122 protein-coding genes, 3 tRNA genes and 1 pseudogene are annotated in these 101,588 nt (G+C 46.0%); 108 read left to right on the top strand and 18 right to left on the bottom strand.

Annotated elements, in window-relative coordinates:
• Positions 1-345 precede the first annotated feature (345 nt).
• The 7 genes from ABID13_RS22300 to ABID13_RS22270 all read left to right on the top strand — a co-directional run bounded on the left by ABID13_RS22300 (position 346) and on the right by ABID13_RS22270 (position 5,624).
• Positions 346-708 carry a PadR family transcriptional regulator gene (locus ABID13_RS22300; RefSeq protein ID WP_330363690.1) on the top strand — a complete coding sequence of 121 codons (363 nt, stop codon included), beginning with the start codon at positions 346-348 and terminating at the stop codon, positions 706-708.
• Positions 695-1,705: a hypothetical protein gene (locus ABID13_RS22295; RefSeq protein ID WP_048929339.1), complete on the top strand. Its 1,011-nt coding sequence runs from the start codon at positions 695-697 to the stop codon at positions 1,703-1,705. The genes ABID13_RS22300 and ABID13_RS22295 overlap by 14 nt, the downstream gene beginning before the upstream one ends.
• A 12-nt stretch (positions 1,706-1,717) precedes the next feature.
• Positions 1,718-2,470, top strand: coding sequence for a nucleoside phosphorylase (locus tag ABID13_RS22290; protein ID WP_007867094.1), 753 nt, complete (start codon positions 1,718-1,720; stop codon positions 2,468-2,470).
• 68 nt (positions 2,471-2,538) lie between these two features.
• Entirely contained in the window at positions 2,539-3,144 is a 606-nt protein-coding gene (locus tag ABID13_RS22285; RefSeq protein WP_007867092.1) for an ECF transporter S component, read from the top strand.
• Positions 3,145-3,221: 77 nt separating this feature from the next.
• On the top strand, positions 3,222-3,998 hold the full coding sequence (locus ABID13_RS22280) for an energy-coupling factor transporter transmembrane component T family protein (protein WP_007867090.1): 777 nt from the start codon (positions 3,222-3,224) through the stop codon (positions 3,996-3,998).
• The gene (locus ABID13_RS22275) at positions 3,986-4,834 is read left to right on the top strand and encodes an energy-coupling factor ABC transporter ATP-binding protein (protein WP_048929338.1); all 849 of its coding nucleotides are present in this window, start codon (positions 3,986-3,988) and stop codon (positions 4,832-4,834) included. The genes ABID13_RS22280 and ABID13_RS22275 overlap by 13 nt, the downstream gene beginning before the upstream one ends.
• Positions 4,827-5,624 (top strand): energy-coupling factor ABC transporter ATP-binding protein, encoded by a 798-nt coding sequence (locus ABID13_RS22270; protein ID WP_007867085.1) that lies wholly within the window; start codon positions 4,827-4,829, stop codon positions 5,622-5,624. The genes ABID13_RS22275 and ABID13_RS22270 overlap by 8 nt, the downstream gene beginning before the upstream one ends.
• A gap of 114 nt (positions 5,625-5,738) precedes the next feature.
• On the opposite strand, the gene ABID13_RS22265 is transcribed toward ABID13_RS22270, so the two are convergent.
• Complete coding sequence (locus tag ABID13_RS22265; protein WP_082173835.1) at positions 5,739-6,392, bottom strand: GntR family transcriptional regulator; 654 nt, start codon at positions 6,390-6,392, stop codon at positions 5,739-5,741.
• A gap of 229 nt (positions 6,393-6,621) precedes the next feature.
• Here ABID13_RS22265 and ABID13_RS22260 point away from each other — a divergent pair, with 229 nt between their 5' ends.
• From ABID13_RS22260 to ABID13_RS22185, 16 genes are all read left to right on the top strand, one after another.
• On the top strand, positions 6,622-7,881 hold the full coding sequence (locus ABID13_RS22260; protein ID WP_007867080.1) for a 3-isopropylmalate dehydratase large subunit: 1,260 nt from the start codon (positions 6,622-6,624) through the stop codon (positions 7,879-7,881).
• A gap of 11 nt (positions 7,882-7,892) precedes the next feature.
• Positions 7,893-8,402: a LeuD/DmdB family oxidoreductase small subunit gene (locus tag ABID13_RS22255; protein ID WP_048929337.1), complete on the top strand. Its 510-nt coding sequence runs from the start codon at positions 7,893-7,895 to the stop codon at positions 8,400-8,402.
• A 1-nt stretch (position 8,403) separates the two neighbouring features.
• Positions 8,404-9,735 (top strand): GntP family permease, encoded by a 1,332-nt coding sequence (locus tag ABID13_RS22250; protein ID WP_007867072.1) that lies wholly within the window; start codon positions 8,404-8,406, stop codon positions 9,733-9,735.
• Between the two features lie 315 nt (positions 9,736-10,050).
• On the top strand, positions 10,051-10,770 hold the full coding sequence (locus ABID13_RS22245; RefSeq protein WP_242849223.1) for a sulfite exporter TauE/SafE family protein: 720 nt from the start codon (positions 10,051-10,053) through the stop codon (positions 10,768-10,770).
• Between the two features lie 223 nt (positions 10,771-10,993).
• Positions 10,994-11,995, top strand: a complete 1,002-nt coding sequence (locus tag ABID13_RS22240; protein WP_007867066.1) for a LacI family DNA-binding transcriptional regulator — start codon at positions 10,994-10,996, stop codon at positions 11,993-11,995.
• A 106-nt stretch (positions 11,996-12,101) separates the two neighbouring features.
• Positions 12,102-14,366 (top strand): alpha-galactosidase, encoded by a 2,265-nt coding sequence (locus ABID13_RS22235; RefSeq protein ID WP_048929336.1) that lies wholly within the window; start codon positions 12,102-12,104, stop codon positions 14,364-14,366.
• Positions 14,367-14,396: 30 nt separating this feature from the next.
• Positions 14,397-15,287, top strand: a complete 891-nt coding sequence (locus ABID13_RS22230) for a carbohydrate ABC transporter permease (RefSeq protein ID WP_048929335.1) — start codon at positions 14,397-14,399, stop codon at positions 15,285-15,287.
• 3 nt (positions 15,288-15,290) lie between these two features.
• Positions 15,291-16,145 (top strand): carbohydrate ABC transporter permease, encoded by an 855-nt coding sequence (locus tag ABID13_RS22225; protein WP_007867058.1) that lies wholly within the window; start codon positions 15,291-15,293, stop codon positions 16,143-16,145.
• A gap of 94 nt (positions 16,146-16,239) precedes the next feature.
• Positions 16,240-17,628 carry an ABC transporter substrate-binding protein gene (locus ABID13_RS22220; protein WP_007867056.1) on the top strand — a complete coding sequence of 463 codons (1,389 nt, stop codon included), beginning with the start codon at positions 16,240-16,242 and terminating at the stop codon, positions 17,626-17,628.
• A 25-nt stretch (positions 17,629-17,653) separates the two neighbouring features.
• Complete coding sequence (locus ABID13_RS22215; RefSeq protein WP_007867054.1) at positions 17,654-18,964, top strand: alpha-glucosidase/alpha-galactosidase; 1,311 nt, start codon at positions 17,654-17,656, stop codon at positions 18,962-18,964.
• A 59-nt stretch (positions 18,965-19,023) separates the two neighbouring features.
• Positions 19,024-20,142, top strand: coding sequence for a PdxA family dehydrogenase (locus ABID13_RS22210; protein ID WP_007867052.1), 1,119 nt, complete (start codon positions 19,024-19,026; stop codon positions 20,140-20,142).
• A gap of 293 nt (positions 20,143-20,435) precedes the next feature.
• Complete coding sequence (locus ABID13_RS22205) at positions 20,436-20,657, top strand: hypothetical protein (protein WP_147329398.1); 222 nt, start codon at positions 20,436-20,438, stop codon at positions 20,655-20,657.
• Between the two features lie 104 nt (positions 20,658-20,761).
• The gene (locus ABID13_RS22200; RefSeq protein ID WP_048929333.1) at positions 20,762-21,325 is read left to right on the top strand and encodes a pentapeptide repeat-containing protein; all 564 of its coding nucleotides are present in this window, start codon (positions 20,762-20,764) and stop codon (positions 21,323-21,325) included.
• Between the two features lie 100 nt (positions 21,326-21,425).
• Positions 21,426-21,827, top strand: a complete 402-nt coding sequence (locus ABID13_RS22195; RefSeq protein WP_048929332.1) for a DUF6896 domain-containing protein — start codon at positions 21,426-21,428, stop codon at positions 21,825-21,827.
• A gap of 243 nt (positions 21,828-22,070) precedes the next feature.
• The gene (locus tag ABID13_RS22190; RefSeq protein ID WP_048929331.1) at positions 22,071-22,508 is read left to right on the top strand and encodes a hypothetical protein; all 438 of its coding nucleotides are present in this window, start codon (positions 22,071-22,073) and stop codon (positions 22,506-22,508) included.
• 479 nt (positions 22,509-22,987) lie between these two features.
• A complete protein-coding gene (locus tag ABID13_RS22185; protein WP_048929330.1) occupies positions 22,988-23,710 on the top strand; it encodes a hypothetical protein in 723 nt (240 codons plus the stop codon).
• 571 nt (positions 23,711-24,281) lie between these two features.
• Here ABID13_RS22185 and ABID13_RS22180 read toward each other — a convergent pair.
• From ABID13_RS22180 to ABID13_RS22170, 3 genes are all read right to left on the bottom strand, one after another.
• A complete protein-coding gene (locus ABID13_RS22180; protein ID WP_048929329.1) occupies positions 24,282-25,676 on the bottom strand; it encodes a tyrosine-type recombinase/integrase in 1,395 nt (464 codons plus the stop codon).
• A gap of 125 nt (positions 25,677-25,801) precedes the next feature.
• The gene (locus ABID13_RS22175; protein WP_048929328.1) at positions 25,802-26,491 is read right to left on the bottom strand and encodes an ImmA/IrrE family metallo-endopeptidase; all 690 of its coding nucleotides are present in this window, start codon (positions 26,489-26,491) and stop codon (positions 25,802-25,804) included.
• 2 nt (positions 26,492-26,493) lie between these two features.
• Positions 26,494-26,829: a helix-turn-helix domain-containing protein gene (locus ABID13_RS22170; protein ID WP_082173802.1), complete on the bottom strand. Its 336-nt coding sequence runs from the start codon at positions 26,827-26,829 to the stop codon at positions 26,494-26,496.
• A 214-nt stretch (positions 26,830-27,043) separates the two neighbouring features.
• Between ABID13_RS22170 and ABID13_RS22165 the strand changes: the two genes are divergently transcribed.
• From ABID13_RS22165 to ABID13_RS21930, 48 genes are all read left to right on the top strand, one after another.
• Positions 27,044-27,250, top strand: a complete 207-nt coding sequence (locus ABID13_RS22165) for a helix-turn-helix domain-containing protein (protein ID WP_048929327.1) — start codon at positions 27,044-27,046, stop codon at positions 27,248-27,250.
• An 86-nt stretch (positions 27,251-27,336) separates the two neighbouring features.
• A complete protein-coding gene (locus ABID13_RS22160; protein WP_048929326.1) occupies positions 27,337-27,534 on the top strand; it encodes a MerR family transcriptional regulator in 198 nt (65 codons plus the stop codon).
• Positions 27,527-27,754, top strand: coding sequence for a hypothetical protein (locus ABID13_RS22155; protein ID WP_048929325.1), 228 nt, complete (start codon positions 27,527-27,529; stop codon positions 27,752-27,754). Before ABID13_RS22160 ends, ABID13_RS22155 begins: the two co-directional genes overlap by 8 nt.
• Positions 27,755-27,767: 13 nt before the next feature.
• Positions 27,768-27,959, top strand: a complete 192-nt coding sequence (locus tag ABID13_RS22150; protein ID WP_156200027.1) for a hypothetical protein — start codon at positions 27,768-27,770, stop codon at positions 27,957-27,959.
• On the top strand, positions 27,943-28,146 hold the full coding sequence (locus ABID13_RS22145) for a hypothetical protein (RefSeq protein WP_156200025.1): 204 nt from the start codon (positions 27,943-27,945) through the stop codon (positions 28,144-28,146). Before ABID13_RS22150 ends, ABID13_RS22145 begins: the two co-directional genes overlap by 17 nt.
• A complete protein-coding gene (locus ABID13_RS22140; RefSeq protein ID WP_048929323.1) occupies positions 28,124-28,309 on the top strand; it encodes a hypothetical protein in 186 nt (61 codons plus the stop codon). The genes ABID13_RS22145 and ABID13_RS22140 overlap by 23 nt, the downstream gene beginning before the upstream one ends.
• Positions 28,306-29,223: a DUF1351 domain-containing protein gene (locus ABID13_RS22135; RefSeq protein WP_048929322.1), complete on the top strand. Its 918-nt coding sequence runs from the start codon at positions 28,306-28,308 to the stop codon at positions 29,221-29,223. Before ABID13_RS22140 ends, ABID13_RS22135 begins: the two co-directional genes overlap by 4 nt.
• Before the next feature lie 4 nt (positions 29,224-29,227).
• Positions 29,228-29,905 (top strand): ERF family protein, encoded by a 678-nt coding sequence (locus tag ABID13_RS22130; protein WP_048929600.1) that lies wholly within the window; start codon positions 29,228-29,230, stop codon positions 29,903-29,905.
• Between the two features lie 3 nt (positions 29,906-29,908).
• Entirely contained in the window at positions 29,909-30,493 is a 585-nt protein-coding gene (locus ABID13_RS22125) for a hypothetical protein (protein ID WP_156200022.1), read from the top strand.
• Complete coding sequence (locus ABID13_RS22120) at positions 30,486-30,788, top strand: hypothetical protein (protein ID WP_045094050.1); 303 nt, start codon at positions 30,486-30,488, stop codon at positions 30,786-30,788. The genes ABID13_RS22125 and ABID13_RS22120 overlap by 8 nt, the downstream gene beginning before the upstream one ends.
• 136 nt (positions 30,789-30,924) lie before the next feature.
• A complete protein-coding gene (locus ABID13_RS22115; RefSeq protein ID WP_045093871.1) occupies positions 30,925-31,293 on the top strand; it encodes a hypothetical protein in 369 nt (122 codons plus the stop codon).
• Complete coding sequence (locus tag ABID13_RS22110) at positions 31,294-31,656, top strand: PDDEXK family nuclease (RefSeq protein ID WP_048929320.1); 363 nt, start codon at positions 31,294-31,296, stop codon at positions 31,654-31,656.
• Positions 31,628-32,392, top strand: coding sequence for a DUF6291 domain-containing protein (locus ABID13_RS22105; RefSeq protein WP_197092165.1), 765 nt, complete (start codon positions 31,628-31,630; stop codon positions 32,390-32,392). The genes ABID13_RS22110 and ABID13_RS22105 overlap by 29 nt, the downstream gene beginning before the upstream one ends.
• A 1-nt stretch (position 32,393) precedes the next feature.
• Positions 32,394-33,179: a hypothetical protein gene (locus ABID13_RS22100; protein WP_048929318.1), complete on the top strand. Its 786-nt coding sequence runs from the start codon at positions 32,394-32,396 to the stop codon at positions 33,177-33,179.
• 86 nt (positions 33,180-33,265) lie between these two features.
• Complete coding sequence (locus ABID13_RS22095) at positions 33,266-34,069, top strand: DUF2971 domain-containing protein (RefSeq protein ID WP_048929317.1); 804 nt, start codon at positions 33,266-33,268, stop codon at positions 34,067-34,069.
• Between the two features lie 82 nt (positions 34,070-34,151).
• On the top strand, positions 34,152-35,117 hold the full coding sequence (locus tag ABID13_RS22090) for a radical SAM protein (RefSeq protein WP_048929316.1): 966 nt from the start codon (positions 34,152-34,154) through the stop codon (positions 35,115-35,117).
• 16 nt (positions 35,118-35,133) lie between these two features.
• Positions 35,134-35,289: a hypothetical protein gene (locus ABID13_RS22085; protein ID WP_156200020.1), complete on the top strand. Its 156-nt coding sequence runs from the start codon at positions 35,134-35,136 to the stop codon at positions 35,287-35,289.
• Between the two features lie 606 nt (positions 35,290-35,895).
• Entirely contained in the window at positions 35,896-36,255 is a 360-nt protein-coding gene (locus ABID13_RS22080; RefSeq protein ID WP_048929315.1) for a hypothetical protein, read from the top strand.
• A 72-nt stretch (positions 36,256-36,327) separates the two neighbouring features.
• The gene (locus tag ABID13_RS22075; protein WP_082173801.1) at positions 36,328-36,492 is read left to right on the top strand and encodes a ribbon-helix-helix domain-containing protein; all 165 of its coding nucleotides are present in this window, start codon (positions 36,328-36,330) and stop codon (positions 36,490-36,492) included.
• A gap of 392 nt (positions 36,493-36,884) precedes the next feature.
• A complete protein-coding gene (locus ABID13_RS22070) occupies positions 36,885-37,925 on the top strand; it encodes a tyrosine-type recombinase/integrase (protein ID WP_048929314.1) in 1,041 nt (346 codons plus the stop codon).
• A 13-nt stretch (positions 37,926-37,938) separates the two neighbouring features.
• Positions 37,939-38,352: a DUF1492 domain-containing protein gene (locus ABID13_RS22065; protein WP_227162290.1), complete on the top strand. Its 414-nt coding sequence runs from the start codon at positions 37,939-37,941 to the stop codon at positions 38,350-38,352.
• Between the two features lie 272 nt (positions 38,353-38,624).
• The gene (locus tag ABID13_RS22060) at positions 38,625-38,906 is read left to right on the top strand and encodes a LexA family protein (protein ID WP_048929313.1); all 282 of its coding nucleotides are present in this window, start codon (positions 38,625-38,627) and stop codon (positions 38,904-38,906) included.
• Positions 38,907-38,962: 56 nt separating this feature from the next.
• Positions 38,963-39,808 (top strand): endonuclease/exonuclease/phosphatase family protein, encoded by an 846-nt coding sequence (locus ABID13_RS22055; protein WP_048929312.1) that lies wholly within the window; start codon positions 38,963-38,965, stop codon positions 39,806-39,808.
• Complete coding sequence (locus tag ABID13_RS22050) at positions 39,808-40,314, top strand: hypothetical protein (RefSeq protein ID WP_048929311.1); 507 nt, start codon at positions 39,808-39,810, stop codon at positions 40,312-40,314. The genes ABID13_RS22055 and ABID13_RS22050 overlap by 1 nt, the downstream gene beginning before the upstream one ends.
• Positions 40,315-40,380: 66 nt before the next feature.
• Positions 40,381-41,157 (top strand): phage terminase small subunit, encoded by a 777-nt coding sequence (gene terS, locus ABID13_RS22045; RefSeq protein WP_048929310.1) that lies wholly within the window; start codon positions 40,381-40,383, stop codon positions 41,155-41,157.
• Positions 41,147-42,511 (top strand): PBSX family phage terminase large subunit, encoded by a 1,365-nt coding sequence (locus ABID13_RS22040; RefSeq protein ID WP_082173799.1) that lies wholly within the window; start codon positions 41,147-41,149, stop codon positions 42,509-42,511. Before terS ends, ABID13_RS22040 begins: the two co-directional genes overlap by 11 nt.
• 19 nt (positions 42,512-42,530) lie before the next feature.
• Positions 42,531-43,922: a phage portal protein gene (locus ABID13_RS22035; RefSeq protein ID WP_242849221.1), complete on the top strand. Its 1,392-nt coding sequence runs from the start codon at positions 42,531-42,533 to the stop codon at positions 43,920-43,922.
• Entirely contained in the window at positions 43,915-45,003 is a 1,089-nt protein-coding gene (locus tag ABID13_RS22030) for a minor capsid protein (protein ID WP_197092164.1), read from the top strand. The genes ABID13_RS22035 and ABID13_RS22030 overlap by 8 nt, the downstream gene beginning before the upstream one ends.
• A 143-nt stretch (positions 45,004-45,146) precedes the next feature.
• A complete protein-coding gene (locus ABID13_RS22025; RefSeq protein WP_048929308.1) occupies positions 45,147-45,752 on the top strand; it encodes a DUF4355 domain-containing protein in 606 nt (201 codons plus the stop codon).
• Positions 45,753-45,771: 19 nt separating this feature from the next.
• Positions 45,772-46,713, top strand: coding sequence for a hypothetical protein (locus ABID13_RS22020; protein WP_048929307.1), 942 nt, complete (start codon positions 45,772-45,774; stop codon positions 46,711-46,713).
• A gap of 11 nt (positions 46,714-46,724) precedes the next feature.
• Positions 46,725-46,973, top strand: a complete 249-nt coding sequence (locus ABID13_RS22015) for a Rho termination factor N-terminal domain-containing protein (RefSeq protein WP_007861190.1) — start codon at positions 46,725-46,727, stop codon at positions 46,971-46,973.
• On the top strand, positions 46,966-47,316 hold the full coding sequence (locus tag ABID13_RS22010) for a phage head-tail connector protein (protein WP_045093882.1): 351 nt from the start codon (positions 46,966-46,968) through the stop codon (positions 47,314-47,316). Before ABID13_RS22015 ends, ABID13_RS22010 begins: the two co-directional genes overlap by 8 nt.
• On the top strand, positions 47,261-47,632 hold the full coding sequence (locus tag ABID13_RS22005) for a hypothetical protein (RefSeq protein WP_048929306.1): 372 nt from the start codon (positions 47,261-47,263) through the stop codon (positions 47,630-47,632). Before ABID13_RS22010 ends, ABID13_RS22005 begins: the two co-directional genes overlap by 56 nt.
• Positions 47,629-48,150, top strand: a complete 522-nt coding sequence (locus ABID13_RS22000) for an HK97-gp10 family putative phage morphogenesis protein (RefSeq protein WP_048929305.1) — start codon at positions 47,629-47,631, stop codon at positions 48,148-48,150. The genes ABID13_RS22005 and ABID13_RS22000 overlap by 4 nt, the downstream gene beginning before the upstream one ends.
• On the top strand, positions 48,150-48,509 hold the full coding sequence (locus ABID13_RS21995) for a hypothetical protein (protein WP_007861179.1): 360 nt from the start codon (positions 48,150-48,152) through the stop codon (positions 48,507-48,509). The genes ABID13_RS22000 and ABID13_RS21995 overlap by 1 nt, the downstream gene beginning before the upstream one ends.
• A 14-nt stretch (positions 48,510-48,523) precedes the next feature.
• Entirely contained in the window at positions 48,524-48,934 is a 411-nt protein-coding gene (locus ABID13_RS21990) for a phage tail tube protein (protein ID WP_007861177.1), read from the top strand.
• Between the two features lie 18 nt (positions 48,935-48,952).
• Complete coding sequence (locus ABID13_RS21985; RefSeq protein WP_048929304.1) at positions 48,953-49,381, top strand: DUF6096 family protein; 429 nt, start codon at positions 48,953-48,955, stop codon at positions 49,379-49,381.
• An 80-nt stretch (positions 49,382-49,461) separates the two neighbouring features.
• Positions 49,462-49,764: a hypothetical protein gene (locus tag ABID13_RS21980; protein ID WP_242849220.1), complete on the top strand. Its 303-nt coding sequence runs from the start codon at positions 49,462-49,464 to the stop codon at positions 49,762-49,764.
• Positions 49,765-49,784: 20 nt separating this feature from the next.
• A complete protein-coding gene (locus ABID13_RS21975; protein WP_053095341.1) occupies positions 49,785-52,859 on the top strand; it encodes a phage tail protein in 3,075 nt (1,024 codons plus the stop codon).
• A gap of 63 nt (positions 52,860-52,922) precedes the next feature.
• Positions 52,923-53,465, top strand: a complete 543-nt coding sequence (locus tag ABID13_RS21970; protein WP_048929303.1) for a zinc-ribbon domain-containing protein — start codon at positions 52,923-52,925, stop codon at positions 53,463-53,465.
• Positions 53,466-53,521: 56 nt separating this feature from the next.
• Entirely contained in the window at positions 53,522-53,920 is a 399-nt protein-coding gene (locus ABID13_RS21965) for a DUF6711 family protein (RefSeq protein ID WP_048929302.1), read from the top strand.
• Positions 53,921-53,932: 12 nt separating this feature from the next.
• A complete protein-coding gene (locus ABID13_RS21960) occupies positions 53,933-56,008 on the top strand; it encodes a tail fiber domain-containing protein (protein WP_048929301.1) in 2,076 nt (691 codons plus the stop codon).
• Positions 55,998-56,228, top strand: coding sequence for a hypothetical protein (locus ABID13_RS21955; RefSeq protein WP_045093893.1), 231 nt, complete (start codon positions 55,998-56,000; stop codon positions 56,226-56,228). The genes ABID13_RS21960 and ABID13_RS21955 overlap by 11 nt, the downstream gene beginning before the upstream one ends.
• A 64-nt stretch (positions 56,229-56,292) precedes the next feature.
• Positions 56,293-56,994: a hypothetical protein gene (locus ABID13_RS21950; RefSeq protein ID WP_048929300.1), complete on the top strand. Its 702-nt coding sequence runs from the start codon at positions 56,293-56,295 to the stop codon at positions 56,992-56,994.
• A gap of 12 nt (positions 56,995-57,006) precedes the next feature.
• Positions 57,007-57,522: a hypothetical protein gene (locus ABID13_RS21945; RefSeq protein WP_048929299.1), complete on the top strand. Its 516-nt coding sequence runs from the start codon at positions 57,007-57,009 to the stop codon at positions 57,520-57,522.
• Between the two features lies 1 nt (position 57,523).
• The gene (locus tag ABID13_RS21940; RefSeq protein WP_048929298.1) at positions 57,524-58,303 is read left to right on the top strand and encodes a hypothetical protein; all 780 of its coding nucleotides are present in this window, start codon (positions 57,524-57,526) and stop codon (positions 58,301-58,303) included.
• Positions 58,304-58,318: 15 nt separating this feature from the next.
• Positions 58,319-58,507, top strand: a complete 189-nt coding sequence (locus ABID13_RS21935) for a hypothetical protein (protein WP_048929297.1) — start codon at positions 58,319-58,321, stop codon at positions 58,505-58,507.
• Entirely contained in the window at positions 58,507-59,451 is a 945-nt protein-coding gene (locus ABID13_RS21930; RefSeq protein WP_048929296.1) for a hypothetical protein, read from the top strand. The genes ABID13_RS21935 and ABID13_RS21930 overlap by 1 nt, the downstream gene beginning before the upstream one ends.
• 4 nt (positions 59,452-59,455) lie before the next feature.
• Here the strand turns inward: ABID13_RS21930 and ABID13_RS21925 are convergent, their stop codons facing one another.
• Positions 59,456-60,025 (bottom strand): hypothetical protein, encoded by a 570-nt coding sequence (locus tag ABID13_RS21925; protein ID WP_048929295.1) that lies wholly within the window; start codon positions 60,023-60,025, stop codon positions 59,456-59,458.
• A 132-nt stretch (positions 60,026-60,157) separates the two neighbouring features.
• On the opposite strand from ABID13_RS21925, the gene ABID13_RS21920 reads away from it, so the two are divergent.
• The 5 genes from ABID13_RS21920 (at position 60,158) to ABID13_RS21900 (ending at position 62,170) form a co-directional block, all read left to right on the top strand.
• Complete coding sequence (locus ABID13_RS21920; protein WP_048929294.1) at positions 60,158-60,568, top strand: hypothetical protein; 411 nt, start codon at positions 60,158-60,160, stop codon at positions 60,566-60,568.
• A gap of 12 nt (positions 60,569-60,580) precedes the next feature.
• On the top strand, positions 60,581-60,715 hold the full coding sequence (locus tag ABID13_RS21915; RefSeq protein WP_082173798.1) for an XkdX family protein: 135 nt from the start codon (positions 60,581-60,583) through the stop codon (positions 60,713-60,715).
• A gap of 12 nt (positions 60,716-60,727) precedes the next feature.
• Positions 60,728-61,069: a hypothetical protein gene (locus ABID13_RS21910; protein WP_053095340.1), complete on the top strand. Its 342-nt coding sequence runs from the start codon at positions 60,728-60,730 to the stop codon at positions 61,067-61,069.
• Positions 61,056-61,292 carry a hypothetical protein gene (locus ABID13_RS21905; RefSeq protein WP_048929293.1) on the top strand — a complete coding sequence of 79 codons (237 nt, stop codon included), beginning with the start codon at positions 61,056-61,058 and terminating at the stop codon, positions 61,290-61,292. Before ABID13_RS21910 ends, ABID13_RS21905 begins: the two co-directional genes overlap by 14 nt.
• Positions 61,293-61,393: 101 nt before the next feature.
• A complete protein-coding gene (locus ABID13_RS21900) occupies positions 61,394-62,170 on the top strand; it encodes a CHAP domain-containing protein (protein WP_048929292.1) in 777 nt (258 codons plus the stop codon).
• Between the two features lie 66 nt (positions 62,171-62,236).
• Here the strand turns inward: ABID13_RS21900 and ABID13_RS21895 are convergent, their stop codons facing one another.
• The gene (locus ABID13_RS21895; RefSeq protein ID WP_048929291.1) at positions 62,237-62,461 is read right to left on the bottom strand and encodes a helix-turn-helix domain-containing protein; all 225 of its coding nucleotides are present in this window, start codon (positions 62,459-62,461) and stop codon (positions 62,237-62,239) included.
• 200 nt (positions 62,462-62,661) lie between these two features.
• Between ABID13_RS21895 and ABID13_RS21890 the strand changes: the two genes are divergently transcribed.
• A complete protein-coding gene (locus ABID13_RS21890; protein WP_197092163.1) occupies positions 62,662-62,838 on the top strand; it encodes a hypothetical protein in 177 nt (58 codons plus the stop codon).
• 32 nt (positions 62,839-62,870) lie between these two features.
• On the opposite strand, the gene ABID13_RS21885 is transcribed toward ABID13_RS21890, so the two are convergent.
• Together ABID13_RS21885 and ku are read right to left on the bottom strand one after the other, a co-directional pair.
• Positions 62,871-63,821, bottom strand: a complete 951-nt coding sequence (locus ABID13_RS21885; protein ID WP_048929290.1) for an ATP-dependent DNA ligase — start codon at positions 63,819-63,821, stop codon at positions 62,871-62,873.
• Positions 63,818-64,627, bottom strand: a complete 810-nt coding sequence (gene ku, locus ABID13_RS21880; protein ID WP_045094216.1) for a non-homologous end joining protein Ku — start codon at positions 64,625-64,627, stop codon at positions 63,818-63,820. Before ku ends, ABID13_RS21885 begins: the two co-directional genes overlap by 4 nt.
• Positions 64,628-65,166: 539 nt before the next feature.
• Between ku and ABID13_RS21875 the strand changes: the two genes are divergently transcribed.
• The 3 genes from ABID13_RS21875 to ABID13_RS21865 all read left to right on the top strand — a co-directional run bounded on the left by ABID13_RS21875 (position 65,167) and on the right by ABID13_RS21865 (position 65,948).
• Positions 65,167-65,349 (top strand): hypothetical protein, encoded by a 183-nt coding sequence (locus tag ABID13_RS21875; RefSeq protein WP_048929289.1) that lies wholly within the window; start codon positions 65,167-65,169, stop codon positions 65,347-65,349.
• Positions 65,350-65,409: 60 nt separating this feature from the next.
• The gene (locus tag ABID13_RS21870; RefSeq protein ID WP_048929288.1) at positions 65,410-65,604 is read left to right on the top strand and encodes a helix-turn-helix domain-containing protein; all 195 of its coding nucleotides are present in this window, start codon (positions 65,410-65,412) and stop codon (positions 65,602-65,604) included.
• Between the two features lie 188 nt (positions 65,605-65,792).
• Positions 65,793-65,948 (top strand): hypothetical protein, encoded by a 156-nt coding sequence (locus ABID13_RS21865; protein WP_197092162.1) that lies wholly within the window; start codon positions 65,793-65,795, stop codon positions 65,946-65,948.
• A 153-nt stretch (positions 65,949-66,101) separates the two neighbouring features.
• Here the strand turns inward: ABID13_RS21865 and ABID13_RS21860 are convergent.
• Both ABID13_RS21860 and ABID13_RS21855 read right to left on the bottom strand, forming a co-directional pair.
• Positions 66,102-66,175, bottom strand: a tRNA-Met gene (locus ABID13_RS21860).
• 21 nt (positions 66,176-66,196) lie between these two features.
• Positions 66,197-66,269, bottom strand: a tRNA-Val gene (locus tag ABID13_RS21855).
• A gap of 192 nt (positions 66,270-66,461) precedes the next feature.
• Between ABID13_RS21855 and ABID13_RS21850 the strand changes: the two genes are divergently transcribed.
• The 17 genes from ABID13_RS21850 to ABID13_RS21770 all read left to right on the top strand — a co-directional run bounded on the left by ABID13_RS21850 (position 66,462) and on the right by ABID13_RS21770 (position 82,335).
• On the top strand, positions 66,462-67,388 hold the full coding sequence (locus ABID13_RS21850) for a diacylglycerol/lipid kinase family protein (protein ID WP_007867044.1): 927 nt from the start codon (positions 66,462-66,464) through the stop codon (positions 67,386-67,388).
• 58 nt (positions 67,389-67,446) lie between these two features.
• Entirely contained in the window at positions 67,447-67,989 is a 543-nt protein-coding gene (gene ispF, locus ABID13_RS21845; protein ID WP_045093841.1) for a 2-C-methyl-D-erythritol 2,4-cyclodiphosphate synthase, read from the top strand.
• 116 nt (positions 67,990-68,105) lie between these two features.
• Positions 68,106-69,515, top strand: coding sequence for a cysteine--tRNA ligase (gene cysS / locus ABID13_RS21840; protein WP_048929287.1), 1,410 nt, complete (start codon positions 68,106-68,108; stop codon positions 69,513-69,515).
• Entirely contained in the window at positions 69,500-70,042 is a 543-nt protein-coding gene (locus tag ABID13_RS21835; RefSeq protein WP_007867040.1) for a Mini-ribonuclease 3, read from the top strand. The genes cysS and ABID13_RS21835 overlap by 16 nt, the downstream gene beginning before the upstream one ends.
• On the top strand, positions 70,039-70,782 hold the full coding sequence (gene rlmB, locus ABID13_RS21830; RefSeq protein WP_007867037.1) for a 23S rRNA (guanosine(2251)-2'-O)-methyltransferase RlmB: 744 nt from the start codon (positions 70,039-70,041) through the stop codon (positions 70,780-70,782). Before ABID13_RS21835 ends, rlmB begins: the two co-directional genes overlap by 4 nt.
• A 59-nt stretch (positions 70,783-70,841) precedes the next feature.
• Positions 70,842-71,813: a transglutaminase-like domain-containing protein gene (locus tag ABID13_RS21825; RefSeq protein ID WP_052665861.1), complete on the top strand. Its 972-nt coding sequence runs from the start codon at positions 70,842-70,844 to the stop codon at positions 71,811-71,813.
• Positions 71,814-71,827: 14 nt separating this feature from the next.
• The gene (locus ABID13_RS21820; RefSeq protein ID WP_045093843.1) at positions 71,828-72,886 is read left to right on the top strand and encodes a type II secretion system F family protein; all 1,059 of its coding nucleotides are present in this window, start codon (positions 71,828-71,830) and stop codon (positions 72,884-72,886) included.
• A gap of 11 nt (positions 72,887-72,897) precedes the next feature.
• Complete coding sequence (locus ABID13_RS21815) at positions 72,898-73,227, top strand: hypothetical protein (protein WP_007867027.1); 330 nt, start codon at positions 72,898-72,900, stop codon at positions 73,225-73,227.
• Positions 73,228-73,238: 11 nt separating this feature from the next.
• Positions 73,239-73,733, top strand: coding sequence for a DUF4860 domain-containing protein (locus ABID13_RS21810; protein ID WP_007867021.1), 495 nt, complete (start codon positions 73,239-73,241; stop codon positions 73,731-73,733).
• The gene (locus ABID13_RS21805) at positions 73,726-74,241 is read left to right on the top strand and encodes a type II secretion system protein (RefSeq protein ID WP_048929286.1); all 516 of its coding nucleotides are present in this window, start codon (positions 73,726-73,728) and stop codon (positions 74,239-74,241) included. Before ABID13_RS21810 ends, ABID13_RS21805 begins: the two co-directional genes overlap by 8 nt.
• 41 nt (positions 74,242-74,282) lie before the next feature.
• Positions 74,283-74,765 (top strand): hypothetical protein, encoded by a 483-nt coding sequence (locus ABID13_RS21800; protein ID WP_007867016.1) that lies wholly within the window; start codon positions 74,283-74,285, stop codon positions 74,763-74,765.
• Between the two features lie 101 nt (positions 74,766-74,866).
• The gene (locus tag ABID13_RS21795) at positions 74,867-75,928 is read left to right on the top strand and encodes a type IV pilus twitching motility protein PilT (protein ID WP_007867002.1); all 1,062 of its coding nucleotides are present in this window, start codon (positions 74,867-74,869) and stop codon (positions 75,926-75,928) included.
• Between the two features lie 88 nt (positions 75,929-76,016).
• Positions 76,017-76,964: an L-lactate dehydrogenase gene (locus ABID13_RS21790; protein ID WP_007866999.1), complete on the top strand. Its 948-nt coding sequence runs from the start codon at positions 76,017-76,019 to the stop codon at positions 76,962-76,964.
• Positions 76,965-77,170: 206 nt separating this feature from the next.
• A tRNA-Thr gene (locus ABID13_RS21785) sits at positions 77,171-77,243 on the top strand.
• Positions 77,244-77,612: 369 nt separating this feature from the next.
• Positions 77,613-78,155 (top strand): hypothetical protein, encoded by a 543-nt coding sequence (locus ABID13_RS21780; protein WP_048929285.1) that lies wholly within the window; start codon positions 77,613-77,615, stop codon positions 78,153-78,155.
• A 6-nt stretch (positions 78,156-78,161) separates the two neighbouring features.
• On the top strand, positions 78,162-79,796 hold the full coding sequence (locus tag ABID13_RS21775; protein WP_045093847.1) for a GH3 family acyl-acid amido synthetase: 1,635 nt from the start codon (positions 78,162-78,164) through the stop codon (positions 79,794-79,796).
• 4 nt (positions 79,797-79,800) lie between these two features.
• On the top strand, positions 79,801-82,335 hold the full coding sequence (locus ABID13_RS21770; protein ID WP_048929284.1) for a histidine kinase N-terminal 7TM domain-containing diguanylate cyclase/phosphohydrolase: 2,535 nt from the start codon (positions 79,801-79,803) through the stop codon (positions 82,333-82,335).
• A gap of 92 nt (positions 82,336-82,427) precedes the next feature.
• Here ABID13_RS21770 and ABID13_RS21765 read toward each other — a convergent pair whose 3' ends face one another.
• Both ABID13_RS21765 and ABID13_RS21760 read right to left on the bottom strand, forming a co-directional pair.
• Complete coding sequence (locus ABID13_RS21765) at positions 82,428-82,766, bottom strand: branched-chain amino acid transporter permease (RefSeq protein ID WP_045093849.1); 339 nt, start codon at positions 82,764-82,766, stop codon at positions 82,428-82,430.
• Entirely contained in the window at positions 82,763-83,470 is a 708-nt protein-coding gene (locus ABID13_RS21760) for an AzlC family ABC transporter permease (protein WP_007866980.1), read from the bottom strand. Before ABID13_RS21760 ends, ABID13_RS21765 begins: the two co-directional genes overlap by 4 nt.
• Before the next feature lie 171 nt (positions 83,471-83,641).
• On the opposite strand from ABID13_RS21760, the gene ABID13_RS21755 reads away from it, so the two are divergent.
• From ABID13_RS21755 to ABID13_RS21725, 7 genes are all read left to right on the top strand, one after another.
• On the top strand, positions 83,642-85,336 hold the full coding sequence (locus tag ABID13_RS21755; protein WP_007866979.1) for a glutamine--tRNA ligase/YqeY domain fusion protein: 1,695 nt from the start codon (positions 83,642-83,644) through the stop codon (positions 85,334-85,336).
• Positions 85,337-85,534: 198 nt separating this feature from the next.
• Positions 85,535-85,885 (top strand): MerR family transcriptional regulator, encoded by a 351-nt coding sequence (locus ABID13_RS21750; protein WP_048929283.1) that lies wholly within the window; start codon positions 85,535-85,537, stop codon positions 85,883-85,885.
• Positions 85,831-87,264: a MerR family transcriptional regulator gene (locus ABID13_RS21745; RefSeq protein ID WP_048929282.1), complete on the top strand. Its 1,434-nt coding sequence runs from the start codon at positions 85,831-85,833 to the stop codon at positions 87,262-87,264. Before ABID13_RS21750 ends, ABID13_RS21745 begins: the two co-directional genes overlap by 55 nt.
• Before the next feature lie 162 nt (positions 87,265-87,426).
• The gene (locus ABID13_RS21740; protein WP_007866975.1) at positions 87,427-88,785 is read left to right on the top strand and encodes an amino acid permease; all 1,359 of its coding nucleotides are present in this window, start codon (positions 87,427-87,429) and stop codon (positions 88,783-88,785) included.
• Complete coding sequence (locus tag ABID13_RS21735) at positions 88,785-90,098, top strand: amidohydrolase family protein (protein WP_048929281.1); 1,314 nt, start codon at positions 88,785-88,787, stop codon at positions 90,096-90,098. The genes ABID13_RS21740 and ABID13_RS21735 overlap by 1 nt, the downstream gene beginning before the upstream one ends.
• A 250-nt stretch (positions 90,099-90,348) precedes the next feature.
• The gene (pdxR, locus tag ABID13_RS21730) at positions 90,349-91,794 is read left to right on the top strand and encodes a MocR-like pyridoxine biosynthesis transcription factor PdxR (RefSeq protein ID WP_007866965.1); all 1,446 of its coding nucleotides are present in this window, start codon (positions 90,349-90,351) and stop codon (positions 91,792-91,794) included.
• 59 nt (positions 91,795-91,853) lie between these two features.
• Positions 91,854-92,789 carry an MORN repeat-containing protein gene (locus ABID13_RS21725; protein ID WP_048929593.1) on the top strand — a complete coding sequence of 312 codons (936 nt, stop codon included), beginning with the start codon at positions 91,854-91,856 and terminating at the stop codon, positions 92,787-92,789.
• An 81-nt stretch (positions 92,790-92,870) separates the two neighbouring features.
• On the opposite strand, the gene ABID13_RS21720 is transcribed toward ABID13_RS21725, so the two are convergent.
• On the bottom strand, positions 92,871-93,515 hold the full coding sequence (locus ABID13_RS21720) for a hypothetical protein (protein ID WP_007866936.1): 645 nt from the start codon (positions 93,513-93,515) through the stop codon (positions 92,871-92,873).
• Between the two features lie 261 nt (positions 93,516-93,776).
• On the opposite strand from ABID13_RS21720, the gene ABID13_RS21715 reads away from it, so the two are divergent.
• Positions 93,777-94,061: a co-chaperone GroES gene (locus tag ABID13_RS21715; protein WP_007866933.1), complete on the top strand. Its 285-nt coding sequence runs from the start codon at positions 93,777-93,779 to the stop codon at positions 94,059-94,061.
• Positions 94,062-94,115: 54 nt separating this feature from the next.
• Entirely contained in the window at positions 94,116-95,738 is a 1,623-nt protein-coding gene (groL, locus tag ABID13_RS21710) for a chaperonin GroEL (RefSeq protein WP_045093855.1), read from the top strand.
• A gap of 207 nt (positions 95,739-95,945) precedes the next feature.
• Here the strand turns inward: groL and ABID13_RS21705 are convergent.
• The 3 genes and pseudogenes from ABID13_RS21705 to ABID13_RS21695 form a co-directional block, all read right to left on the bottom strand.
• Positions 95,946-96,794, bottom strand: a pseudogene (locus ABID13_RS21705) (nucleoside recognition domain-containing protein); the annotation flags it as partial.
• A 22-nt stretch (positions 96,795-96,816) separates the two neighbouring features.
• Entirely contained in the window at positions 96,817-98,190 is a 1,374-nt protein-coding gene (locus ABID13_RS21700; RefSeq protein ID WP_048929280.1) for a recombinase family protein, read from the bottom strand.
• A 187-nt stretch (positions 98,191-98,377) separates the two neighbouring features.
• Positions 98,378-99,010, bottom strand: a complete 633-nt coding sequence (locus ABID13_RS21695; protein ID WP_048929279.1) for a hypothetical protein — start codon at positions 99,008-99,010, stop codon at positions 98,378-98,380.
• A gap of 165 nt (positions 99,011-99,175) precedes the next feature.
• Between ABID13_RS21695 and ABID13_RS21690 the strand changes: the two genes are divergently transcribed.
• A complete protein-coding gene (locus ABID13_RS21690; protein ID WP_045091224.1) occupies positions 99,176-99,394 on the top strand; it encodes a helix-turn-helix domain-containing protein in 219 nt (72 codons plus the stop codon).
• A gap of 239 nt (positions 99,395-99,633) precedes the next feature.
• Here the strand turns inward: ABID13_RS21690 and ABID13_RS21685 are convergent, their stop codons facing one another.
• Positions 99,634-100,047: a helix-turn-helix domain-containing protein gene (locus ABID13_RS21685; protein WP_048929278.1), complete on the bottom strand. Its 414-nt coding sequence runs from the start codon at positions 100,045-100,047 to the stop codon at positions 99,634-99,636.
• Positions 100,048-100,571: 524 nt separating this feature from the next.
• Entirely contained in the window at positions 100,572-101,129 is a 558-nt protein-coding gene (locus ABID13_RS21680) for a hypothetical protein (protein ID WP_048929277.1), read from the bottom strand.
• 137 nt (positions 101,130-101,266) lie between these two features.
• Here ABID13_RS21680 and ABID13_RS21675 point away from each other — a divergent pair, with 137 nt between their 5' ends.
• The gene (locus ABID13_RS21675) at positions 101,267-101,419 is read left to right on the top strand and encodes a hypothetical protein (RefSeq protein ID WP_197092161.1); all 153 of its coding nucleotides are present in this window, start codon (positions 101,267-101,269) and stop codon (positions 101,417-101,419) included.
• Positions 101,420-101,588: the final 169 nt, after the last annotated feature.

The raw sequence follows: 101,588 nt of genomic DNA, 5'->3' as shown, positions 1-101,588 counted from the left end.
ACTTTCGTATAGTACTATTATACTACATCGAAATCCTGAGTGAAAGAAAAAAGACAACCGCCTCCTATTAGGAGGCTAGTTGTCTACAGTCTGAGCAGGAAACACCTGCTTTTTATTTTTGCTTTTCGTGGCAGGCTGCTTGGATGTAGACCAATCTGCCCATGGGAGGTTTTCCGGGAGTTGTTGGAACAGCATGGAAAAGGAGAGGAGGAAGACAGAAATAAGATAATTATTAGGCAAAAGTGCATAAAAAATAATTGATAAATACGTAAAAATGTACATAATAATATATGCGTATTGACAATACTGTGTGACGCATTATATAATATGAGAAACGGTGGTGAAATGATGGATAAGAGAGATGAGATTGTATCAAATCTGACCTTGGAGCTCCGGCGCGGCACATTGATCCTCAGTGTACTGAGTCAGCTTTTTGTACCGCAGTATGGGTATTCCCTGATACAGTGCCTGAATGCCAGCGGTGTTCAGATCGATATCGGTACAATTTACCCACTGCTTCGCCGGCTGGAAAAGCAGGGGTTGCTGGAAAGCGTATGGGAGGTGGGAGAAAGCAGGCCGCGCAGGTATTATAAGATCAGTGAGGATGGGAAGGTTGTGTATGGCATTCTATGTGAAGAGTGGTTCAGGATGTCAAAGAGTGTAGAGCGCTTGATAAATGGGGGTGAGGATCAGGATGGAGCTGATTGAGCGGTACATATATGCAGTATCCCGCCGCTTGCCGGTGTCACAGCGCGCGGATATTGAACAGGAACTGCGGACTTTGATTGAGGATATGATACAGGAGCGCTGTCATGGAGAGGTCGGACAGGAACAGATCATGGCGCTTCTAAAGGAATTAGGCGATCCGGCTTACCTGGCGGGACAATACAGGGAGGAGCAGAAATATTTGATCGGACCTCAGCTTTACGATGCCTATACGCTGGCAATGCGTATTTTTCTGGCGGCATCCGTGTTTGGGATCAGTCTCATAGAAATAGTTGGTTTTTTCCTTCATCCGGACGCTATGCTGGAAGATATATTGTTCCAATTCGCTGCATTGCTCCTGCGGGCTGTATGTCTGAGCTTTGTACTGGTCACATTGGTATTTGCCCTCATGGAACGCGACCACTATCGCAGAGCATCCAAAGCAGCGTGGGATCCGGCCACCTTGCCAAAGATCCCAAAACGGAGCCAGACCATATCCATCTCTGGGGTGGTATGGTCCGTGGTTGTCAGCATTGCCATGATCAGTGTGATCGTAATGGGAAATCCAACCGTACAGATATCGGAGGTAATCTGGATCACCAATCCCATCTCTATACCGATCTTTTCGCCAAAAGGGATGCAGACGGTTGCTCCGATCATTGTTTCACTGCTGTTTGTTGGGATCATAAGGGACCTGGTAAAACTGGCATCTGGATGCTGGACAATGAAACTGTCGGTCATCAATGTTTTGATCAACAGTATCTCTGTGATCTGCTACATGTTCTTTTTGACAAAGCCGGACATATTTAACCAGTCACTGGTAGGGGGATTGGCATTGAGGGTGTTATGGCCGGCGGGAGTAACTGGGGAGGCTCAGGCCTGTGAGATAGCGGTAAATGTGCTGGTATATCTCACAGTGGTGGCATTGATCACGGAATCTGCCCTTTCCCTGTACCACGGAATCCGCTATCAGTTTGAAAACGGACAAAACAACAGCTAGGAGGGGTAGACTATGGGGGACATGGAGAAACAGCCGCATATTTTGATTTCGCGGAAAGAGTCCGCGGAGTATGCGATCATACCCGGGGATCCAAAACGCGTGAAAAGGATTGCCGGATATCTGGATGATGTGCGGGAACTTGCATTTAACAGGGAGTATTATTCAATACGAGGCAAATATAAAGGTGTCCCTGTCATTGCGCTTTCCACTGGGATTGGGGGACCATCGGCAGCCATAGCGATTGAAGAGATGAGGGCCATAGGAGTCCGGACGATCCTGCGGATCGGAAGCTGCGGAGCGCTTCAAAGCGGCATGTCCGTGGGAGACCTGATCATCAGCACAGGTTCTGTAAGGGATGACGGAACCACGTCCACTTATGTGGATAAGGGATATCCGGCAGTACCGGATCTGGAGACAACGGGTATCCTGCAGCAGGTATGCGGGAAAATGGGATTTAGGTACCATAGCGGGATCACCCGAAGCCATGACAGCTATTATGCGGATACAGCAGAGGAACGGACGGACTACTGGCATAGCAGGGGGATCCTGGGAGAGGATCTGGAGACTTCTACACTCTTTGTGGTGGCAGGCCTGCGGGGGCTCAGGGCCGGATCCATCTTAAATATTGTGGTGGAATGGAAGGGGGATGTAAAGGAAGGGATCCAAGATTATGTAAATGACGCCAGACAGGCAGCTTGCGGGGAAGAAAATGAGATCCTGGCGGCATTGGAAACAATTTCCGAATTGGAGGCAAGAAAGAACTAGGAAGAGCTAGGAAGAACTAGAAAGAGCTAGAAAGAGCCGGAACGGGATAAGGAGAAGGAGGTATTCAAATGGGTAAGAAAAGGGGTATATGGTCATTAAACTTCAGTACGGCATCATTGGTATTGATACCCGCAGCAGTGGGCATCAACTATATCGGTAAGTTTTTCGCTGAGGCGCTGAAGCTTCCGTTATTTATGGATAATATCGGAACCATTATTGCAGGTGCTCTCTGCGGACCGGTTATTGGCGGGATCTGCGGAGCGCTGAAAAATATCATATACGGTCTGACGGCAAGCCCTGTTTCATTGGTCTATGCACTGACCGGCCTGGGTATTGGCCTGACCGCGGGTATTACCGCGTACAAGGGATTGTTCAAAAGTTATAAGGGAGCTCTGATCACAGGCCTTTTGATCGGTCTGGTGGCAGTGGTCATTTCCACGCCCCTTAATATTATATTCTGGAGCGGGCAAACGGGGAATGTATGGGGGGATGCCGTATTTACATATCTGATGGCAAATAAGGTGCCTGTCATATTGTCATCATTAGTGGATGAGGCAGTGGTCGATATACCGGACAAGATCTTAGTAGCGATGATTTCTTTCGCCATATACAAAAATCTTCCCAAACGCCTTACCAGCCTTTATACCATGGAAGAGGAGACCGAAAGTTTATAATAACCGGAGTGGTATCCGGATCATCAGGCGGGCAGGCTCTGTAAGGGACTGCCTGCATCTGCAAGGAGGACTGTGAGATGAAGATGGCAAGCTTATATGTGGAGAAGGAATCGGCGCTTCACCGGACTCATCCGATCAATAAACTTTATTATATCATGGCGGCGGTACTCATCCCGCTGTTCATATCGAATTTGTATGTAACGGTGGGCGTCATCCTGATCAATCTGACACTGCTGAGCAAAGGCAGGGTTTTCCGGCGTATGCTGCCCCTTATTGGTGTGAGCCTGATCCTGATGGCGTCCATCCTGTTGGTCCAGGGCTTATTTAATCCGGACAATGAAACCGTGCTGCTGGATGTTATGGGGATCCGTTATTATCTGGAAGGGTTTCTCCATGCGCTTTCCATTTGTCTGAACCTGATCAATATTATTTGTGCTTTTTCAATCCTTGTATTGACAACAAGGCCGTCAGATTTGGTGGAATCCCTGGTGAAAAAAGGGATGAGCCCCAAAATCGGCTATGTGTTCAGCTCAGTCCTGCAGATTATTCCAGAAATGATCACATCAACAGGCACCATCACAGACGCCCAGCGGTCACGGGGCCTTGAGATGGAGGGAAGCCTGTTGACCAGGGTGAAGGCATTTATTCCCTTAATAGGACCGGTGGTAATGAATTCACTGCTGCAGACCAGAGAAAGGGCGGTTGCCCTTGAAGTGAGAGGATTCAATTCCAGAACACCGAAGACTTTTATCAATCAGATGGAGGATGGAAGCCATGACAGGTTTATCAGAAGCTGCTGCTGTGTTCTGGTCATAGCTGCATTGGTATGGAGGGGATTCCTATGGCTAAGATAAGTGTGGAGCATTTGAAATATATGTATCCCATGACAGATAAACTGGTATTGAATGATATTTCATTCCAGGTTGAAGCCGGTGAGATCGTAGGGATCGTAGGCACCAACGGAGCTGGAAAATCCACGCTCTGCCAGGCGCTTGTAGGGCTGGTGCCAAACTTCTATAAAGGAAGATACGGCGGACATGTGTTTATTGACGGTATGGAGGTTACAAAGGCTGAGTCCAGCGATCTGGTGTCCAAAATCGGCATTGTATTTCAAAGCCCCTTTACACAGGTCACAGGCTCCAAGCTGACTGTGTTTGAGGAGATTGCATTTGGTCCTGAGAACATTGGTCTGCCCCGGGAGGAGATTCTTAAGAGGGTGGAATATGCAATGGAGCTTTTGGATATTGCAAACTACAGGAACCGGAATCCGTTCCAGCTTTCCGGCGGGCAGATGCAAAGGATGGCAATCGCCAGCATCATTGCCATGCGTCCGAAGGTCATTGTCTTTGACGAGCCCACCTCACAGCTGGATCCCCAGGGATCGGAGGAGGTGTTCCGGGCCATACAGACCCTCAGCAAAGAGGGGATGACGATCCTGATTGTTGAGCATAAGATCGAAAAACTGGCAAGATATTGTGATAAGATTATTCTCATGCATGATGGAATTGTGGTGGATTATGATGTTCCTGCAAAGGTGTTTTCCAATTCGGAATTGGAGAAGTATCAGATGGATTATCCGGTGTTTACCCAGATATGCCGTGAGCTTTGCGTGAAAAAAACAGATGGCCTGTATCCTGTTACATTGGAGGATACCTGCCAGCTGGTCAGGGGGCAGAGGGGATATGAATAATATTACGGTTCAGGATCTGTGTTTTTCTTATACAGAGGATACGCCGATCCTCAAAAAACTGAATTTGGAAATTGATGGTAGAAAGACAGCTGTTGTGGGGCAGAATGGAGCGGGAAAGACCACATTTGTAAAATTGCTGAAGGGCCTTTTAAAGCCTGTGAGCGGAAAGATCCTGATCAATGGAACGGATATCAGCACCACAACGGTGGCGGAGTTGTCCAAGCAGGTAGGTATGGTATTTCAGAACCCGGATGACCAGATATTTAAAAATAAGATCATAGATGAGGTAATGTTCGGCCCCCTAAACATTTTTAAGGATAAGGAAAAAGCAAGGGAGAATGCAGTAAGGGCACTGGAGATCGTGGGGCTGAAGGATAAAATGGAGGAAAGCCCCTATGATTTTGGGCTGTCGGAACGGAAGCTGATATCCATTGCATCTGTGATCGCCATGGAAAATGAAATAATAATTCTGGATGAGCCAACCATCGCACAGGACAGCTGGGGAAAGCGGCGCATCGGAGAGATCATCAACCGTTTGGGGGAGGAAGGAAAGCTGGTGATCACCATTATCCATGATATGGATTTTGTCGCCAATTATTTTGAACGGGTGGTGGTCCTGCGCAGGGGAGAGGTTTATCTTGACGGTCCGGCCCAGGAAGTGTTTGCGCAGAGGGAAAAGATACGGGATGCCTATCTGGAACTGCCCCATGTGGCTCAACTCAGCACCATGGAAAATGGTCGGGTGTATATTACGGTTAAGGATTATGTGGAGGCAAAGAGGAGAGGATGAACAGGGGGCTGCTGCCTTTAATATGCTCCCTCTTAAGTAGACGGTCGAAATGATTGAGCGTGTCTACTTAAGAGGGAGCATATTTTATTGACTGGGCGGCCCGCATATTTTAATTTAACAATCCGGGTGGGCAGCCTGAAAACTTTTTAGAATATTGTCCATACTTCTATGAATATGCCATTCCATAATACGTTTCCCTTCAGTTATATCTCCGGCACGAATAGCCTGAAGAATCTCAATGTGCTCTTGTGTGGATTGGTGGTAATGCTCCAGTTCAGAATTCATTGTGCTAATGCTGGGGCCATTCCACAAACTCATAAGAAAATTCAAAAGTTTTTGATTATCTGCCGCTTTCCAAATAGTCATATGAATTCTCTGATTGAGTTCCGTATAGTAAGAACGATCAATCATATCCATATTATCCATCATGTGATACAGTTCAGTGAGTAGTTCAGATACATCTAACCCATTTCTTGTAGCTCTGGCTACAGCCTCAGATTCCAAAAGAATTCTCATTTCGTAATGGTCGGTAATGAATTTTTGATTAATAGGTTTTACAATAGCGCCTTTATTCATTCGTAATTCAATTAATCCTTCAGCAGCCAGAGTCTGAAAAGCTTCGCGGACTGGAGTTCGGCTTACACCAAGCCGTTCTGCGATTTCTGTGAGGCTTAATTCCTGCCCATTTTTATATTCACCTGCTAAAAGTGCTTTTTTTAAAATTGATGTAATGCGCACGCGGGCAGGCATAAGTTCTAATGATTCCACGTTTATCACCTCGGATTTCTCATGTGCTTATCATAACATATTTACGAAATTCCTGTCAAATCTCATAAGATTGCCATTATAATATTGTGAAATATAAATAGAAATATAAGATAATTATAAAAATATATTGCACATAAAGTAGAAATGTGATAATCTAAACGTGAAAAATGTAATATCGTATACGATATTTAAAATACGATATACAAACAAGAGAGGAGATGGTAGGTTTATGCATGCAATCGAGAAGATTCTTGCGAAAAACAGCGGAAGGAAAAAGGTAAGTACAGGTGAAATTGTAACTGCAAAAGTTGACTTTGCGGAAATAAATGACCTGTATTTACAAACGGTATATTCTTTTTATGAAATGGGTGGAGAAACGGTGTGGGATAATACGCGTGCGGCTTTTGTTTTTGATCATTATGCTCCGGCACCGGATATTAAGAGCGCATCGAATCATGAGGAAATGCGTGGTTTTGCAAAGAAAAATAACTTAAAATATCACTTTGATACAAATTGCGGAGTATGTCATCAGGTGATGCCGGAGGCAGGAGTCATTTATCCGGGGATGATTGTGGTGGCAACGGACAGCCATACCACAACACATGGAGCATTTGGAGCCATGGGAACTGGATGTGGCGCCACAGATATGGCTACGATTTTGATGACTGGGGAGCTCTGGTTCCGAATACCGGAAATCATTGAAGTCCGTTTGGAGGGTGAGACAAAAAAGGGAGTATATCCCAAAGATGTGATACTGCATGTTCTGGGAAAAATCAAGGCTGACGGAGCTGTATATAAAGCAATTGATTTTACGGGAAGTTATGTAGAGCAACTAAATGTGGCAGGCAGAATGGTTATCTGTAATATGGCTGTTGAGATGGGAGCAAAGACAGCATATATGCAGCCAAATCAGGATGTATTGGATTATGTTTCAAAACGTGCAGCCCGTTCCTATGAAGTTCAGTATACAGATCCGGATTTTCAATACCAGGAATCTTATTGCTGGGATGTTTCTGAATTGGAGCCACAATTAGCCTGTCCCCACAGTGTAGATAATGTAGCACCTCTGAGTAAGGTGATTTTAGAGCAGGATGTTATATTAAATCAGGGATATGTAGGCAGCTGCACGGGAGGCCGTGAGGAAGACATAGCCGAGACGGCAGGAATCCTAAGAGGAAAACACATTCCTCCATACTGCAGGCTGGTAGTAGTTCCGGCTTCAGCAGAGGTTATGTTGTCATGCATGGAAAAGGGATATATTCAGGATCTAATGAAAGCGGGAGCAACGATTGCCACTCCCGGATGCGGAGCTTGTTTGGGAGCGCATGAAGGGATTATTGCACAGGGGGAGCGCTGCATAAGCAGTACAAATCGAAATTTCCCAGGGAGAATGGGATCGAATAAGGCGGAGATTTATTTGGCTAGTCCGGCGACTGTGGCAGCAAGCATACTGAATGGACGCATCACAGATCCGCGGCAGTATTTATAGGGGGTGAGCAGATGGAAACAATAATCATTGGAGAAACTATCGTTGTTGGAAATAATATTGACACTGACCAAATATATCCGGGACGCTTTTTGGCGCTTACTGATCCGGAAGAGATTGGGAGTCATTGCTTAAGTGGGGTAGATGAAAATATTGCGGTTTCTTTTCCGAAAGGAGGGATTGTTGTAGCAGGGACTAATTTTGGGTGTGGATCCAGCAGGGAACATGCACCGATTGCGCTGTTACATATGGGAGTATCTGCAGTTGTTGCTGATTCCTTTGCACGTATTTTCTTTCGCAATTCAATTAATTTAGGGCTGCCCTTGGTGGTATGTAGAGGAATCGGTAAGAAAGTGAAGTATGGACAGACTCTGAAGTTGGACTTGGAGAATGGCACAGTTACTGTTATGGAAACAGGAGAATGCTGGCTGTGCGAGAAAATGGGAGAACAGGCTTTTAAGATCTTGGAGGCAGGTGGAATTAAGCCTATGATGAGAGAAAGAATGAAAAAAGGGGGAGAATAGTATGTCGATTGAGTTTGTCTTTATCATTGGAATGGCAATTTTACTGTTTTTATGCCTGAAGGTAAAAGCGAATGCATTCATCGCATTATTGTCAACAGCACTTGTTATGGGAGTACTTGCGGGAATGAGTGGTTCTGATACAGTAGGAGCAATCACAGGAGGATTTTCAGGAACGGTTAAGAGTATTGGTATTGTTATCATTTTTGGGATTATGCTGGGCAATTATCTTGATGCGGCGAAAGCTACAAATCGAATGGCTATGGACACCGTAAAACTGGTTGGACAAAAGCGGGCAGGGCTTGCCATGGCTATTACAGGATATATTGTATCAATTCCGGTTTTTTCAGATGCGGCATTTGTAATTTTAACTCCTTTGGTAAAGGCGATTCAAAAGAAAACAAAGATCCCTTTAGCTATTTTGGCAGTGAGCCTTTCAGCAGGACTGCTGGCAACCCATGTTTTTGTTCCGCCGACTCCAGGCCCATTGGCGGCGGCTGGGTTGCTGGGAATTGATATTGGACAGGCCATATTATACGGAAGTTTTGCAGCAGTTTTTATGACGCTTTTTGGATGGATTTTTGCAGAGATTTATTTTAGGAATAAGCCTGACGATTTTTACTCATTCCGTTCTGATATAAAAGAGGAGGAAACAGCAAATATTGATGATGACTCAAATTTGCCCGGAACATTGGCCAGCCTTTTGCCATTACTGGTGCCGATTGTATTGATTCTTTCAAAAACTACTTGCGATATGATTTGTCCGGAGGGAACGCCGGTTCTGCTGATTACTTCTTTTGTTGGAGATTCAAATATTGCATTGGCTATTGGCGCGGTTTTAGCTATTGTAACACTTGGTAAACGTTTAGGGAGCAAAAAGGTACTTGAAGTAATGGATAAGACACTAAAGGATGCAGGGCCAATCGTGTTCATTACGGCAGCAGGAGGTGCACTGGGCCAAGTATTGAAGGTTTCTGGAGCTGGTGATAGCCTGGCGAATATGGTCATTAATACAGGACTCCCCTTTATTCTGATTCCATTTGTGATATCCGGTGTTTTAAAAGTAGTACAGGGCTCAGGTACCGTTGCAGTGACAACTGCTGCAACTCTTTGTGCTCCGATTGCAGCAAGTCTGGGATTAAATCCTATTTTGATTTTCTTGGCGTCAGGCGCAGGCGCACGAGCTTGCTGTCATGTGAACGATAGCTATTTTTGGGTATATACCAACTGTATGGGTTATGATATGAAAACAGGATTAAAAACTTTATCTCTCAGCAACATTTCCATGGCTATTGGCGGCTTGGTTGCAACATTTATTTGCAGTATATGGCTGTAAATAGGATCAAAGGGAATCGTTTAAAATAAATAGTTTCAAATACATAAAAATTGAAGATACCACAGACCAGGAAGATGAATAAAGGCTCCTGGTCTTTTTTACCGCTGCTATTCGGCCTATTCATATATTATCCCCCAATAATCTGCAGACCTATCCTCACTATTCCCAGCGGACACAAGATACCGTAAGATGCGCAGATGTACAGGCCCCATACCCTTTCACCATATTGTGTTTATCTATCTGTAGTGATATCATGATTATGAATAAAATGAGTCATCACAAGCTGGTTCATTTTAAAAATAAAAGGAGAGTGGAATGATGGCCTGGTGGGCAGTTGCGGCGGTTGCGGCATTTTTTATAAAAGGATTATGCGGGTTTGCAAATACGCTGGTATTTACAAGTATATTGAGCTTTTCTAACAACAATAGCGTGATTTCGCCGGTGGAGTTACTGTTGGGATATCCAACCAATATGATTCTGGCTTGGAGAGAACGCAGATCCATAAAATGGAGCATATGTATTCCGTTATCGATCTTAGTTGTCATGGGCAGTGTACCCGGCATTTTATTTCTTAAAAATGCGGATGTGCGCATGATAAAAATTTTCTTTGGGTTTATCATCATTCTCATAGGCATGGAAATGCTGTACCGGGAATATCATACAAAACCCGTTAAGCAGTCCAAGATCCTGCTTGGATTGATTGGGATTCTGTCAGGACTGCTTTGCGGCCTGTACGGGATAGGGGCCCTTTTGGGAGCTTATGTAAACAGAGTTACAGATGACACCCACTCTTTTAAAGCTAATATCTGTATTGTTTTTTTGATTGAGAATACATTGAGGATTTTTTTGTATGGGTTATGGGGAATGGTTTCGCTTGAACTGGTAAAAACATCCATTATGCTGATTCCGTTTATGCTTCTGGGACTTTCACTTGGCATTTTTAGTGGAAGGATCCTGCCGGAGAAAGCAGTCAGAAAATTAGTTGTTGTCATGCTGATTATTTCAGGCGCGGCATTGGTAATGAAAAGTATATAAACGCACAGAAAAAATGACTAAAAATTAGTAATCAAAATGAATAAATTAATGCAATTTTGGACTGTGCAATCCTGTAAAAAGATGGGAATTGTTAAAACAGTGACAATAATAGGGGATAAAAGCGATAAAAATATACAAAATATATAAAAAGCTATTTACAATCAGAGAAGCTTATGGTAATCTATAAATACAGAGGATAAACACGCGTTTACAAGGTGATGACATGAAAATTACAAGTGCAGAGATTGCAAGACTGGCAAATGTTTCAAGAAGTACAGTTTCCCGGGTGGTCAATAATTATTCCAATGTACCTGATGAAACCAGAAAGAAAGTTTTGGATGTGATCGAGAAATATGGATATGAACCGAATTCCTTTGCCCAGGTGCTTGCCGGAAAAGCAAGCAGGGAAATTGCCTTATTCATCTCGGATTGTGATTCAAGCAGAAAAAGGTGGAAGGGAACAGAGTCCCCATATTTTATGAGATTGATCGCTGAATTGATCTCTCAGGGTAAACAATATGAATATATGATCTCGGTTGTTGTGGTTACGCAGAAGTCAGATTTCGCTAAGATAGAGAATATGTATTTGAGCAGGATGATCTGCGGCGGAGTTTTTGTCGGCTTTGAGTTTGAGATGAAGTCGATCAATGAATTGGCATTACAGGGATTTAATATGGTGGTGATCGACCCGAATGTGGACATGATACAGGCGGAAAACATACGGGGTATCTACAGCCAGAACCAGGATGCAGGCTATTTGGCCACAAGCTATCTGATCAGACAGGGGCACAGGCAGATCGTGCATCTTTCCGGAGATGACAGGTTGTCCAGCCGGGACCGTGTGATAGGCTATAAAAGGGCTATGCTGGAAGCCGGCCTGGAGGATGAATGCCGGATCGAGGCGGGCAACTTTAACAGTGAGACAGCATACAAAGCGGCGGAAAGGATATTACACACGCCTGCAACTGCCATTTATGCAGCCAATGATCTGATGGCCATTGTTGCCATGCGTGCGGCCAATGATCTGGGGCGGAAGGTTCCGGAAGATATTAAGATAGTTGGCTGCGACTACAATTCTAACTATGAGGACTTAGGGTATCATTTGACAACAGTGGAGATATCGGTGCGTGATATTGCAAAAACAGCGGTGAGGGCAGTGATCGGAATGGAAAAGGGGGACCGTTTGATCTGCCCTGCCAGATTTAGAAAAGGAGTGACGGCTTGACAAAAAGCCTTGTCACTTTTGCAAAAAATAAACGCGCGTTCACGATTTTATAAACGCGCGTTCACAAAAACCTTGCTGTATATGCGATCTTAGAAGGGGGATTGGAATGGCAAAAATTATTTATAACACGTCAACCAGGGAATTTCATCTGTGCAACCAGAGGATCAGCTATATTTTATCCGTTCTTGAAAACGGGCAGCTGGGCCAGTTGTATTTTGGAAAGAAGCTGACCCACAGGGATTCTTTTGCACACTTTATCCAGATGAGAACACAGAGCCACACGGCTTATGTGTATGAAAATGATTTTTTGTTTTCACTTGATACCATACGGCAGGAATACCCGTCTTATGGAACGACTGATTTCAGAGAACCGGCATACCAGATCGAGCAGGGCAACGGCAGCAGGATCACTGGATTTGCTTATAAATCCCATGAGATCTATTCGGGAAAAAAGAAATTAAACGGACTTCCGGCTGTTTATACAGAGGATGACCAGGAAGCCGTCACTCTGGATGTCATTTTAGAGGATCCGCTGATCCAGGTACAATTGATCTTGTCCTATACGATTTTTGAGGATTATGATGTGGTCTGCCGGAATGCAAAATTTGTAAACCATGGCTGCCGGACAGTAAAACTAAACCGGGCAATGTCATTATCCATAGATCTGTATGATGATGATTTTGAAATGATCCAGCTGGATGGCGCCTGGTCAAGAGAGCGTCATATCGTCCGCCGGAAGCTGGTTGGAGGAATACAGTCTGTTTCCAGTGCCAGAGGTGCAAGCAGCATGGACCACAATCCGTTTATTGCCTTGAAGCGTCCCTGGGCAACAGAGCAGTCCGGGGAGGTGTACGGATTTTGCCTGATCTACAGCGGCAATTTTTTGGCGCAAGTTGAGGTGGACCGCTATGAGACCGCCCGTGTTATGATGGGGATCAATCCCTTTGAGTTTTCCTGGATGCTGGAGACCGGGGAGGAATTCCAGACCCCGGAGGGGGTAATGGTTTACTCCTGTGAAGGATTGAACGGCATGAGTCAGAATTTCCACAGCTTGTTCACCAAACGACTGGTGAGAGGGCCCTGGAGAGAAAAAGAACGTCCCATCCTTTTGAATAACTGGGAAGCCACCTTTTTCAAGTTTGATGAAAAGAAAATATTAGACATAGCTGAGAAGGCCAGACATCTTGGGGCGGAGCTGTTTGTATTAGATGATGGATGGTTTGGAAAACGGGATGATGCGGGAAGTTCTCTGGGTGACTGGTACAGTGATCTGAACAAGCTTCCGGACGGCGTGGAAGGGTTGTCCAAAAAGATTGCTGAACTTGGATTGGAGTTTGGCTTATGGTTTGAACCGGAGATGATCAATAAGAACAGTGAGTTGTATCAAAACCATGGAGAGTGGGTGATCAGGGTGCCGGAACGCCCCATGTCCCAGGGAAGAAATCAGTATGTTCTGGATTTTTCCAATCCTGAAGTCGTGGATCATATCTATAATATGATGCACAAGGTTTTGAGCAATTCCAAGATTTCATATATAAAGTGGGATATGAACCGGAATATTACGGAGGCGTATGGCGCAACGCTGGGGGCTGAGAAACAGGGTGAATTTTTCCACAGATATATATTAGGAGTATATGATTTATATGAAAAACTGATCCAATCTTTTCCTGACATCCTGTTTGAATCCTGTGCAAGCGGCGGCGGGCGGTTTGATGCCGGTATGCTGTACTATGCGCCGCAGTGCTGGGCCAGCGATGACACGGATGCAGTGGAACGGATCAAAATACAATACGGGACAAGCATGGTGTACCCGCTGTCATCCATAGGCGCCCATGTTTCGGCTGTTCCGAATCATCAGGTGAAACGGATGACCAGCATCGGCTTCCGGGCAAATGTGGCCTTTTTTGGAGCGTTTGGATATGAGCTGGATCCGAATCAGATGACAGAGGCGGAGCAGAGCGCTGTGATGGAACAGATCCAATTTTACAAAAAATACCGGAATGTATTTCAGTACGGAAGATTTTACAGATTAAAGGATCCATTTGAAAATCAGGGCGATGCGGCGTGGATGGTAGTATCGGAGGACAGGAAGACAGCCATTGTCAGCTGCTACAAAGTGCTGGCCACACCCAATCCCAAATTGAAGAAAGTGCTGCTCAGAGGATTGGATCCCCAGATGATGTACGTCTGTGCTGAAACAGGAAGGTCTTATTACGGGGACGAACTTATGAACATGGGAATGTTAACGGATATGGAATTTACGGGATCTTCCGTAAGAAAAAAGGAGGTCACAAAAAAGAATTCCGGATCAGATATGGGTGATTTTACTTCTCAGATGTATGTTCTGGAGTGCAGGGCACAAGGCAATTAGGCCGTTTCACTGTGAAGAAGGAGGAACGCTATGGTAGAAAAGAACTCGAAAATAAAAATGCCTTTTTGGAGAAATATTAAAGTAGTGCCATATCTTTATATTCTTCCAAATATGATCTTGTTTTTAGTATTTATGATCATTCCCATATTCATGTCATTTTACTATAGTACTGTAAAATGGAATGGAATGGGGACGCCGAAATTTATCGATATACAGAACTATCTGTATATTTTCCAGGATAAAGTATTCCTAAAATCCATTTTTAATACGTTCTATTATACGGTTGCCACCGTACCCCTTTTAATGGTGCTTGCATTGTTTTTTGCAGTGCTGCTGAACAGTGCGATTCCGCTGAGAGGAGTGATCCGTTCTGCAATATATGCACCTGCAGTAGTGTCCACCGTTGTTGTGGGAACGGTGTTTACCTGGATCTTTCAGGATCAGCTTGGGCTGATCAATTATTTGATCCGGTCACTGGGCGGCACGGCGATCCAGTGGGCGAATGACCCCAAATTTGCAATGGTCATGCTGATCGTTGCAACTGTATGGCAGAGGACCGGATACAATATGGTGATCTACCTGGCAGGTTTACAGGGAATACCAACGGATGTGATGGAGGCAGCAACCATCGATGGTGCAAGTACCTGGCAGAAATTCCGCTACATCACCCTTCCCCTTCTTAAGAATACGCATATGTTTGTAATGATCACTTGCATGATCCATGCGTTCCGTTCATTTGACCTGGTCTATACCATGACGCAGGGAGGTCCGCTGAATGCAACAAAGACCATGGTAATGTATGTCTATGAGCAGGCATTTAATAAGAATTACTATGGCAGGGCGGCGGCCGGCGGTATTGTATTATTTGCGTTTATGGTGGTACTCACATTGATCAGGTTCAGGATTGAGAAGGAGGATTAGCATATGAACGATTCAGGACGTATGGGCATGGATAGGAGAAAATACAGGCTGATGAAGACGGCGGTCTTTCTGCTTATGTTTTCAGCGGCAGTGATAGCGTTATTCCCGTTTTACTGGATGATGGCAACCGCAGTGAAACCAGTGGATGAAATATTTGCATTTCCCCCCAAGTTATGGCCAAGTGAATTTATATGGTCCAATTTTGCAACAGCACTGTCCAGGGCGCCATTTGGGCTTTATTTCAGAAACAGTTTTATAGTAACTTTGCTCTCAACCGTGATAACGGTTTGTATCAACCTGCTTGCAGGGTTTGCCTTTGCAAAATACGATTTTAAATTTAAAGAATTTTTGTTTCTGATCGTATTAAGTACATTGATGATCCCCCTTCAGGTCACCATGATCCCGGTATTTGTCATTGCATCCAAGATCGGAATCCGTAATACGCTGTGGGGTGTGATTATCCCGCCGTGTGCCGAAGCACTGGGACTTTTTATGTCCCGCCAGTTTATCAGTGACATCCCCGATGGATTGATCGAGGCGGGAAGGATCGATGGCGCCACAGAGTTTACGATTTTTACAAAGATCATACTTCCCAATGTGAAACCGCTTATCAGCGTGCTTGTGATCTTCACGGTTATGTGGCGTTGGAATGATCTGCAGTGGCCGTTGATCATGCTTTCCAATGATAAGTATTACACAGTACAGCTGGGATTATCTAATCTAAACGGGGCGCAGTATGTTAACTGGAATGATATGATGGCAGCTTCGCTGATATCTGTGCTGCCGGTCCTGGTGGTATTCCTGTTATTCCAGCGGCAGTTTGTACAGGGGGTTGCTTCCAGCGGTATTAAAGGTTAGGGAGGAAGGGGAATACAAAAACAAATAAATACGAAACACATAAACACGATATACATAAACACGAAAGTGTAAAAATATAAAGGAGGAGTATTTTATGCGTAGAAACAGAGTCAAAAAGGTTATGGCAGTTATGCTGGCGGCAGGTATGGTAAGCGGATTGGCTGCCTGCGGCGGAAAAACCGCAGAAAAACCAGCGGCAACACCAGCGGCAAAAGAAGCGGCGGCAGAGACAACGGCAGAGGCAGCAAAAGGGGCAGATGCGGCAGCGGAGGAATTAAAAGCGGAAGAGGGGGCGGAAATTGAAATCGCATATTGGGAAGGATCCACTTCTGACAAAGACGCATGGGATGAGTTGATCGCAAATCTTCAGAAGGACCATCCGGAGATTAAGATCATTCCCCAGACATATCCGTCTTCAGATTACAGAGATATGCTGGACACCAGGATTGCGGGAAATGACTGGCCGGATGTAATGCGTTATACCTATCAGAGACTTGGTAAATTCAAACAGGCGGACGTAATGCTGGACCTGAGCCCTTATATTGCCCAGGAGAGCCTGGATGATGTTTCACCGGCATTTTTATCCGCATGTACATATGAGGGAAAACTGGTAGCCATGCCTCATCATACGGATACAGTGGCAATGTTTTACAACAAGAGGATGTTTGAGGAAGCTGGGATAAGGATTCCCACCAGTGTGGAAGATGGTTATTCATGGGAAGAAATAACTGATATTGCAAGGACCTTAAAGGATAAATACAGCCTGCCTTATGCATTTGGCGGTATCTGGGAGAATAACAGCGGTTATCGCTATCTTCCGTTCATTTACATGAATGGCGGATCTGTGCTGAACGAGGCCCAGGATGCTGTTACAATGGATTCACCGGAGGTATTAGAGGCAATCAAACTGTATGAGGATTGGAGAAAAGAAGATCTGGTTGCCAACACTGCATTTTCAGGAGCCACAACCACCAACTCATTGTTTGTAGCGGAGCAGACTGCATTTACATTCTCAGGAAGCTGGCATTGCTCCTATATGCAGGAGAACATGGGCGACAAATGGGGAATGACATATATGCCGGTCCGCAATGGAAAAACAGGATCTGATATGGGCGGCAACGCAGTATTTGCATATTCAGAAACAAAATATCCCAAGGCAGCGGCAATTGTCATTGATTATATCACCAATGCTGAGAATATGAAGACATTCTGCGAGACAGGTGCGTTCATTCCTGTAAGAACCAGCCTTTTGGAGGGCGGTGTAGAATATAAGGTATTCCCGGACGAGATGAGGATCTTAAATGAGATCGTGGCAACGATTGATCCCAAGATGGCGGCAGATGAGACTTCCGTATCCTTCCAGCAGCTAAATGAAGTATTTAACGAAGAGATGGATCCGCTGGCAGTGAACAATTCTGCAACAGCGGAACAGGTGGTGGCAGCATGCCAGGAGCGTATGACAGAAGTTTTGAATGAGCAATAATACAGGATGTGGAAAGGGGCACAACATGGCTTTGAAGATTACATTTCTGGGCGCAGGAAGTTCCGTATTTGCCAGAAATGTTCTGGGTGACTGTATGATCCATCCGGAACTTGAAGATATGGTATTTTCATTATACGATATAGATGAGCAGAGACTGGAAGACAGCTATCTGATGCTGAATTCCATGAAGCATCATTTTGGGAAAAACGTAACACTGGAAAAATATGTGGGAGAAGCAATGCTTCCCAATGCCCTTACAGGATCTGACTTTGTGATCTGTGCGGTTCAGGTTGGAGGGTATGACCCATGTACCATTTCGGATTTTGAAATCCCGAAAAAATACGGCTTAAGGCAGACGATTGCAGACACGTTGGGAGTGGGAGGCGTATTCCGCGCATTAAGAACCATCCCGGTTCTGGAAATGTTTGGAGAACATGTGGAGAAATATTGTCCCAATGCGGTTTTCCTTAATTATACGAACCCAATGGGAATGTTAAGCGGATATATGCAGCGCTATTCCAATGTGAATTTTATCGGCTTATGCCATAGTGTTCAGGTCGCAGTGCCAAAGCTTTTTGACGGCATCGGCATGGAGTATGACGATAAGGTGCAGTGGAAGATTGCAGGGATCAATCATATGGCATGGCTTTTGGAAGTCAGCCGGGACGGGGTGGATCTGTATCCGGAGATCAAACGCAGGTCAAAGGAGCTTGGATATCCGGAGGGAGACAAAGTACGCCACGAGATCATGCACCGGTTTGGATATTATGTCACGGAATCCAGCGAACATAATGCGGAATATATGCCGTACTTTATTAAAGATAAATATCCGGAATTGATCCAACGGTATAATATTCCCCTGGACGAATATCCAAGAAGATGTATCAGGCATATTGAAGAGTGGCAGAAGATGAGGGAGGAGCTGATCAATTCACCTGATCTGGGACATGAGGCGTCCAAGGAATATGCAGTTCAGATCATCCACTCCATTGTGAACAATAAGCCGTTTAAATTCGGCGGAAATGTGATCAACCATGGAATGATACCCAATCTTCCGGCCAAGGCATGTGTGGAGGTACCCTGTATCTCAGATGCTTCCGGCATTGCGCCGGTTTATGTGGGAGAATTGCCGGAACAGCTGGCGGCATTAAACAGAACCAACATTAATGTTCAGCTTATGACCATCGAAGCCGCGCGTACAAAGAAAAAAGAGGCGGTATACCAGGCAGTAATGCTGGATCCCCATGTGGCGGCGGAGCTTTCCATGGATGATATTACAGCTATGTGTGATGATCTGTTTGAGGCCCATAAAGATTGGATGCCGCAGTACAGGTAGCAAGGGAAAGGGGGAGCATATGACAGCTCCCTCTTCCTTTTTAGGAGGAAGAGCCTGCAATGATCAAAAAATTGCGTTTGGGGATACATTTGGGGATACATTTGGGGATCCCCTATGTGGTTTTACCCGGAAATGCAGGCAGGACGGAAGATTTAAGAAAGGCGGTGGGCGGATTGGAAAAGAATGAAAAACCTGTTGTGGCAGTATTAATAGGAGATGGAAGCGGTGTTGGGCCGGAGCTGACGGCAAAACTGGCAGCAAAAGGGATTTTGAATGAACATGCAAGACCCGTTGTGATGGGGGATGTGCATTTATGGAAATACGCATTGGAGACATTTGATCTGAATGTTAACTGGAAGCTGTTTGATTCCATGGATACGGTTGACTGGGAGCATGGGATACCGGTGATCCATGTGGGGGACCAGGATCCGGGGATGATCGAGAAGGGGAAAGTAAATCAGATATGCGGCAAAGCATGTCTTGATATGATCTGCTATGCTGTGTCATTATTTAAAAATGGAAAGATCCAGGGAGTGTGTTATGCTCCTTTAAATAAAGGGGCCATGAAACTGGCTGACAGTCCTGCGGCAAGTGAGACAGAACTTTTTTCCATGCTTTTGGGACAGGAGGGTGAATGCGGTGAGATCAATATGCTGGATCAGGTATGGACAACAAGGGTGACCAGCCATATTCCGGTATCAGCAATCAGCAGCCAGCTGACAGTGGATGGGATCGTACAAGCGATCTGTCTGGCGGATAAGACGTTAAAAAAAGCAGGATACCGCCATCCGAAGATCGGAGTATGCGCTTTGAATCCCCACGCAGGTGAAGGCGGTCTATGCGGAGACGAGGAGGGCAGGGTGATCTCTCCGGCGATCCGGGAAGCGTCTGGAAGGGGAATTGATGCACAGGGGCCATTTGCATCGGACACTCTGTTTAAACAGGCCTTTGACGGAACATATAATGCGGTGGTGACCATGTATCATGATCAGGGGCAGATCGCCTTAAAGCTAAAGGGATTTGAACGGGGGATCACGATTGTGGGAGGACTGAACATGCCGGCAACAACCTGTGCCCACGGAACAGCCCATGATATTGCCTGGAAGGGAATCGCATCCACACAATCGCTGGAGAATGCTTTTTGTATGGTTTGCAGGATGGCGGGAGAATCCATTTAAAAATAACGTTTGTAAAATAAAAACCTCGGACTGCCTGATAGGCAAGCTTTCGAGGTTTATCAGTAGCAAAAGGGAGACATGAACTCTCGACATAGGCCCATAAAAACCAATAAAATAAGGAGATTTGAGCACATCATCCGAAAGTGTAATGAAAGGTGTAATCAAAAATCAAGTATTTGGACATCTGAATAAGTCCATGAGTATGTAATCACTACACATATTCCTGGACTTATTTTAGTGCTCAAGGTAGCTGCTTAGAACGACCAGATAATTGCTGGGACGATAATAACCTTGTGGAGGAACGTATTGATGGTAAAAAACTTAATATGTACATGCGAGGTATCGATGTAATTGCCGCAGAAGCAGATAACGTGGTATACTACTATATATTGAACGAGCATGGGGACGTATCCGAGCTAAGAAATCAAGGTGGAATCTGCAAAGCCTCATATGAGTATGACGCGTTTGGGATTGAGAGAAATCCTAACAAAGAGGATGATAATACAATAAAATAGGTACGCGCCAGTGGGGTGGAGGTGATCCAAAAGGGATAGTAAAATGGGAAGATATACTAATGGATTTATCCGATTGGGATAATCACTAAAATTTGGAGGCAATTATGTACATATTAAGAGAAGGCGATGAGCCAATGGAACTGCCAGTAGACAAGTTAAAAGAAAATGTCTTTGATGATATTTGTTTTTCAAGATGTATATTAACAAACCTGGATATGAGTCATTCCAGCTATTTGAACTGTGATTTTAGATATGCAGAAACAAAATGTACTCTATTTAATTATTCTAATTTTGAGAAATCGAGATTGATCGGGATGGAATCTGCTATGGCTGATTATAGCAAGGCAAATCTAAAATCGACTTTAATTATTTCCAGTGATTTTTCTGGAGGAAGCTTAAATGGAGCAGATTTAACAGGTTCAACACTTTCCAACGTAAACTTTAACTTTTGCGACTTAAGAGGCGCTATTTTAGAGTGCGATGGACTGGATACATGTACTTTTGACAACGCAGTATATGATGATAGTACAGTATGGAGTTTAGGTTTTAAGCCTAATTTATTTGGTGCTAAGTTAATCAGCTCCTCTTATTTTAATGATGCATCAAGCAACGATAATGTAGCTAAACATCTTCTGCATTATTATAAGGACGAGGGTACATCAATGTGATTCTATTACTTAATTGCAGTGTTGCATACATATGAAGACTACAAAATATACTCAAATATGCGTATAAATAGCAATTAAATAATGATTGGAGGAATTAATATTGGATGAAATATTAAAACAATTAACAATCGAGTATTTAGAGGCTGTTGAAGATAGGTGTAGTCTTCTTTTTCAAGCATTAAATGTAAAGAATAAGTTTGAATTAGGTCCTATTATGAGGCAGTGTCAAGAACCGCGAAAAGAGTTTTTTGTGAACGGAAAACGGTACGAAGCTTATTTGCATGGTAGAGGGTGCAATGTATTTGATGGACAAATAAACATTGATTGGGATTTTGATGCTGTGGGTTATGGTATCAACCCACATTTGCTATCGTATTATATTGAGCAAAGTGCACCAGAGTTACATAAGTTATATCCTGAAGCAAGAATAAAAGATGAGTTTGAAAAGGCATTAACCACTGGAGAATTAGTCAAGAGATGTTTTCTTTATTATTATGTATAAATTTATGAACTGATAAAGTTATTGAAAGTATCATATCAATAAAATGATGATAAAATACCACAATAGTAAAAGCAAAAAATTAGACTACCGCACCAGGAATGATAATAGATAGAACTTTGGATCTATTAAAAAATTGGGAGGTTAAGCTTATGAATTTTCATTTTAGCGAAGAAGAGATTTCGCTTATAAAAGATTTGATTGAAACATCATATGCCTGCACGTTAGGAGGAAAAGAGTTGACATATGGAGAAAAACTGGAGAAATTGTTATCTTACCATGGATAAAGTGGTTTTAAAATCAAAAGAGTTTGCTTTGACCTTAGTTGCGGAATCAGATTGGCAATGCCACGTGTATTTTTCAAAACGCAGGAACTTTAAAAAAGTTTATCTTGGGATAGAAAGAGTTGAATATGTTTGTTCATACTTGATATCTGGATTAACGAGGAAGTTGATGGAGGGAGAGGGGGTATACAAGCATGGAGATATAGATGTTTTTTGGATCATGTCACTATCTATCAAACATGCCTGTCTTTATGGAAATGTATCCGATATGGGTTTTAAACTCTTTTGTGTTGAGGATGGAGGGCATTATCTTCCGACAATTACTTTAGATCAGCAATGCATAAATGATTGGGTTGCACAGTTGTCAGATCTTCGCATGAAATATCAATCAGAAAGTTAATTGAACGATTTCAAACATTAAATAATGGTTGCTTCAAGAAAATCCTGAACACACCATCGTATGATCAGGTTTTTCCCAAAATAGTACATTTGGATTTGCAGTTGTGGAATATTAAAAAGGGGGCGGCAAAGAGTGCTGTTGTATCTAACGGAATGGGAATAGCGAAACACTATGGTTCAGAAATATGGAACAATATTAATTATTACACACCATATAATTGCAGTAATTCCATAGATGATGTTTTGTTGAAAAATTATGACTTCATAGATCATACTGTGAAAATGATGGCACAACGGCAGAATAAAATGGATGAACTATTAAGATCTCTAAATCCTCGTTACCATAAAGAAAGTATTTTAAATCAGATTTAATGTAATAACGGTTGATTAAGTTCATTGCCAACGAAGTATGTGTTTTAATGATACGTGCTTTGTTGGCAATGGTATGAACAGAAAAAATAAGTTAGGGAGATTCTAACAGTGAAAAAACTATTTTGGATAGCTGCTTTTTTTATGACATTATCTATATGTTTATATATTTCTATCTTTTTCCTTCCAAAAGAAACAGATGATATATTAATCCTTTCTCTCTTTACTATAAGTTTTTTGTTTCTTATTTTGTTTGGTGCGATCTTTGCGGTAACCTTGTTAGAAGTTATACAACCATATAAATTTCTTCTTGGTAAAAGAGAAGATATGGATGAGTGTATTGTACGAAAAGAAACTAATATTGTTTCAATAAATAATCTATGCGATGAAATCAGTAAGAAAGGTTATGTTTTAGAAGAGAAGCTATCCTGTGAAATGGGAAATATAAAGATTTTTCAGCAAATTGAACACAGAAAGAGAAGAACGATTGTGAATTATATAATTATTATGGATTATTTTCCGGATATCAGTTCTTATCAGTCTGAAAATGTTCAAATATTAATGGATTCAGCAATAGCTAAAAGTGAAAAAAGAAAAAAGTTAAAAGGATTGATTAACAGGAAGTATATATTATGTGTATTTTCAAACAATGTGAGTAAGGATAACATTAAGAAATTCATATTTAGTGCTAATTTTGCGAATACGATATATTTGCCGTTGATAGTAGATACTGAGTCTAAAGTTGTTTACCATGCATCAATATTATTAAAATACGATAGTGGGAAAGTACTTGAAGAGTTAACACAAAGAGTTTCTTCTATTTTTTATAAGTAGAGCTGGTCCGATAAAGGTATAACACGAACAAATGGAAGGGGCGTGGCATGAGGCTAGAACTTTGCATTAAATATGGATATTATGATGAAGGTTACCTTTTTATTGCCAGCAGAACTAGAAAGAGGGGGACAGGTAGAATCTTTACAAAATATCTGGAAAGCTTATGTAACTGGACATGAAGATTAAAAAAACATTGCTGAATCATTATTGTTTTGATCAGAAGGATGTGTCAGATAAAGAACTTGGACTGGAACAAGCAGCAAATAAAAGAATGATTATATGAGTGTAAACAAAAGTAAACATGGTTTTTCAAAAGCAAAAACCCCGAAACACTTGATTTATCAAGCTTTCAGGGGCATTCACAAGTAGCGGAAGGGAGACTTGAACTCTCGACACCACGGGTATGAATTTGACATTGTTAAATTTGTAACTTTTTTGCATTTCCGTAATTTGCGAAAAATCCTTATTTCATGCGGCTTCCCAGGTTTATTAAAATTTGTATATCTTGTCATTTTTCGTTATTTCTGAGGACTTTTTTAAATTTTGTCCATAAATAGTCCATAAATTTTCATCATCTTTTCCCATATAATGCACTGGCTACGGCATCCGATGCACGCCGGTCAGCGTGACGAAGGATATGGCCGTAGAGGTTTCCTGTGGTGCTGGATTGGGCATGTCCAAGCCTTCCTGCTACTGTTACAATATCAATGCCAGAGTAGAGCAGTATGCTGGCCTGTGAATGCCTGAATTTATGTGGATAAATATGCGGTAGGTTCTCAGCTTTTTGAAAATCAATAATCCAATGGTTCAGACTATGGGGATCCATTACGTTCCCGTTCTCTTGAATGAATAGGTACTGTTCTTTATTGTAATCTGAGTCTTCAACATAAAATAGTTCTTTTTTCTGATATTCTTGGTATTCCTTAAGCAGGCGGGTCATCTCGTCTGATATGCTGACTACCCTTGATTTTTTTCCTTTTGGTGTATCTGCGTATAAGCCGATGCCTTTTAATCTCTGTATATTCCGGTCAATCAGTATCTGTTTCTTGTCAAAATCAATGACAGGCCATCGGATACCGAATAACTCCCCACGGCGCACACCAGTATCTACGAGCAGACATACCATAACCCTATATTTCATTGGATATTTTTCAAGACATTCCCGTATTCTGATAATATCGTCTATTTCTAGATACTCAGCTTCCTTTTTCACGATGGCTGGAGGTGTGGCTCTGCTGGCTACATTAATTGCTAGATCTCCTTTTTGGCAGGCCATCTCAAGGACAGAATGGATGAAAGTATGGTAGTGACCTATGGTTTTTGCGGATAACCCTTCTTTATCTCCAAGAGGTATGATTTCAAATAGATCTGAAACATCCTTTTCTAATGCTTTGGATAGTTTATCTGCAGTGGCCAAATTTACATGTCGCTTTTTCATGGCGATTCCTACCGTTGTTGGTGTAAGTCCAGTCATATCACTAAGTGCTTTGTTAGTCAGTTTACGCTTATTCCGCTCGATGATTAGGCTATCTTTGGCTACAGCTTTAGTATCCTTACGGATACCTTCCTGTTGCAATTTTAGGTAAAAGTCATCCAGATGTTTTGCTTTTAACTTGTCCATCCTAATAAATCCTATTTCGGTATCAATTCTGGGGAGCAGGCTGTTATAGAAGGCAACGGATTTTTTCTTGTTTCCGCTTTTAAGTTCTATATAACGCCTACAGTATTCAGAGAGAGTACTGGTATCTATAGATATTCTTCCCTCTTTACATTTGGCTTCAAACGCGCCCATTTCTTTTTCTAGTGCTTTTTTAATTGCTTTATCAGACTTGTATGTTTCAGGCACTTTCCAACTCTCTGTGTATGGTTTAAGCTTCTTACCAGTACTATCACGCCCACGGAAGACCTGAATCTGATAAGAGATGATGTTTCCATCCTTGTCTTTATAGGGTACTGCAGTTGCCATTATATCACTCCTCCTTAAAAATGGACATAAAAAATACACCCCTTGCCAGGATGCTCCAGAGATGATATAATTTGGTTGCGAAACAAAATATATCTTCTGGAAGCTAACCCAGTAAGAGAATTATGTTAAAAGTCATTCCTGCGCCTACAGGGGTGGCTTTTTTCATTTATATGATCAAATATATCAATGAAAGATTCCGTACGCAATCCTTGTTTTTCTTGCTGCTTTTTTGACAAAATTTTTATATTTTCCAGCTTTATTCCAGCATAGTATTGTAGGATTTCGTATTTTAGGTTTTCTATCCTATATTTCACTGCTGCTTTAGGAACAAGGTATGTATCACATGCTATATTGACGAAATCTTCTATAGCTACCTGATCAGGATGTTTTCCGACTAGATCGTACAGCATTGGTATAAACTCCCTAAATGGCATAAGAAATTCCGCTGCTCCTTCATTTGCTTGCCATTCAAGGAACGGATCCTGATTGGGTGCCGCCACTTCATTAAAACAATTGAATGTAGACCGTCCTGTATGCCGATGCAATGCTAGATGCATTGCTTCATGTCCACAATCAAAATTTTGCTCTCTGAATGTTCGTGCGCTATTTAGTAGTATTACATCTGGATGTGGCTTTTTTCCAATTGCTGCCATACCACGCAAACCAGGTGTTTTAAAAGGTAGCGCTTCCATTTTTACACCAGTAGATTCAAAAGTTTTTACAAGGTTTATTCCACATTGGAAATCTTTGAATCCCATAAAACGTTTGACCCGTATAACATTTTTGTATAGTTCAAATTTGTAATTCTGATCCAATCCTATTTCTCTCCCCTTAACCTCCTTATAGTATCAAGAGCGAGACGAATATCGTCCGGGTCGATTCCGCTGTCTTGGGCTTCCTTGGCGTAGGACAGGTATATGCCCTTCAAATCGCTATAAGGATTTTTCTTTTCTTCTGGCTCCTCTGTTCCGGTCATTAAATATTCAACGGATACACCAAAATAATCAGCAATTTTTTTAAGCTTATCGGCTTTTGGAGTACTTTTTCCTCGTTTCCATTCACTGAAAAGTGAGGAAGGGAGGCCGGTTCCCTTACACACATCAGCTGCTCTTAAATGTCGCTCGTCTAATAACCTTGCAAAAATTTCGTACATAATATCGCCCTTTCAAGAAAAACTAGAAAATTCTAAAAATGGCTTGACAAACTAGAATAATCTAGCTATACTATGTACATGAGCTAGAAAATCCTAGTATAACAATATATAAAATTCTAGTTTTATAATCAATTAGTGGATAATTTGATTATATAGAATTTTCTAGCTAAAGTCAATAAAAATATTAGAATTTTTGAAGAAAGGAGCGTTTAATTTGCTTAGTGCTGTTGATTCTTATGCAAGGCTGAATGACTTGACGAAAGAGCAAGGGCTATCATTTTATCAGTTAGGAAAAAAAGTCAATATGCCTTCTTCCTTTTTTAGCGAGTGGAAAAGAGGAAAAATGATGCCCAAGGCTGATAAACTTCAAATCCTCGCTGATTACTTTGGTGTTCCACTTGATTATTTTTTGAAAGAATAAGAACGTATGTTTGCTCTATGTGCTGTAATTGTACTCCCTTCAACATAAGATGTCAATAGGGAGGGGATGGAAAGGAGGGGTGATTTATGGTAACGATACGGGTACCAAATTATTGCACTATTACTGAGGTATGCAAGAAATTTGGTTTTACTTATTATACAGTATCATATTGGTTAGATCATAACCTGGTGAAGTGGATACCGGCTGGATCTAAGAAGCTGATCAACATGGAGGATCTTGATCTGTTTTTAAATGGAGAGAAGGGGGCAAATGCTAATGAGTAAAGCAGACATCCAGTACATGCCCCTCACGACAGACCCGGCCCGGTATAATCATGATCTAATCACAGAACTTACACAGGCCAACATCTGGCTGGCCGGAGGTCTGCATGAGGAGCGGATGATGCAGAGGGGGTCAGAGCAGTGGAGGATGGCCCTGGCGATCATGCTGGCAGTGACGGTTACGCTCCTGGTCCTTACCTGGACCGGATACATATCGATATAGGAAGGAGGTGATTATGGTGAGCAGACGAAAGAACGGAACAAACCGTGCGGCGGCAGCCCTGGGGATTAATCCCTTCGGCTGGGGAAACGGAAAAGCAAGAAAAAGGCCGAGGGAGGTGCGAACTCCGGTCGGCCAGATGAAAATTAACACTATCAATAATATAGCACAGGTGGAAGGGGATTGTAAAGATGGCAAATCTATCTAATATCCAAATGAACAATGTGCCTATGGACCTGTTCATTCAAGGTCAGATGGCGGCAGAAAGAATCAAAGCAGCACAGGAATATGTCAGCTCCGCGAAGTACGTAGATTATGATGTTGCATTCGGCATCCTGGGGATAAAAAAGAGGGCACAGAAGGAGGTCGGTGATGAGGCATCCATACCGCTGTGATACCTGTGGATGTTACCTGGACCCGGGAGAGGGGGACCAGTGTGACAAGTGTCAACAGGATGAAATGGAACATATGAAAAAAAGACAGATGGCACAAGAATCCATCCATCTGGCAGATGGGTGGCAATATGAAATGAATTTTGATGGAGGTATGGAGATATGATGGAAAATATTATGTTACAGGTGAGGCCGGTAGCAGGCCTGATTAAGACCAACTTTGATGAGATTGAGAAGCAACTGGCGGCTGATATGTGCCAGTATGATGGGATTATCTTCACGGAAGATACTAAAACGGATGCCAAGAAGAAGGTGGCGGAACTGCGCAAGCTTAAGAAAAGCATCGAGGATAGCCGTAAGGAAGTCAAGGCTCAGTGGATGGAACCATATAACCAGTTTGAAGCCCGGGTGAAGCAGGTGGCTGCCCTGGTGGACAAGCCAATCAACCATATCAACGGACAGGTAGAGGAGTTTGAGGCAAAGCGGCTTAAGGAACGTCAGACAGAGATAGAACAGATATATACAGAAGAAATTGGTGATATGGCGGACTTCCTTCCGCTCTACCGTCTGCAGGAGGACAAGTGGGGCAACGCCAGTACCTCCATCAAATCCATCCGTAAGTCCATGTCGGAGACCATTGCCAATACCCGGGCCGGGAAGGCAGCCATTGAGGCCATGCAGTCCGATGCGGTACCGGATGCCCTGCGGAAGTTCCAGGCCACTTTGAGCCTTCCAGATGCGCTTGCATATATCAACCGGTACGAAGCCCAGAAGGCTGAGATACTGCGGAAGGAAGAGGAACGCAGGCATCAGGAAGAGGAACGCAGGCACCAGGAAGAGATGGAACGTGTCCGGAAGGATGAGCGCCAGCGCATGGCTCATGAGGAACGTATCCGTAAGGATGCAGAGGAAGCTGTGAGGGCAGAAATCAAGTCCGTGGATGAGGAGAATGCCGCACCGCTTACGGCCCCAAATTCCCATACCGCAGTATATACGGTAGTGGGTACGGATGCCGAACTGCAGGAGGTAGAGATGGCTATGACAAGTTTGGGATTGTATTTTGAGAGGAAGGATGTCTGATGACATGAACGTATATGAAAAGCTACAACATGTCCAGTCCATCCTAAAGGCACCAAAGAGCCAGTACAATAAATTTGGCAATTATTATTACAGGAACTGTGAGGATATACAAGAGGCAGCCAAACCTATTATGCAGGAAGTTAAAGCGGTGCTTGTTGTTGGGGATGAGTTAGTCATGGTTGGTGACCGGTATTACATAAAGGCCACAGCCAGGTTTGTGGACTGTGAATCAGGCGAGGCGGTGGAAAATACTTCATATGCCAGGGAGGAACTTGATAAGAAAGGTATGGACGCATCCCAGATTACAGGGAGCAGCAGTAGCTATGCCAGGAAGTATGCCCTAAATGGACTATTCTGTATTGATGACACGAAAGATGCAGACACCGCCCAGGAGGATATTCCAGGGAAAGAAGATAAACGGAGTGGTGAAAAGAAACAATCCAAAAAACTGAATGAGTCACAGGTTAATGATCTGATAGCAGAGTGTCAACGGACGGGAAAGCATTGGAAAATCATCTGTCAAATGTATAATGCTGACAAATTCAGCAGTATGGATGTATCACAATATGAAGATTGTATGAAGCGGTTCAAAAATACTCCTGATAAACCGTCAGATACGAATACATCTCCACCAGATGATATACAGGATGGCGGATTGCCCTGGAATGACCCAAAGAGGTGATGATTGATGGAGAGCAAGGGAACCCTAAAGGATATCGCACGTAACTGGGAAACAGGCAAATTCCTGCTGACCTTTGAGATGGACCAGGACATAACGGGACAACTGGAAGGTATACGTGGCAAACTGCTTAACATAGTAGCCAAGCAATACCGGAAGAAGCGTAGCCTGGATGCCAATGCATATTACTGGCAGTTGCTGACCAAATTAGCGGAGGCATCCGGGATATCCAAGAACCGGGCGCATAACCTTATGCTCCGCAGATATGGTCAGTTGGAAGAGATGGACGGTCATCTGATATATGTTGTGGTGCCGGACGATGATAAGGGGGCGGACCGGTCACTGGAGGCTGAGACCTACCATATCAAGCCGACCACGGAGGTAAAGGTTGCTTCTGATGGCTCACGATTCCGTACATACATCATGCTGCGCGGTTCCAGCACTTACGACACATCCGAAATGAGTAAGCTAATTGATGGATTGGTATCGGAGTGCCAGGAGCTGGGGATTGAGACCCTTCCTCCAAAAGAGATAGAGCGGATGATGCAGTTGTATGAGCAGCATCGCAGGAAGAAGGCGCAGGATGGCTAAAAAGTTGTGGAGTGTTTTTACTGATGACATGGACCATTGCTATTTCACAGGTAGCCCGTATGTGGAGCGCCATCATATATTTGAGGGTAGGCAGGGATATGGACCGAAATCGGAAAATAGGGGGTTCATAATCCCACTCCGGTATGACCTGCATCCAAACGGTGCCAAATTCCAGGCAACGGCAGAGAATAAGCAGATAGACAATAAGCTTAAGCGGATGGCCCAGGAGTACTACGAGGAGCATTACGGCAGCCGCGAAGATTTCAGGCAGGAATTTGGAAAGAGTTACTTATAGCAAGGTATCAAATCCCCTTAGGGATGATACATAGAACAACAACACTTGGTCAGATTGCGATATGTCACGATAACTTTCTGACCCTGGGCCGGGACCTATCAGACCTCCTTTACCCGGCCCGAAAGGAGGGATTGAATTGAGATACACAAAAAATTCTGATGTTATCCAATGCGCTGTGTACAATGCCCTGGGCGTAGGAAAACAGAATGCCATAAGCAGGGCGGAACTCAGCCGGATCACTGGATATAAGGATAGACGTATCCGTGAGGCGATAGAGGCCATGCGATACAGTAAGGTTATCATTAACCTGGACAATGGTGACGGATATTACATACCTGACTCAACGCTCCAGGGCCGCCGTGAAGCCGCTGCCTGGATTGCAAGGCAGGACAGGAGGATACAGTCCATGAAGGCAGCTACAAAGGGCGCTAGGCGGTTCGTGAACGGGGTAAGGAGCAAGGGTATCCCAGGCCAGATAAGTATGTTCGGGATGGGAGGCATGTAGATGGGGAAAGCACAGCGTGAAAAAGGGAAGCGTGGTGAACGGGAACTTGCCAATCTCCTTAAGGACCATGGATACAACTGCCGTAGGGGCCAGCAGTATTGTGGCACCAACGGGGATGCGGATGTGGTGGGACTTCCAGGCATACACATCGAATGCAAAAGGGTAGAACGCCTTAACCTTGAGGATGCCATGAGACAGGCTATAGATGACACGGAGGCGGAGAAATTACCGTTCAGCGAGGAAATCTACCCCGCAGTGTTCCACCGCCGCAATCGTGGCTCCTGGTTGGTCACAATGCGTCTGGATGACTGGATGAACCTGTATCGAGAGTGGGATGCTGGTAGACAACTGGATGGTGGTTGATATGAGGGAGAGCGTAGTATTTTACAGGAGTTTTTATGAAGCTGTCAAGGAACTCCCGCCAGAACAGTTCAAAGCTGCGGTAACTGCGATTATGGAGTATGGTCTGAATGAGAAGGAACCGGAAACAAGTGGGATTGAACGGACGATATTCCTCCTCACCAAACCCCAGATTGATGCCAATAACCGCAAATACCTAAATGGAACCAAAGGAGGCAGACCTAAAACCTCGCAGGAACCTATCAATAACCAAACCGGAACCAAAAGTAAACCTACAAATAACCAAACCGAAATCAAACCAGAACCCAAGGTAAAGGATAAGGTAAAGGATAAGGTAAAGGTAAAGGATAATGATAATACATTTTGCCCGGAGCCGGATAAATCCGCTCCAGGCAGCCCGGTGGCAATATCCTTTATGCTAAATGATAAATCCATGTATGATGTGACGGAGAATGACGTGGACATGTTCCAGAAGCTCTATCCGGCTATTGATGTCATGCAGGAGATTCGTAAGGTTGTGGGATGGTGTGAGAGCAATCCGAAGAACCGAAAGACCAGAAGCGGGGCAAAACGGTTCCTGAACGGATGGCTGTCAAGGGCGCAGGACAGGGCAAGACCATCCCAAATACCTGTAAAGCAAAACAATAATAAATTCCACAATTTTGACCAGCGTGATACAGATTATGATGCCATTGCCATGCAGAAAACGCAGGAATGGCTACAAGGAGGAAATGATTGATATGGGGAAACCAAATGAGAGGAGTGCATTGTTTTTAGATCGGTCTTACATAGACCGAAAATTTGCGGAACTGAGAGCGGATATGATAACCGTTATGGAAGCTAAGTTCCGGGCAGTACAGAACAATCAGGAGAAAATTATTAAGCTTCTGGAAAGGGATGATGATAAGCCCAGAAAACAGGAAACCATATCGGAAGCATATACCTGGAAGATTGAGATACGCCGCAGGGTGGATAGGATGGTTAAGGACTACCCGGAACTGTATTCCGATTTCAACAATGTTCTGACCCGAATATATCGGAAAATGCGTGACGTATATGGCTTTGTATCGGAACAGGCCATTAAGGATTATAAGTACGCTACAGGGGCTGAGAAAGCCTCATGCCTGGAGGTGATATCCGAAGATGAAAAACTGCGATCATTGTTTGAGCCTATCCTCTCTAACCTGGAGGAGGACAGCCGTAAGGAGATGGAGCGGCGCCGGATGGCCCAGGAGGCGGAACAGGGTAAGACACGGCAGGAAATCATTCAGCCTCTCATTGAGGCCAGAGGTGACAAAACCAACTTTGGATGTGCTACATATACCGTAGTAAAGTCCAGAATGAAAAAACATGGTGTGAGACTGGATGACTATGAGTCGGAGTTTAGGAAGCGGACAGGGATTAAGCGGAAAGTGTCCAATGGTGAGCTGATTGATAACATGCCTACTCTTAAGCGGGAATTTGCGAAGGCCGTGGGTGAGCTGCTGGCGGAACATCAGAGCATGGTCACTAAGACACAGATTTAGTAGGTTAATGTACATTGACAATTGAATATTGATAGTTGGTTGAGTATAGCGTATAATGAAAACAATTAAACCCTTTGGAGGATAAAATGAAATTACCTGATTTTTTGTATCATTATACAAGCATTGAGACACTTGCTCTGATTTTGAGCAAGCGAACATTACGATTTAATTGCTTATCTTTTGTTGATGATCCGGATGAAAGTAAGGCATCAGATATTGAGGATATTGGTAGATTGTGTGTTGTAAGTTGTTGGACGGATAGGGAAGAGGAATCAATACCTATGTGGCAAATGTATACACCTAATTCAAAGGGGGTACGTTTGAAAATGAGGAGATACCCTTTTAAGGAATATCCTGCAACTATGAAAGGCTCTTGGATAAGATTAGATAATAATGAAATTGGTGATGAGATAGGGAATTTAAACAATTATAGGTCATATATTGATGAGAATAAAATAGCAAGAGAGAATAGGGCCTTTGTAATACCGCCTGCTCCAGAGTTAATTCAAATGAGTTATTCAAATAAGGAAGAAATGATTTATCCCCAGATATTATTTGATAAAAATAACAGATTTGAAATATCCGGTATCGGACAATATAAACGTGAGTGTTGGGAGTTCCAATCTGAATGGAGATATCGTATTTTATTTACGCCATTTAGTGCAGAGGGCATTGAAAAAGGAGAGGGATTTGAGAGTATAAAACATTCAAAGAATGTACCATATAAAGAATATTATTTGGAATTATCTGAGAATGCACTTGAGGGAGCGGAAGTAGTAATGGGTCCTAAGACGTCTGAAGCTGAAAAGATTATCGTAGAGTCGCTTATAGAAAAATTTCAAGGTGAATATATAGTACCTGTAAGACAGAGTAAATTGTCATTAAGATGAACTACCAACTATCAACATTCGGTTGGTAGTTTTTTTATACGAAAAATCGCTATTTGAGTGATTAAGAAAGGAGGCCGGAGCGGTGCGCACCGTTGATGGGATATCCCGGCTCCTTAAAAAAATGATAGTTGGATTACATGACGCGGAAAAAGATTATTTCAAGCATGGAAAGAATTTTCCTAATTTGGCGCTGATGAAAATATCAGCCTGGCATAAGGCGCAGAGAGATACCGTGGAGTGGTGGGTGCCGGTGCTGCACTATGACCGTGTATACAGCAGTAAGGTATTTGACTTCACGCCGGACAATCCTCATCTTCCAGATGATACGATCCGGGGCGGGACCGGATATCGTGATCTACCTATGGATCAGACATTACCACCAGAAATTGACTCCATGTACCCGGATTACTCCATATATCCAGATTGCGATTATGCCATTGGGTATCTGACCCGCGGCTGTCCCAATCACTGCCGATGGTGCGTGGTGCCTAACAAAGAAGGAACTATCAGGCCATACCGGCGCTGGCAGGATGTTGTGAGACAGGACACGGACAAGCTGGTATTGATGGATAACAATATATTGGCTTGCGAATACGGCATAGAACAGTTGGAATCCCTGATCGGGAGCATATACCAGATTGATCTCAACCAGGGGATGGATACGCGGCTGGTGGATGATCGGATTGCAAGCATTTTGGCGCGGCTGAAATGGATTAGGTTCATTCGCTTTTCCTGCGACCAACAGGTACAGATCGAGCCAATCAGGCGCACCATTGAGCTATTGGGTAAGTATGGTGTGAGGCCATACCGGATTTTTATATACATTTTGGTTACGGCTGATATTCAGGACGCAGCGGACAGAGTGGAGGCATTAAAGGGCTATAAGGCAATCAACTTATATGCTCAGGCGGAACGCAATGAGCGGCTTGGAGTTATGCCGAATAAGGCGCAGTTGGAGTTTCAGCAGCGGTACATGTATAGTGGATGTTACCGAACAGAAACATGGGAGGCTTATTGCGAACGTAAGGGATTTAAGGGGGAAAATTAGAATTGGGAGGAAGAAAATGATTAAAGAATATATCAGCACCCCACAGGCATTAGCATTGGCTGTCATGGTTTTTACTTTAGGGTTAAAGACACCAGTTAGGGACGAGACAGCATTAAATGTGATCACAATACTGTGGGTTATAAGTATGGTTGTTCTGTGGGCATTGATGTAATTTAAAGTTTCCGTGAGTTCTGGAGAGAGGAATAGTATATGGATTTTTATAATTGCCCTTATGTCATAGTTATCCCATTTCGCAATGGGAATGAGTATGATGAGGATTATGGATGTGATGCAACGGGAGAATATTGCCAATGTTGTCAGTGTAAATTAACAGCGGAGGAATGTGAACAGCTAATTAGAAAGCACGAGAATTAGCATTTAAAGGAGGTACAGGGGTGCGAAAAAGTAAGTGTATAAAAACGCATTACCCGGAATCCATTTGCATGGCAGAACGAATTGTATTATTTCACGGAACCAAATTTCGTGTTGCTTTGACCGCTCATGAATTTTACTGCGAAAAATGCAAGAAGGTTCGGCATTTGTGGTTCATCAATAGATAATAGCAGTTTGGAGGATGAAGATGTATTTAAACATTGAATATAGAGATGGAAAGACAGAACAGAAAATCGTGGATGATTGTACCGTTAAAGATGGGTGCCTAAAGTATTATATCAGGACAGGAAGAGATGCTGGCACGCATTATATTCCATTGGATATTATCAAAGAGTTTCATAAAGAGAATTAAAGTTTCTGAGAGAACCGGAGGAAAGGAACAGAGATGAAAAAGTCTGATGCGAAATGTAAAGCGAGAATTTTTAAAGACAAGGTATTAAAACCTGCTATCAAAGACCAATTACAAATTCTTTCTCAGGTGGTGCTTTGTAGCAAAGAATTAAAAATAGAGTATTACAAAGATGCTGTTTATGCAGATGGGAAGACAAAATTATTTGAACAATACCCATCATGTAAACAATGGGAACATAGATATTGTCCAGCTAAAGGAAAGAAATATAGGGGTTATGTAACGCCTGGTGGGTATATGTTTTTTGGAGACAGTGAAATAGAAATATATTGTAAAGTGATTGCGGCATTTGCTAGTGAGGAATCACCATTAATCATTCCTTTTAGCGAAACGTAAATTAGCTAAACTGATCTTAACTAAAAAGTGTATACTTATGCGTACTGGTGCGCATAGGAAGGAGGCAGAGGCATGTCACGACCAAAGAAGGACGGAGAAAAGTATGTGCGGCAGAACGTCAGTATGGATCCGCAGCAATTGGAACGGCTGACTACTTACTGCCAGAAAACAGACAGGCCGATAAGCTGGGTAATCCGACAGGCCCTGGATAAGTACTTGGATGATAATGTTGCATAGCGGTGTGTATAAGTGCGCACCGTTGCGCAACAAAACTGATATTTTGGAAAGGAGCTTCATATGTGGTTCGCATATGGACTGATGTGGTTTAGTACTGCACTGGCTGCTTGCGCGGGTATGTATTTTACACATAGCGCATGGTGCTTGTGGGTGTTTATTTTTCCGGCTTGTGTGAAAATGGCGCAAGGGGAAAAAGGAGAAGATAGTCAAAAGAAATAATACACAATATGAGCCGGGGGATCCCCCCCGGTAAATAAAAACGAAAGCAGAGAACATATGTACGAATACAACAAGCGGTGGACACCCGCCAAGATGATCCCACCGCTCCTATAGTAACTACCTGAGTATATTATACCCTGCTCAGGTGGAAAAATCAATGAGGAGGATATGATATGGGTACACAGGCAGTTAAAGCGGAGATTATCAATAATGTTATGGTAGCAATGTCGTATTACATCCAGCAGCAAACCATCCTGTCAATGTTGGAGCAAGTGATGCAGCAGGAACTTGTCCGGGTAAACATGGAGGAGATTACCACGCTGCCGGCAGAGCGGCAGGATAGTATTGCGGAGCGGAATAAGTACCTTATCCAGCTCTTTATGATTAAAAAGAGGAACCTAAAACGCGGGACACTTGAGGGATACTTGGGAGCCATTAAGCGGCTCATTATGGTCATAAACAATAAGTCTCTGGACCAGGTGGACGAGACAGACATAGAGTGGTATCTGGCTCAGTATGAGCGGCGCGAAGGACTGCATGGGAAACTGGAGACTACTACATACAATAACGAACGTAGGTTTCTGTCAGCCTTCTACACCTGGATGAGGAAATCTAAGTTCATTGCAGATAATCCGGTGGAAAGTACGGAGCCGAAAAAGGTAATCCTAAAGCCTATTGATTATTATTCGCCAGAGGAAATCATACGTATCAGGGATGCTTGCCAGAATGAGCGGGAGAGGGCTATCATCGAGGTATTCCGCAGTACCGGCGCCCGAGTGGGAGAGATTGCAGAGATTACTCTGGAGCAAGTCAATCTGGATACAGGGGATATCTGGATTCAGGGAGAGAAGGGCGGGAAATACCGGACATTGTATCTGGATGACGATGCAAAACATTATTATAGGCTTTATCTTGATACACGGACAGATGAAAGTCCATATATGTTCACCAGGACCAGGAAACCCTATGGGAAGATGACCACATGCTCATACCGGAGCATAATGAAGGCCATAGGAAGAAGGGCCGGTCTCACCTGCAGGGTGTATCCACATAAAATGAGGAAAACCCTGGGGATGAACCTCAAAAACAAGGGTGTGGATATAGGGACGATCCAGGAGGTCCTGGGACATGCCAGCCCGGCAGTTACATCACAGTATTATGCACAGTCAACGCCACATACCCTTAGGAGTGTTAGGGAGCGCGTGGCTGTATAGGAGGGATCACTATTTGAAGATTACAAAAAATATGCTTAATAATTATCGGCACCTAAAACGAGAGATACCGATATTGGAGTTGGAATTGGAGAACATGAAAAAGGGGGACAATGGCTTTAATAACAGCACAGTGTTTGATTACAGGGATGGTTTTCCAAGACCACAAAGTGTTGTGGGTTTTGATTGGCCATTGTACGAGCACAGAAAGAAAGTGTTGGATGAAAAAAAGGCCAAGGTCGATGCGGTAAAGCGGTGGATAAATAGCATTGATGATGGACAGACAAGATGTGTATTTAGAATGTTCTACATGGATGGAATGAGTTGGCTTCAGATAGCGGATAAACTTAAATGTACAGGGGACCATAGGGAAGACTATCCAAGAATCTGTATAAGGGACTACTATTTGAAAAAGATGGGTATAGCATAACGATTTTTCGTTCATTTCGCTCATTTCGGATTAGAATATAATTAGGCCAAAAGGCAAGCGCCTGCGGCCTTTCCCCCTACAAAACAAAACGCGGCTGCTGGGCATTATATCCTGGTAGCTGCGTTTTGCTTATTTTGGTGTATCCATTTTTCATTTTTCCCCGGCACCTGAAACTTAGGGTGCCGGGGACCTCCTCCATCATTGTTGGATAAAATTACCATATGCATATATAACTCAATAAATTATAATACCATAAGAAAAGGGGGATCATCATGAAACTGACAGAACGAGAAACACAGATATACCAATACATCCTTGATTACACACAGGAGCATATGTATGCACCCACAATCCGAGAAATAGGAAAGGCTGTGGGGCTAAAATCCACATCATCAGTGGCGACAAATCTGATGCACTTGGAAGCTAAAGGAATGATAGAGGTGGGACAGGATTCGCCCAGAGCAATACGGCTAGTAGGATATAGCATTGTTCACAATTCTATGATCGAGGAACTGAACAGGTTAAGAATTAGGAATAATGGATTAATAATATAGAATAAAAAATCTTTATGTGGTATAATTCTGGTAACAAATGGAGAAGGAACATAGTAATGATAAATATTATGTTTTGGAATGCTAATGCAGGAAAATTCAAAAATCATATAAAAGTCAAAGGAATGATTGACGAGTGTATATGCTCAATGATTGTAGAATATAAATGTGATATTTTTGTTTTGGCAGAATATGAGTATGACTTGGAGGCTTTATGTAATAGAATATCAATAAAAAATAGAGATTTTAAGATAGGGCCATCATTTCAACATACGAGAGTAAAGATGATAATGGATTCTAGGTTAAAATCCGAGGTAATAAGAGACAATAATTATTTTGTTATATATAGCATACAATCATTGAGAACTCAATTTTTGTTGGCTGGGGTTCATTTTCCAAGTAAAATGCATGGAAAAAATGGTGAAAGCGGAGAACTAATAGGAAGAAGATTGATATTTAACCTTATTGAATCAGAAAAAGTGGTTATGCATGAAAAGGCCGTTATTATAGGAGATTTTAATGCAAATCCATTTGAGCCAGTGATGCTTAATGCTGATATGATGCATTCATACCCACGAGCAGATTTTGTACTTAATAAAAAGGTAAGGAAAGTATATGATACAGAATATTCAATTTACTATAATCCCATGTGGAATTTATGGGGAGATGAGGGATTGACTGGAGGAACATATCATTATGATGCTGGAGGTGTGTCGAATCTCTGTTGGAACATATATGACCAGGTTATCTTAAGCCATGACATGGTGAACTATTTTCTTAGAGAATCATTAGAGATAGTAAATCATATTGGTGACTTATCTCTCTTGAATAAGCGTGGAATACCAGACAGTGATAGATTTAGTGACCATTTGCCGATATTTTTTTCGTTAAAGGAGGATATATAATGGAGAATTTTTGGAATATTGATATTAATGTTAGCGCTAGGAAAAGTACACCTCGTGACCTGGTTCAAGAGCAGTGCGAGAAATTAGCAGAAATCACCAATGGTAAAGTTATAGCAAGAGTGGCAGATTATGAAGGAGATTATAAAAGTTATACTAAGATGTCAAACCTAGCATTACTGGCTAATGCTGCTTCTTCTCTAACAATGGAAAGCTTTGATGCACAGAATGAATTAGGTGAGAGCGGGGATGCTGGCTCTTTTGTTTATGAGTTTTTTATTTCATCTGAAAGAACGCCAAAGTATAAATATAGGATTTGTTTCTTATATTATGGTGCGTTATTGTATCCTGTAGGGATAACATTGGAACAATCAATAGCAAATGAATTGGGGGTTGAAACTGAATTCACTGTAGATAGTGAAGAACAGTTTACTGCTATATTAAAAAGAATATTAGGTAGTGATAAACTGTCAGAAGTTTTGAGTAATCTGCTAAGTATAAATATATAATTTTGGAGGCACATGGATGCCTCCGTTTTTATGTATCGAAAACGAAACGATTGAGAGGTGGTGGTTTTGCCAAGAGGGCGGAGTCCCAACCGGGATAAAGCATTTGAGATATATAGGCAGCACGGAGGGAAAATCACAAACCGTGAAATCGCGGCCCGGCTGGATGAGGATGAGAAGGTCATTGCCGTATGGAAGAGCCGAGATAAATGGAATGTTGTACAACAAAAGAAAAAGGAACGTTGTACAACAAAATCCAGAGGCGGGCAGCCGGGAAACAAGAATGCCGTAGGGCATGGAGGGACCGGGCCGCCCGGGAATAAGAACGCAGTTAAGACGGGGGAGTTTGAATCCCTCTTTTTTGATACCCTTACGCCGGATGAGCAGGAACTCATAGAGTCAATGACAAAGGATAAGGGGGAGCTGCTGCAGCAGGAGATACAACTTCTGACCGTGAGGGAGCGCAGGATGCTACAGCGCATTAATGACCTCAAACAGGCAGTGGAGGACCAGACAGAGAAGAAGGCCGAAGGCATGACTAAAACAAAGTGGAAAGATGGTTTCGGCGCTAATGGTCCTATTGAGGTTACAGAGTATGAGGGCGTCCTGGGACAGATACAGTCCGTGGAGGATGCCCTTACCCGTGTCCAGGCCAGGAAACAGAAGGCAATTGATTCCCTGCATAGGTTTGGATTTGATGACGCACGTCTGGAAATCGAACTGATGAAGCTTGATATCGTAACTCTTAAGGTGGACAATCAGGACCAAGAAACAGAAGATGATGGATTCCTGGCGGCTATGGATGCTGAGGCATCAAGTCTGTGGGGTGATGTAGATGGGGATTAACGAACGCATTGCCCAGATGAAGGAACGGATACATCGGATTAAGGAAAAGCGGAGCATCATTACAAAGCTGCAGGTATTCAAGTTCAAGCCGTTTTCAACAAAGCAGAAACAGATTCTCACATGGTGGATGCCAAGCAGTCCGGTAAAGGACTATGACGGTATCATTGCGGATGGTGCTATCCGTTCTGGTAAGACGGTCTGTATGTCCTTATCTTTTGTGTTCTGGGCCATGAAAACATTCTCCGGCCAGAATTTCGCCATGTGTGGAAAGACCATCGGTTCATTCCGGCGCAATGTGTTGTTCTGGCTTAAAATCATGTTACGGAGCCGTGGATATAAAGTTATGGACCACCGGGCGGATAATCTGGTGGAGATATCACGTAACGGTGTGACCAATTACTTTTACATATTCGGAGGTAAGGATGAACGTAGCCAGGACCTGATACAGGGTATCACTTTGGCGGGCCTGTTTTGTGATGAGGTGGCCTTGATGCCGGAATCCTTTGTTAATCAGGCAACCGGCCGATGCTCCGTTGATGGAAGCAAGTACTGGTTTAACTGCAACCCAGATGGACCGTACCACTGGTTTAAGCTTAATTGGCTGGATAAGGCCGGAGAAAAAAATCTGCTTGTCCTGCATTTTACAATGGAGGACAACTTAAGTCTGTCAGAGCGTATCAAGGAGAGATACCGGAATATGTACACCGGTGTCTTTTTTAAACGTTATATACTGGGCTTATGGGCTATGGCTGAAGGCATCATCTACGATATGTTTTCCGAGGAGCGGCATGTAAAATCAGTTCTGGAGTTTGTGCGGGTGCTGATTGATGGCGGTCGCTATGTAAGTATTGATTACGGTACACAGAACGCCACAGTGTTCTTGCTCTGGAATAAGGGACGGGATGGAAAATGGTATTGTATCAGGGAGTATTACTATTCCGGGAGAGATAAGGGCGTGCAGAAGACAGACGCCGAGTATGGCGAGGATTTAAAAAGGTTTCTGGACGGTACACCTGTTAAGGCTGTTATTGTGGACCCATCAGCAGCTTCATTTATTGCAGAGTTAAATAAGCGTGGATTTACCGTAATTCAGGCAGATAATGCGGTGGAGGACGGGATCAGGTTGGTGGCAACGCTCCTGAATACCGAGCGGATTGCATTTAGTCAGTCTTGCAAAAATACGATCATGGAGTTTGCGTCCTATATCTGGGATCCGAAGGCCGCAGAGCGCGGCGAGGATAAACCGATCAAACAGCATGATCACGCAATGGACGCGGTGAGGTATTTTTGCTATACGATACTAAATAATAAGACGGTCAGAGTTAAGAAGAAATCTGATTATGGTTTACATTAAGGAGGTGATGGTTATATATATGTATACAATGCCGAGAGAGAACTGGGATGAACAGAACCCGGATAAGCAGGCGATCCGTACTTTGATTGTAAAACACCGCCGGGAAGTGGCCCGACTGAATAAACTCATGAAGTACTATGAGGGACAACATAAGATACTGTCAGAAAGCCGGAAAACAAAACTGGTTTGCAACCATGCAAAGGATATCAGCGATACCGCCAGCAGCTACTTTATCGGCAATCCAATATCGTACAAGAGCGGCAATGACATATCTGTGCTGATGGATGCATTCGAGCAGGCCGGGGCTGATGAAGTGGACGGTGATAATGGGCTTGACCTCTCCATTTATGGCCGGGCCTATGAATATATCTACCCGGAAGAGGGAGAAACTGACCTGATAGTCAAGAATCTGTCTCCGGAAAATACGTTCATGGTTTACGATGACACTATTGAACAGAAGGAATTATTTGCAGTCTACTATTATGCCAGAAAGGATGATTCAGACCGAAAACGAACCATTTATGTAGCCACGGTACTGACGGAGCATCTGAAATGGGTGTTGAACATTGAAAACACAGACGGTCCACAAGCCCTTCTCGAGGAACCGGCAGAGCATTTCTTTGATGGAATCCCAGTGGTAGAGTATATGAATAATAAGCTGGCGATCGGTGACTTTGAATTGCAGATCCCTTTGATTGATGCTTATAACGCCCTGATGAGTGACCGGATCACCGATAAGGAGCAGTTTATTGATGCAATATTAGCTATTTATGGTGCCATACTGGGGGACCCGGAGGCGGAGGATGAAGACGGAAAGACTGCGAAGGAAAAGGTTAAGGATGACAAGCTCTTGGAACTGCCGAAAGATTCCAGAGCGGAATATCTGACCCGGACCTTTGACGAATCCGGCGTGGAGATCCTTAAGAAAGCCATTGAGCAGGATATCCACAAGTTTTCCCACATTCCCTGTATGACAGACGAGTCCTTCGGCGGCAATGTGTCAGGGGTGGCTATGGAGTTCAAGCTCTTAGGTATGGAGAACATCACAAAGATAAAGACCAGATATTACAAGAAGGGGCTGCGGAAACGACTCCGTTTGTTCGCCGGGTGGCTGAATAAGAGTAAGGCCATCGTGGTGGACGTGTCCGGGATTACACCAACCTTCAGCCGGGCGTTGCCTAAAAACCTGCTAGAAATTAGCCAGATCATTGCCAACCTATGGGGGAAGGTCAGCAGGAAGACCCTGCTGTCCCAGGTTCCGTTTGTGGATGATGTGGACGCAGAGCTGGCAGCCGTGGAAAAGGAATCAGAGGAGGCATTGAAACAGCAGCAGGCTATGTTCGGGATTGGCAGTAATACGCCGCCTGATACAGGTAATGATTCACCATCGGATGGTGATGTAGATGAGTAGTCTGTCATACTGGGAACGCCGGAAGGCACAGAGGATGTTTGATTACATGCAATCTGCGGAGGATACAGCAGACGATATTGCAAAGCTGTATCAAAAGTCATCCGGTTACATAAGCCATGAGCTTGACAAAATATTTGAGCGGTACAAGCGCAAGCATCATCTTACTAATGCGGAAGCTTACCGCTTGCTTAATGAGATAAAGGACAAGACCTCCCTGGACGAGCTGAAGCAGGCATTAAGGGCGCCTGGGAGGGGACAGACAGCAGCGGACATCCTCGCAGAACTGGAAAGTCCTGCATTCCAGGCACGGCTTGAACGGCTCCAGCAGCTCCAGAACCAGATTGACCTTACCATGCAGCAGATTTATAGGCAGGAAAAGGTAAGGAATACCAGCCATTATGTGGATCTTGCCAATGAGGCATATTATAGGAGTATCTTTGATATCCAGCAACGGACGGGGCTGGGTTTTTCTTTTTCCACGATAGACCACAAGGCGATAGACCGGGTGATTAACAGCAAGTGGTCCGGTGCCAACTACTCAGAGCGCATCTGGCATAATACCAGGGCATTGGCGCAGGACTTAAAGCAGGAACTGCTTATCAATCTGGTAACTGGCCGGACTGACAGCGAGGTGGCTGACATCATAGCCAATAAGTACGCCCAGGGGGCCAGCAACGCCCGCAGGTTGGTGCGGACGGAATCCTGCAACCTGGCAAATCAGATGGAGATGCAGTCTTATGATGAGTGCGGGATTGAGACATATATATATGTGGCAACACTGGATTTCAGGACATCCACCGTATGCCGGAAACTGGATGGTAAACGGTTCAAGGTGTCAGAGCAGCAGCCTGGACTCAATTGCCCACCTATGCATCCATGGTGCCGGTCCACAACAATCTGCGATATCAGCGATGAGGAGTTATCCCAGATGCAGCGCAGGGCGAGGAACCCAGTCACTGGCAGGACAGAAACAGTACCCGCCAGCATGACATATGAACAGTGGTATGATAAAAATGTCAAAGGGAACAAGGAAGCAGAAGCGAAGGAGAAGCAAATGAAACAGCGTAAAAAGAAAGGTTAGGTGGTCCATACATCTCCCTCTGGGCGGCGGGGTGAAGCTGCTTACACAAGCAATAGAGCATAAGCACGCAGGAAGCCCCTGGGTGTTATTTTTATGCAACGGTCTGGGCGTATGAACAGACTGGGGCGGAAAGGATAGAAACTATGAGAACAGAACCAATGTATCAGAAGATGAATTTACAGCTTTTTGCGGAACCGGCGTCAGACCCTGCCACAACACCAGAGCCAGAACCAAAGCCGGAGCCTGAATCAGACCCTGCCCCACAGAGTTTTGACGATGTCCTGAAAAACAAGGATTATCAGGCTGAGTTTGACCGCAGAGTGCAGAAGGGGATTGATACCGCCCTTGCAAAGGCACAGGAGAAATGGCAGGCACTTACTGATGATAAGCTGTCCGAGGCTGAGAAACTGGCAAAAATGACAAAAGAAGAGAAGGCACAGTATCTTGCGCAGAAACAGGAGAAGGCGCTGGCGGCCCGTGAGGCTGACATAACCAAGCGTGAACTGATGGCAGAAGCAAAGAACACATTAGCAGAAAAGAAGCTGCCTGTTGGACTTGCAGAAGTTTTAGATTACACGGATGCCGAATCATGTAGCAAATCCATTGAAGCGGTGGAGAAAGCCTTCCAGGAGGCCGTACAGGCTGCTGTGGAAGAGAAACTTAAAGGTGGGACTCCACCAAGGAAAGCGCCGTCAGGTGGGGAAGATGACCTGGAAAAACAGGTAGAATCCCTGATGATGGGAATTTAAGAAAGGATGGTAAAAGAATATGCCAATTAACACATTAGCAACAGCAACACTTTTTCAGAACACTTTGGATAAGGTGGCAATCCGGGAGGCCGTTACAGGATGGATGGATGCAAATGCCGGCCAGGTTATTTACAATGGGGGTGCTGAGGTAAAAATCCCTAAAATGTCTGTACAGGGACTGGGAGACTATGACAGGGACAATGGATACCAGCAGGGTGGAGTTACCTTGGAGTATGAAACCAGGAAGATGACCCAGGATAGGGGCCGCAAGTTCCAGATTGATCCTATCGACATTAACGAGAACAACTTTGTGACCACAGCAGCCGCAGTCATGGGAGAATTCCAGCGGACGTTAGTGGTTCCCGAGATTGATGCATACCGTATCAGTAAGATTGCAACAGAGACAATCACGGCAAAGAAGGCTGGCATGGTGTCCTATGGTTATACACCGGGAGCCACCGGGACATCGGCCCTTCGGAAAATCAAGGAAGGGATCAAGGCGATCCGGGAACTGTACAATGGCCCGCTTGTAATCCATGCCACACCTGATATGATTATGGAATTGGAAATGGAGCTGTCTGGGAAGATTACAAGTACCACGTTTTCAAAAGGGGGAATTGAGACTGCGGTTCCTTCTGTTGATGAGGTACCGATTATCTCCACCCCGTCCAATCGTATGTATACGGCAATTACTATCTACGATGGTAAGACCTCAGGGCAGGAAAAGGGTGGCTATGTGAAAGGAACCACAGCGAAGGATATCAACTTTTTTGTCTGCCCGCGCACAACACCCATTGCAGTCACTAAGCAGGATATCATGCGTATCTTTGACCCTACCATCAACCAGAAACTGAATGCATGGCAGATGGATTACCGGAGGTTTCACGACATCTGGGTGCTGGATAATAAACTGGACAGCATCTATCTGAGTATCAAGGATGCTGCCCCATCTGAGGGATAAGGAGGTAGATTATGAGGCTGATTAAGGATAATGTGGAGCGGGTTGCAGATGGTGAACAGGCGGACAAGCTGAAAGCCTTGGGGTTCCAGGAAATCGGAAGTACAGCCACGGAAACGGTAGGGTCGGAGGATAAATCTCCTGATAAAATGTCCGTTGCTGAATTAAAGTCCCTGGCAAAGAAAAAGGGGATAGAAGGGGCCGGATCCCTGACTAAGGCGGAATTGCTGGCGGTCCTTAAGGATGTGACCATGGATGACTGACATCGAAATACTGAAAAAACTGACAGGGGAGAGTGATGAGGTATTACTCTCTCTTTTGCTGGATGACGCCACGGCTTTCGTGCTGTCCTATACTGGACGGACAAGGATTGTGACAGGGCTGGAAAAGGCCGTGCGAGACTTGGCTGTGATAGCCCTTAATCGGATGGGAACAGAGGGTGAGTCCAGCCGGAGCGGTGGAGGGGAATCATACAGCTTTGATAACGCCCCAAAGCACATTTATGACACACTGGACAGGTACAGGTTGGCACGGATAGGAGGCAGGACGTATGAGGCTAAAACGGAGCAGGCTGGGGACGTATCATCACCGGGCAGCAATACCTAAAAAGGATAGTGAGGGTAGCTTATATACGGAGTATGGTCCAGCAGCATCCATCCAAGCTGAAGAGTGGCCAGCAGGCGGGAAAGTACAGACTGAGATGTATGGGCAGCAATTGCCTAATATCCGTAACCTTAGAATCCAAGGAACCTATCAGGAAGTACCGGGATCTGGTAAAGTAAGCTATGCAATTGCTGATGGCCCGATCATTACGGCCAATGATGGGATATGCCTGTATGTCTCTGGAGAGGCGGAGCCGGATTATAGGGTGGTTGCTATATACCCTTACCGGTTCCTGACGCTGGAGGTGGAAAAGTTATGATTCAAGGTCAAAAAGAGTTGGAAAGAAAGTTTGCAGCATTGGAGCAGGTTTGTGATCAGCAAATGGAGCGGCTTGTGGGGCAGCAGTCCAAACGCATACAAGCAGAAGCCAAGCTGTTATGTCCCGTCCGACATGGAGAATTGAGAAATAGCATCAAGTCAATGACAGAGAGCATGGATGACAGGATAATTGGGACCATTTACACCAATAAAGCCTACGCTATGTATGTTGAGATGGGAACTGGCCCCAAAGGTGCCGCAAATCATTCAGGGATATCCCCTGTTGCCAATCCAGCCTACACAATGTCTCCCTGGTGGATACATGAAAGCCAGGTGGACAAAGAAGCAGCGGAAGAATATCACTGGTTTTATTTGGATACACCACATGGACGGTTCTACCAGTGTACAGGCCAACCGGCGCAGCCATTTATGTATCCTGCCTTAAAGGATAATGAGGACAAGGTAGTGGAGAGGCTGGAGAATGCCCTGAAACGAGAATTAAGAAAGGCGTGTAAGTAATGATCAATGTTAAGGATGAGGTATATGCTGCGCTGCTTACGGTCACAGACAATGTGACGGACTGTTATCCTAAGGACTGGGAGAAGGACTTATCCATTCAGTATATGGAAGAGGACAACAAGGTTGTCGAGTATACAGATATGAGGGAGCAGAAGGCGTATATCAGGTATAGGATAGATATATGGCACAGAAAAAGTACAACTGCTGCAGCCGTAGCTGTAGATGCCGCAATTGAAAAGCTGGGCCTGTTGCGTACAGGAAGCCAGGATGTGGATGATCCGAGTGGTAGAAAGCACAAACAGATGAGGTATGAAATGGTGATTGATGTAGATACCAAAGAGGTCTATCACAACATGTAAGAAAGGAGAATTGGATGTTAGCTAATGGCGCAAAATTGGGATATAAGAAGTCAGGAGGCTCTACATTTACAGACCTTCCAGGGCTTAAAGAAATTCCGGAAATGGGTATTGAACCAGAGAAGGTAGAGAATACCTGTCTGACTGACAAAAATAAGCAGTATGAAAATGGTATTGGTGATGCTGGCGATATTACATACAAATTTAAGTATGATAATTCCAAAGCTGACTGCCCGTACCGTGTCATGAGGGCAGCACAGGATGCAGGAGAGGTATTGTCATTCCAGGAAACACTGATTGACGGTACCACAACAGAATTTGACGGACAGGTATCCGTAAAAAGAACTGGTGGCGGAGTAAACGGTGTGATTGAATTTAATCTTGCAATATCATTACAGAGCGATTTGACCGTGACGGACCCTACATAATAAGGAGGACAATGGAATATGGGACAGTTTGGAATGGACGAAGAGAACGAGGTCGAGAAAGTTGAAGAACTTAAAAACAGAAGAAAGGCATTTGCATATTGGACTGTTGGTGGAGAAGATTACAAACTTAAGCTTACCACCCAGCAGATTTGTAAATTGGAAGAAAAGTTCCGATGTAATCTGGTGACGCTGATTATGCAGAGTGGTGGATTACCACAGTTGGGAATCATGCTTACTGTGATTCAGGCGGCCATGACGCCCTGGAAACACGGTGTTAAATATAAGGACGTACAGGCCCTGTATGACCAGTATGCGGATGAAGGCGGAACCCAGATGGACCTTATGGTTGATGTGATCATGGAAATCATGCTGGTAAGCGGTTTTTTTACGGAGAACCAGAGGGAGAGTGTGATGGACAAGAGGGAGGACCTCAAGGACGAGATGTAACCATATCCGACCTTATCTATGAGTTGTATCCTCTTGCGCTTGACTGTGGGATAAGTCCTTGTGACTTCTGGGAGTATTCCTTGGGAGAAATCCGGGACCTTATGGATTCATATGCCAGAAATGAACGAAGAAGGGTGAGGGATGAAATTGCAGCGCGTTATGAGTTGGCAGACTTGATAGGGATGTATATCCAGCTTCCTTATGATACTGATAATACAATCAGGATTCCGCGTGTATGGGACACATACCCTTCCCTTTTTGAAAATGAAAGAATAGCTTTTGAAGGACGCCAAAAGGCAGAAGCACTGGAACAGGCCCGGATATCCAGAAGGGAATATGCCGAAAGGTATAACGAAATGCGCCGGAAGCGTGGACTACATTAAAAATATAGAACAGAAAGGCGGTGAGGATAACGGACGGTAGTGGAATTACCCTTGAAAAGCTTAAGGTCATCATTGAGGCATACACGAAGCCATACCAGGAACAGATGGAAAAGGTGCAGGCCAAGACAGCCCAGGTGACAAACCGGATAGAGCGGCAGACCGCCAGGATTGCAAACTCCTGGAAGCGTGTGGGTGCCATATTGGCATCGGTACTAAGTATTGCGGCCATAGTGGCATTCGGAAAATCGTGTATCGAACTGGGGAGTAACCTAACCGAGGTGCAGAACGTTGTGGATGTCACCTTCGGCTCCATGTCCGGCAGGGTGGATGCATTTGCTAAAGATGCAGCAAAAGCGTTTGGCCTGTCGGAGACAATGGCAAAGAAATACATGGGTACATATGGGGCAATGGCAAAGTCATTCGGCATAACAGGAAAGGCCGGATACGACATGTCGGCAGCCATAACAGGCCTTACAGGTGATGTTGCATCATTCTATAACCTTTCGCAGGACGAAGCCTATACGAAACTAAAGAGCATCTTCACCGGGGAGACGGAATCACTTAAGGATTTGGGCGTGGTCATGACCCAGACGGCACTTGACCAGTACGCCATGAACAACGGCTTCGGTAAGACCACGGCGAAGATGACCGAACAGGAAAAGGTCATGCTGCGTTACCGGTTCGTAATGTCGCAGCTCTCGGATGCTTCCGGTGATTTTGCCAGGACAAGCGGCTCCTGGGCTAATCAGGTTAGAATCCTATCCCTGCAGTTTGATGCATTGAGGGCAACAATCGGACAGGGTCTGATTAATGCATTTACCCCAGTAATCCAGGTGATTAATACCATCCTGGAAAAGCTACAGACCCTTGCGGCGTACTTTAAAGCCTTTACGGTAGCAATATTTGGGGATGCGTCTGGTGGCGGCGCAGGAAATATGGCGGATTCCATGGATTCTGCAGCCGGTTCTGCTGGGAACATTGCGGATAACATGGGAAGCGCGGCAAACTCGGCCAAGGAAATGAATCGTCAGCTTGCCAAGTTTGATGAACTTAACAACCTAAGTTCCAACCGAAATTCAGGAGGAGGTTCTGGCGGAGGGGGCGGTGGTGGTATCCTGGGTGACCTGGACCTTGGAATGGACAATGTACAGGCTCAGGCAGACTTGATATCAAGCAAGATAATTGATGCCTTTAAGGTGGGTGATTATTATTCTGTTGGTGCTTACATAGGGGCAGCTATAACTGATGCCCTTAGGAAAATCAACTGGAATGAGGCATATGAATCAGCGCGGGGGTTTGGACGTGGTTTTGCACAGTTCCTCAATGGCCTTATATCTCCAGACCTGTTCTGGGAGGTGGGGCATTCCATTGGAGGGGCGCTCAACACGGCATTATATGCGGCCCTGGAATTTGGAAAGAATTTTGATTGGTCCAACTTTGGATTATCCATAGCGTCAGGAATAAACGGATTTTTCTCGACCTTTGATTTTTCTGCCCTTGGAAGTGCGGCATCAGTGTTCGTGATAGGATGGCTGGATACCATTGCAACAGCACTGGAAAATACGGATTGGTTTATGGTAGGACAGAAAATCGGAGAGTTTTTGGCAGCTCTGGACTGGGATACAATCCTTGCAATGACAGGAAGGATCATAATCGCAGCTATTAGTGCAGGAATTAAGTTTTTTGCTGGACTTATGGATGCAGCACCAATAGAAGCTGCCATTTTGGCAGCAATTGCTCTTTTCAAATTTGCTGGTGTCGGTAGTTTGATAGCCAAAGGCATCCTGAAATCAATTGGCACGTCTGGAATAACGCTCAGTGGGCTTAAGATAGCGCTCACTGGATTTACAGTAGGGTTTGTTGGTGGCCCGGCATTTGATGTTATTGGTAATGCTATCATTGATGGAATTGACGAATTTATCAGAGAAAACTTTGGTGAAAGTGCCCTCAATGCAATGGGAGAGGGGCTTCTTATTTCTGTTAGTGCAGGTATAGGGGCTATGTTTGTAGGTCCAATAGGAGCTTTAGTGGGCGGAATAATTGGGCTTCTGCTTGATACAATCCGAGGCGGAGAATGGGCAACTAAATTCTGGAAAGGTTTTGGAGATACGCTATTTAACTGGAGCTTTTCAAAAACATTACTCGGAACTTCCAAGGAGTTTTTTAAAAAAGCTTTTTCATCTGATAATTTTATTGATTTTGGTGTCAATATTATTGCTGGAATTGCATCAGGACTGACAGCGGGTTTGTCATTCTTGGTCGAGCCTATTGCTGATTTGCTTACATGGATTGTAAATGGAATATGCGATATATTCGGAATTCATTCTCCCGCAAAGGAAATGGAACCTTACGGGCAATATATTTTGGAAGGCATTATAGAAGGTTTTAGAGCAACCTTTGGAGAATGGACTGCATCTCTAAATGAATGGTATAATCAGCATATTGCCCCGTGGTTTACAGTACAGAAATGGAGTGACTTGTACAATACGATTAAATCCAGCTTAAAAACAAAATGGGACGAAACTGTATTGCAATGGAAAACAGATATCCAAAGCTGGTGGGACAACCATGTAACAAAATGGTTCACAAAGGAGAAATGGACATCTGGCCTGACCGGAATAAAGGACGGGTTTAAGGCGGCGTTTGATGCAGCAGTAGATGCCGCAAAACAGATATGGAATGATTTTGCCAAATGGCTGAATGAAAAGCTTACATTTACGATTGACCCAATTACAGTCATGGGAAAGACGGTATATGAAGGTGGAGAAATCAGACTTGGAAAAATACCTACATTTGCGAGTGGAGGGTTCCCGGATAAAGGACAGCTTTTCCTCGCCAGTGAAGCAGGGCCAGAATTGGTTGGCCGGATGGGTGGCAGGACTGCCGTGGCTAATAAGGACCAGATTACTGATGGTATAGCAACAGCAGTATATGCGGCCAATACAGAACAGAACCAGCTTTTACGGGAACAGAATGAACTTTTACGGATGATTCTTGCAAAACCTGGAGTAAATAAGGATGATGTGGTGGACCTCTGGAGAGCTGGAGCATCTGATTATAAAAAGCAGACGGGTAGACAATTAGGGCTGACATAATGATTTACATCCCCCTTATCTTTTGCTATAATATGTTATTATGATGAAGGGGGAGAATAAATCATGTCATTAATCAAATGCCCAGAATGTGGAAAAGAAATAAGTGACAAGGCTACATCATGTCCGAATTGTGGTTGTCCTGTATCCGTTCCCAAAGAAAGTGATGTATTTTTGGATGCTAAAAAATTTAATAAGGAAAGTAAGAAGATTAAAAAAGATAGTGGTGGTAAAGGAGAAGCTGGTACTGCCCGTATGACTTTTGGTATAATATTGATTGTTTTATCGTTTATCGTTGGCTTCCAGTCATGTGCAGCAGGAATGGTTAATGCCTTGGAATCTGGTAGTGGAAATGACGGAATGATAGGATTTTTTACATGGATAGTCATGATAGTATGCGGCATTGTGAGCATTACAACCAAGCGGACAAGAAGCCCGAAAACGCCACTTATTATAGGCATTATTCTTTTGGTATATGGTTACCTAATAGGATTTATGTATAACGGTATTTTCAAAGATTTACAAATATGGGGCTGGTTATTAATGGTAGGGTCCCTAATATACATAAAAAGCTATAAAGCAATTAAAGATAACAATAAACAGAACTAAGTGCAAGCACCTGGGGAACTAGGTGCTTTTGTTATGCCCAAAAGGAGGTGGTGCGTATGGCTGCAGCGGATTATAAAGGTTGGCTACTTGAAATTGAAGGAACGAAGCTTCCAATGGAGTATATAGCGCATAACTCATATGGGGCAAGCCCAGACCAGAAACAGGATGAGGATAGCTACCAGGACGGATATGGAGCGTTGCATCGGAATGTATTGCCGCATACCAGAACAAAGATTGAATGGAATACACCTAATATGGTGCATTTGACAGATTTGGATGAGCTGTTGTCGTTTTTTCCAGATAAAGATAAAATGAAGGTCAGATACTGGAATGATAAAAAATTAGGATACTATACAGGGGAGTTTTACTATCCTACCATACAGTTCAACTATTATGACGCTTCTGATAAAGATATACGGTATAATTCGATTAGATTGGCGTTGATTGAGTATTAGGGAGGTGGTAAGGTGCTGGATGTACCAGAGATTATCAAGCAACGGTGCCGTGAGGACAATAACAGGACAGAAACAGTGAGACATCTGGAACTGTCCTTTTTTGATGGCGGGATAGACTCCTTATATCCATCAAATGACCTATACCCTGCATATGACCTGTATCCTGCTGATGCTGGCGCAGCATGGTTGACTATTGGTATGGACCAGATATGCGCGGAGACACTAAATCTTACGGAAAGCCTATCCACTGGAAACAATATCATCTGGGGGAGTTGCGAGGCGGCCAAGTTTGTGCTTACGGTTGCTGATGTGGAGGATGAGATGACCGGCAGGGAGTTTACTGCCACCTTAAGCATAGGCGATTACAAGATGGCCTATGGCATATACATAGTGGACAGTGTTACCCGCCTGCAGGCAGACCGTAGGAAACGGAAAATTACGGCATATGACCGGATGATTAAGTTTGATGCCGATGTATCTGATTGGTATCATGCCATGTACCCCACGGACGATGCCACCCATACAGTCAAGGAATTGAGGGATAGCCTGTGTGAAGAGATAGGGGTCCCGCAGGAGCAGACAGCGCTTATCAATGATGGGTTGGTGGTTGGAAAGACTATCAGCCCTGAATCATTATGTGGCCGGGATGTGCTTAAGGCCATCTGTGAGATTAACGGCGTGTTTGGGCATTTTGACCGCACGGGGACATTGGTATATATAAGCCTGCAGGATACCGGCCTATATCCATCTGATACCCTATATCCCGGTGATGACCTGTATCCACAATCCGGGTGGGCGGCGGCGGAGGAACTGGAATATTATAGGTCCATCACCTATGAGGATTATCTGATAGATGGCATTGACCGGGTACAGGTCCGCCAGGAAGAGGGGGACATAGGTGCCGTGGTCGGCTCAGGCAGCAATACATATGTGGTGGAAGGAAACTTCCTGACCTATGGCCTTGGCAGCGCAGACCTTACAAAACTGGCATGGTCCATATATGACACCATTGCCGGAAAGACATACCGTCCAGCCAAGATAGTCTCATATGCCATGCCCTGGATTGAGGTTGGGGACGGGGTGCGGGCCATCACCACGGACACGGAGATTGCCACATTTGTCCTTACCCGGACTATGAGCGGCATCCAGGCTATGATGGATACTGTGGAGGCCAAGGGGACCAAGACACAGGGACAGGAATTTGGAATCCAGAATGAGATTATCCAGCTTAAGGGTAAGACAGCCGTCATAGTACGGAGCGTGGATGAGGTGTCTGCCACAGTGACAGACTTGGAAAAGCAGACAGCGGCCCAGCTTAAAGTGGTATCCGACAAGATAACCGCAGAAGTAAAGCGGGCAACAGATCAGGAAGTGGAACTGGCTGGCAGCATAAGCGTCCTGGCCGGACAAATTGAAGCCAAGGTAAGCCGTGGGGATCTGATAGCATCCATTAATCTGGAAGTCAATAAGGCAGGATCCTGCATTACTATGGAGGCTGGGCATTTTGTCTTTAAGGGCAGCAACTTTTATGTGAATGCGGATGGCTCTGGTGGTGCGGCCAATGGTAATTTGACTTGGGATGCATCTGGAGGATTGGTAGCCAAAAATATTAAGCTGATAATGGCAGATATATCCGGGACAACAAACTCCAGCTCCATTGGCGTCAGTACAATGTCCGCCCAAAATGCCAATATTGACCGCCTGACAGTTAATGGATCGTCTGAGATGCGGGATATAGTGTCTGGTGACATATATGCAGATGATATCCAGTGTACCCAGATATATAGTAGCAGGGCCGGGGAGTGGTGGAGTGATCGCCGAATGAAAAGCGATATTAATCCTATTTCCCCAGAGGCAGCTCTTGCTGTCACAATGGCGTTAAAGCCAATGACATTTTACATGGTGGGAGCTGATGAGAAAGACATGGGTTTCGTGGCACAGGATGTAGCGGAAATAGAATCAGACTTGCCACTGTATACCATGCTGGACGGATTTTATGCCCTGCCATACACAAGCTATGTTGCCTTGCTGTCCGGGGCTATCCAAGCACAGATCAGTAAATTGAAGGAGGTATTACATGCCAAGTAATGAAGGAATGATCGTACACAGTCAGAAGGATATACAGTCAGTGATGAGTTTTTTAAACAGCCTTAGCCTTACCGGGATCGAGGCAGCAAGGAAACTGGCTACGGCAGCCACTATACTGGAATCAGGAAAGCCACTGGAAGAATATCTGAAACCGAAGAAAGGAAGTGATCAGGATGGGATTACTGAGCAGGATGAGCAGAGCAGCAACGGCACTGTCTAAGTACTATTATCCATTTACTTGGAGGAATAAGCCAAGCATAGAATCACCCATTAATGAGGTCCATTTGAATCATATTGAGGATGGTATCAATGAGATGGATAATCGTATCCTTATCCTGGCGCAGGATAAGGCGGATGCATCAGATTTGACAAATGTGTTTGTGAATTTTGAAATGAATGATACCACAGGAGTCATGACGTTTACGAGGCTTGATGGATCTAAAGTGACACATGATTCCGCTGTTGAAAAAATAGCACTTAATTGTTATTTGGAGGGGAATAATTTTGTCCTGGAATTAGCTGATGGAACTAAGCAAAAGGTGTCTTTATCAAAATTTATTGATACATATACCTTTACGAATACTGATAGGATACAATTTACTGTTAATGGCAAGAACATAAGCGCCGATATCCCAGATGGAAAGATTACACTGGCAAAGCTTGAACCGACCATCATGTCAACTATCCGTCAATACACCCTAGATGCACAGACCGCTAAAGGAGTGGCGGAGCAGGCTGCCAGCACGGCACAAGGATGGGCAATCGGCGGAACGGGATTTGATGGAAACAACGCTAAGTATTTTGCTGATAAATCTAAAAGGTATGCAGTAGGTGGCGTAGAGGAAGGGGATACATCTGATAATGCCAAAGCGTATTGTGCCGCTGCACAGGCCGCTGCCCAACATGCCGAAAACATGACACATATATCTGAGACTTCTTTTGCCGTTAATACGGGGACAGGTCATCTCACAGTGCAGATCGGATAGGGGAGGTGCAATATGATAGTAGTGGATTACAAACGGGCAGAAATGGTTGTTCATGGACTAACGCGATATGATTATGGACAAATATTAGAAATACGGGGAACTGATGTGCCGGATGGTACAGAAGTCCATTTTTGCCAATTAGACAGAGCAATAACGCAGTATATGCAATCAAACCAAGTATTGATACCTGACTATTTACTACAGTATCCCAATAACATACATGTTTATGTATATCACAAGGATATTTTGAGTGGAGAGACGATCATTAAAGTCACATTATCGGTCCGTGATCGGGAAAAGCCGGGGGATTATATTACACCAGAAGAACCGGCATACTCACGGATCCTTCCGCCTGGAGGAAAAGATGGACAGGTATTGGCTAGGGGACCTGATGGATATGTATGGATTGATGCAGAGGATTTAGGAGATGGATTTGTCACAGATCAGGAGCTTGCTGACGTAGCGGCAACCGTGCCGCAATTTGCAAGTATGAGGGAAATTGAAGCCATGCTGAACGAGGAGGTATGAGATGGCAGATGATAAAGCTTTAAGTCTTAATAATGGTTTGCCCGCCATCAGGAACTGGGCAAAAGAGAAGTTTGTAGGAAAAGAGGCTGGAAAAGGATTATCAGATAACAACTACAGCGCAAGCGAAAAATCCAAACTGGCCGGGATTGCAGCAGGTGCAGAGGTCAATGTGCAGGCAGATTGGACTGTGATAGATACCGGATCTGATGCCTACATAAAAGGAAAGCCTACATCCATGCCTGCAGATGGTGGTAATGCTGCCACAGTAGGCGGACATACGGTGGCTGTTGATGTACCAGCAGGAGCAGTATTTACCGATACCAAGCCAGTAACCATGAAGGGAGCGACTGCCAGTGCTGTAGGCGCGGCCGGATATGCGCCATCTCCTGCAGCCGGGGCACAGGGAAAGTACCTGCGTGGTGATGGGACATGGCAGACACCACCGAATACAACGTATTCTGCGGCAACACAGAGTGCCAATGGATTGATGATTGCTGCGGACAAAAAGAAACTTGATGGCTTTCAGGAGGCAGCAAACTATGCTTTAAAGACCGATATAGCAGGCGTATACCACTACAAAGGCAGCGTGGCAAATGAGGCGGCCTTACCGACAACAAACATTAGTGTTGGTGATGTATATAGTATTGAAGCAAAATCAAGCTATGGACCTGCTGGTGCGAATGTGGCTTGGACATCAGATAAAACATGGGATAACCTGGGAGGTAATTTTACCATTGATTTCGCAACAGCAGCGGAGGTTTCGGCCATACTTAATGCATAGGAAGGAGCGTAGGATATGAAAGCGCTATCCACTGATATTATTGCAACCATAAGAGACTGGACAAAGGCCTATGTAAATAACAACCGCTTTGACACAACCTATTTACAGATTGACGCCCTAACTGGGCACTTACAGGCCCATCAGGATGCGAATTTAAAATTCACGTTGTTATCTGATGGGCATCTAAAAAGCGAGGTGATATAATGACAGATTTAGGTAAAGTAATGGTAGTCCCCAAAGGGGCCTACAATGCAAATACAACTTACGAGATCCTTGACCTGGTTACATATAATGGAAGCAGCTACATTGCACTTAAAAGCACAAAGGGTAATGTACCAACCAATACCACTTACTGGCAGTTACACGGACAGGGATACCCAGGGGCTGCCACAGGAGTATCAGCCAAAGATACACAGGGGATGGTAGTGACTGCCGGAAGTAACTCTACTGTCCAGGCGTTGATTGATGCCATTGCTGATAGAGTTATGACAAAACTCTTTGCGAAAGCTGATATTGTACAGACAGAGAGTACCAGCACAACTAAGGTCCCTTCTAGTGCGTACCTTAAGCAGGTCAAAGATGACATAAATAGCAATTTCGATAAGTATTACTCACTTAGCGCTGCAATCCAGATACCATCAGGTGCGGATCTGAACAATTATACTGATTTTGGCAATTATGTCTCATCGGCAGCAAGTATTTCATCAACGTTGCAAAATTGTCCCGCATTAAATGGAGGCTTTGTACTGCATGTTGAAAGGGTTACTGGAGCCACAGATGGTACATTTTTAAAACAAAGAATTGTCTATAATGAGGCTAAATCTCTAGAGTACTGGAGGGTCAAAACTGGGGAAGAAAGTTGGGGAACGTGGGTATCCCCTATTACAAATACAGATGTACAGAAGGGATCCACTGCGGGCATATCCTGCGCCCCAAATGCCATAACCGAATCAACCATTACATTTCCCAAGGCTTTTGGTTCGGCACCTAAAGTTGTTGTTAGCTTTTATAGTAATACAACGAGCGTAAAATACGGAATGCTGACGCCTATGGTTTATAATGTTACAACGACCAACTTCAAAGTTAGAATTGCCAATGCTGCTGATGTGGACCTTACCCCAGCAATATACTGGATAGCTGCAATATGATCATTTAGACGTAATACTCCATGATAGACATAGCATCACCAGATGCAACTGCTGCTTGTGGCGTAATTTTAAAGTTGCCGGAAGTATCTATGCTTAAATAACATATGCTGTTTTTACTTTTGCCACCAAATAATACATTATGATACCAATTGACACGTGATTTTAATATCGCATTTGTAGCAAGCGTATATTCTGTCCCCGCTGTAAGTGCCTTATTTATGTAACCTTGCATTTTTAGGGCTTTTATACTGTCATTTCCAAATGTATATAAAATGATCGTTAAACCGTATGAATTGGTAATAGTTTGCGCTTCATAATCTGCATTCGTGAGAGATTCTGCCCATGCCAACCACCCATTGCTTCCTCCTCCCAGTGGCCGCCAAGATGACTTCCCGGGAACACCATATCGCGTGACACGCTGGAATTTTTCTCCGGTTGCGCTGGAGGATCCAATAACCTCAACGACTGAAGCATTTTGGTACGGTGCGTTTTGTGGCACACTTTCGGTCCCGTACCAATAGATACCATTATCTGTTATATTGTCAAGATTGTCGCTGGATGTAAGCTTGCGCATACGGCCATACTTCACCGTCAAATTGCTATTTGTAATAGAAAGAAAATGAAATGTAACCTACAAACCAGGTCCCAGGTCCCTAAACCGGGGGCTTATTTTATTGCTCACGATTGGGCAGAAAGGAAAGAAATTATGAATGAAAAAATTGTATTAATGAACGGGAAGGAGTATTTACTGGTTATTGGTGGCACATCCTCCACACCCAGTACCCTGCAGCTTATTTTCCAGACCACCGAAGCCTTGGAAGATATCGTGGCCGTGTTTAATGACATCGCTGCAACAGAGCAGATTAAGACCATTAATGAGGACGGCAGCACACTGGCTGTGTATGATGGCTATACTGTACTGGGTAATCCCAAGTCCATTGATGATCATTATCTTATTACCCCGGAGCAATACGGGGAGGATGGTGCCGTCACCTCAGAGGCTGTGTATGGCCGTGTAGCAATGCTGAAGCTCTCACAGCCTGCTGTGGAAGCTGCTGTGGAACGTAACAGGGCAGATATTGATTTCCTGGCGATCATGACTGGGACAGATTTGTAAGGAGGTAGAAGTATGAATGTAAAAGAACTTGCACAGAAATATTACCCAAGATTATGGGACATTGACCGGCTTAAGGCTTTGGTGACAGCGGGCAAGCTGTCTGAGGCAGACTATAAAGAGATTACAGGGAAATCCTATAAGGCATAAACGGAGGCAACCGTGATAGACATTGTTGAAACAATTGAGAAATACTGGGTACAGGAGATATTGGCCGGAATATCAGGAGCACTCGCCTGGCTGGGAAGGAAAGTGCATCATTGGAAGCAGGAGCAGGATCTGGTCAAGCAAGGTGTTCTGGCAATATTGCATGATCGCTTGTATCAGGCTTGCCAATACTATTTGCGTAAAGGATACTGCTCCATTGATGACCGTGATAACTTAGAATATATGTTCCAGCCATACAAAGCGCTTGGGGGGAACGGAACGGGTGAAGAGTTGTATAACAGATGTTTGGCTCTGCCGTATGAGTCAGAAAGCGAGGGAGATAATGAAAAGGATTGATTGGGCAAGAAAACTGACAAGCCGGAAGTTCTGGGCTGCGGTGGTTGGGTTTGTGACCCCCATTATGGTAGCGGCTGGATCAAATGACAGCACGGTTACCCAAGTAACAGCTATTATAATGGGAGGTGCTACACTAATTGCATACATAATTGGTGAGGGTATGACAGATGCGGCAGCAGCAGGAACGGATACTATTAACAAGGACGAGGTGGCTCCTAAATAGCTGGAGGTGATCCATACATCTCCCACCGCGGGGTTAAGCGGATAGTAACATATTGGACAGGCCCGGGAATTACCTGGGCCTTATTTTAATTGGAGGAAGGCATGACAGCAAAGGATAAAATATTGGAGATAGCAAGGCAGGAGATTGGATATTTGGAGAAACGCAGCAACAGCCAGTTAGACAGTAAGACCGCAAATGCCGGAAATGGGAATTATACTAAGTACGCCAGGGATCTGTATCCATCCCTCCAGGGACAACCATGGTGCGATATGTTTGTTGACTGGTGTTTTGTACAGGCATTCGGTCAAGTGGCAGCAAAACAACTTCTTGGAGGCGGATTCTCTGCTTATACACCTACATCAGCCCAGTACTATAAGAATAAGGGACAGTACTACAAGGATACTCCCCAGCCTGGGGATCAGATATTCTTTAGGGGGACAGATCGGATTAACCATACAGGAATTGTGACAGAGGTTACATTGACAAAAGTACGAACGATTGAAGGTAATACCAGCGCAGGTGCAGCCATCGTCCCCAATGGTGGTGCGGTTTGCCAGAAGGAATACAGCCTGGACAATACCAGGATTGATGGCTATGGACGCCCAGAATGGTCATTGGTGGAGAAACCTACATATGAGATTGGCTGGCACCATGATCTTAACGGCTGGTGGTATGCATACAGCACCACGGATTATCATAAGTCCTGCTGGCAGATCATCAATCATCACAAGTACTATTTTAATTCGGATGGATACGCCCTGACGGATTGGCACCAGGTTGATGGCAAATGGTATTACTTTGAACCGGAGTACGGTCATCCACTGGAGTGTGCAATGTATGTTGCTCCGGAGGGGGAGCAGCGTATAGGGGAGTTTTAATAAGGTAGGGTGGATTGGGCGGCGGGGAATAATAAAAAGACGGCGGGGATTATTGGCCCTCGCCGTCTACTGTGTGGGAAAGTGTGACTTGATATCACTGCACCCACATATATAATCCATGCTGACATCATAATGCTTTGCAAGCTTGATCATGGATTCGAGTGGGATCCTGGTATTGCCCAGTTCGTAATCCGCATAAGTCCGCTGGCCCACATGCAGGATACTGGCAATGTAGGTCTGTGTATATTCATGGTCCTCTCGCAGTGACCGTAATCGCGTTGTGTAATGCATGGTATACCTCCATCCACATTGTACCCTAGAGTTATATACTCTATTGACTTTTAGAGTTATAAACTCTAAAATAGTACATAAAATGAAGGGGGAAATAAACAGCATTATATATGGAAAGAACAGAGAATAAATACCATAATTTACCATGCTCCTTTTTGTCTATACAGCAGTACAATGTTCTTATAAAGGAGGGAATAGGTATGGATAGAAAGCGAGAGGACAAGCCGCCAGAAGAACCGCCAGAAGAATCCGATGAGGAACTATTGAGAGAATACGAGTGGGCTGAGAAACACGTTCCGGATGATGTTATTCCGAAGCCGGCCCCGGATGAATTTGAAAGGATCTGGAAGAGGATACAGGAGGAACGTGGGAAGTAAGTGAATGGCGGGTACCGGATGACCGGGCCCGCCTAAACATTTTCAATACATTCTTTTGCCAATTTATCAAAACGTAATCCTTTGAATACCGGCTGTCTCATCCCTCCAGATTTTGTACGGTGCATAAACTTGACTATACACACAAGATCTGGAGAGAGCCAGACGGCCCTGTCATTACCGTGGCCTGCCGGGTATGCGATAAATGGGGCAGCAGGAAGCGTGGAATGTCTGGAGATGATATCAAACGCCTGCCCGCTGACACCCATGGTAACGTGGCCTTTATAGATTAATGTATTGCCCCGGTACTGTCCCAGGACAATACTGGTCATGTGGTTGCTTTTTAGGATATATCCACATACTACATAATCATCCTCCATCATAACCTTCATCTTTATCCAATCTGTGGTCCTTTTTTCTTGGATGTAGATACTGTCTTTGACCTTTGCAACTATTCCTTCCAGTTCCCTTTCTATAGCAAAATCAAAAAGTGGTGTACCCTGTCCATCCACATAGCGCGAGATAGCCATACGGGGACCATCTGTAATAGATTTGTCAAGTAGAGCTTTGCGTTCCATCAATGGTAAGAGCATGGTTTCCTGACAGTCATAGTACAGGATATCAAAGGCCGAAAATGTAGCAGGATTATGTTTGGAATCTAATTCGATTTTAAACCGGTCTGACATAAGGCTGCGGCGCTGGATCAAGGAAAAGTCAGGACGTCCATCTTTAAGGATAAAAAGTTCGCCATCCAAAATGCAACGTTTTTTGACCTGCTTACTGATTTCTGCCAACTCTGGTACTTTGGATAGCATACGGACGTTACGTTTGTTACGTAACTCTGGCGGCTTACCTGGCTCCAAATAGGCCACACACCGTTCTCCGTCCCATTTTAACTCATAGATATAGTTTGGATCATCAAATGGAGCCATCTCTTTTCCGATCAGCATTGGTTTAATATTTTTACTGTCAAAGAGGTCCATCATGCTGTTGCAGCCTTTTTGCGCGGCTTACGTTTGGTCGGAGGCTTATTGTCTGATACCTGCGCAAGGCTACGCTGCAGTGCCTCCATGATATCGATTACGTTGTCCTGATGCTCTGTTGGTGCATTAACAATTTCCTGACCGTTTATTTTAGCTTCTATAATTTGCCTTAGCCTTATTTGGTATTCATCATGATACAATTCTGGCTCAAACTCTTTGTCCATGGAGTTAATAAGCATCTTTGCCATATCCAGTTCTTGCTGCTGCAATTCGGGGTGTGCTGGTTCCTTTGGAATTTCTTTCACCTCATCCGCGAAAAATAGGGTTTCCACAAGCATTCCCTTTGGTGTAGGAATCAAACAAAGTAGCTTTTCGGATTGCCCCATTACAGTCTTAGCTATTGCCACCTTGCCCTCATCTAACATGGCCTTGCGGAGTAACTCATAGGCTTTATCCCCGCCAGCCTCAACAACTGCATGATACGTTTTATCAAAATAGATGGGACGTATGTTGTGGATATCTGTAAAATGTAGGATTTGGATTGTTTTGTCCTTTTCGGTTTTGGCTTTCTCAAAATCTGCATCAGTCATTGTCACATATTGACCTGGCGCAAACTCAAACCCTTTAATTATATCCTGTGTGCCTACTTCCTTGCCGCAATTGGCACAGACTTTTTTATACTTTACCCGGGAACCATCCTCTTTACAAAGTTGGTTAAAATGGATGTCATTATCCTGTGTGGCTGTGTGCAAGGCTACAGGAATGTGTACAAGCCCAAAACTTATTGCTCCCTTGTGCGCTGCTGGCATATTGATCACCTCTCTTTTTAGGTGTAGTATGCCCCGGCTGTTTAGGTTATATCACACATGTACATAATATATCTATCAGAATGATATAACTCGATGAACATTCATAGAAGAACGGCGACTATATATTGTCACTGATAAAAATGACTTAATTCCTGATTGTTATTTTCCAGTTGATGACAAAACTTCTGATTTGTACAGCTTTGCATATAATGCTTTGGCCTTATCGTCAGGACTTTATGTTGATTTAACCAAGCATAGAGGTTTTAAATCAGTGAAGGAATTCATCGATTATGCTAAGAATATATGAAATGATATCACCCCTCTGTTTTATAATCTTGCCAGGGCAGAGGAGTTATTTATGGTCATGGTCCAATACCCGAGAGTAAGATAAAAATTTAAGCCTATTTCGTGGCGTTGTTTTTTGTATATAGCTGTACATCGATATATCATGATTTTCATATTCATTTTATAGAGTATATTGAAGCAATAAAGAAGATGATAATATATAGGAAACCAAAATATTAGAGGAGAAGATGGTTATGATTATTGATTCCTATGTCGTTTATCAATCTGATACAGCTGCAAGTGATATGTTTGCAGCCATGACTTACACAAAGCTGCAATTTGAAAATATACATTATATAAACGAAGAGACTGCGGCAGCCAATTTGGAGCTCGCGCAACTTAAAGTTTTGGCAGAGGATCCATATGGAATAATGTGAGATAAAGAATGGTATAATTTTCCAGTGGCGGTATGTGAAAAAAGTAGTATATTCGTAATTATGAAGATACTGCTTGATGAGATTATGCTAAAGAGAAAATTGACCGAACGTCAAGTCAGCATTATGACAGGGTTATCTCCATCAACAGTGCATGAAATAAGGAAGGGGTCAATGCCGCGGGTAGATACTCTGGAGCAGCTGGCAAGAGGACTGAAGGTGAAATTTTATGACCTTCTTGATACGGATTGTCTCTGAATTGAAAAAGTGCTCGGAGTTCCGAGCAGGACAGGGGATTATTGGAAATGGTACGTTCTCCATTTAAAGGCAAATAAATAAGCTGGAAAGGAGACGAAGGTATGATATTTATAAGAGGTGTAATAAAATTGGAAGCACAGATGGGATTTCTTTAGATGATTTTACCTTATACAAAGGAGGAAGTTTCTATGGCATATCCAATAGACGAGGACAGGTTTGTCGATATATGCATGAAGGAAATAGGTGAGCATGATGAGGTTGATGAAAAGGTGGCTCAGGCAGTAGCAATAACCCTCAACTGGGCCTATTACAAAAGCCTGATTGACAGTAAGCAAAGAGGATGAGTTTAGAAAAGCGGGTACCAGATATGCGGTTCCGTTTTTTAATATTAATCGTAAGATAGGTTAGTCCATAAAAAGTCCATAAATTATTTTTTTTTGGTATAAGTATTGATCTTAGATAAAGAAAAAACCCTTGATTATTCAAGGGTTTAGCAGTAGCGGAAGGGAGACTTGAACTCTCGACACCACGGGTATGAACCGTGTGCTCTAGCCAACTGAGCTATTCCGCCATATTAGATTTTGGTAGGTAGTGGGGCCTACAGGGCTCGAACCTGTGACCCTCTGCTTGTAAGGCAGATGCTCTCCCAGCTGAGCTAAGACCCCACATTCCAAGGCTTTCGCAGCAGCTTAATCGCGACTGCCTGTACAGTATATGATAAATTGTGGTAATTGTCAAGACTTTTTCTGCAATTTTTTTTATAGAAATTTTCTTAGTGTTTTATATGGGATTATGGTATAATATCGGAAGGCAATATGTAATTGTAAAGAACTAGGAAAGGACCCCTGATACCGCTTATGTATAACTTTATTGTAAACCCTAATGCGGGAAGCGGCAGAGGCATGAATCTCTGGAAAGTCATGGCCCGCTATATGGATAATCATAATATAGAATATGAAGCTTTCCTGACAGAGGGGACCGGCGATGCCAGATCCATTGCCAGGAAGCTGACTGATGGTGTGCGGGAACCGCGGTATATCATCGTGGTGGGCGGCGATGGGACCATGAATGAGGTCCTGGACGGCGTTTCTTTCCATGCCCCTTTAAGCCTGGGGTATATACCGGCTGGTTCCGGCAATGATCTGGCTAGAAGCCTGCATATGCCCAGAAGTGTGATCAAGTGTCTGAAAAAGCAGCTTACACCCAGACATTTTACCATGATCGATTATGGAGTCCTCTCTTACGGGGAACAGGAACTGTCCCACAGACGTTTTCTGGTGAGCGCAGGCATCGGATATGATGCGGCTGTGTGCCAGGAGGCGCTGACATCCAGATGCCGGCAGCGTTTAAGCCGCATGGGATTGGGCAGACTTTCTTATATCATTTTAGGCATCCGCCAGTTTTTCAGATGCAAGTCCTCCAAGGGCTACATTGTGCTGGACGGTGTCAAGAAGGTAGAGTTTAACAACATACTTTTTATCTCATGCCATATCCAGCCCTCAGAGGGCGGCGGTTTTTTGTTTGCCCCCAAGGCGGATGGATGTGATGGAAAGATGAATATATGCGTGGTCAGCCACGCAACCAGGACAAAGCTGATCCCGGTGCTTTTGTCAGCCTTTGCAGGCCGCAGAGGCAGGCAGAAGGGGGTCAGGAATTTTGAGTGCAGGGAGATCGCTATCCACACGGAGGCAGCCCTTCCCGTCCATGCGGATGGGGAATTCTGCGGGCTTCAGACAGATATCCAGGCAGGATGTATTGCCCGGAAGGTGCGGATGATGATATAATACTGCCAAACCGAGACGGTTATAGTGACAGTTATAGAGACAGTTATAAGGAGATATTATGAGAATCGGACAAGGATATGATGTGCATAAGCTGGCAGAGGGCCGCAGGCTGATTCTGGGCGGTGTGGATGTGCCCTATGAAAAGGGACTTTTGGGACACTCAGATGCGGACGTGCTGGTACACGCAGTGATGGATGCCCTGCTGGGGGCTGCTGCCCTGGGTGATATCGGACAGCATTTTCCGGACACGGACCCGGCATACAAAGGGATTTCCAGCATAGAACTGTTAAAGAAGGTGGGGGAACTCCTGGAGGAAAAGGGATATGTCATAGAAAACATTGACGCCACCATTATTGCCCAGAGGCCGAAACTCGCGCCCTACAGGCCCCGGATGGCATCGAATATAGCCGATGCACTCCATCTGGATGTGTCCAGGGTCAGCGTCAAAGCTACCACGGAGGAAGGACTTGGTTTCACAGGAACCGGGGAGGGGATTTCTTCTCAGGCAATTACCTTATTGACGGAAGTGGCTGATTACTGCTATGATAATAAAATGATGGCAGAGGGCTGCAAAAGCTGTCCTGGCTGTGGCCGGGGATGAGATCAAAAGATTTATAATGATAAGCAGCTTATTAGGATATGAAGGTAAAACATAACCCTTGTCCGTTTAGGGTATGCAAAGCAGAGAAAGAAATAATCCATGAGGAGAATGAGAATATGAAAATATTTAACACATTAAGCAGAAGAAAAGAAGAGTTTGTACCCCTGACGCCAGGTGAGGTCAAGATGTATGTCTGCGGCCCCACTGTCTATAATCTGATCCATATCGGGAATGCAAGGCCCATGATCGTGTTTGACACAGTGCGCAGATACTTTGAGTACAAGGGATATAATGTGCGCTATGTCTCCAACTTTACGGATGTGGACGACAAGATCATCAAGAAGGCGATTGAGGAAGGCGTGGATGCGGATACGGTTTCCCAGCGCTATATTGAAGAATGCAAAAAGGACATGGCGGGTATGAATGTTAAGCCGGCCACCGTTCATCCCCAGGCAACCCAGGAAATCTGCGGTATGCTGGAGATGATCCAGACCCTGATCGACAAGGGCCATGCTTATACGGCTGCGGACGGAACCGTTTATTTCAGGACAGGTTCCTTTGAGGAGTACGGCAAGCTGTCCCATAAGAACCTGGATGAGCTTCAGTCCGGTTTCCGCGAGATCAAGGTGACCGGTGAGGAAGGCAAGGAAGATCCCAGCGACTTCGTGCTGTGGAAGCCGAAAAAGGAAGGGGAGCCATACTGGGAGTCCCCATGGTGCAAGGGCCGGCCGGGCTGGCATATTGAGTGCTCTGTGATGTCCAAACGGTATCTGGGTGACCAGATCGATATCCACGCGGGCGGCGAGGATCTGATCTTCCCTCACCATGAGAATGAGATCGCACAGAGTGAATGCGCCAATGAAAAACCGTTTGCAACCTACTGGATGCACAACGCATTCCTTAACATCGATAACAGGAAGATGTCCAAGTCCCTTGGAAACTTCTTTACAGTGCGTGAGATCAGTGAAAAGTATGATCTGCAGGTACTGCGCTTCTTTATGCTCAGCGCCCATTACCGCAGCCCGCTGAACTTCAGCGCGGATCTGATGGAGGCGTCCAAGAACGGCCTGGAGCGTATCTTAAACTGTGTGGATAAGTTAAAGGACCTGGATGCAAAGGCTGAGGGTGCGGACGTTACCGATGCAGAGAAGAATAATATGGAAGAAGCAGGCAGGCTGCTTGGCAAGTTTGAGGAAGCCATGGATGACGATTTTAATACAGCTGATGCCATTTCCGCAGTGTTTGAGCTGGTGAAGCTGGCCAACTCCACGGCGGATGCTTCCAGCACCAAAGCATATGTGTCCTATCTGAAAAAGACCATTGAGGATCTGTGCGATGTCCTGGGCATTATCACAGAGAAAAAGGAAGAAGTGCTGGACAGCGATATCGAGGATATGATCGCGGCCAGACAGCAGGCAAGAAAGGATAAGAACTTTGCGCTGGCAGATGAGATCCGCGGAAAACTTCTGGATATGGGTATTGTCCTGGAGGACACCAGAGAGGGTGTAAAGTGGAAGAGAGTGTAACCACAACAGATTTTCTCACATATTATAAACAGTGTATGAAGCTTGAACCAGTGGACGCGAATTCCTACTCGCCACTGGTTCTGGCCTATATTGGGGATGCGGTGTATGAACTGATCATCCGCGCCAGGGTCATCAACCAGGGCAGCATGCAGGTGAACAAGATGCACAAGCGCAGTGCCCAGCTGGTAAAGGCACCCACCCAGGCCGCCCTCATAAGGGCGGTGGAAGAACTGCTGACAGAGGAAGAACATGGGGTGTACAAGCGTGGACGCAATGCAAAGTCCGCCACAACGGCAAAGAATGCTTCGGTCATCGATTACCGGACCGCTACCGGAATGGAGGCCCTGGTGGGCTGGCTGTTCATTAAGGAAGAGTTTGAACGTCTGGTATACATTGTAAGCCAGGGCCTGATCCGGCTGGGGGAACTGCCTGTGGAAAGCGGGGCTGATCCGGCTGGAAGGACTGACTGTGAGGACAGGGACGGAAAATCCACAGGAGAAACCGAAGAAACAGGAGACATGAGATGAGATATGAAGAACTGACCATAGAAGGGCGCAATGCAGTGCTGGAAGCCTTTCGCTCCGGCAAGACCATTGACAAGCTGTTTGTACTGGACGGCTGTCAGGACGGGCCGGTGCGCACCATTGTCCGGGAAGCAAAGAAACATGACACGATCGTCAATTATGTGACCAAGGAACGTCTGGACCAGATGTCTGAGACAGGAAAGCACCAGGGCGTTATTGCATCTGCCGCCGCTTATGAATACGCAGAGGTGGAGGATATGCTGAAGGCCGCTGAGGAAAAGGGGGAACCGCCCTTTTTGATCCTTTTGGACGGGATCGAGGATCCCCATAATCTGGGAGCTATCATCAGGACAGCCAATCTGGCCGGCGCCCATGGAGTCATTATCCCAAAGCGCAGGGCCGTGGGACTGACAGCCACGGTTGCCAGGACTTCCGCAGGGGCCCTTAACTATACCCCGGTTGCAAAAGTTACCAACCTTACGGCCACCATGGAAGATCTGAAGAAAAAGGGCATGTGGTTTGTGTGTGCCGACATGGGCGGTGAAGTGATGTATAAAGTGAACCTGAAAGGACCCATTGGACTTGTGATTGGCAATGAAGGGGAGGGTGTGGGCAAGCTGGTGAGTGAACACTGCGATATGACAGCATCCATACCCATGAAGGGTGATATTGATTCACTGAACGCCTCTGTGGCAGCAGGCGTGCTGGCCTACGAGATCGTAAGGCAGCGCACCATGGCTTAACACCGGGGCGGTCTGCAGATATACGCATGAATCCCATTGATTTAGTAAGAGGTGATCTTATGTTGAAAATAATCGGTCAAACATCTGTTAAATTAACGGCATTCCTGGCAGCGGCCTGTGTGGCCGCGGGTGGGATCTCATCACCGGCCGCCCTGGCCCAGTCCGGCAAGGCGGCGGTGGAGATAGACGATGCCCAGGTGCCCCTTTACAGCAAACCGGCCGGAAGCTATGTGCGCACGCCCATTGCGTCCGGCACAACTACTTATAAGAACGAAAAGGCTACTCTGGACGCCTCCAATGTCTCAGAGGGTTATATCATGGTCAAGTACACGGGCAGCGTTGGGAAGATCAAGATACAGATAACCAAAAGCGGCTCCGAGACTTATACATATGATCTGAACAACAGCGGCGTTTATGAGGTGTTCCCACTGTCGGAGGGCAGCGGATCCTATCAGGTAAAGGTGTTTGAGAATATTCAGGGCAACCAGTATTCCCAGGCCTTCAGCCAGAGCATTGACGCGGGGGTCACCAACCAGTTTGGTCCGTTCCTGTACCCCAACCAGTATGTGAATTTTAATGCTGCCAGCGCAGCGGTCCAGACAGGTGCGGCGGTTGCGGCAGGTGCATCGGATCAGATCGGGGTAGTGGCAGCTATTTACAATTACGTGATTGACAACGTATCCTACGATACGGCCAAGGCCACCTCCGTTCAGTCGGGCTATCTTCCCAATGTGGATGTGGTGCTGGCCCAGAAAAAGGGGATTTGCTTTGATTATGCGGCACTGATGACGGCCATGCTCCGTTCCCAGGACATTCCCACCAAGCTGGTGGTTGGTTATACAGGGAACCTGTATCACGCATGGATCAACGTGTACCTGGAAGGACAGGGCTGGGTGGATAACATTATTTATTTTGATGGGAACAGCTGGAAACTAATGGATCCCACATTTGCATCCTCCAGCGGCCAAAGCCAGGAGATCATGCAGTACATTGGCAATGGCGCCAATTATAAGGCAAAATACAGCTATTAACAGGAGGCAAGGAGATGGCAAAGCAAGGAGAGGCGTATTACCGCTATTCCTACCGGGAGCTGTCCGCGTTCTGCCTGCAGATATCACTGCTGCTGGAAGCCGCGGTGCCGCTGGATGAGGGTCTTTCCATTATGGCCGAGGACGCGGCGGACAAAAAGGAAAAGGATATGCTGCTCTACATGGCGGAGGGCGTGGAACTGGGAGATCCTTTTTTTAAGGTGCTGGAAGACGCAAAGGTATTTCCTGACTATGTGGTGAAGATGGCTAAGCTGGGCCAGCAGACAGGCACCATGGACCAGATGATGCAGTCCCTTTCCCAATATTATGATAAGGAATACCGCCTGATACAGGCCATCAAGAATGCAGTGACCTATCCCATTATGATGGTTGTCATGCTTTTGGTGGTTTTGTTTGTTCTGTTTTCACGGGTCATGCCGGTATTTAACAAGGTGTATGAGCAGCTGGGGGCTCAGATGTCCCCGGTGGCTGTCTCGGCGATCCGCCTGGGAGGCGTATTCAGCGGAGGCGCCCTGGTGGTATCCGCCCTTTTGGCAGTGTTCATAGGCGGTATCTGGCTGGCTTCCAGGTTTGGCAAGAAGTTTGGCTTTGTGGAGCGGTTCATCAGCTATGTAAAGGGACGCAGCAAGATTGCCCTGGCCGTGGCCAACCGCCGTTTTACCGCTGTGCTGGCCCTGACCTTAAAGAGTGGAATGGAGCTGGAAAAGGGAATGGAACTGGCAAGGGAACTGGTTGCCAACCAGACAGTGGCTGAGCGCATTGGCAAATGTTCGGAACAGCTTCAGATGGGCGAGAGTTATTACCAGTCTATGAAGGACACTGGCCTGTTCTCAGGCTTTTATATACAGATGATCAAAGTGGGAAGCAGAAGCGGCCATCTGGATCAGGTCATGGAGGAAATCTCCGGTGATTACGAGGAGATGGCGGATGCCGCCATAGACAATATGATCGCCAGGTTTGAACCTACGATCGTAGCGGTCCTGGCAGTGTCTGTGGGGCTGGTGCTACTGTCTGTCATGCTTCCGCTGGTGGGAGTGCTGTCAGCGATCGGTTAGGAGGCCGGGTCATGAAGGTTCGGGACACAAAGAAAGAAAAGAATACCGTATATGGCTACCTGTTATCCCTGACAGCCATGGCAGTGGCAGTGGCGGTATTTGCCATTGTCACAATGAATTTTGCGGGCCGGACAGGGGGCAGGGAGGAAGAGACTTTAAAAAAAGCCGTTACAAGGGCTTCGGTCCAGTGTTATGCCATTGAGGGGCGTTATCCGCCCAGCGTGGAATATTTGGAGGAAAATTACGGGGTTCAGATCAACCGTAAGAAATATAATGTATTTTACGATGGCTTTGCATCCAATGTAATGCCGGAGATCAATATCATACCCATAGAGGAATAGGGGGCAACAGAATGATTCAGAAAACAGAGAAAAAGGGCCATACCATGAGTGTGCTTTTTACAATGCTGCTGTTTCTGGTATTTGTTCTGAGTGCCCTCTTTACGGTGCTGATCGGAAGCAGGGTATATGAGAACATTACAGTGCGCAGTGATCTGAATTATACGGGCAATACAGCCCTCAGCTATATTGCCAATAAGGTACGCCAGGGCGACCGGGCCGGCCTTGTGGATGTGGTGGACGTGGACGGGACCGGTGTGCTTGAGATGAAGCAGGAGATCGGGGGATCTGAATACGTGACCTGGATCTACTGGAAGGACGGTACTATCCGCGAGCTGTTTACAGATACTCAGAGCGGGCTGGGGCTGGAGGACGGACTGGAGATACTGGAGTGCGGCGGGCTGGAACTTAAAAAAAGCGGACCGCTGCTGCACATAGAAACGCTGGGAGAAGGGGGAGGCGCCATCAGCCTTTCTCTCAGGAGCGGAGGACTTGAGACGGATGAATAGGAAGAGCGGGTCCGGTTCAGGGCCATTTTTGATGGAAATGCTGGTGGTGGTGGGTTTTTTTATTATCTGCGCCAGCATCTGTGTAATGGTGTTTGTGAAATCAGACCGCATCAGCAGGGATGCCAGGGATATCAATCAGGCGGTCCTCATGGCCCAAAGCCTGGCAGAGGAGCTGAAGGCGGGACAGGAACCCCAGTGGAGCGGGACACTGCCGGATCGGAATATATGGGAGCATCTGGTAAATGCCGACAGCGAGGATCAGGCCCGGGCCGACTGGCTTAAGGAACTGACGGCCGGCCCGGGATACGAGGGGATGCATGCCATATATTGGGACAGCGAGTGGCAGGTTACTGAACCGTCATCCCATACGCCATATCTGGGAATCATTTACCAGGGTACGGTGGACAGCATGAGGCGGGCCGATATCCTGGTGATGCGCTATGATAACGGAGGCGATAAGGGGAAGGTCCTTTACCGCCTTCAGACGGAAGACTATGAGGCTCCGTAGAAGATGGTTTGGGAATATAAAATCCATGAAAGAGGAAACAGATGGCAGGACAGAACTCCAGAAATAAAGTTAATATCGGTGTCTCCTCCCTTATCCTTATTTTTATCGTGCTGTGTATGGCCACCTTTGGCCTGCTTTCCCTGAGCAGCGCCCAGGGGGACTTAATGCTGGCCAGCCGCAATGCAGAAGCGGTCACCGGATATTATGAGGCGGATAACAAGGGACAGCAGTGGCTGAAGGAGGTGGACCAGGTCCTTATGGAAGAGATGGGGAAGGGGAGGGATTCCACCCAGTGCAGCCTGGAAATAAAGGACCGGTTAGGCGAGCTTTATGACCGGGAAGCCGGCCTTATCACCACGGATATCCCCATGGACAGGGGGCAGTCCCTCCACATTGAACTGGTGCTCATGTGCGGGGAAAAACGTTACGAGATAAAATCCTGGTATGTGTACAGCAGTGAGGAGTACGAGATCGACAACTCCATGCCGGTATGGGATGGTGGAGCCTCGTCCTCACAGGGGTGAGGGGGATCCTTAAGAGGCGGGGGAAGCTGTTTTTTTGAACATTGGATCCTGTGCGCCTGCAGGCTGGGGACACGTATCGTGATATAAAGGAGCAAGAAGTTATGAATGTTATGGAATTACTCACAGCAGCAGTGGAAAAGAATGCAGCCGATATTTTCCTGATTCCCGGCATGCCCTTTTCCTATAAGATAGGAGGCAGGATCATCTATCAGGGCGATGACAGGATCATGCCGGATGAGATGAATGAGATGATCGGGCAGATCTATGGACTGGCTAAGAACAGGAACATGGAAAAGGTACAGTCCCACGGGGATGATGATTTTTCCTTTGCCATCCCCGGCGTATCCAGGTTCCGTGCCAGCGTATTCAGGCAGAGAGGTTCACTGGCCGGGATCATCCGTGTGGTACGTTTTGAACTGCCGGACGCGGGGCAGCTGCATCTGCCCAAGAGCATCATTGACGTGGCAAAGCTGACCAAGGGCATGGTGCTTGTCACAGGTCCTGCGGGCAGCGGGAAAAGCACCACCCTGGCCTGCATCATAGATGAGATCAACCGTACCAGGAACGCCCATGTCATCACCCTGGAAGATCCCATTGAGTACCTTCACAGGCATAAGCTGAGTGTTGTGACCCAGAGGGAGATCGTGACTGATACGGACAGCTATGTCACCGGCCTGAGGGCATCCCTGCGGCAGGCCCCGGATGTGATCCTCCTGGGTGAAATGAGGGATTATGAAACCATCAGCATTGCCATGACGGCGGCTGAGACAGGACATCTCATCCTGTCCACCCTGCACACCGTGGGGGCGGCTAATACCATTGACAGGGTCATTGATGCATTTCCTCCCAATCAGCAGCAGCAGATCCGGACCCAGCTGGCCATGGTGCTGGACGGGGTCATTTCCCAGCAGCTGATCCCCACCGTGGACGGAGGCGTGCAGCCTGCATTTGAAATCATGTTCCTGAATAATGCCATCCGCAACATGATCCGTGAGTCCAAGATCCACCAGATTGACGGAGTGATCGCCACATCCCAGGAGGAAGGCATGGTATCCATGGACAACAGCCTGATCCGGCTTTACCGCGAAGGCAGGATCTCACGTGAAAATACCATTGCATACAGCAGCAACAGTGAGCTGATGGAAAAGAAATTGGCAAGATAGAGGGATATGGATAGAATAACCGTGAGTCTTTCCTGATATACTATACTTATGTCAGAGGGCAGTCAATGTCCTGGAAAGGAGCAACTCAATGAAGGTGGATAAGAGAAAAGTTGTGATCGTGGGAACCGGAATGGTTGGTATGAGTTATGCGTACAGCCTTCTGAACCAGTCGGTGTGTGACGAACTGGTGCTCATTGATGTAAACAGAAAGAGGGCGGAAGGAGAGGCCATGGACCTAAACCACGGCCTGGCATTTGCCAACGCCAGCATGACCATATATGCAGGTGATTACAATGACTGTTCAGACGCGGATATCGTGGTCATCTGTGCAGGGGTTGCCCAGAAGCAGGGGGAGACAAGGCTGGATCTTTTAAAGCGCAACGCCCAGGTGTTCCGCTCCATTATCGATCCGGTGACTTCCTCGGGATTTAATGGGATCTTCCTGGTAGCCACCAACCCGGTGGATATCATGACAAGGATCACCTGTACATTGTCAGGGTTTAATCCCAGGCGTGTGCTGGGCAGCGGCACGGCCCTGGATACAGCCAGGCTGCGCTACCTTTTGGGGGATTACCTGAAGGCTGACCCAAGGAACGTCCACGCCTATGTGATGGGTGAACATGGGGACAGCGAGTTTGTGCCCTGGAGCCAGGCGCTTTTGGCCACCAAGCCCATCCTGGAACTGTGCAGTGAATCCGGGGATGAACTGTGCCGCACCAGGTTTGAGGAGATCGAGGAGGAGGTGCGCACCGCCGCCTATAAGATCATTGAGGCCAAAAATGCAACATACTATGGCATCGGAATGGCCCTTACAAGGATCACGAAGGCCATTCTGGGCGATGAACACAGTGTGCTCACCGTATCGGCCATGCTCAGGGGAGAGTACGGCCAGAGGGACGTATATGTGGGCGTGCCGTGTATTATTAACCAGAACGGGATCCAGCGGGTTCTGCCCCTGTCGCTGACAGAGGAGGAACTTGAGAAGCTGGGCCGGTCCTGTGATACACTCAGGGAGAGCTACGAAGGTATTTTTTAGACAGCAGAAGCCGGATGTTCCAATACTGTTGTGGCATCCGGCATTTCACTTCAATTTTGTATACGGATCACTTGTATTATCACTTGTGTTCTCTGCCTGACAGGAGTCTGACAGGGGAAAATAAAAAAAGTAAAATTAGTTGTTGACAAATATCTGGGCTCATGATAATATATACAAGGTTCGCGTGAGCGATACCAAATAAAGTTGCTGCTGTGGCTCAGTCGGTAGAGCGTCGCATTGGTAGTGCGGAGGTCACGGGTCCGATTCCCGTCAGCAGCTGAATGGATCCCTTGATTATTCAAGGGATTTTTTTGTTGCCCAAAAGCCATCCAAAGGTTCCGCCTTCAGAACGGAGGGGCATGTAATTGTTCCGTTTCTACAATTAATTTTGAATAATTACAAAATAAGCCCAAATTAATCATAAATAGAAAAATAATATCCGGGCAAATCCCTTCCGTTTTTAGCCACTTTGTGATAAGATTGATATTGTCCGTAAAATACAATCTTTTTGTAATGCGTTAATTGTGAGTTATTGTCATATATATGGGGGAGACTGCATGAGTAAATTTGTGAGTGATTTCATACGGGGGTCAGATATTTTTAGATATGCTGACTTCCGTTTTTTCTTTTTGGCAGGGGGGCTAATGAATGCTTGACTGGATACTTGGCCTGGGGGCTTTTGGGATGTTTTTTTTGTATGACTGGAACAGGGTCTTTCTTAAAAAGCAGTGGATGTCCCACCTGTTTGCAGCCGGGAATGTGTGTCTGGCAGTGGTGGCTGTCCGTCTGGTACGGCTGTCCCAGACCGTAAGGTTTGGGGGATGGCTTTTGTGGCTTACGGGAGCGGCTGTTTTCCTGGCCCTTCTCATTTATACACTGTATTTTGCCCTCCCCTTTGACAGTACTTACTGCAAGGAGGCGGACCTGCACACGGTGTGCAGGAGCGGGATGTACGGCTGGTGCCGCCATCCGGGTATCTGGTGGTTTTTCGGATGCTTTTTCTGTCTGGGCATGTCCACTTCCCTTGGGGAACGGGTGATACTCTGCCTGGTCCTGTCCTTTCTCAACCTGCTGTATGCCTGGTACCAGGACCGTTGCATCTTTGCGGCGGAGTTTTCTGATTACGAGGATTATAAGAGAACCGTGCCATTTTTGATACCGAATTTCATACAAAACAGTAAAAGGCGGTGAGGATCAATGACATTTGAGGAAAAGCTGGCTAACCAGGAGTACGACCGGATCTGGCAGGAATACTGCGGTTTCCTGGATCTGGATATGGAATCCTATATGAGGATACAGCGAAGGCTGCTGGAAGAACAGATCCGGCTCTGGAGCAGCAGTCCCCTGGGGCAGAAGATATTAAAGGGCAGAACTCCTTCTAATGTGGAGGAATTCCGTTCCATGGTGCCCCTGACCACCTATGAAGACTATGCGGATGTACTGCTTCTAAAAAAGGAGGACATGCTTCCGGATAAGCCCATCATATGGCTTCAGACCACCTGGGAGGGGGGCAAACACCCTATTAAGGTGGCTCCCTACACCAATGCCATGCTGGAGACTTATAAGAATAACATTATCACCTGCCTTATGATGGCTACCAGCAAGGGGAGGGGAAGCTTTGACATCAGTATCGGCGATACCTTTCTCTATGGACTGGCGCCCCTTCCGTATATCACCGGGCTGATCCCGCTGGGGCTGCAGGACCAGTTTCACATGGAGTTTCTGCCTCCTGTGAATGAAGCGGTGAACATGACGTTTTCCGAGCGCAATAAAAAGGGCTTTAAAATGGGGCTCAGCAAGGGGATCGATTTCTTTTTCGGCATGGGAAGCGTGGCTTATTATGTGAGCATGAGCATCGCCAGTCTGTCCGAAGGCGGCAGGAAAGGGGGATCCTCCTTAAAGAAGCTGTTTACCATGCCACCCAACATGGCTGTGAAGTTCCTTAAGGCAAAAAAACAGTGCCAGAAGGAAAACCGCCAGCTGATGCCAAAGGATCTTTTTAAGCTGAAGGGATTCCTTTGCGCGGGCACCGACAACCGCTGCTATAAGGATGATCTGGAGGAATTGTGGGGCGTGCGTCCGGTGGAGGTATTTGCCGGAACGGAGCCCAGCTTTGTAGGTACAGAGACATGGAACCGCAATGGACTGTACTTTTTCCCTGACGCATGTTTTTATGAGTTCATGCCTCAGGATGAGATGTACAGGAATATGGAGGATCCCTCCTACGCCCCCAAGACCGTGTGCATGGACCAGGTGGTGCCGGGAGAGGTATATGAGCTGGTTCTGACCGTGTTAAAGGGAGGGGCATTTGCCAGGTACCGGGTGGGGGATATGTACCGCTGCCTGGGTCTTGCCAGCAAGGAGGACGACACCAGGATCCCCAGGTTTGAATACATAGACAGGGTTCCGGACATCATCGATATCGCGGGATTTACCCGGATATCGGAGAATTCCATCAAGAATGTGATCGAGCTCTCAGGGTTAGAGGTGGCAGGCTGGGTGGCCCTGAAGGAGTTTACGCCGGATAAGGGCAGGCCGTATCTGCACATGTATGTGGAGCTGGCGCCGGGCACGGTGGTGAACCGTGCGGTGAGCAGGGAATTGTTAAAGGAGCATCTTACCATTTATTTTAAATATGTGGACCAGGATTACCAGGACCTGAAACGGATCCTGGGTATGGACCCGCTGGAGATCACAGTTCTCAGATGCGGCACGTTTAAGGCATACAAGGAAAGGGCTGGAAAGACGCTGAGACATATTAACCCTTCCATCCATGATGTACAGGAGATGGTAAGGATGCAGGAGCCGACAAACAGGCAGAGGAGATATTGAGTGTATGAGAAGTTATGTTTTTATTTCCGTCACAGCCTTATATTTCTACATGTTTCTCATGTTGGCCTTCCTGTCAGCTAAAAAGTCAAAGCTGGTCAGGGATTTCATCGCTGTTTTGGGAAGCATGATCTTATGGACAGGCGGCTCTCTGCTTATGAGGCTTACGGCATGGCCGTCCTACCAGGTATGGTTCCATCTTTCGCTGCTGGGAATTGCCCTGGTACCTTATACGTTCTTTTGTTTTATACGGGATTTCTGCGGCCATTCGCCCAGATCATCCCACCGTATGTGGCTGTTTTTGATATTGGCAGTAAATATCTATAACATGGCCACAAGGCATTTGCTGGAAGCGCCGGAGATCACCTGGATCGGCAGCAATGCGTTTTTCGTGTACCACATGACCTGGCGCGTGGTCGCAATCTACGGCATCTGCTTTCTGGTGGTCATCCATTCAGCGGTCATCATATGGAGCTGCAGGAAGAATAAGAGCGTGTGCTCTAAAGTGGTTCCCCTGTTATCAGGCATCCTGCTGCTCTTTGCAGGCAACATGGCAGTGCCTGTGTTTAACGGGTTTCCCATCGATATCCTGGCAGGGGCGGTGAACGCGGGGGTCATGTTCTACACCCTGTATTCCAGGCATGTGTTTAAGATGACCCTGCTGTTTTCACGGGGAAACTGTTATATCATTGCAATGGCCATCAGCGCCCTGGCGTTTTATAACATTGCCCAGACACTGGAGCAGCTGATACGGACCTCGGTTCCCATGCTGGCGCCCTTTAGTGTTATGATCGTGGCCACCCTGACCATGCTGGCCACCATGCTGATCTATACAGTTGCCAAGGGTTTTTTTGACAAGCTGTTCATAAAAGAGGAGGTGAGCCAGACCGAGCGCCTGAGCGAATACACCTCCCTGGTATCCCAGTCCCTGAGGCTGAATGAGATACTTCAGGGCCTGGTGTCCGTGATCACGGATACCCTTCATGCAAAGAAGATCTATATCTGCATCAATGACGGGCAGGGAAATTATCCGGCCGTGTTCAGCAGCAGCCCTCTGGATGATAAGAATTTTATTTTGAACGGAAGCTCACCCCTTGTGGGCTGGCTGAAGAACCATGACACCTGCCTTTTGCTCAGGGACTTTAAGCGGACAGTGGAGTACAAGTCCATGTGGGAGGAAGAAAAAAGTCAGCTGGAAAATCTGAAGATCGAGTGCCTGCTTCCCCTGAAGGACGGAGATGACCTGGCAGGCCTGGTGCTCCTTGGAGGCAAGGACAAAAAGAGCAAACTGCGGTCAGGCTACACGGAGGAGGATATCATTTTCCTCAACTCCATTGAATCTGTAAGCTCCATTGCAGTAAAGAATTCCAGGCTGTATGAAAAGGCCTACGAGGAGGCCAGGACGGATGAGCTGACCGGCCTTTTAAACAGAAAGTATTTTTATGAGGTGCTGGAAGAAACATTTGAAAAATGCAGACGGACTTCCCTGGCTTTGTCCATTTTTAATGTGGATGACTTTAAGCTGTACAACCAGCTTTACGGCAACCAGGAGGGGGACCGGGCCCTGGTGCATATTGCGCGGATCATCCAGGGCACGGTGGGGGATAATGGTTTCTGCGCCCGCTACAGCGGCAAGGAGTTTGCTGTGATCCTGCCGGACTATGACATCTATTCGGCCCAGAATTTGTCGGAGAATATTTCGCGTCAGATCCAGAACATGAACCGGGACTGCGTGGAGACGTATCTCAAGCCTTTGACTGTCAGCTGCGGCATCTGCGCCATCCCTTACGGGGCGGCCAGTCTGCAGGAACTGGTATCCAATGCGGACTGTGCCGTATATCATGTTAAGCGCTCTGGGAAGAATGGGATCCGGGTCTATTCGGACGGCATCATCGGCATCCGGGACACGGATGAAGGGCTGGCCAAAAAGCACAAGAGCATGTATTCTGAATATGCGCCTACCATCTATGCCCTTACCGCTGCCATTGATGCAAAGGACCACTATACGTTCCAGCATTCCAAAAATGTAGCTTACTATGCGGTATCCATGGGGGAGGCCCTGAGGACCAGCGAGGAGTACAGGGAAATACTCAAGGAGTCCGCCCTGCTCCACGATATAGGAAAGATAGGAATACCTGAGAATATACTGAATAAGACCGGCAAACTCACAGATGAGGAGTACGAGGTGATGAAACGCCACGTGGAGGCATCGGTGGAGATTATCCGCCACCTTCCTTCCATGGATTACGTGATCCCTGCGGTCATCGGTCATCATGAGCGCTATGACGGCAGGGGATACCCCCGCCGCATTGCGGGCAGGGACATTCCCCTTGCGGCCAGGATCCTGTGTATTGCGGATTCCTTTGACGCCATGGTGTCAAAGAGAAGCTATAAGTCCAGCATGTCAGTGGATTTTGCCATCAATGAACTGGAAAAGGGTGCCGGAACCCAGTTTGATCCGGAACTGGTTCCCACATTTGTGGAGCTGGTCCGCACAGGGATCATAAAACCTGTGCTGGACGAAGTCCAGGAAGAAACATAAAAAACAGCCTGTACGCCCGGTGGGGGATGTACAGGCTGTTTTGAAGATACAGCTGATTGGGGCTACAGCCTGATTTGGGACAGTGCCTGCTTTCAGAATACCATTTGGACCAATATCATGTAGCACACCGTGCCCAGGGCAATGCTTGCCAGCGTATTTCTTTTCCACAGGTGGAGGACCACCACCACGGCCACGGAGATCAGTTCCGGCAGGCCGTACGGATAGGTTAAGGGCGTGATGCCCTTCAGGCAGTAGACCACCAGCACGGCCATGATGGCGGCCGGAAGCACGCACCCAAGGTAGCGGATCAGCCTGGGCACCTCCTTTTTGCCGCCAAAGAGCAGAAAGGGGAGCCAGCGCGTGACCTGGGTGCACAGGGCGCAGATCAGTATGGTGGACAGTACATAGGCCGGGTTTGAAAGGTTTGTCATGGGTTGGTTTCCTCCATTTTCTTTTCCACTGCTTTTTGAAGGAACAGCAGAAAGGCTACTGTGGCTGCCAGGGCCGGCAGGATAAAGTTGGATGAGCGGATCAGCATCAGGAACAGGGCGCCGCATATAAATCCTGTTATGGCCGGTATGTGGGTCCTGGCTGCCTTCCACTGGTCCACACAGATCACCACGAACAGGGCTGTCATAGCAAAGTCGATCCCTGTGGTGTCAAACCGGATCAGCTCCCCCATCAGGGCGCCCATGACAGAGCCTGCCACCCAGTAACACTGGTCAAACAGGGCGGTGAAAAATGTGGCCGCCTTCCACTCCCTGTCCGTGAAATCCGATGGCCGGGCCATGGAGCACAAAAGGGAGTAGGTCTCGTCCGTCAATGAAAATACCATATAGGGATAGGTGCGTTTCATTTCCTTAAACCGCTGGATAAAGGTCAGTCCGTAGAAGGCATGGCGGCTGTTGATGAACAGGGTCATGACGGCTGTGGTGATAAAGCTCAGCCCGCCGGTGAGGATACCCACCAGGGCAAACTGCATGGAACCGGCATAGACCAGGGCGCTGATGAGAAAGGCCCAGCCCACCCCCAAACCTGATTTTTGAAGCAGGAGTCCGAAGGCAATTCCAAGGAATATGTATCCCAGAAAGATGGGGACCGTCTTTATCAATGCATACTTAGCTGCTTTTTTCATGATTTGGCAATTCTCCTTAATATTTATATACAATTTAGCACATTAATATAGTATAGCAGACAGACAGGAAGATTTCTACCTGAAAATGTATTTTGCCCTTTCACAGACAAAAGAAATGTGTTATGATTATTTATTATACTCAATTAGAATAGTAACCACGGAGGAACAATTATGGCAGAGAAAGACACCGTAATGGAAACAGAGGAAAAGGAGGTAGTCTCCAAGAACTTTATTGAACAGGAGATTGACAAGGACCTGGCGGAGGGCGTATATGACCATGTCCAGACCCGTTTCCCGCCTGAGCCCAACGGTTATTTACACATCGGACATGCCAAGTCCATATTGCTGAATTACGGGCTGGCACAGAAATACGGTGGAAAGTTCAACCTGCGTTTTGATGATACAAACCCAACAAAAGAGAAGACGGAATTTGTGGAGTCCATTATGGCGGATGTAAAGTGGCTGGGCGCTGATTTTGACGACAGGCTGTTTTTTGCATCCAATTATTTTGAGCAGATGTACCAGTGCGCAGTATTCCTGATCAAAAAGGGAAAGGCATTTGTCTGTGACCTGACCGCAGAGGAGATCAGGGAGTACCGCGGAGATTTTACCACTCCGGGCAAGGAGAGCCCATACAGGAACAGGACGCCGGAGGAGAACCTAAAGCTGTTTGAGGATATGAAGGACGGCAAGTACAGGGACGGGGAAAAGGTGCTTCGGGCCAAGATCGACATGGCTTCTCCCAATATCAACATGAGGGATCCTGTCATTTACCGTGTGGCCCATATGGCCCATCATAACACAGGGGACAAGTGGTGCATTTACCCCATGTATGATTTTGCCCACCCTATTGAGGACGCCATTGAGAAGATCACCCACTCCATCTGCACCCTGGAGTTTGAGGATCACAGACCGCTTTATGACTGGGTGGTGAGGGAATGTGAGTTTGAGAATCCTCCGCGCCAGATTGAATTTGCAAAGCTGTACCTGACCAACGTGGTGACAGGCAAACGGTATATCAAGAAGCTGGTGGAGGACGGTATTGTGGACGGCTGGGATGATCCGCGCCTTGTATCCATAGCAGCCCTGCGCAGAAGGGGCTACACGCCGGAAGCAATCAAGATGTTTGTGGATCTGGTAGGCGTGTCAAAGGCCAACAGTTCTGTGGATTACGCCATGCTGGAATACTGTATCCGCGAGGACTTAAAGCTTAAAAGACCGCGTATGATGGCTATCCTGGATCCTGTGAAGCTGGTGATCGACAACTATCCCGAGGGCCAGACAGAACTGCTGGATGTCCCCAATAACCTGGAGAATCCGGAATTGGGTGACAGGAAGGTGCCCTTTGGGCGTGAGCTTTATATTGAGAGGGAGGACTTCATGGAAGAGCCGCCCAAGAAATATTTCCGTATGTTCCCGGGTAATGAGGTGCGGCTTATGGGCGCATATTTTGTGACATGCACCGGATGTGAGAAGGATGAGAACGGCAATGTGACCGTTGTCCATGGAACCTATGATCCTGAGACCAAGAGCGGCTCCGGCTTTGAAGGGCGAAAGGTAAAGGGAACCATCCACTGGGTTGCGGTTCCCACCGCAAGGCAGGTGGAGTGCCGCCTTTATGAGAATATTGTGGATGAGGAAAAGGGCAAGATGAATGAGGACGGAAGCCTGAACTTAAATCCCAATTCCCTTACTGTGTTGAAAAACTGCTTTGTGGAGCCTGCCCTGGCAGAGGGAAAGGCATATGACAGCTATCAGTTTGTGCGCAACGGCTTTTTCTGTGTGGACTGCAAGGACAGCACTCCGGAGCAGCCTGTGTTCAACCGGATCGTATCCCTTAAGAGTTCGTTCAGACTGCCTAAGTAAAGGGGATTTTATCGGGCCGTATCATGGGAACCGTATGAGATAAGAGATGTTAAGAGGAGCCGCGTATTTTATGCGGCTCCTTTTTGGCAGGCGGGGGCAAATGCCACAGAGATATGCCACAGAGATAAATGTTACGCGCGGATGGGCGAAGGACGGGAACGTGCTTCGCGCCCATTTGATCCAGGGGAGGTGCGATGTATGAAGATAGGTGAGTTTTCGCGGGAATTCCAGGTGCCTCAGCACACCATACGTTACTATGTGGAACTGGGGCTGCTGGTCCCCGAGGTGAAGAACCATCAATACAGTTTTAACGAGGACTGCCGGGCGGATATGAAGCTGATCGAAAAGTCAAAGGCGGTGGGGTTCCCTTTAAAGGATATCCACAAGATCCTTTCCCTTAGAAGGCTGTCCAATTTCGCCAGCCCGGAGGACAGCGGAAAGCTGGCCCTGTATATGGAGGAGCGCCTGCGGGAACTGGAGCAGGAGAGGGAACAATGGGAACAGAGGAAAAGGCGCCTGGAAAAGCGGATCGCAGATCTGGAGCCGTAGATAACGGGGGGACGGGGATGAAGATACAGGAATTTTCCACATTATACGGACTTTCGGTGAGGACGGTCCGCTATTATGTCCAGCTGGGCCTGCTGCGCCCGGGAAAAAGGGAGGGACAGCTATTCTTTGACCAGGACTGTAAAAGGGAGCTGGAGACCATCCTGGGGCTTAGGGAGGATGGGTTTTTGTTAAAGGAGATCGGGGATTGGTTTTCCTGGGAACGGGGGGAGAAACCGGAAGGGGAAATATGGGGACTTAAAAAGGAACTGCTAAGGCAGGTGCACAGGCGTGTGTGCGAACAGGAACAGAAGCTGGATACTGCCTGCAGGGAACTGAGGCAGCAGATAAAAGAATTAAACAGGACTCCGCAGCACCGGCGGGCCGGGATCCATCTGAATATCCTGCCCATCCTGTGCTGCCCCCGCTGCGGCGGATCCCTTGTATATGAGGATACCAGGATCGAGGATCTGGAGATCGTAAAGGGAAAAGCATCCTGTGTCTGCGGATATGAAGCTGAGATCCGGGATGGGATCTATATTGGGGGAGACATGGAGGTGGAGGCAGAGGGGAAGGCGGGGAAGGATACGGAAGTGGAAACAGGGAAGGGCACGGAGGAGAAAACAGGGAAGGGTACGGAGGAGAAAACAGGGAAGAGTACGGAGAAGGACACGGGAAAGGATGAGGGGAGAGGGATGGAGAAAGGTCCCAGGATCGTGCCTATTGACAGGAACCGGGAGACCTACGGGCGCCTGAAGCCGGACGGGGTGAGCCGCCTTCAAAAGAATTTTTATTGGATCCTCAAGGAGATACAGTCCCAGCCTTTAAAGGGAAAAGTGATATTGGAAAATTTTGTAAATACCATCTGCTTTTTGAGCACCGGGATCCTGTATCTGGACCCGGAGGCAATTTATATTATCGCGGATTCCGATCTGTCGGTGATCCGGGATATCAAGGCCAGGATCGAGACGCTGGACCGGCGCTATCAGATCCTATATCTTGTGACAGACACACTGGCCTATCCGCTGAAGGGGGGATCCGTGGATATTGTGCTGGATTATTTCCACACCGAGATCATCCAGGGATTTAACATATCCTCCCTGGAGCGGGCCATGGCGCCCTATGTCCACAAAGGATCACGGGCAGTGGGGATCTTCACCTATATCAAAAAAGGCAGCAGGACTCTTGCCAATAACAGGCGCAAGTTTCCGGATTCCTACAGGGACAGGTTTATTCTGCGGGCGTTAAAGGAGGATCTTAAATCCTGCGGCCTGGTGACCCTGAAGGAGCAGGATGAAAATACCCTGACATTTTCCGTCATTGAATCTTACGAAGAGGGGGACCTTTTGGGAGAGTATTGTTTTCTGGCCGAATACAGGTAAATATGAGTTTTACAGTCAACTTTAGATTTTGAGAAAAAATACTTTATATTATAGGTTGACAGTATGTGCAGGTCATGGTGTTTAATTAGGACAGAAACAGAAAGCGCGCATGACTGGATTCAAACCATATACGTAGAAAACTTATAATAAGGAGGTCCTTTTATGGATAAGGGGAAGGGACAGGGGGCTGACCGGCCTCAGGAGCTGAAACGCAAGCTGGGACTGGGAGCCGTGGTATCCCTGGGGGTTGGGACCGTGATCGGTTCAGGTATATTTTCATCGGTGGGGGAGGTGGCCGCTGCCTCAGGATGTGCGGCGATCACGATCCTGGCATTTATAGTGGGCGGGATCATCATGATTCCTCAGAACATGGTGGCTGCGGAGATTACAGCCGCATGTCCGGATGACGGAGGGTTCTATGTCTGGTTCAGGGAGGCGGGAAGCAGGCCGCTAGCATTCCTGTGCGGCTGGACCACGTTCTGGGGCGGGGATCCGCCGTCCTATTCCATCATGGCCCTGGCTTTGGCGGACTACATAGCATTTTTTATTCCCGGGATTGCCGGGATCGGCATCAAGCTGCTGGCCACTGCTCTGATCGTGACATTCATGATCATCAACATGCGTTCCGTGGAGGTGGGCGGCAAGTTCCTCACCTTTATGACCAGTTTTAAAATGCTTCTCTTTGCGCTTCTCATTGGCGTGGGACTGTTTTATGCGGACAAGACCATGATAAGCGCACCGGCCATGGCAGGGGCATCCACCGGGTTTAAGGCGCTTCTGGCAGGCGTTTCCGCCACCACATGGTCCTATGCGGGGATGGCCACGGCCTGTTCCATGGCAGGGGAGGTGAAGGATCCGGAAAAGACCATTCCAAAAGCCCTGATCATTACGGTTTTTGTCATCATTGCCATTTACACCAGTCTGGCAGCAGCTGTCACCGGCCTTCTGCCCATGAATCTTTTAACCGCATCTTCCGCACCGGTGGCTGAGGCGGCTGCGCAGATTCCGGTGATCGGTTCGGCAGCAGGCGTTATGACTGCATTTATCGCCATTATCGTTATTATCGCATCTCTCCACGGGACCATCATGTGCCAGCCGAGGATCGAGTATGCAATGGCAAAGGATGGCCTGTTTTTCCGGAAATTTGCTGAGATCCATCCTAAGTGGGAGACGCCGGCCAACTCCATCATGTATTCCTGCGCTGTGTCCATTGTCCTGGTATTTGCAGCGGATATCGGAGCCTTGTTAGGATTCTTTTCCTTCGTGGCCCTGTGTAAAAATGCCCTTTCCTTTGCAACCATGTTTAAGCTGCATAAGAAAGCGGATTATAATCCTTCCTGGAAATGCCCGGCCTGGCTGCTTATGACCATCCTGTCCGTGGGAGCCAATGTGGTCCTCCTTGTGTCTACCTTTTTGTGGGCGCCCTACAAGAGCCTGTTCAGTGCCTTTGTAGTGGTGGCTACCGGACTTCCCGCCTATTATTTCTGGGAGAGCAAAAACAGAAAGGAAGGTAGGGCCTGATGATGGAAAACCGTGTATTTGCCCTGAAGGGCGCAGTTGTGTATACGGAGGAAAAAGAGCGTTTTATCTGCCATGACAATGCATATGTTGTGTGTGAAAATGGAGTTTCGGCCGGGGTATACAGAGAGCTGCCGGCAAACTATAAGGATATCCAGGTGATGGATTACGGCAGCCATGTGATCATTCCCGGACTGTGTGACCTGCACCTTCATGCTCCCCAGTACGGATTTCGGGGCCTGGGCCGCAACATTGAAGCCGATGGCTGGGGAACCTGGTTTGATATCTATGCGTTTCCCGAGGAAAGCCATTACAGGGATCTGGAATATGCGGCCAGGGCATATGAACGTTTTACCCATGATCTGATGAAGACCACCACCACCAGGGCGGTGATGTTTGCCACCATCCACCGGCCCGCCACCGAACTGCTCATGTCAATGCTGTATAAAAAGGGGTTTGCAGCCTATGTGGGGAAGGTCAATATGGACCGCAATTCCATGGAGGGTCTGGTGGAGACCACAGAGGAAAGCCTGCGCGAGACAGAAGAGTGGCTGCGTGACTGCAGGGGCCTGTACGGCCCGGTAAAGCCTGTGATCACCCCCCGGTATGTTCCCACCTGCACGAACCAGCTGCTGGAGGGGTTGGGAGCATTGGCGGAAAAATACAATGTGCCTGTACAGTCCCACCTGTCCGAGGGTCTGGATGAGATCAAGTGGGTGAATGAACTGGAGCCGGGGCTGACATGTTATGGGGAGGCCTATGACAGATACGGCCTCATGGGGTCTGCAGTCCCGGCCGTGATGGCCCACTGTGTCTTTCCAAATGAAGCGGAGATGGAGCTGATGAGGGAGCGGAAGGTGATGGTTGCCCATTGTCCGGAGTGCAACATGTTTGCCGCCAACATTGCGCCTGTGAGGGAATATCTGGATTCCGGCATTGCCGTGGGCCTGGGCTCAGACATGGCGGGTGTGGGGCGTCTGGAAATGTTCCAGGTGGTAAAACATGCCATCCTGGCATCCAGGGTCAGATGGGCCCAGACAGAGCGGGGGGACGACCCTGACGCGGTCATGGGAGGATTGTCCTGGTCGGAAGCATTTTACCTGGCAACCAAAGGGGGAGGAAGCTTCTGGGGCAAAGCAGGCAGTTTTGAACCGGGGTACCTGTTTGACGCAGTGGTACTGGATGATACGTCCATTGCGGATCTGAGCCGGCGTTCCACCTGTGAGCGGATCGAACGGCTGATCCAGGCCGGAGATGACAGGAATATTGTTGCAAAATATATTGAGGGGAGACTGGTATACGGATCCGGCAAGTGAAAAACGCTGTAACTGGGAAATGGATCCGCTGTAATAGTGCATCATAACAGTGAGATGGCTGCCGCGCCTTTTAAGCAGGGTGCAGCAGCCGTTTTCCTGTGATGACCGGTCTGTCCCGGTCTTAGGTCCCGGTCTTAGCACATATACCGGAGACCCCTGAATATTGACAGCACCATGTAAATCTGGTATGATTTATCCGGTTGATATATTTGATTATAACAATGCCAGTTGATGGAAGAAAGGTGGGGACATGGAACTGATCATACCCTTTGACAGCCAGTCGGAAAGTCCTCTTTATGAACAGATCTACCAGTACATCAAGGACGAGATACGCTCGGCCAGGCTGGAGGCAGGCAGCAGGCTTCCATCGACCAGGGTCCTGGCGCAGAATTTGAAAGTGAGCCGCAGTACCACGCAGATGGCCTATGACCAGCTGCTGTCGGAAGGGTATATCGAGGCTCTGCCCTGCAAGGGATATTATGTGTGTAAAATAGAGGAACTGGTGGAGGTACGGCAGAGATCGCCGGGTTCCTTTGTGGTGGAACAGGAGCCGGGGGAACAGGCCTATGAGGTGGACTTTTCTCCCAGGGGAATCGACCTGGAAAGTTTCCCCTTTAATATCTGGAGAAAACTCAGCCGCAATACATTGGTGGATGACAATAAGGATATGTTTGCAGTGGGCAATCCACAGGGAGAACTGTCCCTTCGTACAGCCATTGGAGCATATCTCCATTCAGCCAGAGGAGTGAACTGCAGCCCGGACCAGATACTGATCGGTGCCGGCAGCGAATACCTTCTCATGCTTTTGGGGCAGATCCTGGGAAATGACCTGGGCAGTGATCCACGGATCGCAATGGAAAACCCCACGTACAAGCAGGCGTACCGTGTGCTGCGCGGGGTGGGATACAGCGTGGTTCCCGTGGAAATGGACCGGTACGGGATGAATGTGGACCGGCTTTCGCACAGCGGGGCACAGGTGGCGTATATCATGCCCTCCCATCAATATCCCACAGGGATCGTCATGCCTGTAAAGCGCCGCCAGGAACTGCTGGCTTGGGCTTACAGCAGCCGGGGCTATCTGATCGAGGATGATTATGACAGCGAGTTCCGCTACAAAGGTATGCCTATCCCCGCCCTTCAGGGCATGGACCGGGGCGGCAGGGTGATATATATGGGAACATTTTCCAAATCCATAGCCCCGGCAATCCGTGTGGGGTTTATGGTGCTGCCCCGTCATTTGATGGAGAAGTACAGGGAACGGGCTGGTTTTTACGCCTCCACAGTGTCCAGGATTGATCAGAATATCTTGTACCAGTTCATTACCCAGGGGTACTATGAGCGGCATTTAAACCGTATGAGGGCTGTGTACAAAGGAAAGCATGATGTGCTCCTGGCCGGACTTAAGGATCTGGAGGACAGGTTTGTGATCAATGGGGAATATGCCGGCCTTCATGTGCTCCTGACCTCTAAGTGGAAAGGCGGCGAGATGCAGCTGGTGGAGCGGGCAGCCGCAGCCGGGGTGAAGGTCTATGCAATGTCGGACTGCTTTATCAACCCACAGCACGGTATGGATTCCTCCACGGTCATGCTGGGATACGCAAGGCTCAGTGAGAGGGAGATTGAAAAGGGGATCAGGCTCTTGGATCAGGCCTGGGAAAAACCGGAGAAAGGGTCGGAGAAAAGGCCGGAGATATGACCGGAGAAAGGGTCGGAGAAAAGGCCGGAGATATGACCGGAGAAAGGAACAGTGAAACCATGAAGAACAGAAAATTCAGCGTGCCGGATATAACAGCAATAGCTGCATTTGCCATTGTGCTGGGAATCAGCGTTTTTTGGGGAATGAAGGGCCAGGGACATATATCCGGCCGTATTAGTGGTGAGATGGCGGCAGACCCTGGTATTGATAATGCAGGAGGAGGCCGCATGGCGGACGGCGCAGGAAGTGAAGACGGCGCCGGAGATGTGGGCCGCGCAGAAAGCGGGGATGGCATGGGCGGCTCAGGGAGTCGGGCCAGGGCGGACGGCGTCCCTGTTCTGGACCAGGATCAGGATGCATTGGCGGGAGATATCATGAAGGCGCTGAATGAGGGAAATCTGGAAAAGGCGGCAGGCATCATGGAGCGGGAAGAGGAAACACTGCAGGATCTGTTTTACACAACCATGGAGGGCAGGCGTTACCTCTATAATGGGGAAGGCCTTAGTGAAGAGATAGAAGGGCAGGGAATGGTTTTTACAATGGCCGGCACCGTATATTACGGAACATTCCAGGATGGAAAGCCGGAGGGACAGTGTACGGCCCTTCAGGTGGTGAACCTGGACGCTCCCAGGTATGATTACTCCGAAGGGCTCTGGAAGGACGGCAGGATGGAAGGGAAAGGCCATACCGGCTACTGCTATTATCAGTGGAGCCCGGAGGGGGAAGTGAGGGATATCTGCAAGACGGGTACATTTTCAGAAGACCTTATGGACGGTGAAGTGACCTATACCAGCATGAATGATGAGAATGAGACAGTCACTTGGAAACTGGAAGTGGACCGCGGCGTGGTGGTTACGGATGAGAGGTGGGTTTACAGCGAATCCACAGAAGAATACCAGCTTTTGTCAGAGGACAGTGACACCCATGCGTATGTGCTGGGAGAAGAACAGATCAAGCTGCCTGTATGGAAAAATCTTCTGGTATGGGAGGAGTGATCCTGAACCATAAAACACAGGAAAAAAGAAAAACCTCCGGGGCAGCGGCACAATGCCAAAAACCCCCGGAGGTTTTATGCTTTAATCCAGTGTATCTTCCTCAATGGTGGCGGTGGGCTCGGGAGCGGGAGGGATATCCTCCTTTTCCACGGAAGCTTCCTCCTCGTCCATCAGGTCATCGCTGTAATCTTCCGGGTAATTCCTGGGAGGATAGGAAGAATCGCCGTCCATACGGCCATAGTCATAGAGGTCATCCTCGTCCACATAATCATCATCCAGGAACCCTTCGTCCTCGAACAGTTCGGAATCGTCCTCCTTGTTCTGTCCGTGCTCATCCATGAGATCCGCCTTCTTGGCCTTCATAGTGTGTATGGCGATGTGGGCCGTGTCCACGGCTGCTGAGACGGCTTCGTGAGCCGTATCTGACAGAAGGCTGCCTGCATCCTTTAGTACGTTCTTCGTGGCGCTGGCCATGTCCTTGGCAGCTACCTTGAACTCATCTTTGCTGGATGAAAGGGAGATATAATTGCGGTCCGCCTTCCGTGAATCAATGGTGCGGTCAGAAGCATCCGCATCTGCCTCCTCATCGTTGTCCTCAAACTCGCGGAAATCTTTTTCCAGTTCATTATGGTATGTCTTATACTGAAGTACATAAGAAACGCCGGCAGCCACAGCTCCTGCTACAGCTGCAAATGCTACGAACTTACCCCAACCTTTCTTTGACATGACAAAACCCCCTTCTTAGAATAATGATAAAGCATAATTGTGCGATACATTTCATAGTATTCCTTATTGCTACTATTGTAATACGAATGGAAAAAAAAAGAAACATCAATTTGTAAAAAAATAATAAAATTAAAAGAAATTAGCACTCAAGTCTTGACAGTGCTAACAACTGGTGATATAACATATCATGTGAGCAAAATTAAGATGCTTAGTAAGTAACGAGAAAGAAAAAGCAGACAGATTGTAAGGAGGAATTCAATTATGAAGTTGGTACCATTGTTTGACAAGGTCGTATTAAAGCAGTTAGTAGCAGAAGAGACTACAAAGTCCGGTATTGTCCTTCCGGGAGCAGCGAAGGAAAAACCACAGCAGGCAGAGGTTATCGCAGTAGGCCCAGGCGGTGTTGTGGACGGCAAGGAGATCACCATGCAGGTAAAGGCAGGGGATCAGGTTATCTACTCCAAGTACTCCGGTACAGAGGTAGAGCTGGATGATGAGAAGTACGTGATCGTTAAACAGAGCGACATCCTGGCAGTAGTTGAATAATTGAACCCATTTTACAAAATAATGAATAGAACATAAATTTGGAGGTTGATCATCATGGCAAAGCAGATTAAATATGGCGTAGAAGCCCGCAAGGCACTTGAATCAGGTGTGAATCAGTTAGCAGATACAGTACGTGTTACCTTAGGACCGAAAGGACGCAACGTTGTTCTGGATAAATCCTTTGGAGCTCCATTAATTACCAATGACGGCGTGACCATTGCAAAAGAGATCGAACTGGCAGATGCCTACGAGAATATGGGCGCTCAGCTGATCAAGGAAGTTGCTTCCAAGACCAATGATGTTGCCGGTGACGGTACTACAACCGCAACTGTACTGGCTCAGGCAATGGTAAACGAAGGTATGAAGAACCTGGCGGCAGGCGCTAACCCCATCGTTCTGAGAAAGGGCATGAAGAAAGCCACAGACGCTGCTGTTGACGCTATTAAGGCTATGAGCAAGCCAATTAACGGCAAGGCACAGATCGCAAGAGTTGCAGCCATCTCCGCATCTGATGATGAGGTTGGTACAATGGTAGCAGACGCTATGGAGAAGGTTTCCAAGGACGGCGTTATCACCATTGAGGAATCCAAGACAATGATGACAGAGCTTGACCTGGTTGAAGGTATGCAGTTTGACAGAGGTTACCTGTCTGCTTATATGTGCACTGATATGGATAAGATGGAAGCAAACCTGGACGATCCATATGTGCTGATCACCGATAAGAAGATCTCCAATATCCAGGATCTGCTTCCTCTGTTAGAGCAGGTTGTAAAGATGGGCGCAAGACTGCTTATCATTGCAGAGGATGTGGAAGGCGAAGCACTGACCACCCTGATCGTTAACAAGTTAAGAGGTACATTCAACGTAGTTGCTGTTAAGGCTCCAGGCTACGGCGACAGAAGAAAAGAGATGCTGCAGGATATCGCTATTCTCACAGGCGGAACCGTGATCTCCGAGGAAGTTGGACTGGATCTGAAGGATGCAACCATGGAGCAGTTAGGCCGTGCAAAATCCGTTAAGGTTCAGAAAGAGAACACCATTATTGTTGACGGTATGGGAGATAAGGATACTATCGCAGCGAGAGTTGCCCAGATCCGCAAGCAGATCGAGGAGACCACCTCTGACTTTGACAGGGAGAAACTGCAGGAGCGTCTGGCTAAGCTGGCAGGCGGCGTTGCTGTGATCCGTGTAGGCGCTGCTACCGAGACAGAGATGAAGGAAGCTAAGCTTCGTATGGAAGATGCCCTGAATGCAACAAGGGCAGCTGTTGAGGAAGGCATCATTGCGGGCGGCGGTTCCGCATACGTACACGCTGCAGCTGATGTCCAGAAGATCGTGGACGGCCTGGAAGGCGATGAGAAGACCGGCGCTAAGATCATCTTAAAAGCACTGGAAGCTCCTCTGTTCCACATTGTTGCCAATGCCGGACTGGAAGGTTCCGTGATCGTTAATAAGGTAAAAGAATCCAAGACAGGAACCGGATTTGATGCATATAAGGAAGAGTTTGTAGACATGATCGAAGCAGGCATCCTGGATCCTGTAAAGGTTACAAGAAGCGCACTTCAGAACGCAACCAGCGTTGCATCCACACTGCTGACAACCGAGTCCGTGGTTGCCAACATCAAGGAGCCGGCTCCTGCAATGCCGGCAGCACCTGACATGGGCGGAATGTATTAATAAGATAAACGGTTTATGAGATAGAAGTAAAATAATATCAAGAAACAGCCCGGAACGCGGATGGGATACCGTCTGTTCCGGGCTGTTTCAGCGTGGCGGAAAATCCGCCGTTCTGTTTTGTGGATCGAATTGGTTTTGTGGGACCGAATTGGAGAGGCTCATCCCCTGAGCGCCCTATAACAGAGCTTGGGGTTTTTTGGGTTTGGCCTAAATTAACATCTGCGCCACACAGTTAAATGCAAAGCAGATGACAATGCCGCATACCGTGGGTATCAAAAAGGACATAATTGTCCATTTCAGGCTTCCCGATTCCTTGCGTATGGTGAGCAGGGTGGTGGTACAGGGCCAGTGCATTAAGGAGAAAAGCATGGTGCTCACAGCGGTTATCCAGGTCCAGCCGTTGTTTACCAGCAGTTCCTTTAACTGTGTAAGGCTTTCAAAATCCAGGATGCTTCCCTGGGCCATGTATGCCATGATGATAATGGGGATCACGATCTCATTGGCCGGAAGCCCCAGGATAAATGCCATGAGGATAACTCCGTCCATGCCCAGCATATGGGCGAAGGGGTCCAGAAAACCGGAACAATGTGCCAGAAGGGTGATCCCTCCCACCTGTACATTGGCCATGATCCATATGAGAAGTCCTGCAGGAGCGGCCACGACAATGGCCCTTCCCAGCACAAACAAGGTGCGGTCAAAGATGGAGCGCACGATCACCTTGCCGATCTGGGGACGCCGGTAGGGAGGAAGCTCCAGGGTAAAGGAGGAGGGCATTCCCTTTAAAACAGTCATGGACAGGGCCTTGGAGACCGCAAAGGTCATAAATACGCCCAGAACAATGAACATTGTCAGGAGCAGGGCTGATAAAAGGGATTCAAAGGCACCTCCGGATACCCCCACAAAAAACATGGATATAATGGCGATCAGGGTGGGGAACCTTCCGTTGCAGGGCACAAAATTGTTGGTGATCATGGCAATGATCCGTTCCCTTGGGGAATCGATGATGCGGCATCCTACAATACCGGCCGCGTTGCATCCAAATCCCATGCACATGGTATTTATAAGCTTGTAAAATAAATTAAAGCTGCTTTAACTTTATATTTACATCGGTCTCATTTATTATAATGCGGTCTATAATCATTGTTATACAGGCTCTCTTTTCATCTAAGCTGCCTGAATCCGCAAGCGCTATTAAAGTATCTCTTGCGGATATCATTTCTTCAAGGGTGGTCTTTGAAACATCTTTTGGCCTTGATAATTCCAATAACGTTTCCTTCTCTTTACTGAGTGCATCCATTTTTGATTGTATAACTTCAAGCGGAATGCCACCGACCTGATAAAGGTCTATTAGTTTTCCGATCTGCTTATCTATATCGGACAAACGTAAAGAATAGTCCGCAACTGGAACCTGGGATGGAGGGCTATTCTGCAATTTGGAAAAGTCTAAACGCGTTATGTAGTCCACCACCAGTTTATCCAATTCTTCTGTTTTCCATTTTTTGTTTTTACAGTTGGGATCCACAATATATTTTTTATCCCCTTTAGTACGGCTGTAACAAGAATAGTTGCCGTGCTCACCATGGAAACGTGCCCCACAGTTACCACAATACACGAGACTGGAAAGAAGGGTGCTTGCCTTAAACGGAGACCGCTTGAAGGTATTAGAGGCCCTCCTGGAGCTGTTAAACAGGTCCTGCACCTGCCGGAATACATCTTCGGATATGATAGGCTGATGGTTTCCCTGATATGTTACGCCTTTGAATTTTACTTTTCCAATATATAATTCGTTTTTTAGAACATTCCGAACCAAAACTTCGCTATTCCACCCCCCGTATTTTTGCTGCATATACTGCCAACAGTTATGGATGGTATACCCCTTTAAAAAACGATCATACAATTCCTTGACCTGTATAGCCTCGTAATCATTTATAACAAGATTTCCGTCAATATAGTTATATCCGGTTGGGGCATTACCGCCTCCATGGAAGTATCCATTTTTGGCCCTGCCGATGCGCCCCATGGTAAAACGCTCTGTGATCTGGTCCTTCTCCAGTTGGGCAAAGACGGACAGTATTCCAATCATGGCTCGACCAAAGGGGGTGGATGTGTCAAAATTTTCATTCACCGAAACAAAGTCCACATTTTTGGCAAGGAAACAATCCTCGATCAGCATAAGTGTGTCCTTTTGGCTTCGGGATAGGCGATCAAGTTTGTAGACAATAACAGAATCTATCAATCCTTTGTCGATATCCTGGATCATCTGCTGCAAAGCGGGCCTGTTAGTGTTTCCACCAGAATAGCCACCATCAGTATATATTCGGACTATCTGGATATCCTTTGCTTTGCAATATGCCTCTAGGCGGTCGGTTTGTTCTTCAATACTGTAGTTTTCTAACTGGTTATCCGTTGATACACGCACGTAACATGCGCCCCGTAGAAAATTTTTATCCATAATTATATCATCTCCTATGTAATGATATGAAAAAATGTACAAAAAATACGCCCCTTGCCAAGAACGTACCAGAGATGATATAATACAGGTGTCTAAGCTGATTTTATCTTTCTGGGTTAGCCTGGCAAGAGAAAATCTATGTGAAAAGCTCTGGGAGTTGGTAGCTCCTGGGGCTTTTTGCTTTATATTATTTTTTATCAGACACATACTTAGAAAATGCATCTCTATACTGGACAAATATAGCGGTATCAGTATTTGAACCAGTCTGATTAACGCCTGATTCAAAATGTTTGTACAATTTATCAGATTCAATACTCAATTTACTCCAAGCTGTTTTTAAGGACGAGTAATCTTCAGGTAGAGCATTAATATAGGCATCATACCCAGCCTTCTTTTTATAAGATTCCTTAAACTGTTGAAGGGCATAATCAATATCGATAGAGCGGCCGGTGCTGTCTGTCCCATCATATTCGTAATGGTAGAAATCACAAAACCCATGATTCCATATATCTCCAATAACCCAATTGTTTATTTCGCGTAAGACTGTCTTAGGCTCTCCAGAAACAGGTTGGACCCATACTCCGTCAGCGCCGACAACGCGTCCATCAGGAGCAGCTCCATCTGTAAGCATATATCCCGATTCGTTCAAATAGTACCATTTGCCATCAAATTCTTGATACCATTGGTTTGTGGGATTGGTCCCATCGTCATTTTGATAATACCATCCGCTGGAGTCCTGCACCCAAGTTCCAGCCAAGGCAGTGCCACTTAGAAAGCTAGATGCCATCAGCACCGTAAGGAATAATTTTGTCTTTTTCATATATAATCCTCCTTCATTTATTCTTGTTATTATAAAAAGCACTATTTTAATATACGTATTAATGCTTGAATAAGAACACATGTTCTGGTATAATAAAAACGAACATAAGTTTGTGTATATCGCCGTCTGCTACTGTGGATACTATTCACATGGAGGTATACGCTTATGGTTCCACGATTTACAATTGAATATCATCTGTTTGATTTCCGTGATAAGGCAGGTCTTACGGACCGTGAACTTGCGGAATTATCAGGAATCAGTAAAACCCAAATTAACCAGATTGAGGACGGCAAAGCCAATCCCACGTTACGTACTATATGCATCCTTTCCCTTGCATTGGACGTTCCACCAGCGGACCTGTTTTCAATCCGCATATCCCCCTAAAGGGGATACATAATAGACACTTGTCAATATTTGTCCGTTATACCGGACAAATGCTAAGATGGCAGGCAATTTAATCATGTCGCAACGTTCATATGGTAACAAGGTCGTTATAACGACTATAGGGAAAGGGTGGTACATAATATGATATTTAAAAAGATGTTGCATGAGTTAGTTGATTCATTAGATGATTCGCAAGCAAGACACATCTACCATCTAGTTTTAGGGGTTCTGGGGAGGAGTTAATCCTCCTCAGGATCTTTATGGGCCTCTTTTAGGCAGCTTTCAAATTGATTAAAAATATAATCCCATTTATCATCAGGAACACAATATACCATCTCAACCAAGGCGGATAAGACCGCTTTTTTTTGTGCGCTTGCGTTTCCCATTATAGAGCCAAAATGGCTAAATACCAGATCTGTTGCATCCATCTTATTGAACATTTCGCCCTTTCCGGTTCGGAGCCATTCTTCACTTACAGTTCTTCCGTTCCAGTTTTTAAGGCATATAAGTTTTATAGTTCTTTCCGACAAAGACTTGCGATCATTTTCTATATCAGAGATATGTCCTTGTGTTGTCGAGATTTCCTCAGAAAAATCACCCTGTTTCATATCAAGTTCTTTTCTAAGGGCTTTAAGTCTCTCACCTTCGGTCATCAATTTTTCTCCTTTCATTATGATAGCTATATCATATCACAAAAAAAATCACTTTGCAACAAAAAAATCACTTTGCAACAAAAAACACATTGACAATTTAATGATTAGTGATATAATAAAATCACAAAGCAACAAGAAAGCGAGGTGAGAGGGTGAAAGAACACAGAGAAGTACCGGAATCTAAAGAACAAAAACGTCTGGAGCAGCTACGCTACATTATGGAGCACTGGAATGAACTACCGGAAACCATGCAGTGTCGGTTTGAAGGCCAGGTTCAGACTGCTAGGGATTTTCTCATGCAGAAGACAAACTGAATGGACGCACATTGACAAATAAATAAGGAAGGAGGCAAGAGGAAGGAAATGGATAAATGTGGAAGGAGAATATACAGGTTGGATAGAAAAAAAATCCGAATAAACATATTAATTGCATTAATTACGCTAATATGCCTATTCGGATCACAAGAGATAGTGGGAGAAGCACTATCTAAATATGAAAAGAGCTGTTTATTTATGCTTATATGGTTATGCATTAATCAAATTTTTAAGGATTAAATTGATAAGTTCTTTAATTTCATCGCTATATAAACCTAAAAGATAAACTGCAATCCAGCATAAGATATTCAGAACAGTTGAAAACGATTTTTTGTGTGATATACCAACCCATGACAAAACTGTTCCCGGTAAGGAGATAAGTGTCTTGAGAGACTGAATGGGATTGAGCGCTGACTTCAGTTCTTCCATAACATAGTTGCTTTTCATGGCTAATTGATTGTATAGCTTTATAGCGGTTAAGTAGTTTTGCATATCGCTAGCTCCATATTCCAAGGCCCCAGTATAGTAATCGGAATATTTGCAGATTATTGGGAATTTAGTCAGGGCATTAGAAAGACATTTTTCGTAATTGTCTTTTTTAAGCAGTCCAGAACCACTAACGATATAACCAGAACCTGTTACATCAGCAGAGTCGATGTATTTGCTTAAAACTTGTAAGGCTCCATTGACTTCTCTCAACTTTATTACGGCTGTGAAGATTGAGCAAATGTAAACAGCTAGCCACAGCAAGAGCAAAAGGATTAGCATTCGATTTCTCCTTTCTTATGTACTCGGCCCGCGTGGCCTGTAAGTACAGTATAGGACAGGGGGAGAAAAAAGACAAGACGGACAATGCAAGAAGTACAACCAATGCCACATACAATCTATCAGAGAGGGATGGTGATATGGCAAACGTAATCATAACAACCTATGACGGGAAAGTCTATACGAACCCGGAGGACATTAAAGTAGAAAGAAATGAGAATACGGAAATGTTTTACCAGTTTCTGGAGCGCTTCCGTGATGAAATGATCAGAAAGAAAGAGGGTACCGCTTAAAAGCGGTCCTAATGGACAAGCATAAGCGAAGGAGGGACAAGCCAATGAGAGCAAAGACATTTGCAGAACACCGTATCCGTCAGTACCTAGAGGCGGTTTACCCGGGCTTGGATGCCTGCGTAAATTTCACCGGATTGCATGAAGCCATAGTAACTGATGTAAGCGGAGA

The sequence above is a fragment of the Enterocloster citroniae genome (assembly GCF_040545455.1).
Taxonomy (GTDB): Bacteria; Bacillota; Clostridia; order Lachnospirales; family Lachnospiraceae; genus Enterocloster; species Enterocloster citroniae.
The sequence above is the reverse complement of the archived record's forward strand: the minus strand, read 5'-3'. Positions and strand labels throughout refer to the sequence as shown.

Coding starts and splice junctions, on each gene's coding strand:
- ABID13_RS22030 (WP_197092164.1), top strand. CDS start 43,915: ATGAGTAGTCTGTCATACTGGGAACGCCGGAAGGCACAGAGGATGTTT.
- ABID13_RS21990 (WP_007861177.1), top strand. CDS start 48,524: ATGTTAGCTAATGGCGCAAAATTGGGATATAAGAAGTCAGGAGGCTCT.
- ABID13_RS21775 (WP_045093847.1), top strand. CDS start 78,162: ATGACATTTGAGGAAAAGCTGGCTAACCAGGAGTACGACCGGATCTGG.
- ABID13_RS21970 (WP_048929303.1), top strand. CDS start 52,923: ATGTCATTAATCAAATGCCCAGAATGTGGAAAAGAAATAAGTGACAAG.
- ABID13_RS21905 (WP_048929293.1), top strand. CDS start 61,056: ATGAAAAGGATTGATTGGGCAAGAAAACTGACAAGCCGGAAGTTCTGG.
- ABID13_RS22110 (WP_048929320.1), top strand. CDS start 31,294: ATGGGGAAAGCACAGCGTGAAAAAGGGAAGCGTGGTGAACGGGAACTT.
- ABID13_RS22225 (WP_007867058.1), top strand. CDS start 15,291: ATGAACGATTCAGGACGTATGGGCATGGATAGGAGAAAATACAGGCTG.
- ABID13_RS21995 (WP_007861179.1), top strand. CDS start 48,150: ATGATCAATGTTAAGGATGAGGTATATGCTGCGCTGCTTACGGTCACA.
- ABID13_RS21825 (WP_052665861.1), top strand. CDS start 70,842: ATGTTGAAAATAATCGGTCAAACATCTGTTAAATTAACGGCATTCCTG.
- ABID13_RS21715 (WP_007866933.1), top strand. CDS start 93,777: ATGAAGTTGGTACCATTGTTTGACAAGGTCGTATTAAAGCAGTTAGTA.
- ABID13_RS21780 (WP_048929285.1), top strand. CDS start 77,613: ATGCTTGACTGGATACTTGGCCTGGGGGCTTTTGGGATGTTTTTTTTG.
- ku (WP_045094216.1), bottom strand. CDS start 64,627: ATGCCAGCAGCGCACAAGGGAGCAATAAGTTTTGGGCTTGTACACATT.
- ABID13_RS22155 (WP_048929325.1), top strand. CDS start 27,527: ATGAGTAAAGCAGACATCCAGTACATGCCCCTCACGACAGACCCGGCC.
- ABID13_RS21865 (WP_197092162.1), top strand. CDS start 65,793: ATGGCATATCCAATAGACGAGGACAGGTTTGTCGATATATGCATGAAG.
- ABID13_RS22190 (WP_048929331.1), top strand. CDS start 22,071: ATGGAGAAAAACTGGAGAAATTGTTATCTTACCATGGATAAAGTGGTT.
- ABID13_RS21935 (WP_048929297.1), top strand. CDS start 58,319: ATGAAAGCGCTATCCACTGATATTATTGCAACCATAAGAGACTGGACA.
- ABID13_RS21735 (WP_048929281.1), top strand. CDS start 88,785: ATGATGGAAAACCGTGTATTTGCCCTGAAGGGCGCAGTTGTGTATACG.
- ABID13_RS22075 (WP_082173801.1), top strand. CDS start 36,328: ATGTCACGACCAAAGAAGGACGGAGAAAAGTATGTGCGGCAGAACGTC.
- ABID13_RS21820 (WP_045093843.1), top strand. CDS start 71,828: ATGGCAAAGCAAGGAGAGGCGTATTACCGCTATTCCTACCGGGAGCTG.
- ABID13_RS22085 (WP_156200020.1), top strand. CDS start 35,134: ATGATTAAAGAATATATCAGCACCCCACAGGCATTAGCATTGGCTGTC.
- ABID13_RS21815 (WP_007867027.1), top strand. CDS start 72,898: ATGAAGGTTCGGGACACAAAGAAAGAAAAGAATACCGTATATGGCTAC.
- ABID13_RS21900 (WP_048929292.1), top strand. CDS start 61,394: ATGACAGCAAAGGATAAAATATTGGAGATAGCAAGGCAGGAGATTGGA.
- ABID13_RS21750 (WP_048929283.1), top strand. CDS start 85,535: ATGAAGATAGGTGAGTTTTCGCGGGAATTCCAGGTGCCTCAGCACACC.
- ABID13_RS22035 (WP_242849221.1), top strand. CDS start 42,531: ATGTATACAATGCCGAGAGAGAACTGGGATGAACAGAACCCGGATAAG.
- ABID13_RS22005 (WP_048929306.1), top strand. CDS start 47,261: ATGAGGCTAAAACGGAGCAGGCTGGGGACGTATCATCACCGGGCAGCA.
- ABID13_RS21895 (WP_048929291.1), bottom strand. CDS start 62,461: ATGCATTACACAACGCGATTACGGTCACTGCGAGAGGACCATGAATAT.
- pdxR (WP_007866965.1), top strand. CDS start 90,349: ATGGAACTGATCATACCCTTTGACAGCCAGTCGGAAAGTCCTCTTTAT.
- ABID13_RS22160 (WP_048929326.1), top strand. CDS start 27,337: ATGGTAACGATACGGGTACCAAATTATTGCACTATTACTGAGGTATGC.
- ABID13_RS22050 (WP_048929311.1), top strand. CDS start 39,808: ATGGAGAATTTTTGGAATATTGATATTAATGTTAGCGCTAGGAAAAGT.
- ispF (WP_045093841.1), top strand. CDS start 67,447: ATGAGAATCGGACAAGGATATGATGTGCATAAGCTGGCAGAGGGCCGC.
- ABID13_RS22055 (WP_048929312.1), top strand. CDS start 38,963: ATGATAAATATTATGTTTTGGAATGCTAATGCAGGAAAATTCAAAAAT.
- ABID13_RS22100 (WP_048929318.1), top strand. CDS start 32,394: ATGGGGAAACCAAATGAGAGGAGTGCATTGTTTTTAGATCGGTCTTAC.
- ABID13_RS22150 (WP_156200027.1), top strand. CDS start 27,768: ATGGTGAGCAGACGAAAGAACGGAACAAACCGTGCGGCGGCAGCCCTG.
- ABID13_RS21850 (WP_007867044.1), top strand. CDS start 66,462: ATGTATAACTTTATTGTAAACCCTAATGCGGGAAGCGGCAGAGGCATG.
- ABID13_RS21760 (WP_007866980.1), bottom strand. CDS start 83,470: ATGAAAAAAGCAGCTAAGTATGCATTGATAAAGACGGTCCCCATCTTT.
- ABID13_RS22300 (WP_330363690.1), top strand. CDS start 346: ATGATGGATAAGAGAGATGAGATTGTATCAAATCTGACCTTGGAGCTC.
- ABID13_RS21800 (WP_007867016.1), top strand. CDS start 74,283: ATGGCAGGACAGAACTCCAGAAATAAAGTTAATATCGGTGTCTCCTCC.
- ABID13_RS22105 (WP_197092165.1), top strand. CDS start 31,628: ATGCTGGTAGACAACTGGATGGTGGTTGATATGAGGGAGAGCGTAGTA.
- ABID13_RS21690 (WP_045091224.1), top strand. CDS start 99,176: ATGGTTCCACGATTTACAATTGAATATCATCTGTTTGATTTCCGTGAT.
- ABID13_RS22180 (WP_048929329.1), bottom strand. CDS start 25,676: ATGGCAACTGCAGTACCCTATAAAGACAAGGATGGAAACATCATCTCT.
- ABID13_RS22145 (WP_156200025.1), top strand. CDS start 27,943: ATGGCAAATCTATCTAATATCCAAATGAACAATGTGCCTATGGACCTG.
- ABID13_RS22140 (WP_048929323.1), top strand. CDS start 28,124: ATGAGGCATCCATACCGCTGTGATACCTGTGGATGTTACCTGGACCCG.
- ABID13_RS21940 (WP_048929298.1), top strand. CDS start 57,524: ATGGCAGATGATAAAGCTTTAAGTCTTAATAATGGTTTGCCCGCCATC.
- ABID13_RS22000 (WP_048929305.1), top strand. CDS start 47,629: ATGATTCAAGGTCAAAAAGAGTTGGAAAGAAAGTTTGCAGCATTGGAG.
- ABID13_RS21755 (WP_007866979.1), top strand. CDS start 83,642: ATGGCAGAGAAAGACACCGTAATGGAAACAGAGGAAAAGGAGGTAGTC.
- ABID13_RS22095 (WP_048929317.1), top strand. CDS start 33,266: ATGAAATTACCTGATTTTTTGTATCATTATACAAGCATTGAGACACTT.
- ABID13_RS21875 (WP_048929289.1), top strand. CDS start 65,167: ATGATTATTGATTCCTATGTCGTTTATCAATCTGATACAGCTGCAAGT.
- ABID13_RS22260 (WP_007867080.1), top strand. CDS start 6,622: ATGCATGCAATCGAGAAGATTCTTGCGAAAAACAGCGGAAGGAAAAAG.
- ABID13_RS21870 (WP_048929288.1), top strand. CDS start 65,410: ATGAAGATACTGCTTGATGAGATTATGCTAAAGAGAAAATTGACCGAA.
- ABID13_RS21675 (WP_197092161.1), top strand. CDS start 101,267: ATGGCAAACGTAATCATAACAACCTATGACGGGAAAGTCTATACGAAC.
- ABID13_RS21915 (WP_082173798.1), top strand. CDS start 60,581: ATGAATGTAAAAGAACTTGCACAGAAATATTACCCAAGATTATGGGAC.
- ABID13_RS22215 (WP_007867054.1), top strand. CDS start 17,654: ATGGCTTTGAAGATTACATTTCTGGGCGCAGGAAGTTCCGTATTTGCC.
- ABID13_RS22245 (WP_242849223.1), top strand. CDS start 10,051: ATGATGGCCTGGTGGGCAGTTGCGGCGGTTGCGGCATTTTTTATAAAA.
- ABID13_RS22130 (WP_048929600.1), top strand. CDS start 29,228: ATGAACGTATATGAAAAGCTACAACATGTCCAGTCCATCCTAAAGGCA.
- ABID13_RS21805 (WP_048929286.1), top strand. CDS start 73,726: ATGAATAGGAAGAGCGGGTCCGGTTCAGGGCCATTTTTGATGGAAATG.
- ABID13_RS21695 (WP_048929279.1), bottom strand. CDS start 99,010: ATGAAAAAGACAAAATTATTCCTTACGGTGCTGATGGCATCTAGCTTT.
- ABID13_RS22220 (WP_007867056.1), top strand. CDS start 16,240: ATGCGTAGAAACAGAGTCAAAAAGGTTATGGCAGTTATGCTGGCGGCA.
- ABID13_RS21685 (WP_048929278.1), bottom strand. CDS start 100,047: ATGACCGAAGGTGAGAGACTTAAAGCCCTTAGAAAAGAACTTGATATG.
- ABID13_RS22280 (WP_007867090.1), top strand. CDS start 3,222: ATGAAGATGGCAAGCTTATATGTGGAGAAGGAATCGGCGCTTCACCGG.
- ABID13_RS22015 (WP_007861190.1), top strand. CDS start 46,725: ATGAGGCTGATTAAGGATAATGTGGAGCGGGTTGCAGATGGTGAACAG.
- ABID13_RS21740 (WP_007866975.1), top strand. CDS start 87,427: ATGGATAAGGGGAAGGGACAGGGGGCTGACCGGCCTCAGGAGCTGAAA.
- ABID13_RS21890 (WP_197092163.1), top strand. CDS start 62,662: ATGGATAGAAAGCGAGAGGACAAGCCGCCAGAAGAACCGCCAGAAGAA.
- ABID13_RS21720 (WP_007866936.1), bottom strand. CDS start 93,515: ATGTCAAAGAAAGGTTGGGGTAAGTTCGTAGCATTTGCAGCTGTAGCA.
- ABID13_RS21885 (WP_048929290.1), bottom strand. CDS start 63,821: ATGATGGACCTCTTTGACAGTAAAAATATTAAACCAATGCTGATCGGA.
- ABID13_RS21700 (WP_048929280.1), bottom strand. CDS start 98,190: ATGGATAAAAATTTTCTACGGGGCGCATGTTACGTGCGTGTATCAACG.
- ABID13_RS22200 (WP_048929333.1), top strand. CDS start 20,762: ATGTACATATTAAGAGAAGGCGATGAGCCAATGGAACTGCCAGTAGAC.
- ABID13_RS21745 (WP_048929282.1), top strand. CDS start 85,831: ATGGGAACAGAGGAAAAGGCGCCTGGAAAAGCGGATCGCAGATCTGGA.
- ABID13_RS21795 (WP_007867002.1), top strand. CDS start 74,867: ATGAATGTTATGGAATTACTCACAGCAGCAGTGGAAAAGAATGCAGCC.
- ABID13_RS22255 (WP_048929337.1), top strand. CDS start 7,893: ATGGAAACAATAATCATTGGAGAAACTATCGTTGTTGGAAATAATATT.
- ABID13_RS21930 (WP_048929296.1), top strand. CDS start 58,507: ATGACAGATTTAGGTAAAGTAATGGTAGTCCCCAAAGGGGCCTACAAT.
- cysS (WP_048929287.1), top strand. CDS start 68,106: ATGAAAATATTTAACACATTAAGCAGAAGAAAAGAAGAGTTTGTACCC.
- ABID13_RS21725 (WP_048929593.1), top strand. CDS start 91,854: ATGAAGAACAGAAAATTCAGCGTGCCGGATATAACAGCAATAGCTGCA.
- ABID13_RS21955 (WP_045093893.1), top strand. CDS start 55,998: ATGCCAAGTAATGAAGGAATGATCGTACACAGTCAGAAGGATATACAG.
- ABID13_RS22070 (WP_048929314.1), top strand. CDS start 36,885: ATGGGTACACAGGCAGTTAAAGCGGAGATTATCAATAATGTTATGGTA.
- ABID13_RS21965 (WP_048929302.1), top strand. CDS start 53,522: ATGGCTGCAGCGGATTATAAAGGTTGGCTACTTGAAATTGAAGGAACG.
- ABID13_RS22250 (WP_007867072.1), top strand. CDS start 8,404: ATGTCGATTGAGTTTGTCTTTATCATTGGAATGGCAATTTTACTGTTT.
- ABID13_RS22040 (WP_082173799.1), top strand. CDS start 41,147: ATGGGGATTAACGAACGCATTGCCCAGATGAAGGAACGGATACATCGG.
- ABID13_RS21790 (WP_007866999.1), top strand. CDS start 76,017: ATGAAGGTGGATAAGAGAAAAGTTGTGATCGTGGGAACCGGAATGGTT.
- rlmB (WP_007867037.1), top strand. CDS start 70,039: ATGAGATATGAAGAACTGACCATAGAAGGGCGCAATGCAGTGCTGGAA.
- ABID13_RS22295 (WP_048929339.1), top strand. CDS start 695: ATGGAGCTGATTGAGCGGTACATATATGCAGTATCCCGCCGCTTGCCG.
- ABID13_RS22010 (WP_045093882.1), top strand. CDS start 46,966: ATGACTGACATCGAAATACTGAAAAAACTGACAGGGGAGAGTGATGAG.
- ABID13_RS22270 (WP_007867085.1), top strand. CDS start 4,827: ATGAATAATATTACGGTTCAGGATCTGTGTTTTTCTTATACAGAGGAT.
- ABID13_RS22080 (WP_048929315.1), top strand. CDS start 35,896: ATGAAAAAGTCTGATGCGAAATGTAAAGCGAGAATTTTTAAAGACAAG.
- ABID13_RS22235 (WP_048929336.1), top strand. CDS start 12,102: ATGGCAAAAATTATTTATAACACGTCAACCAGGGAATTTCATCTGTGC.
- ABID13_RS21765 (WP_045093849.1), bottom strand. CDS start 82,766: ATGACAAACCTTTCAAACCCGGCCTATGTACTGTCCACCATACTGATC.
- ABID13_RS22020 (WP_048929307.1), top strand. CDS start 45,772: ATGCCAATTAACACATTAGCAACAGCAACACTTTTTCAGAACACTTTG.
- ABID13_RS21920 (WP_048929294.1), top strand. CDS start 60,158: ATGAATGAAAAAATTGTATTAATGAACGGGAAGGAGTATTTACTGGTT.
- ABID13_RS22230 (WP_048929335.1), top strand. CDS start 14,397: ATGGTAGAAAAGAACTCGAAAATAAAAATGCCTTTTTGGAGAAATATT.
- ABID13_RS22210 (WP_007867052.1), top strand. CDS start 19,024: ATGATCAAAAAATTGCGTTTGGGGATACATTTGGGGATACATTTGGGG.
- ABID13_RS22240 (WP_007867066.1), top strand. CDS start 10,994: ATGAAAATTACAAGTGCAGAGATTGCAAGACTGGCAAATGTTTCAAGA.
- ABID13_RS22275 (WP_048929338.1), top strand. CDS start 3,986: ATGGCTAAGATAAGTGTGGAGCATTTGAAATATATGTATCCCATGACA.
- ABID13_RS22285 (WP_007867092.1), top strand. CDS start 2,539: ATGGGTAAGAAAAGGGGTATATGGTCATTAAACTTCAGTACGGCATCA.
- groL (WP_045093855.1), top strand. CDS start 94,116: ATGGCAAAGCAGATTAAATATGGCGTAGAAGCCCGCAAGGCACTTGAA.
- ABID13_RS22290 (WP_007867094.1), top strand. CDS start 1,718: ATGGGGGACATGGAGAAACAGCCGCATATTTTGATTTCGCGGAAAGAG.
- ABID13_RS21810 (WP_007867021.1), top strand. CDS start 73,239: ATGATTCAGAAAACAGAGAAAAAGGGCCATACCATGAGTGTGCTTTTT.
- ABID13_RS22060 (WP_048929313.1), top strand. CDS start 38,625: ATGAAACTGACAGAACGAGAAACACAGATATACCAATACATCCTTGAT.
- ABID13_RS22135 (WP_048929322.1), top strand. CDS start 28,306: ATGATGGAAAATATTATGTTACAGGTGAGGCCGGTAGCAGGCCTGATT.
- ABID13_RS21770 (WP_048929284.1), top strand. CDS start 79,801: ATGAGAAGTTATGTTTTTATTTCCGTCACAGCCTTATATTTCTACATG.
- ABID13_RS22120 (WP_045094050.1), top strand. CDS start 30,486: ATGGCTAAAAAGTTGTGGAGTGTTTTTACTGATGACATGGACCATTGC.
- ABID13_RS22025 (WP_048929308.1), top strand. CDS start 45,147: ATGAGAACAGAACCAATGTATCAGAAGATGAATTTACAGCTTTTTGCG.
- ABID13_RS22170 (WP_082173802.1), bottom strand. CDS start 26,829: ATGTACGAAATTTTTGCAAGGTTATTAGACGAGCGACATTTAAGAGCA.
- ABID13_RS21985 (WP_048929304.1), top strand. CDS start 48,953: ATGGGACAGTTTGGAATGGACGAAGAGAACGAGGTCGAGAAAGTTGAA.
- ABID13_RS21945 (WP_048929299.1), top strand. CDS start 57,007: ATGATAGTAGTGGATTACAAACGGGCAGAAATGGTTGTTCATGGACTA.
- ABID13_RS21680 (WP_048929277.1), bottom strand. CDS start 101,129: ATGCTAATCCTTTTGCTCTTGCTGTGGCTAGCTGTTTACATTTGCTCA.
- ABID13_RS21925 (WP_048929295.1), bottom strand. CDS start 60,025: ATGCGCAAGCTTACATCCAGCGACAATCTTGACAATATAACAGATAAT.